The sequence below is a fragment of the Rhodanobacter sp. BL-MT-08 genome, from assembly GCF_054161255.1.
On record NZ_CP167872.1, the window covers coordinates 2332324 to 2447666 of the forward strand.

95 protein-coding genes and 3 pseudogenes (2 of these 98 only partly in view) are annotated in these 115343 nt (G+C 62.6%); 49 read left to right on the plus strand and 49 right to left on the minus strand.

Features of this window, described 5'->3' with window-relative positions:
- The 5 genes from der to guaA all read left to right on the plus strand — a co-directional run.
- A protein-coding gene (gene der / locus ACDK93_RS10235) for a ribosome biogenesis GTPase Der (protein ID WP_458068401.1) crosses the window boundary here: on the plus strand, positions 1 to 816 show its 3' portion. The gene continues 588 nt to the left of window position 1, outside the view; only the last 816 of its 1404 coding nucleotides appear in the window; its start codon lies off the left edge, out of view; it ends in the stop codon at positions 814 to 816.
- 44 nt (positions 817 to 860) lie between these two features.
- The gene (gene moeB, locus ACDK93_RS10240; RefSeq protein ID WP_458068403.1) at positions 861 to 2030 is read left to right on the plus strand and encodes a molybdopterin-synthase adenylyltransferase MoeB; all 1170 of its coding nucleotides are present in this window, start codon (positions 861 to 863) and stop codon (positions 2028 to 2030) included.
- A 256-nt stretch (positions 2031 to 2286) separates the two neighbouring features.
- Positions 2287 to 3159, plus strand: a complete 873-nt coding sequence (folD, locus tag ACDK93_RS10245; protein ID WP_458068404.1) for a bifunctional methylenetetrahydrofolate dehydrogenase/methenyltetrahydrofolate cyclohydrolase FolD — start codon at positions 2287 to 2289, stop codon at positions 3157 to 3159.
- 80 nt (positions 3160 to 3239) lie between these two features.
- Entirely contained in the window at positions 3240 to 4697 is a 1458-nt protein-coding gene (guaB, locus tag ACDK93_RS10250) for an IMP dehydrogenase (RefSeq protein WP_458068405.1), read from the plus strand.
- Positions 4698 to 4865: 168 nt separating this feature from the next.
- Positions 4866 to 6446: a glutamine-hydrolyzing GMP synthase gene (gene guaA / locus ACDK93_RS10255; protein WP_458068407.1), complete on the plus strand. Its 1581-nt coding sequence runs from the start codon at positions 4866 to 4868 to the stop codon at positions 6444 to 6446.
- On the opposite strand, the gene ACDK93_RS10260 is transcribed toward guaA, so the two are convergent.
- Positions 6401 to 6757, minus strand: coding sequence for a cupin domain-containing protein (locus ACDK93_RS10260; protein WP_458068408.1), 357 nt, complete (start codon positions 6755 to 6757; stop codon positions 6401 to 6403). The genes guaA and ACDK93_RS10260 overlap by 46 nt on opposite strands.
- A gap of 27 nt (positions 6758 to 6784) precedes the next feature.
- On the minus strand, positions 6785 to 7462 hold the full coding sequence (gene maiA / locus ACDK93_RS10265) for a maleylacetoacetate isomerase (protein ID WP_458068409.1): 678 nt from the start codon (positions 7460 to 7462) through the stop codon (positions 6785 to 6787).
- An 83-nt stretch (positions 7463 to 7545) separates the two neighbouring features.
- On the opposite strand from maiA, the gene tadA reads away from it, so the two are divergent.
- Positions 7546 to 8040, plus strand: coding sequence for a tRNA adenosine(34) deaminase TadA (gene tadA, locus ACDK93_RS10270; RefSeq protein ID WP_458068410.1), 495 nt, complete (start codon positions 7546 to 7548; stop codon positions 8038 to 8040).
- A 21-nt stretch (positions 8041 to 8061) separates the two neighbouring features.
- Here tadA and ACDK93_RS10275 read toward each other — a convergent pair whose 3' ends face one another.
- The 12 genes from ACDK93_RS10275 to ACDK93_RS10330 all read right to left on the minus strand — a co-directional run bounded on the left by ACDK93_RS10275 (position 8062) and on the right by ACDK93_RS10330 (position 19436).
- Positions 8062 to 8901 (minus strand): NAD-dependent protein deacetylase, encoded by an 840-nt coding sequence (locus tag ACDK93_RS10275; RefSeq protein WP_458068412.1) that lies wholly within the window; start codon positions 8899 to 8901, stop codon positions 8062 to 8064.
- A 61-nt stretch (positions 8902 to 8962) separates the two neighbouring features.
- Positions 8963 to 9529, minus strand: a complete 567-nt coding sequence (locus ACDK93_RS10280; RefSeq protein ID WP_458068414.1) for a lipocalin family protein — start codon at positions 9527 to 9529, stop codon at positions 8963 to 8965.
- A gap of 57 nt (positions 9530 to 9586) precedes the next feature.
- The gene (locus ACDK93_RS10285) at positions 9587 to 10663 is read right to left on the minus strand and encodes an SAM-dependent methyltransferase (RefSeq protein ID WP_458068416.1); all 1077 of its coding nucleotides are present in this window, start codon (positions 10661 to 10663) and stop codon (positions 9587 to 9589) included.
- A complete protein-coding gene (locus ACDK93_RS10290; RefSeq protein ID WP_458068418.1) occupies positions 10660 to 11442 on the minus strand; it encodes a DUF1295 domain-containing protein in 783 nt (260 codons plus the stop codon). Before ACDK93_RS10290 ends, ACDK93_RS10285 begins: the two co-directional genes overlap by 4 nt.
- Positions 11439 to 11993, minus strand: a complete 555-nt coding sequence (locus tag ACDK93_RS10295; protein ID WP_458068419.1) for a DUF2878 domain-containing protein — start codon at positions 11991 to 11993, stop codon at positions 11439 to 11441. Before ACDK93_RS10295 ends, ACDK93_RS10290 begins: the two co-directional genes overlap by 4 nt.
- Complete coding sequence (locus tag ACDK93_RS10300; protein ID WP_458068420.1) at positions 11990 to 13309, minus strand: class I SAM-dependent methyltransferase; 1320 nt, start codon at positions 13307 to 13309, stop codon at positions 11990 to 11992. Before ACDK93_RS10300 ends, ACDK93_RS10295 begins: the two co-directional genes overlap by 4 nt.
- Positions 13310 to 13316: 7 nt before the next feature.
- Positions 13317 to 14114: a DUF1365 domain-containing protein gene (locus ACDK93_RS10305; RefSeq protein ID WP_458068422.1), complete on the minus strand. Its 798-nt coding sequence runs from the start codon at positions 14112 to 14114 to the stop codon at positions 13317 to 13319.
- Positions 14111 to 15412, minus strand: a complete 1302-nt coding sequence (locus ACDK93_RS10310) for an NAD(P)/FAD-dependent oxidoreductase (protein ID WP_458068423.1) — start codon at positions 15410 to 15412, stop codon at positions 14111 to 14113. The genes ACDK93_RS10305 and ACDK93_RS10310 overlap by 4 nt, the downstream gene beginning before the upstream one ends.
- A gap of 3 nt (positions 15413 to 15415) precedes the next feature.
- A complete protein-coding gene (locus ACDK93_RS10315; RefSeq protein ID WP_458072421.1) occupies positions 15416 to 16351 on the minus strand; it encodes an acyl-CoA desaturase in 936 nt (311 codons plus the stop codon).
- 257 nt (positions 16352 to 16608) lie between these two features.
- On the minus strand, positions 16609 to 18027 hold the full coding sequence (locus ACDK93_RS10320) for a cryptochrome/photolyase family protein (RefSeq protein WP_458068425.1): 1419 nt from the start codon (positions 18025 to 18027) through the stop codon (positions 16609 to 16611).
- A gap of 33 nt (positions 18028 to 18060) precedes the next feature.
- Positions 18061 to 18879: an anti-sigma factor gene (locus ACDK93_RS10325; RefSeq protein ID WP_458068427.1), complete on the minus strand. Its 819-nt coding sequence runs from the start codon at positions 18877 to 18879 to the stop codon at positions 18061 to 18063.
- Entirely contained in the window at positions 18876 to 19436 is a 561-nt protein-coding gene (locus ACDK93_RS10330) for a sigma-70 family RNA polymerase sigma factor (protein WP_458068428.1), read from the minus strand. Before ACDK93_RS10330 ends, ACDK93_RS10325 begins: the two co-directional genes overlap by 4 nt.
- A 271-nt stretch (positions 19437 to 19707) precedes the next feature.
- On the opposite strand from ACDK93_RS10330, the gene ACDK93_RS10335 reads away from it, so the two are divergent.
- Positions 19708 to 20502: a TOBE domain-containing protein gene (locus tag ACDK93_RS10335; protein WP_458068429.1), complete on the plus strand. Its 795-nt coding sequence runs from the start codon at positions 19708 to 19710 to the stop codon at positions 20500 to 20502.
- 7 nt (positions 20503 to 20509) lie between these two features.
- Here ACDK93_RS10335 and ACDK93_RS10340 read toward each other — a convergent pair whose 3' ends face one another.
- The 9 genes from ACDK93_RS10340 to ACDK93_RS10380 form a co-directional block, all read right to left on the minus strand.
- Positions 20510 to 21217 carry an ATP-binding cassette domain-containing protein gene (locus ACDK93_RS10340; protein WP_458068431.1) on the minus strand — a complete coding sequence of 236 codons (708 nt, stop codon included), beginning with the start codon at positions 21215 to 21217 and terminating at the stop codon, positions 20510 to 20512.
- Between the two features lie 3 nt (positions 21218 to 21220).
- On the minus strand, positions 21221 to 21892 hold the full coding sequence (modB, locus tag ACDK93_RS10345; RefSeq protein WP_458068433.1) for a molybdate ABC transporter permease subunit: 672 nt from the start codon (positions 21890 to 21892) through the stop codon (positions 21221 to 21223).
- 9 nt (positions 21893 to 21901) lie between these two features.
- Positions 21902 to 22666, minus strand: a complete 765-nt coding sequence (gene modA, locus ACDK93_RS10350) for a molybdate ABC transporter substrate-binding protein (RefSeq protein ID WP_458068435.1) — start codon at positions 22664 to 22666, stop codon at positions 21902 to 21904.
- Positions 22667 to 22781: 115 nt separating this feature from the next.
- On the minus strand, positions 22782 to 23009 hold the full coding sequence (locus ACDK93_RS10355; RefSeq protein WP_184505019.1) for a formate dehydrogenase subunit delta: 228 nt from the start codon (positions 23007 to 23009) through the stop codon (positions 22782 to 22784).
- On the minus strand, positions 23009 to 23860 hold the full coding sequence (fdhD, locus tag ACDK93_RS10360) for a formate dehydrogenase accessory sulfurtransferase FdhD (RefSeq protein WP_458072422.1): 852 nt from the start codon (positions 23858 to 23860) through the stop codon (positions 23009 to 23011). Before fdhD ends, ACDK93_RS10355 begins: the two co-directional genes overlap by 1 nt.
- Positions 23861 to 23867: 7 nt before the next feature.
- Positions 23868 to 26816, minus strand: a complete 2949-nt coding sequence (gene fdhF / locus ACDK93_RS10365; protein ID WP_458068436.1) for a formate dehydrogenase subunit alpha — start codon at positions 26814 to 26816, stop codon at positions 23868 to 23870.
- Between the two features lie 14 nt (positions 26817 to 26830).
- Positions 26831 to 28390: a formate dehydrogenase beta subunit gene (locus ACDK93_RS10370; RefSeq protein WP_458068438.1), complete on the minus strand. Its 1560-nt coding sequence runs from the start codon at positions 28388 to 28390 to the stop codon at positions 26831 to 26833.
- Positions 28387 to 28902, minus strand: a complete 516-nt coding sequence (locus ACDK93_RS10375) for a formate dehydrogenase subunit gamma (RefSeq protein WP_458068439.1) — start codon at positions 28900 to 28902, stop codon at positions 28387 to 28389. Before ACDK93_RS10375 ends, ACDK93_RS10370 begins: the two co-directional genes overlap by 4 nt.
- Positions 28903 to 28924: 22 nt before the next feature.
- A complete protein-coding gene (locus ACDK93_RS10380; RefSeq protein WP_458068440.1) occupies positions 28925 to 30586 on the minus strand; it encodes an OFA family MFS transporter in 1662 nt (553 codons plus the stop codon).
- A 504-nt stretch (positions 30587 to 31090) separates the two neighbouring features.
- On the opposite strand from ACDK93_RS10380, the gene ACDK93_RS10385 reads away from it, so the two are divergent.
- Both ACDK93_RS10385 and ACDK93_RS10390 read left to right on the plus strand, forming a co-directional pair.
- Positions 31091 to 32371 (plus strand): molybdopterin molybdotransferase MoeA, encoded by a 1281-nt coding sequence (locus ACDK93_RS10385; protein ID WP_458068441.1) that lies wholly within the window; start codon positions 31091 to 31093, stop codon positions 32369 to 32371.
- 24 nt (positions 32372 to 32395) lie between these two features.
- Positions 32396 to 32740, plus strand: coding sequence for a DUF7009 family protein (locus ACDK93_RS10390; protein ID WP_458068442.1), 345 nt, complete (start codon positions 32396 to 32398; stop codon positions 32738 to 32740).
- 41 nt (positions 32741 to 32781) lie between these two features.
- Here the strand turns inward: ACDK93_RS10390 and ACDK93_RS10395 are convergent, their stop codons facing one another.
- Positions 32782 to 33321, minus strand: a complete 540-nt coding sequence (locus ACDK93_RS10395) for a DUF2058 domain-containing protein (RefSeq protein ID WP_458068444.1) — start codon at positions 33319 to 33321, stop codon at positions 32782 to 32784.
- Positions 33322 to 33587: 266 nt separating this feature from the next.
- Between ACDK93_RS10395 and ACDK93_RS10400 the strand changes: the two genes are divergently transcribed.
- The gene (locus tag ACDK93_RS10400) at positions 33588 to 35216 is read left to right on the plus strand and encodes a GMC family oxidoreductase (protein ID WP_458068446.1); all 1629 of its coding nucleotides are present in this window, start codon (positions 33588 to 33590) and stop codon (positions 35214 to 35216) included.
- Here ACDK93_RS10400 and ACDK93_RS10405 read toward each other — a convergent pair.
- Complete coding sequence (locus tag ACDK93_RS10405) at positions 35213 to 35773, minus strand: GNAT family N-acetyltransferase (protein ID WP_458068447.1); 561 nt, start codon at positions 35771 to 35773, stop codon at positions 35213 to 35215. The two genes, ACDK93_RS10400 and ACDK93_RS10405, sit on opposite strands and share 4 nt — an antisense overlap.
- 233 nt (positions 35774 to 36006) lie before the next feature.
- Between ACDK93_RS10405 and ACDK93_RS10410 the strand changes: the two genes are divergently transcribed.
- Complete coding sequence (locus tag ACDK93_RS10410; protein ID WP_458068449.1) at positions 36007 to 36690, plus strand: hypothetical protein; 684 nt, start codon at positions 36007 to 36009, stop codon at positions 36688 to 36690.
- A 108-nt stretch (positions 36691 to 36798) separates the two neighbouring features.
- Here the strand turns inward: ACDK93_RS10410 and ACDK93_RS10415 are convergent, their stop codons facing one another.
- The 7 genes and pseudogenes from ACDK93_RS10415 to ACDK93_RS10445 all read right to left on the minus strand — a co-directional run.
- The gene (locus tag ACDK93_RS10415; RefSeq protein WP_458068450.1) at positions 36799 to 39102 is read right to left on the minus strand and encodes an FdhF/YdeP family oxidoreductase; all 2304 of its coding nucleotides are present in this window, start codon (positions 39100 to 39102) and stop codon (positions 36799 to 36801) included.
- Positions 39103 to 39200: 98 nt separating this feature from the next.
- Positions 39201 to 39821, minus strand: a complete 621-nt coding sequence (locus tag ACDK93_RS10420; RefSeq protein ID WP_458068452.1) for a nucleotidyltransferase family protein — start codon at positions 39819 to 39821, stop codon at positions 39201 to 39203.
- Positions 39821 to 40912, minus strand: coding sequence for an XdhC family protein (locus ACDK93_RS10425; RefSeq protein ID WP_458068454.1), 1092 nt, complete (start codon positions 40910 to 40912; stop codon positions 39821 to 39823). Before ACDK93_RS10425 ends, ACDK93_RS10420 begins: the two co-directional genes overlap by 1 nt.
- A 131-nt stretch (positions 40913 to 41043) precedes the next feature.
- Positions 41044 to 43293 (minus strand): xanthine dehydrogenase family protein molybdopterin-binding subunit, encoded by a 2250-nt coding sequence (locus ACDK93_RS10430; RefSeq protein WP_458068455.1) that lies wholly within the window; start codon positions 43291 to 43293, stop codon positions 41044 to 41046.
- Between the two features lie 68 nt (positions 43294 to 43361).
- Positions 43362 to 44363: an FAD binding domain-containing protein gene (locus tag ACDK93_RS10435; RefSeq protein ID WP_458068456.1), complete on the minus strand. Its 1002-nt coding sequence runs from the start codon at positions 44361 to 44363 to the stop codon at positions 43362 to 43364.
- Positions 44364 to 44373: 10 nt separating this feature from the next.
- Positions 44374 to 44814, minus strand: a pseudogene (locus ACDK93_RS10440) ((2Fe-2S)-binding protein); the annotation flags it as partial.
- 90 nt (positions 44815 to 44904) lie between these two features.
- Positions 44905 to 45027: pseudogene (locus ACDK93_RS10445) on the minus strand (twin-arginine translocation signal domain-containing protein); the annotation flags it as partial.
- Positions 45028 to 45355: 328 nt separating this feature from the next.
- Between ACDK93_RS10445 and ACDK93_RS10450 the strand changes: the two are divergent.
- From ACDK93_RS10450 to ACDK93_RS10485, 8 genes are all read left to right on the plus strand, one after another.
- Positions 45356 to 45850 carry a MarR family winged helix-turn-helix transcriptional regulator gene (locus ACDK93_RS10450; RefSeq protein ID WP_458068458.1) on the plus strand — a complete coding sequence of 165 codons (495 nt, stop codon included), beginning with the start codon at positions 45356 to 45358 and terminating at the stop codon, positions 45848 to 45850.
- 10 nt (positions 45851 to 45860) lie between these two features.
- Positions 45861 to 47987 carry an FUSC family protein gene (locus tag ACDK93_RS10455; protein ID WP_458068459.1) on the plus strand — a complete coding sequence of 709 codons (2127 nt, stop codon included), beginning with the start codon at positions 45861 to 45863 and terminating at the stop codon, positions 47985 to 47987.
- The gene (locus ACDK93_RS10460; protein WP_458068460.1) at positions 47977 to 48174 is read left to right on the plus strand and encodes a DUF1656 domain-containing protein; all 198 of its coding nucleotides are present in this window, start codon (positions 47977 to 47979) and stop codon (positions 48172 to 48174) included. The genes ACDK93_RS10455 and ACDK93_RS10460 overlap by 11 nt, the downstream gene beginning before the upstream one ends.
- An 11-nt stretch (positions 48175 to 48185) precedes the next feature.
- A complete protein-coding gene (locus ACDK93_RS10465; RefSeq protein ID WP_458068462.1) occupies positions 48186 to 49217 on the plus strand; it encodes a biotin/lipoyl-binding protein in 1032 nt (343 codons plus the stop codon).
- Entirely contained in the window at positions 49214 to 50698 is a 1485-nt protein-coding gene (locus ACDK93_RS10470) for an efflux transporter outer membrane subunit (RefSeq protein ID WP_458068463.1), read from the plus strand. The genes ACDK93_RS10465 and ACDK93_RS10470 overlap by 4 nt, the downstream gene beginning before the upstream one ends.
- Before the next feature lie 134 nt (positions 50699 to 50832).
- Positions 50833 to 51444 (plus strand): glutathione S-transferase family protein, encoded by a 612-nt coding sequence (locus ACDK93_RS10475; RefSeq protein ID WP_458068464.1) that lies wholly within the window; start codon positions 50833 to 50835, stop codon positions 51442 to 51444.
- Positions 51445 to 51559: 115 nt separating this feature from the next.
- A complete protein-coding gene (locus ACDK93_RS10480; protein ID WP_458068465.1) occupies positions 51560 to 53488 on the plus strand; it encodes an AI-2E family transporter in 1929 nt (642 codons plus the stop codon).
- 356 nt (positions 53489 to 53844) lie between these two features.
- A complete protein-coding gene (locus ACDK93_RS10485) occupies positions 53845 to 54510 on the plus strand; it encodes an OmpA family protein (RefSeq protein WP_458068466.1) in 666 nt (221 codons plus the stop codon).
- Positions 54511 to 54904: 394 nt separating this feature from the next.
- Here ACDK93_RS10485 and ACDK93_RS10490 read toward each other — a convergent pair whose 3' ends face one another.
- From ACDK93_RS10490 to ACDK93_RS10520, 7 genes are all read right to left on the minus strand, one after another.
- Positions 54905 to 60796 (minus strand): DUF3320 domain-containing protein, encoded by a 5892-nt coding sequence (locus ACDK93_RS10490; RefSeq protein WP_458068468.1) that lies wholly within the window; start codon positions 60794 to 60796, stop codon positions 54905 to 54907.
- Between the two features lie 309 nt (positions 60797 to 61105).
- Entirely contained in the window at positions 61106 to 62677 is a 1572-nt protein-coding gene (locus tag ACDK93_RS10495; protein ID WP_458068470.1) for a GMC oxidoreductase, read from the minus strand.
- A 41-nt stretch (positions 62678 to 62718) separates the two neighbouring features.
- Positions 62719 to 63654 (minus strand): SDR family oxidoreductase, encoded by a 936-nt coding sequence (locus ACDK93_RS10500; RefSeq protein ID WP_458068472.1) that lies wholly within the window; start codon positions 63652 to 63654, stop codon positions 62719 to 62721.
- Positions 63655 to 63917: 263 nt separating this feature from the next.
- Positions 63918 to 65351 (minus strand): GH39 family glycosyl hydrolase, encoded by a 1434-nt coding sequence (locus ACDK93_RS10505; RefSeq protein WP_458068474.1) that lies wholly within the window; start codon positions 65349 to 65351, stop codon positions 63918 to 63920.
- A 662-nt stretch (positions 65352 to 66013) separates the two neighbouring features.
- Positions 66014 to 66511 carry an HAD domain-containing protein gene (locus ACDK93_RS10510; RefSeq protein WP_458068475.1) on the minus strand — a complete coding sequence of 166 codons (498 nt, stop codon included), beginning with the start codon at positions 66509 to 66511 and terminating at the stop codon, positions 66014 to 66016.
- A 114-nt stretch (positions 66512 to 66625) separates the two neighbouring features.
- Positions 66626 to 69658, minus strand: coding sequence for a Tn3 family transposase (locus ACDK93_RS10515; protein WP_458068476.1), 3033 nt, complete (start codon positions 69656 to 69658; stop codon positions 66626 to 66628).
- A gap of 42 nt (positions 69659 to 69700) precedes the next feature.
- Positions 69701 to 70993, minus strand: a complete 1293-nt coding sequence (locus tag ACDK93_RS10520; RefSeq protein WP_458068478.1) for a site-specific integrase — start codon at positions 70991 to 70993, stop codon at positions 69701 to 69703.
- Positions 70994 to 71140: 147 nt separating this feature from the next.
- Between ACDK93_RS10520 and ACDK93_RS10525 the strand changes: the two genes are divergently transcribed.
- From ACDK93_RS10525 to ACDK93_RS10545, 5 genes are all read left to right on the plus strand, one after another.
- A complete protein-coding gene (locus tag ACDK93_RS10525; protein ID WP_458068479.1) occupies positions 71141 to 71449 on the plus strand; it encodes a hypothetical protein in 309 nt (102 codons plus the stop codon).
- 100 nt (positions 71450 to 71549) lie between these two features.
- Positions 71550 to 71990, plus strand: coding sequence for a heavy metal-responsive transcriptional regulator (locus ACDK93_RS10530; protein ID WP_458068480.1), 441 nt, complete (start codon positions 71550 to 71552; stop codon positions 71988 to 71990).
- Positions 71987 to 74383 carry a heavy metal translocating P-type ATPase gene (locus ACDK93_RS10535; protein WP_458068482.1) on the plus strand — a complete coding sequence of 799 codons (2397 nt, stop codon included), beginning with the start codon at positions 71987 to 71989 and terminating at the stop codon, positions 74381 to 74383. The genes ACDK93_RS10530 and ACDK93_RS10535 overlap by 4 nt, the downstream gene beginning before the upstream one ends.
- A gap of 138 nt (positions 74384 to 74521) precedes the next feature.
- A complete protein-coding gene (locus ACDK93_RS10540) occupies positions 74522 to 74902 on the plus strand; it encodes a hypothetical protein (protein WP_458068484.1) in 381 nt (126 codons plus the stop codon).
- Positions 74903 to 75484: 582 nt separating this feature from the next.
- Positions 75485 to 77263 carry a copper resistance system multicopper oxidase gene (locus ACDK93_RS10545; protein WP_458068485.1) on the plus strand — a complete coding sequence of 593 codons (1779 nt, stop codon included), beginning with the start codon at positions 75485 to 75487 and terminating at the stop codon, positions 77261 to 77263.
- Between the two features lie 7 nt (positions 77264 to 77270).
- Here the strand turns inward: ACDK93_RS10545 and ACDK93_RS10550 are convergent, their stop codons facing one another.
- Positions 77271 to 77558 (minus strand): hypothetical protein, encoded by a 288-nt coding sequence (locus ACDK93_RS10550; RefSeq protein WP_458068486.1) that lies wholly within the window; start codon positions 77556 to 77558, stop codon positions 77271 to 77273.
- 22 nt (positions 77559 to 77580) lie between these two features.
- Here ACDK93_RS10550 and ACDK93_RS10555 point away from each other — a divergent pair, with 22 nt between their 5' ends.
- The 7 genes from ACDK93_RS10555 to ACDK93_RS10585 all read left to right on the plus strand — a co-directional run bounded on the left by ACDK93_RS10555 (position 77581) and on the right by ACDK93_RS10585 (position 85841).
- Positions 77581 to 78489, plus strand: coding sequence for a copper resistance protein B (locus tag ACDK93_RS10555; RefSeq protein ID WP_458068488.1), 909 nt, complete (start codon positions 77581 to 77583; stop codon positions 78487 to 78489).
- 12 nt (positions 78490 to 78501) lie between these two features.
- Complete coding sequence (locus tag ACDK93_RS10560; RefSeq protein WP_458068489.1) at positions 78502 to 79206, plus strand: c-type cytochrome; 705 nt, start codon at positions 78502 to 78504, stop codon at positions 79204 to 79206.
- Between the two features lie 25 nt (positions 79207 to 79231).
- A complete protein-coding gene (locus tag ACDK93_RS10565; protein WP_458068490.1) occupies positions 79232 to 79690 on the plus strand; it encodes a hypothetical protein in 459 nt (152 codons plus the stop codon).
- A gap of 79 nt (positions 79691 to 79769) precedes the next feature.
- Positions 79770 to 81038: a TolC family protein gene (locus tag ACDK93_RS10570; protein ID WP_458068492.1), complete on the plus strand. Its 1269-nt coding sequence runs from the start codon at positions 79770 to 79772 to the stop codon at positions 81036 to 81038.
- A gap of 8 nt (positions 81039 to 81046) precedes the next feature.
- A complete protein-coding gene (locus tag ACDK93_RS10575) occupies positions 81047 to 82318 on the plus strand; it encodes an efflux RND transporter periplasmic adaptor subunit (RefSeq protein WP_458068493.1) in 1272 nt (423 codons plus the stop codon).
- The gene (locus ACDK93_RS10580) at positions 82315 to 85497 is read left to right on the plus strand and encodes an efflux RND transporter permease subunit (protein ID WP_458068495.1); all 3183 of its coding nucleotides are present in this window, start codon (positions 82315 to 82317) and stop codon (positions 85495 to 85497) included. Before ACDK93_RS10575 ends, ACDK93_RS10580 begins: the two co-directional genes overlap by 4 nt.
- Positions 85494 to 85841: a copper-binding protein gene (locus ACDK93_RS10585; RefSeq protein ID WP_458068496.1), complete on the plus strand. Its 348-nt coding sequence runs from the start codon at positions 85494 to 85496 to the stop codon at positions 85839 to 85841. The genes ACDK93_RS10580 and ACDK93_RS10585 overlap by 4 nt, the downstream gene beginning before the upstream one ends.
- A 187-nt stretch (positions 85842 to 86028) precedes the next feature.
- Here ACDK93_RS10585 and ACDK93_RS10590 read toward each other — a convergent pair whose 3' ends face one another.
- The 4 genes from ACDK93_RS10590 to ACDK93_RS10605 all read right to left on the minus strand — a co-directional run bounded on the left by ACDK93_RS10590 (position 86029) and on the right by ACDK93_RS10605 (position 88603).
- A complete protein-coding gene (locus ACDK93_RS10590) occupies positions 86029 to 86412 on the minus strand; it encodes an ArsR/SmtB family transcription factor (protein WP_458068497.1) in 384 nt (127 codons plus the stop codon).
- Positions 86413 to 86492: 80 nt separating this feature from the next.
- Positions 86493 to 86990 carry an arsenate reductase ArsC gene (locus ACDK93_RS10595; protein ID WP_458068498.1) on the minus strand — a complete coding sequence of 166 codons (498 nt, stop codon included), beginning with the start codon at positions 86988 to 86990 and terminating at the stop codon, positions 86493 to 86495.
- 12 nt (positions 86991 to 87002) lie between these two features.
- Positions 87003 to 88085: an ACR3 family arsenite efflux transporter gene (arsB, locus tag ACDK93_RS10600; protein ID WP_458068499.1), complete on the minus strand. Its 1083-nt coding sequence runs from the start codon at positions 88083 to 88085 to the stop codon at positions 87003 to 87005.
- Positions 88082 to 88603, minus strand: coding sequence for an arsenate reductase ArsC (locus ACDK93_RS10605; protein ID WP_458068500.1), 522 nt, complete (start codon positions 88601 to 88603; stop codon positions 88082 to 88084). The genes arsB and ACDK93_RS10605 overlap by 4 nt, the downstream gene beginning before the upstream one ends.
- An 81-nt stretch (positions 88604 to 88684) precedes the next feature.
- Between ACDK93_RS10605 and arsH the strand changes: the two genes are divergently transcribed.
- The 6 genes and pseudogenes from arsH to ACDK93_RS10635 all read left to right on the plus strand — a co-directional run bounded on the left by arsH (position 88685) and on the right by ACDK93_RS10635 (position 93018).
- Positions 88685 to 89467 carry an arsenical resistance protein ArsH gene (gene arsH / locus ACDK93_RS10610; protein WP_458068501.1) on the plus strand — a complete coding sequence of 261 codons (783 nt, stop codon included), beginning with the start codon at positions 88685 to 88687 and terminating at the stop codon, positions 89465 to 89467.
- Between the two features lie 24 nt (positions 89468 to 89491).
- Positions 89492 to 89876: pseudogene (gene arsC, locus ACDK93_RS10615) on the plus strand (arsenate reductase (glutaredoxin)).
- A gap of 212 nt (positions 89877 to 90088) precedes the next feature.
- Positions 90089 to 91135, plus strand: coding sequence for a DNA-binding protein (locus ACDK93_RS10620; protein WP_458068502.1), 1047 nt, complete (start codon positions 90089 to 90091; stop codon positions 91133 to 91135).
- A 62-nt stretch (positions 91136 to 91197) separates the two neighbouring features.
- Positions 91198 to 91737, plus strand: a complete 540-nt coding sequence (locus ACDK93_RS10625) for a zinc chelation protein SecC (protein WP_458068503.1) — start codon at positions 91198 to 91200, stop codon at positions 91735 to 91737.
- 48 nt (positions 91738 to 91785) lie between these two features.
- Entirely contained in the window at positions 91786 to 92775 is a 990-nt protein-coding gene (locus tag ACDK93_RS10630; protein WP_458068505.1) for an IS5 family transposase, read from the plus strand.
- A 15-nt stretch (positions 92776 to 92790) separates the two neighbouring features.
- Positions 92791 to 93018: an SEC-C metal-binding domain-containing protein gene (locus ACDK93_RS10635; protein ID WP_458072423.1), complete on the plus strand. Its 228-nt coding sequence runs from the start codon at positions 92791 to 92793 to the stop codon at positions 93016 to 93018.
- Between the two features lie 634 nt (positions 93019 to 93652).
- Here the strand turns inward: ACDK93_RS10635 and ACDK93_RS10640 are convergent.
- The gene (locus ACDK93_RS10640; RefSeq protein WP_458068506.1) at positions 93653 to 93913 is read right to left on the minus strand and encodes a hypothetical protein; all 261 of its coding nucleotides are present in this window, start codon (positions 93911 to 93913) and stop codon (positions 93653 to 93655) included.
- 233 nt (positions 93914 to 94146) lie between these two features.
- On the opposite strand from ACDK93_RS10640, the gene ACDK93_RS10645 reads away from it, so the two are divergent.
- The 3 genes from ACDK93_RS10645 (at position 94147) to ACDK93_RS10655 (ending at position 98068) form a co-directional block, all read left to right on the plus strand.
- Positions 94147 to 94401 (plus strand): CsbD family protein, encoded by a 255-nt coding sequence (locus ACDK93_RS10645; protein WP_458068508.1) that lies wholly within the window; start codon positions 94147 to 94149, stop codon positions 94399 to 94401.
- Between the two features lie 395 nt (positions 94402 to 94796).
- The gene (locus ACDK93_RS10650; protein ID WP_458068510.1) at positions 94797 to 97208 is read left to right on the plus strand and encodes a DEAD/DEAH box helicase; all 2412 of its coding nucleotides are present in this window, start codon (positions 94797 to 94799) and stop codon (positions 97206 to 97208) included.
- Positions 97205 to 98068, plus strand: coding sequence for a ribonuclease H-like domain-containing protein (locus ACDK93_RS10655; RefSeq protein WP_458068511.1), 864 nt, complete (start codon positions 97205 to 97207; stop codon positions 98066 to 98068). The genes ACDK93_RS10650 and ACDK93_RS10655 overlap by 4 nt, the downstream gene beginning before the upstream one ends.
- Positions 98069 to 98114: 46 nt before the next feature.
- On the opposite strand, the gene ACDK93_RS10660 is transcribed toward ACDK93_RS10655, so the two are convergent.
- Complete coding sequence (locus tag ACDK93_RS10660; protein ID WP_458068513.1) at positions 98115 to 100595, minus strand: TonB-dependent receptor; 2481 nt, start codon at positions 100593 to 100595, stop codon at positions 98115 to 98117.
- Positions 100596 to 101078: 483 nt separating this feature from the next.
- Here ACDK93_RS10660 and ACDK93_RS10665 point away from each other — a divergent pair, with 483 nt between their 5' ends.
- Complete coding sequence (locus ACDK93_RS10665; protein WP_458068514.1) at positions 101079 to 102362, plus strand: D-arabinono-1,4-lactone oxidase; 1284 nt, start codon at positions 101079 to 101081, stop codon at positions 102360 to 102362.
- Positions 102359 to 103552, plus strand: coding sequence for an alanine racemase (locus ACDK93_RS10670; protein ID WP_458068516.1), 1194 nt, complete (start codon positions 102359 to 102361; stop codon positions 103550 to 103552). Before ACDK93_RS10665 ends, ACDK93_RS10670 begins: the two co-directional genes overlap by 4 nt.
- A 114-nt stretch (positions 103553 to 103666) precedes the next feature.
- Here the strand turns inward: ACDK93_RS10670 and ACDK93_RS10675 are convergent, their stop codons facing one another.
- The 3 genes from ACDK93_RS10675 to ACDK93_RS10685 all read right to left on the minus strand — a co-directional run bounded on the left by ACDK93_RS10675 (position 103667) and on the right by ACDK93_RS10685 (position 106668).
- Complete coding sequence (locus ACDK93_RS10675) at positions 103667 to 104689, minus strand: Gfo/Idh/MocA family oxidoreductase (protein ID WP_458068518.1); 1023 nt, start codon at positions 104687 to 104689, stop codon at positions 103667 to 103669.
- Positions 104690 to 104816: 127 nt separating this feature from the next.
- The gene (gene iolG / locus ACDK93_RS10680) at positions 104817 to 105809 is read right to left on the minus strand and encodes an inositol 2-dehydrogenase (protein ID WP_458068520.1); all 993 of its coding nucleotides are present in this window, start codon (positions 105807 to 105809) and stop codon (positions 104817 to 104819) included.
- On the minus strand, positions 105802 to 106668 hold the full coding sequence (locus tag ACDK93_RS10685; protein WP_458068521.1) for a MurR/RpiR family transcriptional regulator: 867 nt from the start codon (positions 106666 to 106668) through the stop codon (positions 105802 to 105804). The genes iolG and ACDK93_RS10685 overlap by 8 nt, the downstream gene beginning before the upstream one ends.
- Before the next feature lie 218 nt (positions 106669 to 106886).
- Here ACDK93_RS10685 and ACDK93_RS10690 point away from each other — a divergent pair, with 218 nt between their 5' ends.
- The 7 genes from ACDK93_RS10690 to iolB all read left to right on the plus strand — a co-directional run.
- Positions 106887 to 107930 carry a sugar ABC transporter substrate-binding protein gene (locus ACDK93_RS10690; RefSeq protein WP_458068522.1) on the plus strand — a complete coding sequence of 348 codons (1044 nt, stop codon included), beginning with the start codon at positions 106887 to 106889 and terminating at the stop codon, positions 107928 to 107930.
- Positions 107931 to 108015: 85 nt separating this feature from the next.
- Positions 108016 to 109197 carry an ABC transporter permease gene (locus ACDK93_RS10695; RefSeq protein ID WP_458068524.1) on the plus strand — a complete coding sequence of 394 codons (1182 nt, stop codon included), beginning with the start codon at positions 108016 to 108018 and terminating at the stop codon, positions 109195 to 109197.
- 10 nt (positions 109198 to 109207) lie between these two features.
- A complete protein-coding gene (locus ACDK93_RS10700; protein ID WP_458068526.1) occupies positions 109208 to 110026 on the plus strand; it encodes an ATP-binding cassette domain-containing protein in 819 nt (272 codons plus the stop codon).
- A gap of 48 nt (positions 110027 to 110074) precedes the next feature.
- Positions 110075 to 112048 carry a bifunctional 5-dehydro-2-deoxygluconokinase/5-dehydro-2-deoxyphosphogluconate aldolase gene (locus ACDK93_RS10705; RefSeq protein WP_458068527.1) on the plus strand — a complete coding sequence of 658 codons (1974 nt, stop codon included), beginning with the start codon at positions 110075 to 110077 and terminating at the stop codon, positions 112046 to 112048.
- Positions 112045 to 113952, plus strand: a complete 1908-nt coding sequence (gene iolD / locus ACDK93_RS10710) for a 3D-(3,5/4)-trihydroxycyclohexane-1,2-dione acylhydrolase (decyclizing) (protein ID WP_458068529.1) — start codon at positions 112045 to 112047, stop codon at positions 113950 to 113952. Before ACDK93_RS10705 ends, iolD begins: the two co-directional genes overlap by 4 nt.
- Positions 113945 to 114856 carry a myo-inosose-2 dehydratase gene (gene iolE, locus ACDK93_RS10715; RefSeq protein ID WP_458068531.1) on the plus strand — a complete coding sequence of 304 codons (912 nt, stop codon included), beginning with the start codon at positions 113945 to 113947 and terminating at the stop codon, positions 114854 to 114856. The genes iolD and iolE overlap by 8 nt, the downstream gene beginning before the upstream one ends.
- A protein-coding gene (gene iolB / locus ACDK93_RS10720) for a 5-deoxy-glucuronate isomerase (protein WP_458068532.1) crosses the window boundary here: on the plus strand, positions 114853 to 115343 show its 5' portion. Its footprint extends 307 nt past the window's final position; 491 of the gene's 798 nt are visible here — the first part of the coding sequence; its start codon is at positions 114853 to 114855; its stop codon lies off the right edge, out of view. Before iolE ends, iolB begins: the two co-directional genes overlap by 4 nt.

Here is a 115343-nt window from a genome sequence, read left to right on the forward strand (position 1 = left end):
CGCCTGCTCGGCGAAGAGCGGCTGATCGTTTCCGACGTGGCAGGCACCACGCGCGATCCGATCCGCGTGCCGCTGGAGCGCGACGGCAAGCGCTATACGCTGATCGACACCGCCGGCATACGCCGCAAGGCGCGGGTCGAAGAAGCGCTGGAGAAATTCAGCGTGATCAAGACGCTGCAGTCGATCGCTGCCGCGCAGGTGGTCGTGGTGATGATCGACGCGCGCGAGAATCTCGCCGATCAGGATCTCACCCTGATCGGCTATGCGATGGACGAGGGCAGGGCCATCGTCATCGCCGTGAACAAGTGGGACGACATGGACAAGTACCAGCGCGACGAATGCATCCGTGCGCTCGATCGTCGCCTGGTGTTTGTCGACTGGGCCAAGCAGGTGCATATCTCGGCCTTGCACGGTTCTGGCCTGCGTGAGCTGATGCGCGCCGTGGTACGCGCGCATTTCTCGGCGACCAAGGAGATGGGCTCGTCCGAGCTGACCAAGACGCTGGAAAAAGCGTACGAGAGTTACCAGCCGCCGCTGGTCAACGGTCACGCGCCGAAGCTGCGCTTCGCGCATCCTGGCGGCACCAATCCGCCGACCATCGTGATCCACGGCACCCGCACCAAGCACATCGCGCCGGCCTATCAGCGCTATCTGGAAAACTTCTTCCGCAAGCGTTTCAAGCTGGAAGGCACGCCGGTACGCATCGCGTTCCGCGAAGGCGAAAACCCGTATGCGGGGCGCAAGAAAGTGCTGACCAAGGAGCAGCAGCAGAAGGCTCGCCGCCGGGTCAGCGACCTGATCAAGCGCACGCGCTGAGCGGACTTGATTGCGCGCTGGTCGGCATCTCGTAGACTGGCGGCATGAACGAACCCCTGAATCGCGACGGCTGGCTCGATGCGCTACGCGAAACCATCCCTGAGATCACGCCTACCCTGGCGCTGACCACGCAGGCACAAGGCGGACTGCTGATCGATGTGCGTGAGGATGCGGAGCGTGCCTCGGGCATGCCCGCCAACGCGCTGGGCCTGTCGCGCGGGTTTCTCGAGCTGCGCATCGAACAGGCCGAGCCCGATCGCGACCGGGCGATCGCCTTGATCTGCGGCAGCGGTCAGCGCTCGCTGTTGGCCGCCGAATCGCTGCGGCGCATGGGCTATCGGCGAGTGAGCTCGGTGGCCGGCGGCTTTGGCCGCTGGAAAAGCGAGGGCTTGCCGATTTCCCGCAGTGGTCTCGACGTGGATGCGAGCGAACGGTATGCCCGCCAGCTGCGTCTGGCCCAAGTCGGCGAGGCCGGACAGGCGAAGCTGCAAAACGCCAAAGTGGTGCTGCTGGGCGCAGGCGGCCTGGGTTCGCCGGCAGCGCTGTACCTGGCCGCGGCCGGCGTCGGTCAGCTGACTCTGATCGACGACGACGTGGTCGAACGGTCCAACCTGCATCGCCAGATCATCCATGCCGATGCGCGCGTCGGCATGAAAAAAACCGAGTCGGCGCGCATGGCGCTGCAGGCGCTCAATCCGCGCGTGCGTATCGTGACGCATGAGGAGCGCCTGCAGGCGGACAACGTCGAGCGTCTGCTGGCCGGCCACGATGTGCTGATCGACGGTGCGGACAATTTCGCTGCGCGCTATCTGCTGACCGCCGCGTCCTTGCGGGTCAAGTTGCCGATGGTCTATGGCGCCGTTGAGCGGTTCAGCGGGCAGGTGAGCGTGTTCGATCCGCGTCGAGATGATTCGCCCTGCTACCGCTGCCTGTTTCCCGAACCGCTGTCCGTTGCCGACGCACCCAATTGCAGCGAGGCCGGGGTACTCGGCGTGCTGCCGGGAATGATCGGGCTGCTGCAGGCGACCGAGGCGCTGAAGCTGATCCTCGGTATCGGCGACTCACTGGTCGGACGTCTGCTCTGCTTCGATGCGCTGGATATGCGCTTCAGCGAGCTGCAGCTTGCGCGCGATCCGCGCTGTCCCGGCTGCGGCGCCGATGCCTCGTTCAGCGGCTACGAGGATATCGCGCGACAGTGTGCCGCCGGAGGCTGAGCGCGGTATTCATTCCATGTGCGTGTCGGTATAACCGCTGCGTGGACTGCGCTCGAGTTCGCATGAACAAGCGTAGGTTGGCGGTGAGCGCAGCGAACCCCAACATCGAACAACCCGGTATGTTGGGGTTCGCTGCGCTCACCGCCAACCTACGTATTCGCCCTTGCGCCCCATGACACGGCGCGCGTTGCTTCGATCGGTTTGTAAGCGCGTCGTCCAGCCGGGATAATGGAGGACTTTAAGCCCGGGCATTTCCATGAGCGCACGCATTCTTGACGGTAAACTTATCGCGCAGGAACTGCTGGAGCGCGTCGGAAGGCGCGTCACCGAACGCCTGGCTGAGGGGCTTTCTGCGCCTGGCCTTGCCGTTATTCTGATCGGCGACAACGCGGCGTCCTCGGTCTACGTGCGCAACAAGCGCAAGGCCTGTCATCAGGTCGGTTTTCGGTCGTTCGATCACGATCTGCCGGCCGATACGAGTCAGGAGGAGGTCTTCGCGCTGATCGATAACCTCAATGCCGATCCAGATGTGCACGGCATTCTGGTGCAGTCGCCGCTGCCCGAACATATCGATGAGGATGCGCTGGTCGATCGCATCGACCCGGCCAAGGACGTGGACGGTTTCCAGGCCATCAACGTGGGCCGCTTGGCGCTTCGCCGTTTCGGCTTGCGGCCGTGCACGCCGCGCGGTGTGATGACGCTGCTTGGCCATACCGACCGGCCCGTGCGCGGCCAGCACGCTGTGGTCGTGGGGGTGTCGAATCATGTCGGTCGCCCGCTGGTGCTGGAGCTGATGATCGCCGGATGTACCACGACGTCCTGTCATCGCTTCACCCGTGACCTGGAAAGCTTTGTGCGCCAGGCCGATATTCTGATCGTGGCGGTCGGCAAGCCGGGGCTGGTCAAGGGCGAATGGATCAAGCCTGGCGCCGTGGTGATCGATGTCGGCATCAACCGTCTGGAGGACGGCCGGCTGGTGGGCGACGTGGATTTTCAGGCGGCCGCCGAAAACGCCAGCTGGATCACTCCCGTGCCGGGCGGCGTGGGTCCGATGACCGTCGCCACGCTGATCCAGAACACCCTGGAAGCCGCCGAGGCGCACGCTTCCTACGGAGTCGATTGCAACTAAGTACGGCAATGTTCAGTCGCTGATCTGGCGAGCATCACGATGACCCGCGTATAATTCCCTCTTTGCAGCGGGACTTTCGCATGCGCATCCTCGCCGAGGCACTGACCTACGACGACGTTTACCTGGTTCCCGGCCACTCCATCGTGCTGCCGCGTGACGTAGACACCTCCGCCCGTTTCACCCGCAACCTGCGGCTCAACATTCCCATCGTCTCCGCCGCGATGGACACGGTGACCGAAGCGGGACTGGCCATCACCATGGCCCAATGCGGCGGTATCGGCATCATCCACAAGAATCTGACGCCGGAACAGCAGGCGGCCGAAGTGCGACTGGTGAAGAAGTTCGAGGCCGGCGTGATCCGCCGCCCGATCACCGTCACGCCCGATACCTCGATCAGCGAAGTGCTGCGACTGACCCGAGCGCACAACATCTCCGGCGTCCCGGTGGTGGACGGTTCGAAGCTGGTCGGCATCGTCACCAGCCGCGACCTGCGCTTCGAGCGCAAGCACGACGATCCGGTACGCAACATCATGACCCGCCAGGAAAAGCTGGTGACCGTGCGTGAGGGCGCCAGCCAGGACGACGTGCTGCTGCTGCTGCACAAGCACCGCATCGAGAAAGTGCTGGTGGTCAACGACGACTTCCAACTGCGCGGCCTGATCACCGTGAAGGACATCCAGAAGGCGCGAGACAATCCACATGCCGCGAAGGATCAGCAGGAAGCTTTGCTGGTTGGTGCCGCTGTCGGCGTCGGTGGCGATACCGAGCGACGCGTCGCCGCGCTGGTTGAAGCCGGTGTAGACGTTTTGGTTGTCGACACCGCGCACGGCCATTCGCAGGGCGTGATCGAGCGCGCCGGCTGGGTCAAGAAGCACTACCCGCAGGTGCAGGTGGTCGCCGGCAATATCGTCACAGGTGACGCAGCGCGTGCGCTGCTCGACGTCGGCGTGGATGCCGTCAAGGTCGGCGTGGGTCCGGGTTCGATCTGCACCACGCGCGTGGTGGCCGGCGTGGGCGTGCCGCAGATAACCGCCATCGACATGGTGGCCAACGCGTTGAAGGACGAGATTCCGCTGATTGCCGACGGCGGCATCCGCTACTCCGGCGACATCCCCAAGGCGCTTGCCGCCGGTGCGTCGACCGTGATGCTGGGCTCGATGTTTGCCGGCACCGAGGAATCGCCCGGCGAAGTCGAGCTGTTCCAGGGCCGTTCGTACAAGAGCTATCGCGGCATGGGCTCGATCGGCGCGATGCAGCTCGGCTCAAAGGATCGCTATTTTCAGGACGAAGCGGACGCCGACAAATTGGTGCCCGAGGGCATCGAAGGCCGCGTGCCGTACCGTGGGCCGCTGCGCAACATCATCCACCAGCTGATTGGTGGACTGCGCGCCTCGATGGGTTACCTCGGCGCGGCCAATATCGAAGACGTGCGTCACAAGGCGCAGTTCGTCAAAGTCACCTCGGCCGGCGTCACCGAAGCGCACCCGCACGATATTCAGATCACCAAGGAAGCGCCGAATTATCGGCTGAATTCCTGAGGTATTAAGAGCAGGAACGGGGAACAGGGAATGGGGAACTGGTATTTCCCGCTCTGTTCTTCTCCGGCTCTGAGTGATTTGTCAGGAAGTCCGGAATGCATGCCGCATTTTCGTTCCCCGTTCCCCGTTCCCCGTTCCCCGTTCCCGCTTTTTTCTGCCCCGGCCCCCATGACCAACATCCATAGCGACAAGATCCTCATTCTCGATTTTGGCGCGCAGTACACGCAGCTGATCGCGCGCCGCATTCGCGAAATCGGTGTGTACTGCGAAATCTGGGCCTGGGATCACGATCCGGAGGAGATCGCCGCGTTCGGGGCGAAGGGCATCATTTTTTCCGGTGGCCCGGAGTCCACCACGCTGGCCGATGCGCCGAAGGCGCCGCAGCAGGCGTTCGATTCGGGTCTGCCGATACTCGGAATCTGTTACGGCATGCAGACGATGGCCGCACAGCTGGGCGGTGCGACCGAGGCAGCCGACGCCCGTGAATTCGGCAGCGCCGAAGTCGACATCGTTGCGGATAGCCGTCTATTCAAAAATCTCACCGATCACCCCAGCAGTCATCGCCTCGACGTGTGGATGAGCCACGGAGACCACGTGGCCAAGGCGCCGCCGGGTTTCGTTATCACCGGCACCACGGACCGCATTCCGGTCGCGGTGATGGAGAACGAAGACAAGCGCTGGTACGGCGTGCAGTTCCATCCCGAGGTCACCCACACCAAGCAGGGTGGCGCGCTGCTGAAGCGCTTCATCACCGAGATCTGCGGCTGCCAAACGCTGTGGACCGCGGCCAACATCATCGACGATCAGATTGCCCGCGTGCGCGACCAGGTCGGTGACGACCATGTACTGCTGGGGCTTTCCGGCGGCGTGGATTCCTCGGTCGTCGCGGCGCTGTTGCATCGGGCCATCGGCGACAAGCTCACCTGCGTGTTTGTCGATACCGGCCTACTACGCTGGAAGGAAGGCGACCAGGTGATGGCGACCATGGCCGAGCATATGGGCGTCAAGGTGATCCGCGTCGATGCGCAAAACCGTTACTTCGATGCGCTCGCCGGGGTGAGCGATCCGGAAGCCAAACGTAAAATCATCGGCGGCCTGTTCATCGAGATTTTCGACGAGGAATCGTCCAAGCTCACCGCCGACGGCGCGGGCGCGGTGAAGTGGCTGGCGCAGGGCACGATTTACCCCGATGTGATCGAGTCCGCCGGCAGCAAGACCGGCAAGGCGCACGTGATCAAGAGCCACCACAACGTCGGCGGCCTGCCGGCACACATGAAGCTCAAGCTGGTCGAGCCGCTGCGCGAGCTGTTCAAGGACGAGGTGCGCCGCATCGGCGTGGAGCTGGGGCTGCCGCGCGAAATGGTCTATCGCCATCCGTTCCCCGGTCCCGGCCTGGGCGTGCGCATTCTCGGTGAGGTGAAGCGCGAGTACGCCGATCTGCTGGCGCAGGCCGACGCGATCTTTATCGACGAACTGCGCAAGGCCGACCTGTACGACAAGACCAGCCAGGCGTTTGCCGTGTTTCTGCCGGTGAAGTCGGTCGGCGTGGTCGGCGACGCGCGCGCCTACGAATGGGTCATTGCGCTGCGTGCGGTGGAAACCATCGACTTCATGACCGCGCACTGGGCGCATCTGCCGTACGAGTTTCTGGGCCGCGTCTCCAATCGCATCATCAATGAGCTGCGCGGCGTGTCCCGCGTCGTCTACGACATCAGCGGCAAGCCACCCGCAACCATTGAGTGGGAATAAACGTTGCGGTGGAGTGATGGTTTAGCGGCATTCCGACGTGCCACCCAGTACGTCGCTCCCTCTGATCCGTAACGCTCGGCATGCTGCTGTCCGCGGCTCAATACGAAGGTATCGCCTGGCAGCAGATGGCGCGTTTCGCCGTCGCAGGTGAGCCATATCTCGCCCTTGGTCACTACGGCATCCGCGTCATAGGGATGGGCGTGAGAAGCAATCACGCTATCGGGGGCCCACTCGCGCACCAGCGCTTCGTCGAAGCCCGAGGCGAGCGCTTCTTCTTTGAATGCCGAGAATGAATCGGCTTTCTTGATCATTGTTGACTCCCGAACTTGTCCAGAATATTAGGACGAGGGTGCACCGGCCTGACGACGCGGATCGGCTTTGGCGAACGCATCAAGCGCCTCACAGGCGGCCATGATGCGATTGACCTTGGGGATGTCGGCGACTTCGATCTTGAAAACGCGCATCACCACGATGATGCTGGCCAGACAGATGTCGGCCTGAGTAGGCGTATCGCCGTGGCAGAAGGTACCGGTTTCCTTTTCGCTCGACAGGCGCTTTTCCAGCGCCTGCAGGCCGGTGGTGAACCAGTGGATCTGCCAGGCTCGCCAGGCGGCATCGTCGAAGTGGCCAGCGCCAGTGAGATATTTTTTGATGCGCGGCGTGATCAGCGGATGGGTGTCGGCCGCCAGCATGGCAGCCAGCGATCGCACGCGAGCGCGCGCATGCGTGCCCACGGGCAGGAGCGGAGGCGTTGGGTAGGTTTCATCGATGAATTCGAGTATCGCCAGTGATTGGGTTAGCGGCAACGACGATGATCCCTCATCGTGGTCCAGCACCGCAGGAATCGCGCCCATCGGATTGACCTTCAAAAAGTCTTCGCTGCGCTGTTCGCCTGCATCGATATCGACGTTGTGCTCGTGGGGCGAAACGCCCTTGATATTGAAGGCCACGCGGACGCGATACGTTGCCGAAGTGCGCCAGAAAGAGAAGAGTTCGAAACGGGCAGCGTCAGTCATGGTGACTCCTTTGACTACGGTAGTGACGGTAAACTGGTGACGGACTTGAAGCACTATTTCCGTCAGGATCCTTGCATCTCTCAATGAACGATAACGTGATTGCAGCAGAATCCGACTCGCCCTTCAGCGGCACCGATGTGGCGCATATGCGTCGCGCGCTGCAGCTGGCGGAGCACGCGCGCGATGCCGAAAACGAGGTGCCGGTCGGCGCCGTTCTGGTGCTTGACGGCGATATCATGGGGCTGGGCTGGAATCGCAACATCACCTTGCACGATCCCACGGCGCACGCGGAAATTCAGGCACTGCGTGCCGCCGGCGAAAAGCTGGCCAACCATCGCCTGTCGGGCGCCACGCTGTACGTGACGCTGGAGCCTTGCTCGATGTGCGCCATGGCGATGATCCATGCGCGGGTAGGGCGCGTGGTTTACGGCGCGGCGGATCCCAAGACGGGTGCCGCCGGCAGCGTGTTCGATACGCTGGTGTCGGAGAAACACAATCATCGCGTCGATGTCAGCGGCGGTCTGTTGGCGGAGGAATCGGCCACGCTGCTGCGCCAGTTTTTTCGGGCGCGTCGTTAGGTTTGAACCCAAAGCCTCGGCTTAGAGAAACGACAGCGCCTGCGCGCAGGACGCATCGACCTTTAGCGTGAGCAGTGGATCGGCCCTGGTACGCCCCTGGTTGACGGCGGCGATCGGTTTGCCGGCCTTTGCCGCGGCGTGCGCGAAACGGTAGCCCGAATACACCATCAGCGATGAGCCGACGACCAGCATGGCGTCTGCGGCGTCCAATGCCTGCATCGCCACGTCGACGCGATCGCGCGGCACGTTTTCGCCGAAGAACACGACGTCCGGTTTCAGCATGCCGCCGCAATGCAGGCAGTCCGGCACGTTGAAACCGGAGAAATCCTGCACCAGGACATCGGCATCGCCGTCGGGCGCATCCCACGCTTCGACGTCCGCCCAGTCGGGATTGAGCCGCAGCAGTTCGGCCTGGAACTCGCCGCCACGCGGCTCGCGCCGTTCGCAGGCGAGGCAGCGGATCACGTCCATCCGCCCGTGCAGGTCGATGACCTTGCGGCTGCCGGCAGCCTGATGCAGGCGATCGACGTTCTGCGTCAGCAGCAAGCTGAGCTTGCCGAGATTCTCCAGCGATGCGAGCGCGCGATGCGTATCGTTCGGCTGTGCGGTACCAAAGCGACGCCAGCCGACCAGATTGCGTGCCCAATACCGCTGCCGCGTGGCATGGCTGCCGACAAACGCCTGGTAGGTTACCGGCGGCGTGCGCTTCCATTCGCCGTTGGCGTCCCGATAGTCCGGGATGCCCGATTCAGTACTGCAACCGGCGCCCGTCAGCACGAACAGGCGTTCGTGCCTGCCGACGAAGTCGGCCAGTGGCGTGTTGACGGGTAGGTTGTTCTGCGATGAAGCCGTGCTGGGCAATGCGCTACTCCGATGATATGGACAGCCAAATCGGTACAGCGAAAAAAAACGCCTCTGCGATTCAATGACTGCCCGCGTCGCTGGCGCCCGCTTCAGGCCACTGCTGCGGCACCTTGCGGATGTCGGCAACCTTGTAGCCCATCGCGGTGACGCGGGCGACCATGGCATCGTAGTCGGCCTGCGGAATGGTCGGCGTGCGCGCCATGATCCACACATAGTCGCGCTTGTCGCGCGCGATAATGGTCTCGCTGTAATTGTCATTGAGATACGCAATGATGTATTGCGCCTTGATCGGCCAGACAATCTGCACGCCCCACACGGCGTTGTTGGTGTTGGGCTTGACGAAGCCGGTCGACTTGATCGTCTTGATCGGATTGGTGAACGCGCTGTTGCGATAACGGAATACCGTATCGATGTGGCCGTTCGGGGCCAGCGTGTAGGTTTCGACGGCGTTGTAGGCCTTTTTCTCCAGCGTCGAAGGGATTGACGCGATCACGTACCACGGCCCCATGAAACGCTGGAGTTCAACCTTCTCGACCGGTTTGATCGGTGCCATGTCGGCAGCGATCGCCGTGATGGACGTCAGCGCGAGCGCGCCGCTAAGCAAAAGTGTGCTGGAAAAACGCATAAAGTAGTACTCCGCAGTGGGTTTGGCAGCGGCGATCCGAAGTGGACCGCGCGCGATTCAGGGGCGAACGAACCGATAGTGGGCGACCAGCCATTCCTGGCCGTTGTCGTAACCGAACAGTTCGGCGCATGACATCCAGAACATTCGCCAGCGCTGAAACCACAGGGCGGCTGCCTTGGCGCCGTAGGCCTCGGTCAGCGTGGCCATCACCGACTCCTTGCGCGCATCCTGATTGGCCAGCCAGTGGTTGGCGGTGCGCTGGTAGTGCGTACCGTCGACGTGCCAGCGCTGCTCGATTTTCAGATCGCGCTGGAACCACAGCAGGGTATCCGACGCCGGCATCAGGCCACCGGTAAAGAAGTGGCGGCCCATCCAGTTATCGTCGCCCTCGGTCTCGAACGGGTACATCAGGGTCTTGTGCGCAAAGATATGCACGAACAGCTTGCCGCCGGGCTTGAGCCAGCTCGCCACGCGACCGAGTAGGGTTTCATAGTTGCGCATGTGTTCGAACATTTCGATCGAGACACAGCGATCAAACTGCGAGGGCTCCAACGCCAGTTGGTTCACGTCCTGCGTGATCACCCGCACGTTGGACAGGCCGCGCTTGGCGCACTGCGCTTCGATGTGCTTGCGCTGCGGATTGGAATTGGAGACTGCGGTGATCCGAGCGTTAGGATACTTTTCGGCCATCCAAAGCGTCAGCGAGCCCCAGCCGCAGCCGAGCTCCAGAATCGTCTGGCCATCGGCCAGTTCGCCTCGCTGACCGTAAAGCGTCAGCATGGCGTCTTCGGCCTGCTCCAGCGTTTCATCGCCACGCGGGTAGTAGCAGCCGGAGTATTTCAGGCGCTTGCCGAGGCACTGTTCGAAGAACGCCGGCGGCAGCTCGTAATGCTGCGCGTTGGCGGCATCGGTATGGATCGCCACCGGGCTCTGGCGCAGCATGTCGATGCGCTCGGCGTAGCGAGCAGCCTGCGCATCGAGTCCACCGGCCAGCTCCTCGCGCAACCGCTGCGCGCACATGCGGCGGATGCCCTGGCGCAGCAGCGCATCGGGAAGATGGCCGCGTTCGGCCAGGCCCAACAGTCCGGGGGCAGGCTTTTCCTGCGGCAGTTCGGCGGCGGCGGATTGACTCATCGTTCGGTCCTCTTGGGAAACCAGGGAAACAGCATGGGCGTGGTGCGCTGGTACTCGCGGTAATCCGCACCGCGACTGCGCAGGGCGTGCGTCTCGGTGTACGGAATACCGCTGACCCAGCGCAGAAAGACGTACATCACCAGCGGCCCCGACCACGCCAGCCAAAAGCGGGGTGAACCCACGGCCAGGCAAACGTAGGCAAACCAGTGTATCCATTCGAAGAAATAATTCGGGTGGCGCGAGTAACGCCATAGCCCAGCACGGCAGGTGCGGCCGCGGTTCGCTTCATCGCTGCGAAACTTGGCAAGCTGCGCGTCGGCAACCGCCTCACCGATCACGCTGATCAGCCACACAATAAGGCCCGCCCCGATCCAGCCGCCGAAGGTTTCCGGATTGTGCGCCACCGACAGAAACGGCAGCGAAAACAGCACGATCAGAAACGCCTGAAACTGGAAGAACAGAAAAAAGTAGAACTGATTGCCTTTCCAGTGTTCGCGCAGGTGACGGTAGCGGCCATCTTCCGGCTCGCCGCTGACGCGCTTCCACAAATGGGCAGCCAAACGCATGCCCCACAAGCCGCCCAGCACGGCCATGATGATGCGCGGCCATGCGGCGCCGTCGCCCAGCATCGCGAACAGCACGGCGCTGCCGCCCACGCCGCACGACCACAGCACATCGACAATGCCGGCGTTCGAACGGGGACGCTGCCACATCCACCCCAGCGTCATCATCAGTGCGGCCAGTATCCAAAGGCACAGCAGCTGGATCCAGGGACTCATGACACATGCCCATGAAGCTGTGCGGTCGACGTCGATTCGACGGCGGGCGTGCGACCGGACAGCCACGCCAGAATCGGCGTGGCGATCGCCCAGCCGACGCCCAGAAAAAACAGCCCGTGCCAGCTCGGTTCGATAAACGTCACCACGTGAAATCCGCTGCTGGCGCTGATGTAGGCCACCGGGCCGCCGATGGCGCCGAAAAGCACGGCGACCCACAGACGCTTGCGCAGATAAGCCAGCGAGATGGTGAAGGTGAGCGAAAACGTCGCCCACAGTGAAACGATCCACAGCGGCGCGAACGAGGGTGATGGCCACGGCGCGCCGTAGTGCGCCAGGCCGCTGTACGCCAGGCCGCCGTCGACCATGCAGCCCATCACGATGGCAGCGGCCATCAGGGAAAGATGGGTTTTCACGTGGCCGGTGAGGCTTATATGGATGGATGCATAAATCAGCATGCCGACCAGTCCGGGCCACGGCAGCCCGTGCTCCGCCCCGATCACCGCGGCGAACCAGACCATCTGGTAACCGATCAGGCAGGCCCAGAATTTCATGCGTGTGCCTTGGGGCTCTCATCCAGTGATGGCAGCAGGGAAGGGCGACGGTTATCCGGCTTGGCCAGCAGCAGATGCGAGACGCCGATCGAGCGCTCGCGGAAGCCGCCTTCGCAGTAGGCGAGATAAAACTCCCACATGCGAATAAAGCGATCGTCGAAACCCTGCGCGCGAACCTGGGCAAGTTGCGCCAGAAAGCGGTGGCGCCAGGCCTCCAAAGTGCGCGCGTAGGAAAGTCCAAAATCTTCCATCTGCACCAGCGCCAGATCGGTGGTGCGCGTCTTGGCGTCGAGCATCGCGCTGATCGACGGAATGAAGCTGCCGGGAAACACGTGGCGCTTGATGAAATCCACTTCGTTGACCGCCTTGGCGTAGCGGTGATCTTCGATGGTGATGGCCTGCAGCAGCGCCAGGCCGTCGGGTTTCAGCAGCGAGCCGAGCTTGGCGAAATAGGTATCGATGTACTGCGCGCCGATCGCTTCGACCATCTCGATCGAAACGAGCTTGTCGTAGGTGCCGGTGAGGTCGCGATAATCCTCCAGCAGCAGCGTCACATGCGCGCTCATGCCGGCGGCTTCGATACGCGCTTTTGCCAGATCGTGCTGCTCTCTGGAAATCGTCGTGGTGGTGACGTGGCAGCCATAGTGCCGCGCGGCGTACAGCGCAAAGCCGCCCCAGCCTGTGCCGATCTCGATCACGCGATCGGTCGGCCGAAGGTCGAGCTTGCGGCAGATGCGTTCCAGCTTGCGCTGCGACGCCGCTTCCAGCGTGTCGTCGGCACCGTCCCAGATCGCCGAGGAGTACATCAGGTCCGGCGAGAGAAACAGCTCGAAGAAATCGTTACCCAGGTCGTAATGCGCGGCAATATTGCGGCGGCTGCCGCTGCGCGTATTGCGTTGCAGGGCATGCCAAGCGCGCATGGCCATGCCGCCCAGGCGCGCCATGCCGGTTTCCATGCCGTCGAGCAGATCGCGGTTGCGTACCAGCAGCTGGATCAGCCCGACGAGGTTGTCGCAGCACCACAGGCCGTCCATATAGGCCTCTCCGGCGCCAACGCTGCCGTTGGCCGCCACCGCGCGATAGAAACCGGTGTCCAGCACGTCAAGATGCACCACCAGATCGGTCGGCTCGTGCGCAGGCGTACCCAGTTCCACCTTGCCCAAGGCGTCGGTGAGAACCAGACGTCCGCGCTTGAGGCCGGCCATCTGCGCGAGCAGACGCTGGCGCAGAAAACGCGCGCCGGCCGATACGGTCGACGCATCGGTTCGCGCGGCGACAGTGGAAGGGACGACAGTGGATTTGGCGACAGCGTTCATGCAAACCTCAAAGCGATTGCGGGTGGTCGTAGACGGGATTGCGTTTCAGCCACAGGCGAAGCGCCTGCCAGTGGATGGCGCCGACGACTCGTGCAGTCATCAGCGGGTAGCGCCACAGCACGCGGGCGAGCGATGAGCCGTTCAAGGGTTGCCGATGCAGGGTCAAGGTGGCGTCGAACTCGCGCACGCCCTCGCGCAGCACGTCCATGTGCACGCGCAGATCGTCGCCCGGCGTGGTGAAGCGCCAGGCGTAGTCGCGTGTCATCGGCATGAAGGGCGATACGTGAAAAACCTTGGGGAACATCCAGCCCAGCGCGCGACCGTGCGCCTGCGCGCTATCGATCGGCAGCACATACGCGTGCCGCTCGCGCCAGGGCATATTGGTGATCTCGGCGACGATGCACACCAGGGTCACACCGTCCTCGGCGTAGCAGTAATAAAAACTCACCGGGTTGAACGTGTAGCCGAAGTAGCGCAGATGCGTCAGCAGACGAATCGGACCGGTCGGACGTTCGCCGGTGGCCTGCTCCACGCGCTGGCGCACGGCGTCGGATAAAGACAGTTCGGTGGGGCCGAGATAATCCTGGCGGCGAAACTGCGCCACGTTGGATTTTTCGTTCGACCACAGCCAACGCTGCTCAAAAACGCGATCGACCTCGTCCAGGTCCAGATACAGCTGCGCGATCCTGTAGTCGAAGCTGTGCGGGTGCGGCGCCATCCGACGATGACGTACCAGGCCTTCGTAAATAGCGCTGGCGAACGGCACGGTTTCCTGCAAACGCACGCTGGCAGGCTTGGCCGTCACGCAGGCAGCGCCTCTTCGCGCGGTTCGGTCGTGTGACGCGAATGCGTCGTCGTATCGGACCAGCGCACGCCGAATGACTCGGCAACGTCGACCGCGCTTCGCATGCCGTCTTCATGAAAACCCCAACCCCAGTAGGCGCCGGCGAACCAGGTGCGCCGCTGGCCCTGGATCTCGGGCTTTCGCTTTTGGGCGGCGACGGACGCGGTGCTGTAAACCGGATGGTCGTAGCTCATACGCCGCAGCACCATGTCGGGATCGATGGCATGCGTTCGGTTCAAGGTCACGATGAACGGTTCGGGCGAGTCGATTCCCTGCAGCAGGTTCATGCAATAGCTGACTGTGCATGCTTCGGACGGATCGCGTGGCAGCCACGCGTTCCACGCCGCCCAAGCCTTGCGCCGGACCGGCAAGATGCTGGCGTCGGTATGCAGCACGGTGTCGTTGGTCTGGTACGGCATGGCGCCGAGGATCGACTGTTCGCGCTCGTCGGCGTCGGCAAGCATCGCCAAGGCCTGGTCGCTGTGGCAGGCCAGCACCACCTGATCAAAGTCTTCGACGCCTGCGGCGCTTTCCAGTTCGACGCCGTTGGCGTGACGCGTGATCGAATGCACCGGACATTTCAGCCGCTCGTGCACGGACCACACGGCACGCAGCGCCTTGACGTAGGTCGACGAGCCACCTTTGACCACGCGCCACTGCGGACGATCGCTGACCTGCAGCATTTGATGATTGGCCATGAACTGCACGAGATAGCGGGCGGGGAAACCCAGGATCTGCGTCGGCGGCGAGGACCACAGTGCAGACGCCATCGGCACCAGATGTTCGTCGCGGAAGGCGTCGCCGTAGCGGTTCTGCTCAAGATAATCGCCGAGCGTCGTGGTGTTGTCCTGCTGCAAGAGCAAGGCAGGCGCCTCGCGGTAAAAACGCATCAGGTCGCGCACCATGCCGATAAAGCGCGGCGATACGATGTTCTTGCGCTGGCAGAACAGCGTATCCAGCGTGGCGGCGTTGTACTCCAGACCGGTCGCCTCGTTATGCAGCGAAAAACTCATCGTGGTCGGCTGCGACGCCACGCCGAGCTCATTGAAAAGTCGCGTCAACAACGGGTAGTGCAACGGGTTGTGCACGATGAAGCCGGTATCGACCCGGTATTCCCGCCCGTGCAGGGTGATGTCGTGCGTATGCGTATGCCCGCCCAGATAGTCGCCCGCCTCGAACAGCGTGACGTCATGCTTGCGCGACAGCAGCCACGCCGAGGCCAGCCCGGCGATGCCCGATCCCACCACGGCGATACGCATGGTCTAGCTCCGCGCCTTGGCGTGGACCCACTCCGGCACCGACTTCAGTCCATGCACCAGCCCCAGCGCCGACATCAGCTTCAGGCCGTACCACGTGATATCGACTTCCCACCAGCAGAAGCCCTGACGGCTGGAGCCGGGGAAATAGTGATGATTGTTGTGCCAGCCTTCGCCGAAGGTGATAAGGGCTAACCACAGATTATTGCGGCTGCTGTCCTTGGTCTCGAAGCGACGCGAGCCGAAGCGGTGTGCCAGTGAGTTGATCGTGACCGTGGCGTGGAACAGAACCACCGTGGAAATGAAGAAACCCCAGATCAGCATCTGGCCGCCGCTGGTGCCCAGCTGCGGCGCCACGTGATGCAGCAACACGCCGAAAAAATACATCGCTACCGCCAGCAGCACCGGCACGAGTGTGTCGTACCGATCGAGCACGCGCAGCTCGGGAAACTTGGCCAGATCCGGCACGCGCGAAATATCGGTCTGGAAGTTGCGCGGGGTGAGAAACCAGCCCACGTGGCTCCAGATGAAACCGTAGACGGTCGGCGAATGCGGATCGAGCTCGGTGTCGGCATTGCGATGGTGATTGCGATGATGCGCCGCCCACCACAGCGGCCCGCGCTGCACGCACGAGGCGCCGATCAGCGCGAAGATGAACTGCACGGCCCGCGACGTGCGGAACGTGCGATGCGAAAAATAGCGGTGGTAGAACCCGGTGATCGCAAACATGCGCACTGCGTAGAGCGCTGCCGCCACGATCAGTGCGATGGGCGAAACGCCGACACAGATCACCGCGATGCAGGCCAGATGCATCGCGATGAACGGGGTGGCGCGCAGCCAGTCGATGCGGTCCGCGCGCTCGTCATCCACATCCACTACCGCGGAGGTATCGAACCATGCGCGCAGCTTGCGAACGACCCAGGAGCGCTTTTCCGCCAGCATCGGCGCGGCCAGCGGTTCGGCGTCCGCGCCATCGGAGCAGGGCATCGAAACGGATTTGGAAAATGCCATGAAATTCTGCCTGTCTAACCTATGGCTGTACATACGAACCGGCATGCCGCCCGGATGCATCGCAACGCTGCGCAATCGCTGTCGTGTTGCCCCTGACGGCTGGTGTTTACCGCGCCCCGGCGCGCGTAAATACGTGGGATACCGTCGTTCGAACTGAGACTACATCGTCGCGGGTTACGCGCGAAACATCAGCGATCTTTGCCGGCCTTATAGGCGGCCAGCGCGTCCTCGCGTGATTTGGCCAAATCCACCATCGGCGGTGGATAGCCGCTGCGCTTCAAGCGCTCTGGATCTTTCCACGGCTCGTGCAGCAAATCGCGCGGAAAATCCGCCAGTTCCGGCAGCCAGCGCTTCAAATAGACGCCTTCGGGATCGAATTTTTTCGACTGCGTCACCGGATTGAATACGCGGAAATACGGTGCGGCGTCGGCGCCGCAGCCGGCCACCCATTGCCAGCCCAGCGTGTTGCTGGCCAGGTCGGCATCCACCAGGGTGTCCCAGAACCAGCGCTCGCCCTCATGCCAGTGCTGGCGCAGGTTCTTGGTCAGGAAACTGGCCACGATCATGCGCACGCGGTTGTGCATCCAGCCGGTGTGCCAAAGCTCGCGCATGCCTGCGTCGACCAGCGGAATGCCGGTACGCCCCTGCTGCCAGCGTTTGAGCAGGGTCTTATCCGGCGGGTTCCAGCGAAAGTTTTTAAAGCGCGGGTTGAAGTTTTCGGTGGGCGTCTTGGGAAAGTGGTAAAGCAGGTGGTACGCAAACTCCCGCCACCCCAGCTCACGCAGGTAAGGCTCGATATCCGGGCGCTTCTTGGCATCCGTGCGCTTGACGTGTTCGGCAAGCGCAAAGTGGATCTGCCGCGGAGAAATTTCGCCAAAATGCAGATGCGGTGAAAGCCGGGAGGTGCCGTGCCGAGCGGGCAGGTCGCGCGCATGCGCGTAGTCGGCCACCGCATCGTCGCAAAACAGGTCCAGCATCTGCGCCGCGCCCTGCTCGCCGGGCTGCCAGTGTTCGGCGAACCCAGAGTCCCAAGGAATCGTCGGCAGAAGCTTTAATTCCGCAAGATCAAGGCCGCCGGCTAGCGTCTTCCAGCCTCGCATGGCGGGTTCGGGCAACGGTTCGGCCGGGCTGATCTGCGTGCGCAGATTGCGCCAGTACGGCGTGAATACCCGATACGGATCCCCTTGCTGGGTGGCGATCTGCCATGGTTCCAGCCACAGCGAGGCGTTATGGCTGTGCACGTCCACGCCCTGTTCCCGCAGCGCCGACTTGATCTGGGTATCGCGCGCGATGGTCGCCGGTTCGTACAGGCGATTCCAGTACACCGCCTCGGCGCCGCTTTGCTTGATCAGGGCCTGCAGGCAGGCCAGGCTGTCGCCTTGGCCGATATGCAGCCCTGCATGATGACTGTGCAGCCGCTTCTGCAGGGACGCCAGCGAATGGTGCAGCCACCATCGGCTGGCCGCGCCGATGGCCCATGCGCCGTCTTCATCCGGCGCATGGATATACACCGGCAGCACGTGTTCGTGCGCCGCGCATGCCGCGGCGAGTGCGGGATTGTCCTGCAAACGCAGATCGCGGCGGAAAAGAACCAGGGCCGTGCTCATGCGCCGCTCATCTGCAACAGGCAACCCGCGAAATCAGACGGACTTGCGGGTGGCAGCCACGTTCAGCGCCGCCACGCGCACGACGTGATCATGCGTTTCCGGCGAGCCACTGATGGCGCCCTTGGCAATCACCGCGCCGGTCGGTTGACCGGTCGGCGAGCCGCCCACCGGTTCCACCGACACAGCTAGCGCTGCGGTCGGTCCGAGCTTTGCCAGCAAAGACGGTTCAAGCGCGATGGTGGTTGGCGCGTCGCGCCTGATCATGGCGACGGAAATCGGCTTGCCGCCTGCGGGAATCAGCCACAGCTCCGGCGCTTTGCCGCTGGGAAGTGCGGACGGTGCAGCGGGCACGACGATCATGCGCGCACGATCCAGATCCATGGTGGCCGTCCAGCCCGTGACGCCGCTGTCCTGCTGGATGGTCGAGACCATGTAACCAGCCGACGCTTTCGGCGGCGCGGTTTCGGCCGTTGCCGGCACGTTCTCCCGATGCGGGGTGACGACAACCGCGAGCAGGGCGACCGCCACGGCGGTGGCGCCGATACCGAGCCAGTGCCACAGCGCCAGATTGTTCCAGAGACTTTTGCTTTCGGCGCGGGGGGCAGCAGGGGTTGGCGCATCCAGCTGCAGGTCGTCACGAATTCTGGCCCAGACGTACGGAGCCGGCGCGACGCCAGCAATCTGCTCGCTGAGCGGCATCAGGCGGCGCTGCCATAGGGCGACGGCGGCAGCCGCCTCGTCCGTGGTCTGGACTTCCTGGGCGATCGCCGCGCGCGCGTCGGCGTCGAGCACGCCCAGCACGTACTCGGCGTAGCGCAAGTTGTCGTTACCCTCATCGGCTGGCGTATTCATTGTTCCAGGCATACCCGTAGTTGCATCAAGCTGCGACGGATCCAGCTCTTCATGGTTCCGAGCGGCACCTTGGAGCGCGTCGCCAGTTCGTTATACGTAGCGCCAGTGAAAAAAGCTTCACGCACCGAGTCGCGCTGCTGCGGCTCGAGCGCGTCCAGACACTTCTGCAGCCGGCCATATTCCTGGCTCGTTTCCGCGTCGACCGCCGGCGTGGGCTGATCGTCCACCGCCTGCTCCAGCTTGGAAGGGTCGTCCACCAGCTCCTCGCGATGCTGACGCAGCCGATCGATCGCCTTGTTGCGCGAGAGCGTGATAAGCCACGTAATGGCGCTGGCCTTGGCCGCATCGAAACCGGCCGCGCGGCGCCACACCGTGGTGTAGGTTTCCTGCAGCACTTCCTCCGCCTCGCTGCGGTCGCGCAGCATGCGCAGACACACGCCGAAAAGCTTGGACGACGTGCGCTTGTATAACTCGGCAAAAGCTTTCTGGTCGTTGCGTCCGGTTTGTATCAGCAGTCGATTTAGCTCTTCACGTTCAGCGGGGCTGGTGACGCTCATGGTTAAACGATCCTGTGTTCATAAAGAATCCGGCGCTGCGACGGGCAAATCCCGAGCACTGCAGGCAAAGCCAGCAGCACTCCGCGTAGCATGAAGCGGCCATGCCGGGCTTGCAAGCCTGCGCGACGATCGAGTCGTGCACTGCGTCGATTGAACACGCCAGTGCGGGCAGGTCAGCGGACCCGCAAGCCGCCTTTTGCGACGGCTTCTCGCTAGACTTGCCGTCTGACCGCCTGTCGAGCCGCCCGGGGACACGCCATGACCGACCGCCATGTTTGAGCTCAAAGGCATGCTGTCGCTGCACGCCGGCGATCGGACGCTGGGCGGACTCAACCGCATAGAGCTGCTCGAGAAAATCGCTGAAACCGGATCGATAACCTCTGCCGCCCGCGCCGTAGGCATGAGCTATAAAGGCGCCTGGGACGCGATCGACGCGATGAACAACCTGTCCGACGAGCCGCTGGTGGTGCGCGTGGTCGGCGGCAAGCGTGGCGGCGGCTCCGAGCTGACCGCGCGCGCGCAGCGGCTGATCGACGTCTTTCGGGCCATGGAGCGTGAGCATCAACGGTTCATGCAACAGCTCGGCACGTTCAGCGACGTGTCGATTCGCGATGTCGAATTGATGAGGCGATTCATGATCAAGACCAGCGCCCGCAATCAGCTTTCCGGCACCGTGGTATCGGTGCAGAAGGGCGCCGTCAACGACACCATCGAACTGGAGATCCGGGGCGGGCAGCGCATCGTTGCCACGGTCACCAGCGACAGTACCGAAAACCTGGGCCTCGCGCCTGGCAAAGCCGCGGTGGCGCTGATCAAGGCCTCGTCGGTGCTGGTGGGCATTCCCGGCAAGGCGATGAAATTGTCGGCGCGCAACCAGCTGGCCGGCACGGTGAATCAGATCACGCATGGTGCGGTCAATGCCGAGGTGGCGATTGAGCTCGCCGGCGGCGGTGTCGTCGTGGCGATCGTCACCAACGGCAGCGTCGAGTCGCTCGGGCTGGTCGACGGGCTGGCAGCGGTCGCCATCATCAAGGCGTCCAGCGTGATTCTCGGCACGACGGACTAGCTATCCGTTAGCTATCCGTTGCGGCGTCAGCTCTGCCGGCAGCCACAGAATCGCTGAAAATACGGCCGTCGCGAATCTCCAGCACGTGTTCGCCGAGCACTTCGACGTCGGCCGGATCGTGCGTGATGATCAGCATCTGCAGGTCAAGCCGCGATTGCAGCGCCGCCAGCTCGTTGCGCATGCGCACGCGCAGCGGCGGATCCAGCGCCGAGAACGGCTCGTCGAGCAGCAGAATGTCGGGTGCGGCGGCGAGCGCGCGTGCCAGCGCGACGCGCTGCTTCTGGCCGCCGGAAATCTGCGACGGGTAATGTGCCGCCACGGCGCCCAGCTCGAAGACATCGATCCAGCGCGCGGCCGCTTCCGGCATCGACGAACGGCGCGGATTGAGAATCCCGCTGCGCATGCCGAATGCCACGTTTTGCGCCACGGTCAAATGGGGAAACAGCGCGTAGTCCTGGAATAGATAGCCGACCTTGCGCACCTGCGGCGCCAGATTTACGCCCACCGCCGAATCGAACAGCACGTGCCGGTTGACCACGATACGGCCTCCGTCCGGCGTCAGCAGGCCGGCGATGGCACGCAGCGTCATGCTCTTGCCCGAGCCGGAAGGGCCGTACAGAACCACGCGCCGACTGCTCGAACGAAACGCGACGTCCAGCGCGAAACGTCGCTCGGTATCGGCCAGTAAACGATGAAAAGATATCTCGACGGTCATGCGTCAGGTGACCCGCAAGCGCGAGCGATTCGGCGCCAAACGTCCCGCGATCAGCAGCACGACCACACAGGTGATCGATGCGACGACGACGAGGATATTGGCACCGCGATCGTCGCCTGCCTGCACCGCCGCGTAAATCGCCACCGACAAGGTTTGCGTACGGCCGGGCAGGTTGCCTGCAATCATCAGCGTGGCACCGAACTCGCCCAGCGCGCGGGCAAAAGCGAGCAGGGCGCCAGCGGTAATTCCCTTCGACGCCAGCGGCAGCGAGACGCGAAAAAATACCGCGCGCTCGGGCAGGCCCAGTACGCGTGCGGCGCTCTCCAGCTGCGGGTCGACGTTTTCGAAGGCGGCGCGCGCGGCTTTCTGGATCAATGGAAAGGCCACCAGGGTCGAGGCGATCACCGCGCCCTCCCAGGTGAATACCGGATTGATGCCCCAGCGCTCCAGCCACGCGCCGAACACGCCGCGCCGCCCCAGCAGCACCAGCAGGTAATAGCCCAGCACGGTGGGTGGCAGCACCAGTGGCAGGGTCAACAGCGAGTCGACCAGATCGCGCAGCGGCGAGCGCCAGCGCGACAGTCCGAAGGCCACTGGGATGCCAAGCAGCAGATTCAGCGCGGTCGCGCAGATCGCCACTTTCAGCGACAGCAGCAGTGGAAACCAGATGCCCATGCGCCGCTGTCAGGGTTTGAGAAATCCGGATTTGGCCAACAGCTGCTGGCCCTCCGGCGACAGCACGAAATTCTCGAAAGCCTGCGCGTCGGCGACATGGTTCGACTGCGCCACCACCGCGATCGGATAGCTGATCGGCGTCGGCGAGTTCACCCGCAGCGCGACCCTGACCTTGTCTTTTGCAATAGCTGCGTCGGTGGCAAACACAAAACCGGCATCGACCTCGTCGCGGGCCACGTAATCCAGGCTCTGCCGCACGTTAGCCGCGAGCACCGCCTTGGCCGAGACCGCCTGCCATGAACCATCCGCCTGCAGCGCGGCCTGCGTATAACGTCCTACCGGGACCGACGCCGGGTCACCATAGGCAATCCGTCTGACCGACGGCTGCTCGAGATCCTTCAGGCCGGTGATCGTCAGCTGGCTGGTCGTCGGCACGATCAGCACCAGCTGGTTGGTGGCAAAGTTCTTCCGTGACCCGTTCAGCAGCACGCCCTGTGCCTGCGCCTTGTCCATTGCCTTCTGATCAGCCGAGGCGAATACGTCGGCCGGCGCACCGTTGGCGATCTGCTGCAGCAGGACATCCGACGCCGCGAAGTTGAGCACAACCTTGGTGCCCGGATGCTTCGCTTCATAGGCGGTAGCGACCGTCTTGAACGCGTCGGTGAGGCTGGACGCTGCCGATACCACCACGTCGCCGGCACTGGCGTTGCCCGCCCAGCAGGCGAAGACGAAAGAGAGAGACGCGAACAGTCGACGAGAGCGGGGCGTAGGCATGTTTGTCCAGGGCGTGCGGAGGTGGCCGATATATAGTGGACTACATAGCGTCAGTCAAAGGTAAACACAGGGCTGTGAGCGGATTGGGGACCCTCTTAAAACGGGTCGGCCGATATCAGCCAACGACAGCCGGAACGTTCATTTGCTTCACCGCTTCGCTGGCCAGCGGCAGCAGGCCCTCGCCACCGTCAGTGACGAAGTCTTTCAGCTGCCGGCGCATCACTGGGTCCCAGAAGCGGGTGAGGTGATCGCGCACGCCGGTCACGGCGGTGGCGTGGTCGGGCTCTGAGGTGAAGTAGGTGGCGATGTCGTTGGCCATGGTGACCAGTCGTTCGATGTGCATCACGGTTCCTGCAAACGTTCGGACGGCTGATCGGGCAGCAGTCGATGGGGATGGGTATAGACGTTGTGGCTGCCGGGCCGGGCGAAGCCGATCAGCGTGATGCCGGCGCTGCGCGCCAGCTCGATCGCCAGCGCAGTCGGCGCCGAGATGGCCGCAAGCAGGGCGATACCGGCGCTCGATGCCTTGGTGACCATTTCATAGCTGGCCCGGCTGGTGACTAGCGCCATGCCGGTTTGTGGATCGATGCCGGTGCGATGAATGGCGCCGATCAACTTATCCAGCGCGTTGTGGCGGCCGACGTCTTCGCGCACCAGCAAGATGCTGCCCTCGCGATCGGCCCAGGCCGCCGCGTGCACCGCGCCGGTAGCCCCGTTCATCGGCTGCTGCGACTGCAGCTGGCTCAATGCACGTTCCAGTGCGCCGCGAGTTACTGTTATGCCGGTGCCGACCGGCGGACTGTGCCGTATCGCCTGCTCCAGCTCGCGTGTGCCGCAGATGCCGCAGCCGCTGCGGCCCGGCAGCAGGCGCTCATGCTGATGGGCGAGATGCGCGCCGTGGGCTTCGGCATCGACGGTCATCGATAGCTGCATGCCTTCGAGCAGGGTCTGGACATCCACCTGCAGCAGCTGTGCCGGTGCGGTGACCAGACCTTCGCTGAGCGAAAAACCCAGCGCAAAGTCTTCCATATCATGCGGCGTCGCCATCATCACGGCAAAGCCCACGCCGTTGTAAAGCATCGCGATCGGCATCTCCTCGGCGACGCAGTCATCCTCGTGCGTCGCCTCGCCGTGCCGCCATCGATCAACCGCACGATGGACGAAGCCGGACGCTTTTTCTTCGCCATCCGGCATCGCTGGCTTACGCAGGCCCAAGCGTGCTGGCCGGTTGCGCCGCTGCCGACTGTTCCAGCAGCGATTGCTGCTCATTGGAGAACGCGAGGAAGCGCTTCTGCCATTCGGACGGCTGCGACACGCGGGTCACCTGCACGGCAGTGACCTTGTACTCCGGACAGTTGGTCGCCCAGTCCGAGTTGTCGGTGGTGATCACGTTGGCGCCGGATTCGGGGAAGTGGAAGGTGGTATAGACCACGCCCGGCTGCATGCGCTCGGAGACAAGGGCGCGCAGCACGGTTTCGCCCGAGCGGCTGGCGATACCGACCCAGTCGTCGCTGGCGATGCCGCGTTCCTCTGCATCGTGCGGATGGATTTCCAGACGATCCTCGTCATGCCACATCACGTTGGCCGTGCGCCGCGTCTGGGCACCGACGTTGTACTGGCTGAGGATGCGGCCGGTGGTGAGGATCAGCGGACGCTCGAGATTCACCTTTTCGCGCGTGGGCACGTACTCGGTCAGCATGAAGCGGCCCTTGCCGCGCACGAACTCGTCGATGTGCATGACCGGCGTGCCGTCGGGATGCTCTTCGTTGCACGGCCACTGGATCGAGCCGAGCTCGTCGATGCGATCGAAGCTCACGCCGTGGAAAGTCGGCGTCAGCGCCGCGATCTCGTCCATGATCTCCGAGGGATGCGCGTAATTCATCGGATAGCCCATGGCCTGCGCCAGCTTCTGGGTGATTTCCCAGTCGGCGTAACCGGCCTTGGGCGCCATCACCTTGCGCACGCGCGAGATGCGGCGCTCGGCGTTGGTAAACGTGCCGTCCTTCTCCAGAAACGAGCTGCCGGGCAGGAATACGTGCGCGTATTTCGCCGTCTCGTTGAGGAACAGATCCTGCACCACCACGCATTCCATTGCGGCGAGCGCGGCGGTCACGTGCTGGGTATCCGGATCGGACTGAGCGATGTCCTCGCCTTCGACGTACAGACCCTTGAAGCTGCCGTCCATCGCCGCCTCGAACATGTTCGGAATGCGCAGGCCGGGTTCGTTGTAAAGCGGCACGCCCCAGGCTTTTTCGAACAGCTCGCGCGTGGCGACGTCGCTGACGTGCCGATAGCCGGGAAACTCGTGCGGGAACGAGCCCATGTCGCAGGCGCCCTGCACATTGTTCTGGCCGCGCAGCGGGTTCACGCCCACGCCTTCGCGACCGATATTGCCGGTGGCCATCGCCAGATTGGCGATCGCCATCACCGTGGTGGAACCCTGCGCATGCTCGGTCACGCCGAGCCCGTAATAGATCGCACCATTGCCGCCGGTGGCGTAAAGGCGTGCGGCGCCGCGTACGGCGTCGGCCGGCACGCCGGTCTGCGCTTCCATCGCTTCGGGGCTGTATTTTTCCTGCGCGACGAAGTCACACCATTTGGCGAAGGCATCGTCCTCGCAGCGCTGCGCGACGAAGGCCTTGTCGACCAGGCCTTCGGTCACGATCACGTGGGCCAGCGTGTTGAGCACGGCCACGTTGGTACCCGGTTTCAGCTTGAGGTGATAGTCCGCCGTGATGTGCGGCGTACGCACCAAATCGATGCGGCGCGGGTCGATCACGATGAGCTTGGCGCCAGCGCGCAGCCGCTGCTTCATCTGCGAGCCGAACACTGGGTGGGCGTCGGTCGGGTTGGCACCGATGACCAGCACCACGTCGGTCTTTTCGATGGAGTCGAAATCCTGCGTGCCCGCCGATTCGCCCAATGTGGCCTTGAGGCCGTAGCCGGTCGGCGAATGGCAGACGCGCGCGCAGGTGTCGACGTTGTTGTTGCCGAAGCCGGCGCGGATCAGCTTCTGCACCAGATACGTTTCCTCGTTGGTGCAGCGCGAGGAGGTAATGCCGCCGATCGAATGCTTGCCGTAGGTGGCCTGCAGCCGCTTGAACTCGCTGCCGACGTGGGCGAACGCCTCGTCCCAGCTGACAATCCGCCACGGATCGGCGATGTTGGCGCGGATCATCGGCGTGTTGATGCGGTCCGGATGGCTGGCGTAGCCGATCGCGAAGCGGCCCTTGACGCAGGAGTGGCCATGGTTCGCATGGCCGTCCTTGTTCGGCACCATGCGCACGATCTCTTCGCCCTTCATCTCGGCGCGGAAGCTGCAGCCGACCCCGCAGTAGGCGCAGGTGGTGGTGACGCTGTGCTCGGCCTGGCCCTTGTCGATCAGCGACTTTTCCGACAGCGTCGCCGTCGGGCAGGCCTGCACGCAGGCGCCGCACGAGACGCATTCGGAATCGAGAAAACGGTTGTCCTGGCTGGCCGCGACCTTGGATTCGAAACCGCGGCCCTGGATCGTCAACGCGAACGTGCCCTGCACCTCGTCGCAGGCGCGCACGCAGCGCGAGCAGGCGATGCACTTGGACGGATCGAAGGTGAAGTAGGGGTTGGATTCGTCCTTCGGCGCGAACAGCGGGTTCGCTACCGGCGCGGCAGCGCGGCCGTCGAGCGTGATCTGGCTGTCCTTGCTCGCCGGCATCTTGGCAAACACGTGATTCGCGCCTTCGTAGCCGTAGCGCACTTCTCGCAGGCCGACGACGCCCGCCATATCCTGCAGTTCGCAGTGGCCGTTGGCGGGGCAGGTGAGGCAGTCCAGCGGATGGTCGGAGATGTACAGCTCCATCACGCCGCGGCGGATCTCGGCCAGCTTTGGCGTCTGCGTGCTGATCTTCATGCCGTCGGCGACCGGCGTGGTGCACGAGGCCGGATAGCCCTTGCGTCCTTCGATCTCGACCAGGCACAGGCGGCACGAACCGAATGCGTCGAGCATCTCGGTGGCGCAAAGCTTGGGAATATTGATTCCGGCCTGCGCGGCGGCGCGCATCACCGACGTGCCTTCCGGCACGTGGATGCTCTTGCCATCGATCTGCAGCGCAACGGTTTTTTCGGACACCGCTTTCGGTGTGCCGTAATCGATTTCGACGATGGACAACATGACGCGTTACCTCCTCAGGGCGTGACCGCTTCAGCGGCGCCTGCGAAATCTTCGGGGAAATGATCCAGTGCGCTGAGCACGGGGAAAGGTGCCATGCCGCCCAGCGCGCAGAGCGAACCGCCCAGCATGGTCTGGCACAGATCGCGTAGCAGCACTTCGTTGCGATCGCGTTCGGCGGTATCGCCGGCCTTGAGCCGGTCGATGACCTCCATGCCGCGGGTCGAACCGATGCGGCACGGCGTGCACTTGCCGCAGGATTCGATCGCGCAGAATTCCATCGCGTAGCGCGCCTGCGCGGCCATGTCGACGCTGTCGTCGAACACCACGATGCCGCCGTGACCAAGCATGCCGCCAATTGCGATAAAGGCTTCGTAATCAATCGGCGTATCGAACTGCGAGACCGGAATGTAGGCTCCAAGCGGACCGCCGACCTGCACCGCGCGCACCGGCCGGCCGCTGACCGTGCCGCCGCCGTAGTCTTCGATCAGCTCACGCAGCGTCAAGCCGAAGGCGCGTTCGACCAGACCCGCACGCTTCAGATTGCCTGCCAGCTGCATCGGCAAGGTACCGCGCGAACGGCCCATGCCGTAGTCGCGGTAGAACGCTGCGCCCTTGTCCAGAATCGTCGGCACCGAGGCCAGCGTCACCACGTTGTTGATCACGGTGGGCTTGCCGAACAGGCCTTCGATCGCCGGCAGCGGCGGCTTGAAGCGAACCATGCCGCGCTTGCCTTCGAGGCTTTCCAGCAGCGAGGTCTCCTCGCCACAGATATAAGCGCCAGCGGCCATGCGCACTTCGAGATGAAATGCCTTGCCGCTGCCACGGATGTTGCCGCCCAGATAACCCTCGGCCTCGGCCGTCTGGATGGCCGACTCCAGCGCGCGCTGCGCGTGTGGGTATTCCACCCGCAGATAGATGTAGCCCTGCGTGGCGCCTACCGCGATGCCGGCAATGGTCATTCCCTCAATCAGTACGAACGGGTCGCCTTCCATGATCATGCGGTCGGCATAGGTGCCCGAGTCGCCCTCGTCAGCGTTGCAGACGATGTACTTCTGCGAGGCCTGCGCATCCATGCAGGTTTTCCACTTGATGCCGGCAGGAAAAGCCGCCCCGCCGCGGCCGCGCAGGCCGGAGTCGGTAACGGCCTGAACTACTTCGACGCCGGTCATGCCGAGCGCGTTGTCCAGGCCGCGGTAGCCGCCGTGGACGCGGTAGTCGTCGAGGCTGCGCGGATCAACGATGCCGACGCGCGCAAAGGTCAGACGCTGCTGGCTTTTCAGATAGCCGATCTCTTCAGTCAACCCCAGGCTTTGGGCATGATGGCCGCCGTGCAGAAAATCCGCATCGAACAGTCCGGCGACATCCTCTGGCTGTACCGGGCCGAAGGCGATGCGGCCTTCGGATGTTGCCACCTCGACCATCGGTTCCAGCCAGTACAGGCCGCGCGAACCATTGCGCACGACCTGGATATCGAGGTCGCGCTGCTTTGCCTCCGCCGCGATGGCGGTGGCCACGGCTTCCGCGCCGAGTGACAGTGAGCCGGCATCCAGCGGCACGTAAACCGTGATGCTCATGTTGCCTCCGCGGCGAGCCACGCGTCGAACTGCTTCGGCGTCACTCGACCCTTGAGTTCTTCGTCCACCATGATCGCCGGTGAGCAGGCGCAGTTGCCGAGGCAGTAAACCGGCTCCAGCGTGTACGCACCATTGGCGGTGGTTTCATGGAAGTCTACGCCGAGGCGCTGTTTGATGTGTTGTTCCAGCGCCACCGCCCCCATGGCCTGGCAGGATTCCGCCCGGCACACGTAGATAACGCGCTTGCCGGACGGCTTGCTGCGAAAGAAGTGATAAAACGTGATCACGCCATGCACGTCGGCTCGGGAGAGGTTGAGCTCCCGCGCGATAAGCGGTACCGACGCCTCCGGCACATAGCCCAGTGCCTGCTGCACGCCGTGCAGTACTGGCAGCAGGGCGCCCGGCATGTCCTTCAGCCGGGTCGTCACCTCGATAACCGCGGCATGAATATCCTCGGGGATACTCGCCAGTCCGTTGCGATCGGATCCGTTGGGGTTGGCAGCACGTTTCATCACATCACCTTCGAAGTGTTTCTCAGAACAGGGCGGCGGCCTTGGCCAGCGCAATGTACAAACCAATCAGAAACGGCACGCCGACCGCCAGCCAGGCTAGCAGGCCAACGACACCGAAGCCGCCGCGGGCCGACGTTTCGGCGGTTGAGGTCACCCGATCCTCGTGCTGCAGCGCGCGTTCACGTGCCAGCTCGGCGTCGGTCATGAACACTGAAGCCTTCACCGGTCGCACCAGCGCGTTGCAGATCAGACCGAGCAACAGCAGGCCGGCCATGATGTACAGCGTGTTGTCGTAGACGAGGTTCTTGGCCACGCCGGCATCGAGCTGAGTCTGACGGATAGCGGCAATAAGGAACGGACCGATGACACCGGCTGCCGACCACGCGGTGAGCAGTCGGCCGTGAATGGCGCCGACCATCTGCGTGCCGAAAAGATCGGCCAGATAAGCGGGGATCGTGGCAAAACCGCCGCCATACATGCTGAGAATCACGCAGACGGTGACAACGAACATACCTGCCACACCCAGATGACCCCAGGTGGGCAGCAGGCAATACAGAACGATGCCGAGGATAAAGAACGCAAAATACGTGTTCTTGCGGCCAATCTTGTCCGACAGCGATGCCCAGAACAGGCGACCGAGGCTGTTGAACAGGCTGATCAGTCCGACCAGGCCTGCCGCGGCGGCCACGACGGCCGCTTTCTGCGCGGCGGTGAGCGTGGCTGCTGCATCGGCAAGACCGGCTAGCTTGCCGCCAAACACGTCCTGCAGCATCGGGCTGGCCACCGCGATCACCGAAATGCCGGCGGTCACGTTGAGAAACAGCACAGCCCACAGCAGCCAGAATTGCGGCGTCTTCCACGCGCGGCTTAGATGAACATGGTTATGAGTGACCATGGTCTTGCCGGCATCCTTAGCGGCCGGCGTCCAGCCACGTGGATACCAGCCGTTGGGTGCCACGCGAAAGCCGAGTGCACCTGCCGCCATCACGATGAAATAGATCGCGCCCATCACGATAAGCGTGGTGGAAACGCCCTGCGCGCTGGTATCGGAGAAGTGCTTCATCAGCGCGGCCGCCAGCGGCGCACCGATCATCGCGCCACCGCCAAAGCCCATGATGGCAAAACCGGTCGCCATGCCGCGACGATCGGGAAACCATTTGATCAGTGACGACACGGGCGTAATGTAACCGAGCCCAAGACCGATGCCACCGAGCACGCCGCAGCCGAGAAACACCAGCCACAGCTGGTGGCTCGATACGCCGATACCGCCGACGATCAGGCCGCCACCCCAGCACAGCGCCGCGACAAAACCGGCCTTGCGCGGGCCGGCGTGCTCCAGCCAGCCGCCCCACAGTGCCGCCGAAATGCCGAGCACCGCGATAAACGTTTCAAAGATGTGCGTGACCTGGGCCACCGTCCAGTTGCAATTGGTGCTGGTCAACGCGGCAAAAAAGCCGAGGTTGGCGCAGGTGGCAGGGTCGTTTGTTGCCAGCAGCTTGGACATCGGCAGCCAGAACACCGAGAAGCCGTACGCCATGCCGATGCACAGATGGATCGCCAATGCAGCCGGTGGAACCAGCCAGCGATTGAATTTGGGTCCTGCGATGGTGCGTTCCCGTGCGAAAAAACCCGGCGAGGTTCCTGTCCCCGCGGATGAAACAACTGCTTCTGGTACCCCTGCCATGAGCGTTCTCTCATTGAAGTGTCAAATATCCGGCGATGGTGCCGGGCGTTACAGCCGTGCTCGGTGCGTGTTTTTCGATGCTTACTTTTCAAATCTCGCTTGCGCCCAAGCAGAGCTTGCACGCAGAACGTTTCAACGTGTGACCTCCAATGTGTGACTCGTTGACTCAGCGCGCACGACTAACGTTGCCTGTCGGACCCGCTGTGGTCGGGTCTCATCATAAATCAACAGCTGCGTGCTTTCGCTTCGCCGCAGCGATGTTTATACGATGCATGGTTGCGGTACCAAGGATCACGCTGCAACGCAGTAAAAAGAATTTCCGTGCGGCATAAAGTCGCTGATACAGTTCCCCTGCATTGCTACAGGCGTATGACGCCACCGAGTCTCCTGCAAAAATCCCGCGGCCAGACTGTCGCGGCATCGGTAGTTTCATCGATATGTCTGCACGCGACGCCGTGAGTGTCGCCGTACGTGAGAAACTCGCGGTCCGGTTCACGAGCAGATGTGTTTCGCTATCCGATGATTGATTACGCCCAAGCACTCGAACGTCTTCTCGCGCAGATCGACCAACTGCCGACGGAAGCCTGTGCGCTCGGCGAGGCCTCGGGTCGGGTGCTGGCCGATGCGGTGGTCAGTCGCGTCGCGCTGCCTTCGTTTGATCATGCGGCGATGGATGGTTATGCGTTGAGCGCATCGAAGCCTTTGGTCGCCGGATCGGAACATCTCGTCCATGGCTCACAAGCGGCAGGTGATGCCGCTCGCTATGCGGAAGCAAGAGAAGGCGAACCCGGCGCCTGCGAGATCATGACGGGTGCGGCGCTGCCCGAGGGGCTTGACGCCGTCGTAGCCGTGGAACGCACCGAATGCCTTGCGACGCGCACGGACGGCATGCCTGCGCGGATTCGTCTGCTCGATACGCTGCATGCGGGCGACAATGTCCGTTACGCCGGCTCTGATGTGGCGCAGAGCGAACTGGTGCTGTCGGCGGGCACGCGGATCGCGTCCGCCCGGATCATGCTGCTGGCAGCTTTGGGCATCGCTTCGGTGCCGGTCGTGGCGCGAGCGCGCGTGGCGGTTATCTGCACCGGCAAGGAGCTACAGGCCGAGCTGGCCAAGCCGCTGCACGCCGAACGCATCCACAATTCCAACGGGCCCTATCTCATGGCGGCACTGAGCGCGGCCGGAGCCCGCGTGCTTTCGTGCGAGACGGTGGACGATACGGCAGTGACCTATGCCGACGCCCTGCAGCGTGCGATCGACGCCCGCGTCGATCTGGTGATCAGCACCGGTGCTGTCTCGATGGGCCGCTACGATTTTGTGCCGGATACGCTGCGCCGGTTTGGCGCGCAGCTGTTGTTCCACAAGGTGGCGATTCGCCCCGGCAAACCGCTGCTGGCGGCGCGGCTCGCCAACGGCCCGCTCGTGATTGCGCTGCCGGGTACGCCGATGGCGGTCGCTGCAGGCTTTCGCTTCATGGTGATACCCGCTTTGCGCAAGATGGGCGGGCAGGGCAGCGAAGCGGCCATAAATGCCGTACTCGACACGCCGCAGCAGCCGAAGGCCGGTCTACGCCACTTTCTGCGAGCGAATCTGCAGCCGCATTTGGACGGCCAAATGCACGTCGCCGTTCCGGAGCAGCAGCAGCCTTTCCGCATTCGTCCATTTGCCGATGCCGATGTCTGGGTCGTACTGCCGGAAGATGCCGGCGACTGTCCTGCCGGAACCCGCGTGCAGGTGGTCGGCGTGGAACCCGGCGAGCATCCACATTGCCTTGCCTCGCACTGATGGTTCGGTTTATCGAGTGTTCTTATGAAAATCCAGATTGAAGGCCAGCACCTGCGCGTGCGGATCGACGAAGACGAACTCGCGCGGCTGCTTGCCGCAGACGCCATCGAAGCACACACACGGTTCGCCGACGCATTCGCGATCGGATTCGAGCTGCAGCTGATCGAAGCCGAAGTCGCAAAGCTCACGGGTCAAGCCAACGCCTGGAGCATCGCATTGCCTGAAGCCGCCGTGCGCGAGCATGCTGGCCGTTTGCCGACGCGCGACGGCTTGCGCTTCGTCTTGCCTGGGCGCAGCGCCGAGGGCGCGCTGACCTTGCTATTCGACGTCGACGTGCGCGATAGCGTGAAGCGTCGACGATCGTCCTGAATGCGATCGGTAAGCGAAACCGAAACGCTTACCGGACCCTTTTACCAGACCAGATCGTCCGGCACCTCGAACTGCTTGTAGAATTCGTCATCGTCGCTTGGCGGTTGGCCGGTATCGCTGCGACCGTGATCCAGCACGATCATGGATGGATCACGCGCATAGACTTTGTCCGCCGCGATGCGCGGCAGCAGTTCATAAGCCTGATCGTGGCGTGCAATCACCAGCATGCCGCTGGCCAGCTGTGCGCGCAGCGCCTCGTTGACCAGTACGCTCTTGATTGCCCCGGCATCGGTGAATCGGTAAGCGATCTCGCCCTCGCGTTTCACCTTGTGCGCCTCGACGAGTTGTCGCACCTGCGCACGCTGCTCGGCCGCGCGTGCGGCCGCATTGCGTTCGGCGGCCAGCGCGCGATCACGCTCGGCGCGTTCGGCCTGCAGGCGCTGCGTGTCGACCTGCTCGGCCGCCGGCAGTACTGGTGATTTGCTGTGGCGCTGCTTGGTCTGCTCGCGCACGACTTGTGCGGCCTTGGCCTTGTTGACCAGACCGGCTTTGAGCAGTTGTTCCTGCAGAGGGTTACGCATGGTTATCGATGTGAACGGTTGGCGATGGTCGGGGGTCCGATTGTAGCGCTGTCGTCTGCAGGCATCCGTCAGTCAGCCTCTGCCAGCCAACGCCAGGCCGCCGATATCCGTGCTGGAAAGGCCGGTTTTCACGGGATATTTTCATGCTGCAACGAGGCGTGGAATCGCCGAAAGCCTGTGCTAGCGTCCCGCTCAGCAGGCGCGCAGGCCCGCCCGACGCCATGCCGCGCGGCCATTGGCCGCAGCACCCATAAGAGGCTCCAGCCATGTCATCGATTACTGCCACGTTTGACTACATCATCGTCGGAGCGGGACCGGCGGGCTGCGCCACCGCCACGCGGTTGGCCAAGGCTCGCCCGGACAGCAGCGTGCTGCTGCTGGAAACCGGTCCGGCCAAAAGCGGCGTGCTGTCGGATGTGCCCGTCGGCGTGGCCGGGCTGGTGCCGTTTCAGAACGCGCGCAACTATTCCTACCTCACGGTGCCGCAGCCGGGTCTCGGCGGGCGGCGCGGCGTGCAGCCGCGCGGGCGCGGCGTCGGCGGCTCCAGCCTAATCAACGCGATGATCTATATGCGTGGTCAGCACGAGGACTACGACGATTGGTCGAACGCCGGCGCCACCGGCTGGTCGTGGCGCGAGGTCATGCCGTATTTCCTGCGCGCGGAGAACAACGAGCGCGGCGCCAGCGAGTGGCATGCCACCGGTGGGCCGTTGAATGTGGCCGACCTGGTCAGCCCCACCGATTGCGCCAAGAATTTCATCAAGGCCGCCCAGCAGTGCGGATTCCCGCTGAATGCGGATTTCAACGGCGCCACGCAGGAGGGCGTGGGGCAATACCAGGTCTTTCAGAAGGACGGCAGCCGCTACAACGCGGCGCGCGCGTATATCGGTGGTCTGGCGCCGAAGAATCTCACCGTCATGGCCACCGCTCAGGTGGCGCGTGTGCTGATCGAACAGGGCCGCGCTACTGGCATCCGTTGTGCCGACGGCAGGGCATTTGCCGCACGCGCGGAAGTCGTGCTGTCTGGCGGCGCCTTCGGCACGCCGCAGCTGCTGATGATGTCGGGCATCGGCCCGGCCGATCACCTGCGATCGCTGGGCATCGACGTATTGCACAACAGCCCCGAGGTCGGCGGCAATCTGCAGGACCATCTGGACTTCACGATCTGCCGCGCCACCAACGACCGCGAGCTGCTCGGCATCGTGCCATCGATAGTTCCGCAGATCCTGGGGGCGATCAAGCCGTACAAGCAGGGCACCGGCATGCTGACCAGCAACGTGGCCGAAGCGGGCGGTTTCCTAAAAACGCGAAAGGAACTGGATCGGCCGGATATCCAGCTGCATCTGTGCATCGGTATCGTCGACAACCACAACCGCAAGACGCATCTCACGCGCGGGCTCAGCCTGCACGTGTGCAACTTGCGACCGCAGAGCCGCGGCGTGGTGCGGCTGCTGTCGAACGACATCCGCAAGGCGCCGATGATCGATCCGGGCTTCCTGTCGCATCCCGGCGATCTGGACACGCTGGTGGCCGGCGCGCGCATTGCACAGAACATCCTCGCGGCGCCAGCGTTTGCACGCTACGCCGGCAAGACCTACTACAGCGCCGACAGCGCGGATGAAAACGTTTTGCGCCAGGCCATTCGCGATCACGCCGACACCATTTATCACCCGGTCGGTACCTGTCGCATGGGCAGCGACGCGACGGCGCCGGTCGATCCGCAGCTGCGCGTGCGCGGTGTCAGTCATCTGCGTGTGGCCGATGCCTCGATCATGCCCACGCTGATCTCGGGCAATACCCAGGCGCCCAGCGCGATGATCGGTGAACGAGCGGCGGATTTCATCGTCGGCGCGCGCGACGTTTCTGCGCCCGCGCTGGCAGAGGTTATGTCCTAAGCGTTATCGCCGATACGCTTCCAGTAAATCTTTGTGCCGGTCAAACCACCGTGGGGTTTCAGCGCGTAGTCCGGAATGACGCCGGTGAGCTGGAAGCCCAGTTTTTCATAAAGCGGCGAAGCGCCGCCGTCGACCGCCGTGTCCAGTACCAGCAGCGTTCGCCGATGCGTGAGGGCTTCGGTTTCGGCAGCGATCATCAAGGCCCGCGCTACCCCTTGGCCACGATGGCTGAGGCGCATCATCAGCTTGGCAACTTCCGCTCGGTGCGGCTGGTTGGGTGGGCAGTCGGGCAGCAGGGTGACGCTGCCTATCAGCGTTTTGCCGTCCCAGGCACCCAGTATGACGCGCTTGCCCAGAGCGGCCGCGGCCAGCGAATCGGCCCAGAATGCCCTGGCCGTGTCGCCCGCGAGCGGATGCATGAAGCTCAGCGAACCGCCCGCTGCAACGGCCTCGATCAGCATATCGCTCAGCATAGCGACGACCGCCGGTGACGCACTCAAAGGCGTGATTTCAATGCCGCACATTCCGGTTTCATCTTCAGCCGTGCCAGCAGGCAATTTGCGGGATCACCATAGAACTTGCAACGCTTCGTCAGGCCAAGGAGAGCAGGCAACACGGCGTGTCGGTCTTACAAAACGGACGCCGGTGCTTCACGCGTCTTTCCGCATTAGGGTCCACGATGTGCGCAACGCAGCCGAGGTATCGCGAACGTAACCCTTTAATGGGTCGGGGCGAAAGCGACACGGCGGACTTTCATCCGCGAAACCGTTACTCAACCAAGGACAGTCTCATGAACGCGATCACCCTCAGGCGCAACGCCGTCCTCGCGGCTATGGCCGCAAGCCTCGCCCTTACGGCTTTCACGAGCGCTTTTGCAGCCGATCAGCCCACGGCGCCCATGCATATCCGCGGCACCGTGCTGGCGGTGACCGACGCGGGCTTTACCGTACAGACGCCGACCGGGACGCAGACGATCGCCGTGGCGCCGGCAACCAAGATCACCGGCGTCGTGCCGAGCAGCCTCGATGCGATCAAGTCCGGCACCTTTATCGGCACGGCCAACGTACCGGGCGCGTCCGGCGCTCGCGCGCTGGAAGTAGTCGTGTTTCCTGATGCCATGAAGGGTACGGGTCTGGGAGATTACGCCTGGGATCTGCCGGCCAAGAGCGGCACGCCATCGGCCATGACCAACGGCACCGTCAAGCAAAGCAAGAGCGGCGGCACGAAGTCGGCGATGACCAACGGTACCGTCAAGACGTCCAGCGGCTCGGGTGCGCGCACCCTCGTGGTGGACTACGGCAAGGGCGAAAAGACCATCAACGTGCCGGCTAACGTGCCGGTGGTGACCTTCCAGGCCGCCGACAGAACTGCCATTGTCAAGGGCGCGCACGTGTTCGTGGTCGGCAAGCCGGGCAATCCGGTCGGTGCGGGGCTCGTAGCGGTGGGCCTCAACGGTACCGTGCCGCCGATGTAATGGTGAATCTCGCACCGGCGCGGAATCGCCGGTGCGGTGCTTGAAAGAGGAAAGCCCTGCTCGCGTCGCGAACAGGGCTTTTTCTTTGGCATTCATGGCGGACGGGTTTTACGCCGCCTGTTGTTGAGCAGCCACGATTTTTACTGGCACCGATTTGTATGCTGGTGTGCCCGAGCGCTCGTCGTAGTTTTCCAGAGCGACAAGCGAGTTGCCTTCCGGGTAGTACATCGCCACCGAGCCGAGGGCGATCTCGTAGGCCACCGCGGTATAGCCGCGTACGGCACGCGTGTCGCTGCCGTTGGCCTGGTTGGGTACGGTTTCCACGTCGATACGGTCGCCGTGCTGCAATCCGCGTGCCGCCAGATCGCTGGGGTGGATGAAGATCACATCGCGCCGGCCGGTGATGCCGCGATAGCGATCGTCCATGCCGTAGATCGTGGTGTTGTACTGATCGTGCGATCGAATCGTGGTGAGCGTCAGCGCGTCCTTGACCTCGGGTCCGTCTTCGTCCAGCCCTTTGCCGATGAGAAAGTGCGCGCGCTTGTCGGGCGTCGCCCAGATCCGCTCGCAGGCGGCGATATACAGGCGGAAGCCGCCAGGCTCGCGCACGCGCTTGTTGAAATCCTTGAAAATCGGAAACACCGCCTCGATGCCATCGCGGATCAGGTCGTAATTGTCGATCATCGCCTGCCAGTCGACTTTCGTATTCGGCAGCGTCGCCATCGCCATCATCGCCACGATGGCGGGCTCCGAGCGCAGCGTCTGCGCCGCGGGCTTCAGTCGACCCTGCGAGGCGTGCACCATCGACATCGAATCCTCCACCGTCACCGACTGGAAACCGCCGGCTTGCAGATCCAGCTCGGTACGGCCCAGGCAGGGGAGAATGATCGACTCGCGCGCCAGGATCAGGTGGGAGCGGTTGAGTTTGGTCGCGATATGGACGGCCATATCGAGCTTGGCCATCGCCGCGAATGTTGCTTCGGGATCGGACATCGCCACGGCCAAATTGCCGCCGAGGCAGATCAAAACCTTAGAACGACCATCGCGTATCGCCTTGACTGCCTCCACGGCATCGTGACCGTGCTCGCTTGGCGGCCTGAAGCCAAAGCGTTTCTCGATGCCGTTGAGCAGATCGTCGTTGGGCTTTTCGGTAATGCCCACCGTACGATCGCCCTGCACGTTGGAGTGCCCGCGCAGCGGACAAATGCCCGCGCCCTTACGACCGATATTGCCGCGCATCAGCAGCAGGTTGGCAATGTGGTGCACGTTCTCGGTGCCATGCTTATGTTGGGTGATGCCCATGCCGTAGCAGACGATGACGCGCCTGGCGTTGACATAAACCGAGGCCGCCGCTTCGATATCAGCACGCGACAAGCCCGATTTACGCTCGATCGTCTCCCACGATGTTGCATTGAGATCGTCCACCAGCGCGTCGAGGCCGACCGTATGCTGGGCGATAAACGCATCGTCCAGCTTGCCCGGTCCGCCGGCGGCGCGATCGGCCGCGTCGGCGGCGAGCACGTACTTCATCATGCCCTTGAGCACGGCCACGTCGCCGCCGACCTTGACCTTGTAGTAAGTGGTGGCCAGTTCGGTCGCCTTGCCGGTCAGCATTTCCGCGGGGCTCTGCGGTGATACGAAACGCTCCAGTCCGCGCTCGGGCAGCGGGTTGAACACGATAATTGGCGCGCCGCGCTGCGCCACCTCGCGCAGGGTGCCAAGCATGCGCGGATGGTTGGTGCCCGGGTTGTGGCCGATCGAGAAGATCGCGTCGCAGTGGTCGAAGTCTTCCAGCGACACGGTGCCCTTGCCGACGCCGATGGACTGCGGCAGGCCGACACTGGTCGCCTCGTGGCACATGTTGGAGCAGTCGGGGAAATTATTGGTGCCGTACTCGCGCGCAAACAGCTGATAAAGAAACGCCGCTTCGTTCGACGCGCGGCCGGAGGTGTAGAACTCGGCCATGTTCGGATCGGGCAAAGCGCGCAGGCCGGCCGCAACGCGCTGCATCGCCTCCTCCCACGAGATTTCCACATAGGTGTCGCTGGCCTTGTCATAGGCCATGGGGTGGGTGAGGCGCCCTTCGTCCTCGAGCTGATGATCGTGCCAGCGCCAGAGTTCGCTCACCGTATGCTTGGCAAAGAATTCCGGCGTGGCGCGCTTCGACGTCGCTTCCCAGCTCACCGCTTTGGCGCCGTTCTCGCAGAACTCGAACGACGAGGTGTGCTTCGGATCGGGCCACGCGCAACCGGGGCAGTCGAAGCCGTTCGGCTGGTTCATCCGCCGCATGGCCGAGGTTTCTCGCACCACGGCCATCTGCTTGCTGATCGCGCCAGCGACTGCGCGCAACGCGCCCCAGCCGCCTGCGGGACCGTCGTATTCGCCAACGCCAGGAACCTTTTTCTCACTCATGAACTATCACCTTGCTCGATGCCGGACGGGCCAATAGCGAAATGCTGCACTGCAAATAATGTTACGACATGCGTGGGAATGGCGTGACCGTTTGCCGCTCACTCGAGTCGATTTGTCGCGAGCCGTGACCGTGTGTGTTCCAGGTCAGCAGGGGTGTCGACGTCGATGATGTCTGGCCAGGCGAATATCTCCACGCGCTCCGGCTCCCGACCGAACAATGCCTGGGCGCCCCGATCGCCGGACCACTGCATCAGTTCGGCGAAGCAGTCCTGCGGAAAAAGGGCCGGCGGTCCGGCGACACCGTTTTGCTTCGTTGCCAGAATCCGCCCGGGCTGTTGCTGATGTCGCTCCAGCATGCGTGTGTAGCAAGATGTTTCCAGCAGCGGCTGATCGGCGAGGCAGAGCAGGGCGCCGGTGGCCTGGGGAAAGTGATCAACCACAACGCGGATGCCGGCGGCCAGCGAGCTGCCCATGCCGTCGGCCCAGCCAGCATGACGAACCAGGCGAAGCGGCAGGTCGGCCAGCGCTGCGCTGACCTGCTCGGCATGGGCACCGGTCACGACGATGAGTTCGGCACCGGTGGCTAAAGCCGTGCGGGCCGCGCGGTGCACCATGGTTTCCCCGTCGATGTCGGCCAGCTGCTTGATGCCGCCGAAGCGCCTGCTTTCGCCGGCGGCCAGCAGCACGATTACCGGGGCACTGTCCCCAAGCTCGGTCATCAGTGGATCGCGCCTTCGTTGTCGCGCAGCGGACCGCCGCTGCGGCCGTTGATCACCGCCATGATTTCGGCGGCGACGGCGAGGGCGATTTCCTCGGGCGTTTCCGAGCCGATATCCAGGCCGGCCGGCGCATGCAACCGAATGCCTTTGAGCTGCGCATCGCCGCGCATGCGCCCGACACGCTCGCGCGAACCCAGGGTGCCGAGATAGGCAACCGGCGCGTCGCGCAGCGCGGCAAGATATGCCATGTCGCGTTCGATATTGTGGGTCATCACTACGACGGAACTGTGCGCGTCAAGCGGTAGTGCGTCGCGAACCTTGTCCGGCGCGGCGCAGACGGCGTGCAGTCCAGCGGGCAGGTCGATCGCCGCAAGGCGCGCGGGATCGTGATCGACCAGCGTCGTCTGCCAGCCCAGCGCGCTTGCTACCGGCAGCAGCGCGCGTGCGGCAGCGCTATCGCCGATCACGATCAGCGCGTGCGGCGGTGCCAGCGGCTCCACCAGCACGTCAACTTCGCCCTGCGTTCCGGGCAGGCGCAGGGCAACCGGGCGCGCCGCGTCGTTCGAGGCGATAGTTTCAAAGATGGCTTTCATCAGCGCGTCATCGCCGATGCTGTCGTAGAACACCTCGTCACCGCACCACAACAGCCGCTGCGGCATTACCACGGCGTTGTCGACGGCAAACACCGTGGCCATGCGCGCGCTGATTCGCTGATCGAGACAGTGCGACAGCGCGTCGACAAATTCCATCGCCTTGGGCGCCAGCAGCGGCTCGAGCAGCACCTCGAGCTCGCCGCCGCAGCCCATTTCCATCAGCACATCGAGCCCGGATTCGGCGTTATAGCTGACCAGCCGCGTCGCGCCGTTTGCCATCACCTCCAGCGCGCGCTGCACGATATCGCGCTGCGGGCAGCCGCCGGAGAGTTCGCACACCACGCTGCCGTCGGCCAGCACCAGCATGCGCGTGCCGGCGCGGCGAAAGGTCGAGCCGCGCGTGCGCACCAGAGTAGCCAGGGCGGCTCGGGGCTGCGCATCGTGCGACAGCGCGCGCAGTGCAGCGATCAGCGTGGCCAGTTCTTGCGCCGAATTCATGCCTACCTCGAAGTGGAATCGGAAAAATCAGGGGCGCCCCAGCGCACAGCATAGGCCGCGCGCCGCGCCAATGCAGCGGGCCGATCATGCGACTGACCGGCCCGCCGTGTTGCGCCTGACATGGGTGATACTCAGGCGACTTTCGACATCAGCAGATCCTCGACGTGCACCGGCAGATCGCGTACGCGCACGCCGGTGGCGTGATGCACAGCCGCGGTGACGGCCGCTGCCAATCCGGCGATACCGATCTCGCCGATACCGCGCGCGCCCATCTCGTTGAGCTTCGTGTCGGGATAGTCCAGGAATACCACGTCGATATCCGGCGCATCGGCATGCGTCACCATCACGTAATCGGCGAGGTTGCTGTTGATCGCCATGCCGTTGCGGGAGTCGTAGCGGGTCTCCTCGAACAGCGCCATGCCGATGCCCATGGTTACCGCGCCTTCGATCTGGTTGCGGCCGGTCATCGGGTTGATGATCTTGCCCGCGTCGATGACGCTGACCACGCGCGTGATGCGCAGCCGGGCGATGGCCGGCTCCCAGCTCACCTCGACGAAGTGCGCGCCGTAGGAATGCGACGAGTATTTCGGATGCTTGTCGCCCATCGTGCCCTTGGCCTTGCCGCTGCCTTCGACGTGGCCAAGGCGTGCGGCGGTCAGAACATCTTCAAAGCGGCGGCCCTGATCGGCCGATTCGTTTTTGCGATGCACGCGGCCATCGGTGAAAGCCAGATCTTCCGCGTCGACCTTGGCGAATGCGGCGTCGCTTTCACTCGCGCTTTTCAGCAGCTGCTCTACCGCGTCGCGCGAGGCCTCGGCCACCGCGGGAATCAGCGACGCCGTGGCCATGGACCCGCCCGAGAACGGCCCGGCCGGCAGGCTGCTGTCACCGATCACCACTTTGACCTTGTCCATGTCGACGCCGATCAGTTCGGAGACCATCTGCGCCAGCATCGTATAGGTGCCGGTGCCGATGTCCTGTGTGCCGCTGGCTACGCGCACGCTGCCGTCGGCGTTGATGGTCACGCTGGCGGTGGCGTCGGCGCGCGAAGCGATCCAGCTGCACGCGGCCATGCCCCAGCCCAGAATCACGCCCTTGTCGCGCATCGAGCCCACTGCAGGGTTGCGCTTCGACCAGCCGAATGTTTCCGCACCGGTCGTCAGGCATTCCTTCAGATGACGCGACGAAAACGGAATATTCTTGCTTTCGTCGATCTCCGGCTCGTTGATCAGGCGCAGTTCGACCGGGTCCATCTTCAGGGCGATGGCCAGTTCATCCATCGCCGATTCCACCGCGTACAAACCGGGCACCGCGCCGGGTCCGCGCATTGAGGTGTTCGGCGCAATATCGCGACGCGCAAAGGCCGAGGTGACGCGCAGGTTCGGCGTGCTGTAGAGAAAGCCGGTGGCCTCGCCGCAGTCTTCCTTGGTGTCATCCAGGCGCGAGCTGTGCTGGATGAAGTCCTGCTGCAGCGAGACCAGCTTGCCGTCCTTGCCGGCACCGAGGCGCACGCGCTGCTGGGTATTGGTGCGGTGGCCGACGTTGTGAAACATCATCTGCCGCGTCACCACCAGTTTGATCGGCCGATGCAGATCGCGTGCGGCGGCGGCGGCCAGCAGCGCGTGCGGCCACGGCCACAGCTTGCCGCCAAAACCCGAGCCAAGATATTCGGTGATGACGCGCAGATTCTCCTGCGGCACGCCGAGCATCTTCGCCATCACCGCGCGGTGATTCATGATCGCCTGCGAGGTTTCGTACAAGGTGAAGCGCTCACCGTCCCACAGCGCCACGCTGGCGTGCAGCTCGATCGGATTATGGGTTTCCGGCGGCGTGGTGTAGACGTGGTCGACGGTGACGGCTGCCTTGCCGAAGGCCTTATCCGGATCGCCGCGCTCGGTATCGGTTTCCGGCTTCTCGTCCGGGCTGAGCTTCATGCGGACGTCGGGCGCTTTCGTGCCGGCGTAGGTCGCCACCACCTTGTCGGCCGCCGCGGTGGCCTGTTCGAACGTATCGGCCACCACCAATGCCACGTACTGGCCGTAGTAGCGAACTTCGTCATCTTCCAGCGGCGGGCGGCGCTCGTCGATCTGCGCCTTGCTCGATTTGGGTACGCGATAGAACGTGCCGATGTTTTCGCGCGTGTAGATTTTCTGTACGCCGGGCATGGCCGCCGCTGCTGCGGTATCGATCGACTGAATCGTGCCGCTGGCAATGCGCGCACATACGGGCACGGCGTAAAGCATGCCGGGAAAGTGGAAGTCGGAGCTGTAGCGCGCCACGCCGCTCACTTTCAGCGGCCCGTCGATACGGGTGGCCGAACGGCCGATAACGGGCAGGGACGTGGCGACAGTTTTATCGCTGGACGGGGTATCGGTAGACATGTGCGGTTCCTCGAATCATCGATTTCGAATAAGCGGTGCGCGCGAAGCGGATGATCACGGCGACGCGATCAGACACTCGCCACAGTGTCGAGCGCGTGCGTGAGGCAGCGCTGCGCCAGATCCACCTTGAAGGCATTCTCGCTCTGCGGCCGCGCGTCGCGCAGGGCGACGGCGGCGGCAGCAGCGAAATTTTCCGGCGTGGGCGAATGGCCCTGCAGCGCTTTCTCGGCCTCCGGCGAACGCCACGGCTTGGTACCTACGCCGCCCAGCGCAATCCGCACGTGGCTGATCTTGCCCGCCTCCGTGGCGAACACCACCGCGGCCGAGGCCAGGGCAAACTCGTACGAGGCGCGGTCGCGCAGTTTCAGATAGTGCGAGCGGGAACCCTCGACTGGCGCCGGCAGCAGCACATGGGTGATCAGATCGCCGGGCTGCAGCACCGTTTCGTGTTCTGGCGTGGTTCCGGGCAACAGAAAGAAATCATCGATTGGTACCTGCCGCTCGCCCTGCGTACCTTGCACCACGATGACGGCCTCCAGTGCCGCCAGCGCTACATTCATGTCTGACGGATTGGTAGCGATGCAGTGATCGCTAGTACCCAGGATGGCCAGATGGCGGTTGGCGCCCTTGATCGCCGAGCAGCCGCTGCCGGGCTCGCGCTTGTTGCACGGCATGTCCGCATCGCGAAAGTAATTGCAGCGGGTGCGCTGTAGCAGGTTGCCGCCGGTGCTGGCCATATTGCGCAGCTGCGTGGACGCACCGGCGAGCAGCGCCTCGGACAGCACCGCGTAATCGCGCTGCACGACCGGATGATGGGCAAGGTCGCTGTTGCGCACGAGCGCACCAATCTTCAGCCGTCCATCGGCCAGCGTCTCCACCTCGCGCAACGGAAGATGATTGATGTCGACCACCCGCTGCGGGCGCTCGACGTTGAGCTTCATCAGATCGATCAGCGTGGTACCACCGGCAACGAAACGTACTTCGGCGCCCTGTTGGGCGGTGCTGGCGTTGGCCGCTGCGGCGATCGCGTCGCGCGTCTGGCTGGCACGCGAATAGGTAAAAGGTTCCATGTCTTGCTCCTCAGGCTTTGCGGACCTGCTGAATGGCCGCAACGATGTTGGAATACGCGCCACAGCGGCAGATGTTGCCGCTCATGGCTTCCTTGACGTCGGCATTGGCCGAGCCGCAGGGCTCTCTCAGCAGCGCGGTGGCCGACATGATCTGGCCCGAGGTGCAGTAACCGCACTGGTAGCCGTCGTGCTCCAGAAACGCCTGCTGCATTGGATGCAGGCCGCCGGGTTTACCGAGGCCTTCGATGGTGGTGATGTCGTCGCCCTCATGCATCGCCGCCAGGCTGAGGCAGGCATTTACCCGACGGCCGTTGACGTGCACCGTGCAGGCACCGCACTGGCCGTGATCGCAGCCCTTTTTGCTGCCGGTGAGCTGAAGGTGATCGCGCAACGCGTCGAGCAGCGTCGTGCGTGGATCGACACGCAGCGTCTGGCTGCTGCCGTTGACTTTCAGCGTCAGGGAAAGCTTTCCCGGATCGGCATCGTTGGCGTTTTGTGCGGCGGCACCGAGCGGCGCTGCCGCGTAACCCTCCTTGGGCAAACCCAGCCCGGTCGCTGCACCGGTCAGGCCGACCATCTGCAGGAAGTTTCGGCGGCTCAGCGTTCCATTATCGCTCGGTGCATGCGTTACGGAAGCGTCGGCTCCTGATTTTTTCTCGGACATGGCTGGCTCCTGAGGCTGGCTTGGTCACGTTGAACGGGATCACGCAGAGCCTTCCATGGAGCTGCATTGAGAGAGGGAGAAGAAGAAGCGAAGCGAGGGATTCGTTCCGGCGGGCAGGGGCGAGATGCCGGCGTGCGTAATGGATCAGTAGGTGCTTTTCGGACAATGAAGTCTTGGGCCACGAACACAGGGTATCGAGCGCCAGGTCAACTTTCGGTGAGCTTGGCGGACATCTTTTCTGATCAGGTTTCCGGAGATACGTGGAATATGTTTACAAGCATATAGTACATATATAAACTATATCCAGCCGAAAAAATGGTACGTGCCAGTGAACAACAGCTTTGCTCCCACCGAACAACGCCTCGCCGTTACCTGCAAGCGCTATCCGCGCTTTCCCATGGGACCGGGCAAGCTTGCGCGCCTGATCAAGCACATCCACAAGGCGCTGCACGACGACGCCAACACCATCCTGAAGCCGTACGGCATCAATCACCCCGAATACAACCTGCTGATGATGATCTACGGCACGGAAAGCGGGACGATGCTGCCATCGGAGTTGGCCGAAGCGGCGGGTGAGAAATCTGCCAATATCACCCGGCTGACCAACGAGCTTTGCGAAAAGGGTCTGATCGTTCGTGCCAGCAGCGCGGACGATCGCCGCAAAGTCGAACTGAGCCTTACGCCTGCGGGTTTGGCGCTGATCAATCGTTTTCTGCCCGACATTTGCGGGCTGCTGGAACGCCAGGGCCGTGATCTGAGCGTGACCGAGCAGAAGCAGCTGGAGAGGCTGCTGAAAAAGATGTTGAACGGACTGTCCGCCTGAGGCGTATCGCATGTCAGTCGACGCCGCTGCCATCGCCACCCCGAACAACCGCACGGTTGTCGTCGATGCCTTGCGCGACGAGGCGGGCGTATGGCTGTTCGTGTTCAAGACCCTGCTGGCATTTTACCTTGCCGGCTGGCTGGCCATGCGTTTTTCACTCGCACAACCATCGACGGCCATGCTCACCGTCATCATTGTGGCCAACCGCCAGTCCGGCATGGTGCTGGCCAAAAGCTTTTATCGGGCGATCGGCACGCTGGCCGGCGCGGTGGCCGCATTCGTTATCGTGGGGCTGTTTCCGCAGCAGCGTGAGCTGTTTCTGCTGTCGTTATCTCTGTGGATCGGCCTGTGCGCGGGCGGCGCCACGCTGTATCGCAACTTCAAATCCTATGCGTTTGTACTGGGCGGCTATACCGCCGCCATCATCGCGGTGCCTGTGATCAATCATCCGCCGGCGGTGTTCGATTCGGCGGTGGCACGCATCAGTGAGGTGCTGCTGGCGCTGATGGTGAGCGGTGCGGTGAACGATGTCGTACTGCCCAGCCGCATGCGCGATGTGTTGCGCCGTACGGCCAGAGCGCAGTTCGCACACTTCATCGGCTTCGTGCAGGGCAGCACCGGCGGCAGCATTCCGCGCGACGCCATGGAAAACGCCCACCTGCGTTTCGTGCGCGATGCGGTGACGCTGGAAGACCTGCGCAGCTCGGTGATCTTCGAAGATGCGGAAGCGCGCGCACGCAGTGGCCATCTGCAGTTGTTCAATCAGCGCTTCATGGCGGCGTCGACCAGCTTCCAGTCGCTGCATCACCTGGTCAATCGTCTGCAGCGCAATGGGCAAACGGCGTCGGCAAAAGCGATCATCGAACTGTATGCGCCGATCGGCACGGCGCTTGACGCACCGATAGAAGCCGGGGCCGCCGCAGCTATCCTGCTGCCGCGCCTGACCGCCGCACGCAAGACAATGGCCACCCGCGCGCCTTTTCTGCGTCATGGCCTGATCGGGCCAAACGCCGTGCGCGATTTCGATACCGGTGCCAGCCTGCTGTTGCGCTTTGTCGAAGAGCTGCACGACTACGTGGAATCGGCGGCCTCGCTGCAGGCGCCCAGGCTGGTGTTGCGCTCGCCCGAGCGGGTGAACTTCGAGCGTGGCAACGACTTCGCCAGCGCCGGTCTGGCGGTATTTCGCACCACGCTGACCATGCTGGTGCTGGGCATCTTCTGGATCGACGCGGCGTGGCCGATGGGCGCCAGCGCGATGCTGATTGCCACGATCTTCGCCGGGCTATTCGCGACGGCGCCCGATCCGGTACGCGCGACCCGTTCGGTGCTGCTGGGTTATGCCAGCGGCATGGCGGCCGCGTTTTTTTGCGTGTTTTTCGTGCTTACGCGAATGGACGGCTACGGTCTACTGGTTGCCGGCACCGCGCCTTTTCTGATGCTGGGGTTGATGCTGCTGATGCGGCCATCGGTCGCCAGCTACGGGCTCGGCTGCTGCATGGGCTTTGCCTACATTCTCGCTGTGAAGAATCCGATGGTGTTCGACCCGCTCAGCTTCCTCAACGACGTGATCGCTCAGCTGATCGGCCTGAGTTCGGCGGCGATTGCCTTTATCGTGGTGCCGCCGGCCATTGGCAGCCACTGGCTGCGGCGACGCCAGCTGGAACGGCTGCGCCGCCAGGTGACGCTGGCCGCGGAAGCGCCGCTGGCCGGATTGCGCCAGCGTTTTGAAAGCGTCAACCACGATCTCTTCAGCCAGATCGTGGCCCAGACCGCGCCCGGCAGCGACGATTCCCGCGCTTTGATCGCCTGGGCGCTGGCCGTGCACGAAACCGGCGGCGCGCTGATCGCGTTGCGTCAGGACCGCTTGACTCATCGCATGCCGGACGAGATCGATCGATGCATTGCTCTGGCCATCAACGCGCTGGCGCGCTTCTACGAGCGGCCTGATAGCGAGGGCTATGCGCGCACGCGCGATGCCGTCACCAACGCCATCGATCGCGCGTCTGCCGAGCCCAGCGCGCGACCGCTGCTCGACCATCTGCATCTGATCCGACTGGCGCTGCTCGACGGCGAGTCGGCCATTGCCGATTACATGCCGGAAACGCCTGCGGCCAAGGAGTTGACCCATGCCTCGTGAAATTGCCCTGGGCGATGCGCTGGTACCCGGCTTGCTGCTGCTGTTCATGGTGTCGCTCGCGCTGCTGTGGCTGATCGACTGGCTGGCCGGCCGCTTTGGGCTTTATCGAATGGTCTGGCACCCACCGGTGTTTCGACTCGCGCTTTTTGTTTGTGTCTTCGGCGGCCTTGCGCTGCTCCTGCTTTGAGAATGACGGCCATGAAAACTGCCACGCTGGTTCGTTTCGTTGTGACTTTCGTCGTCTTGCTGGCGGCGGTCGTCGTCGGGCACACGCTGTGGAAGCACTATATGTATTCGCCCTGGACGCGCGACGGTCGCGTGCGCGCGGAGATCGTGCGCATCGCGCCGGACGTGTCCGGTCTGGTGACCAAGGTCAACGTGATCGACAACCAGACGGTGAAGAAGGGCGACCTGCTGTTCGAGATCGATCCGTCGCGATATCAGAACGCGCTCGATCTGGCCAAGGCCAATGTCGGCGTCGCGCAAGCCGCCGCGCGCGCGGCCAAGGCCAACGTGGAAGCCGCCGCGGCCGGCGCCGCACAGAGCAAATCGTCGTACGGCATGGCGGCCGAGCAATCCAGCCGCCGGCAGCGGCTCAGCGATGTGGTGTCCGAAGAAGCGCGCGCCGATGCACGCTCGGCGGCCGATGCCGCGCGCGCTGGTTTAGACAAAGCGCAGGCGGGCCTGGATCAGGCGATGGCGGCCGAACAGCAGGCGCAGGCGGCGGTCACCCAAGCGCAGGTCGCGGTAGCGGCCGCGCAGCTCAATCTGGATCGCACCGAAGTGCGCGCGCCCACCGACGGCTATGTCACCAATCTGCTGGTGCGGGTCGGCGACTATGCCAGTGCCGGCGCGCCTCGAATGGCGTTGATCGACAGCCACTCCTATTGGGTCTACGGCTATTTCGAGGAAACCAAGCTGCCGCAGGTGCGCATCGGCGATGCGGTGGATATCCGCCTGATGAGTGGCGGCGTGCGCCTGCATGGCAAGGTGCAGAGCATTGCCCGAGGTATCACCGACGCCGGCAGTCCCACCGGATCGGATCTGCTGTCCGACGTCAACCCAACGTTCAATTGGGTGCGGCTGGCCCAGCGCGTGCCGGTGCGCGTCGCGATCGATACCGATCACCTGCCCGCAGGCACCGTACTTGCCGCGGGCATGACGGCCACGTTGATCGTGCATCCGCACAAGGCGGACGATGCCAACACCACAGCGGCCGCTACGCCATGAACCGTCACGACAGACCATGGATTCGCGCCGCCGCGCTGGCGCTGAGCATCGCGCTGACCGGCTGTATCAGCACCGGTGGCCTGCACACCACCGGCAAGCTGACCGACCCTGCCAGCCTGAAATCCGAGCGCAGTCTCGCCGATGTATCGCTCAGTCCGACAGCATGGCCGGCGCAGGACTGGTGGGTAGGTTTCGGCGATCCTCAGCTCAGCACGCTGATTGAGGAGGCGCTGAAGAACAATCCCTCGCTGGCGGAAGCGGAGGCGCGCGCGCGCCGCGCGCAGGCTGCCGCCGATGGGCTTGATGCAGCGCGCGATCCGCAGGTAGGGCTGGAAGCCAGCGCCGTCGGCGCCAGGCTGTCGAGCAAGGATCCGGTCTATCCCGAATACGCGCTCGGCAGCTTTGCCTGGGCCAAGTCGGTGACGGCAGGCTTCTCCTGGGATCTGGATTTGTGGGGCGGCCGGCGCGCCGCATGGGAGGCGGCGCTGGGACGCAGCCGTGCGGCGCAGATCGATGCGCATGCCGCACGCATCCAGCTGTCGGTCAATATCGCGCGAGCCTATGTCAGGTTGGGTTACGCCTTCGCACAACGGGACGTGGCGGAGGCCGAACAGCAGCGCGCCAGCAAGTCGCTTGCCATCACGCGGCGACTGGTGGAAGGCGGCCTGGGCACGACGCAGGAAGCCTATTTAGCCGACTCGCAGGTGGCCAGCGCCGAGCAGCAGAAAGTGCAGGCGGATCGCGCCATCGATGCCGCGCGCAGCAGCCTCTCTGTGTTGCTGGGGCAGGGACCCGATCGCGGGCTTGCCATCACCCGCCCGCATCTGCTCGATCAAGGCAAGATCGCGCTGCCCGATCAGTTATCGGTTGGCCTGCTGGGACGCCGCGCCGATCTGGTCGCTGCGCGCTGGCAGGTCGAAGCGGCGGCGAAGGACATCAAGGCCACGAAGACGGAATTCCTGCCCAATATCAGCCTCAGCGCCATGGCCGGCCTAGTCGCTGTCGGCGACAGCACCAGCGTGTTTCAGCTGCCGGCGCGCACGTTCAGCGTCGGCCCGGCGCTGAGCCTGCCGATCTTCGACGGCGGCCGCCTCCGCGCCAAGCTGGCCGCCAGCGACTCGGTCTACGACGAGTCGGTAGCGCGCTACAACAGCTTGCTGGTGGCGGCGATCAACGACGTGTCCGATCAGGTCTCGGAGCTGACCTCAGTGCGCAAACAAATCGCGCTCGAAAAGCGCGCGCAGGACGACGCACGCAAAAGTTGGGAGCAGGCGATTGCCGGTTACAAAGGTGGCGTGAGCGGACCGCTGGCTCCGCTGATCAGCCGCCAGCAGCTGCTGCTCGCCGATCAGCGCACCGCGGCGCTGGAAAGCCAGCAGGCCGATATTTCGATTCGCTTGATCGAAGCGCTGGGCGGCGGCTACGCCATGGATGATTCGGTCGCGGTGCAAGCGACGAGGGCGGGGCAGGCATCCCGGTAGCGCGATGCGATGTTTTCGGCGATCCGCCTTGAGCCATCGATTTACTGTCGGGATGGCTACGAAAAGCTGTCACGCAACCCTCGATACTGTTTGTTGAAATAACTTTCCTCAGCTGCCCACCCAAGGACCACGCCATGATCGAAGTGCATCACCTCAACGAGTCACGCTCGCGCCGCATTACCTGGCTGCTGGAAGAGCTTGGCCTGGAATACACGATCATCAAATACCAGCGCGATCCGAAAACGCGCCTGGCGCCGCCGGAGCTGTTGAAGATCCATCCGCTGGGCAAGGCGCCGGTGATCCGCGATGGCAGCGAGGTGATTTTCGAATCGGGTGCGATCGTGGAGTATCTGATCCGCCGCTACGGCAACGGTCGCCTGGCGCCGGCGCAGGATACGTCTGACTACAACCGCTATATCGAGCTTCTGCATTACGCCGAAGGTTCGGCGATGCTGCCTCTACTGCTGAAGTTCTATACCAGCCGCCTTGGCGAGGCGGCCGCGCCGCTGGGGCCGCGTATCGACGGCGAGATGCAGAATCATCTGGGCTTTCTCAATGACCAGCTCGCCTCGCGCGATTTCTTCGTCGGCAACGACCTGACCGGCGCGGATATCCAGCTGATTTTCGTGACGCAGCTTGCGGAGCGGTTTGCCGGCGAAAACGCGTTTCCGCACCTCACCGCTTTCAATCAGCGCATGGCGGCCCGCCCGGCGTATAAGCGCGCGATGGCGAAGGGCGGCGAGTAATCGACGTAACGCAGCGTCGATATCGCAACGAGGCTTGCGCATTCCGAGACGTCTACTTGCTAAGGTAACCACCTGATCCGCTGCGTTCGCAGCGTCCACGATCAGGAGCCCGTTCATGTCGACCGCATCTGATCCGCTACCCACACTGCCCACGCCGCCTGCGCATTCACGTGCGATAGCCATTATCGCCAGCGCAACCGTGCTGGCGCTGCTGTATCTGGGCCGGGAAGTGCTGGTGCCCATCACGCTGGCGCTTATTCTCAGCCTGCTGGTTGCCCCACCGGCGCGCTGGCTTCGCAGGATAGGACTGGGCCATGCGCCGTCGGTGCTTGTCGCCGTACTGGTGCTGGCCATGTTTCTGGTCGGGCTGGCAACAGTGATGGGTTCGCAGATTGCACACATGGCCAGCAGCCTGCCGCAGTATCAGGAAACGGTGCATACCAAGGTCCAGGCTTTGAGCAAGCTGACGGCAGGTCGGCTGGAAGCGTTGCAGGAGCAGGTGGGGAGGGTCATGAGCCAGCTTGGCGACCGCACCGTGGAACAGCCAGACGCGGCGGCAGACCCGCTGCAACCTCTGAAGGCGTCGAGCAACGTGGTGCCGGTGGAAATACGCACGCCACCGCCCAGTGCGATGGGTGTGGTCACGCGAATCTTTTCATCGATCTGGCCGCCGCTGCAGACGGCCGGCATCGTGCTGGTAGTGCTGGTCTTCGTGCTGCTTGAACGTGAATCGTTGCGCGATCGTTTCATTCGCCTGGCGGGCGGGGCGGATCTTCGTACCACCACGGAGGCTATCAACGACGCCGGCGAACGGCTATCGCGCTTTTTCGTCTCGCAGTTTGCGGTGAACTTTGGCGTCGGCGTGGTGATCTGGCTCGGACTGGTCATCATCGGCGTGCCCAATGCGCCGCTGTGGGCTTCGCTGACTGCCGTGCTGCGTTTTGTGCCGTATGTTGGTGTGTGGCTTGCGGCGTTTCTTGCCACCTTGCTGGCAGCGGCCGTCGACCCCGGCTGGTCGCTGGCGCTCATGACCATCGGGCTGTACGTGATCGTGGAGACCGTCGCCGGGCAGCTGGTCGAGCCGCAGCTTTACGGCCACACGACCGGCCTTTCACCGCTGGCCGTCGTGGTCGCGGCGATTTTCTGGAGCTGGCTGTGGGGGCCGGTCGGGCTGATCATGTCGACGCCGCTGACACTGTGCCTGGTCGTTGCCGGACGCCACGTCAAGGCGCTCAACCTGCTGGATATCCTGCTCGGCGATCTGCCTGCGCTAACCATGCCGCAGCACTTCTATCAGCGCGCCTTGTCCGGCGATTCGGATGAAATCATCGCGAGCGCGCGCGTATTTCTGAAGCGCAAATCGTTCGCTGCGTATTGCGATGCGGTGCTGCTACCGGCGCTACAGCTCACCCGCATCGATCTGGTCAACGGCCTGATCAGCCCGGCGCAGCAGGTGATCGTGCGCACCGCCATCCTGCGGGTGATCGAATCGCTGGGCAGCCGCGCGCGCAGGCTGCCGCGCTGGCGTCGCAATGCATCCGTTCTCGAAGGCGTCAGCCTGGGCCAGGAGCTGCGCCGGCAACGCGAAAGTATCAGCGGACGCTGGCAGGGGCCGCTGGTGGTTGCGCCACGTTCCGTGGTGCTCTGCATAGGACTGGGCAATATCGGCGACGATCTCGCGACGGAAATTCTCGCCCGCATCCTTCAGGACCTGCATATCGACGCCAGGCATCTGTCGATCAGCGATATCGAGGCGCTCGAGGCCGATCCACCGCCGGAAGTCACGCGCGACGGCGTATCGATGGTCTACATCGTCAGCGCCTCGCCTACCAAGGAGCGCGACAGCAGCCCGGTCGTGGCCAGCGAGATGCGCCGCCGCTTTCCCGATGCCTGCATTCTCGCCGTCATGTTGCCCCAGCTTTTATCGCTGCCGGAAATCACGCCGCCCGATCCTGGCGTGAACCAGGTAGTGACTTCGCTGGAAGAGGCCGCGCAGCAGGCCATCGCGCGCTTTCCCGGTGATGGCAAGGAAGGCAAGCGGTAGCTGCTGCGGTGACCACTGACGCTGGCGATCGCGCTGCCTATCGGCTCGCGCCGCGGCGTTGGCGAGCATAGCCAGAAGGCCTGCACTGTCTTTTAGAATCGCGACGTCGCTTAAACGGATCTCACCTGAGTGCACTGGAATGCAATGATTTCCTCGCTGGACCCGTCGGCGGGTTTGAGCAAAGTAGGGCAGCGAAAATCGCAACGAATGCTAAATGCCAGCGCTTAGTATCGTTGATCACGGTCAACCTTGCTGCTGACGCTTTCGTTGAACGCGGGTGTGGCGCCACGTTGCCTGAGCACTTCCTGCCGGCATCGTGGTGGACGCAACAATCCTGAATTTCACGAGCCCTTCCTATGAAACGAAAACTCCTGACGTTCGCAGCCCAACTGGCCGGCGCAACAGGGTTGCTGGCCCCGATGATCGCGAGTGCGCAGATTGTGGTGGTACCTGCGCCCGTGTATCACTACGAAAGGCTTCCCCCTCCGCGCCACGGCATGGTGTGGCATTCGGGCTATTGGCGGTGGGCGCATGGCGCTTACGTATGGACACCGGGTGTGTGGGCACCCGTCGTGGTCGAGCCAGCGCCCGATCAGGTTGTCGTTGTCCCGCCACCGCCGGCGCCGCCACCGCCGCGGGTAGAGCGCCTCTCGGCCGATGCGCTTTTTCCGTTCGACAAGGGCAACGTAAACGACATTCGGCCCCAGGGCCTCGCGGACATCGCGCAGATCGCCGCGCGCCTGCGGGCCAATCCGTTCGGGCACGTCGAAGTACGCGGATATACCGACAGGCTCGGTACGGACGCCTATAACCTCGACCTGTCGCAGCGGCGCGCCGACGCCGTAAAGGCGGAGCTGATCGCGCAAGGTCTGCCGGCAGGAAAGATCCGCGCTGAAGGGCTCGGCAGTCAGGACCCGATCGTCCAGTGTTCAAACCGAAATCGCCAGTCACTGATCCTGTGCCTGCAACCGAACCGCCGCGTCGAAATTGTGACTTACTTGAGCGACCAGCCGAGATGGTAGAGCGAGCATCGCGGCTCCCCGCGGTGAATCTCTAATTTGACATAATATACATTATGCGAAATAATGGAGCCATCGGGACGGTGGCCGTCTTGGCCATGCTGCTGGCCCTGTTGTTGAGCGCACTCCAAAATGGCATGGCTACACAGTCCTGATGTCCCCGGCGCGCAGTTAGGACTGCGCACATTTCGCGCGACGCCGTTCCAGGTGCACACAGTTGAGAGCAACGGAGATGTAATGGGCCACTTTATTGCTCTTTCACAACGAAGAAGTGCACGCGCAACAACGAACAACCTCCTCCGAGCGGGCGAGAAGCTGCCCCATATCGGAACCAACAAACTGCCGACAAATGGGTGGGCGCGTAGTCTTAAATGGTCACGCGGTTCCTCGGCTTTGACTAACGCGTTGCATTGGCTCCGAGCACGCTGACGAGCCGGCCTTTGGCCGACGCCGAGAGCCTGCGGATGCCAAAGGCTCTCGCGATATCAACTACCGGGTCATCGCTCTGGATTGACCGCGCCATGGCAGCGATTTCCTCAGGAGCGAGTTCCTCGATGAAGCGGATGTCCTCCTCCTGCTCCGGTACGCGATAAATGTTCCAACGAACAGGATCGTCCGCGGCCAGCCACACGAAATGCCCATGGTCCGGCTCCGGGTCGGGCTCGAAGTGGTAATGGCGCTCCGCGAGCTCAAGTAAACGTTCACGAATGAGACGACCGGACCGCTTGAATCCGTGAGCTCGGGCGATCCGATCGACGAGGACCTTGTCGAGGATTGGCGCCTCTTGCTCAAGCACTTCGCGGATGCACGTCTCGAGGGTGGCGTCGTACGACGCTTCGTGGAAGTTGTCCGGCTTAAGTGACGATTCCAGGTGGGAAAGGTCAGCCATTCGGTAAGTACGCTCTATGGGGACCGCCCTGTCATCACTCGGACCGCGTGCGACCAATCGCATGGGTTCGGGCGAGGGACTTTCCACCGTCTTCACGGGCGATGGATCAGAGGCAGGCATCTCCCCGGCATCGCCGTCCTGCGCCGTGTCCCTTTCCACAATGGCCGTACCTTCGGCTTCCATCGCTTTGGCTGCAGCTGCAGCTTCGACCTCCCGGGCTCGCTTCAATTCGCCTGCCTTGGCACGCTGATCCTCAAGCTCGACGCTGATCGCTTCATGCAGTCGTTCCAGGGCGCCTTCGCGATCAACCCACCACGCCGTTGACCAGACGCGTACCAGCCGCCAGCCGAGACTGCGCAGAATCTCGCTTCGAACCTTGTCGCGATCCCGCGCTGTTGCAGCACTGTGATAAGTCGCGCCATCGCACTCGACGCCGACAAGATAGTCGCCCGGTCGATCCGGGTGCACGACGCCCAGATCGATACGGAAGCGCGACACGCCAATCTGCGGATGGGTTTCCCAGCCCTTTGCCCGCAGCCCCTCGGCAACAAACTGCTCGAATGGGGAGTCGTAATCACCTACGGAACCGCGCACAGCGGCTGTAATGGCCTTCGGTCCCAGGTGGGCAAACTCGATGAAATGACGCAGATCTTGCACAGCCCGCGCCGAGGTGCGGTTGAGGTCGATCATCGATGGATCAAAAGACGTGAAGACCATCATTTCGCGGCGTGATCGTGTCACGGCGACGTTCAATCGGCGCCAACCGCCCTCGCGATTGAGTGGTCCAAAATTCATGGACATCACGTTCGCATCCGGCACGGTTGGCCCAAAACCGATACCCAGGATGATCAAATCACGCTCATCACCCTGCATGGTCTCCAGATTTTTGACCACGACGGGTTCGGCCAGATCGTCCTTGAAGAATGGCTCGATCTCGCGATGTTCACGCCGCGCCTGATCGAGGAGATCGTCCACCAACTGTTGCTGCTCGGCATTGAGGGTGATGATGCCAATGGACTGGCCGGATGCGATGAATTCCGGGTCCGTGAGCCGTTTGACCACCTCCGTCACGATGGCCTTGGCTTCTATCTGATTCCGGCGCCCTCCCTTGCCTTGGGCATAGATACCGTCAACCTTCCGCCAGGAAACGGCGCTCGGGCACGTGTCGGCCGCCGGGAAAGTGATCAGGCTGCCACCGTAGTAGCGGTAATTAGAGAAGGTGATGAGGCTTTCGTGCCGACTGCGGTAATGCCAGGTCAGACTGTGCTGGGGCACGCCTGCACCGATGCATTCGTCAAGAATGCTCTCCAGATCCTCGTCGGTATCGTCCTCACCAGCGCTAGCGCCACGGTTGAAAAAGCTGGTGGGTGGCATTTGCCGCGGATCACCCGCTATGACCACTTGTTTGCCGCGCGCGATGGAACCCACAGCATCCCACGGAGCTATCTGTGAGGCCTCATCAAAAATGACCAAGTCGAATAGCTCGTGATCGGCCGGCAGGTATTGAGCGATCGACAAGGGACTCATCAGCATGCAAGGCGCCAGGACGGTGAAGTCCTGACCCATTTCCTGGGCCAACTGGCGTACTGGCTTGTGACGGCGTTGTTTCTGCAGTTCATGCTTGAGAATGCCGAAACCACTTCGCTTGGTAACACCGTTCTTGTCCGGAATGTTGCCTGAGAGCTTGGCGCGAATGTAAGCCGACGTGAGCTCGCCCAGTGCGTCCACCGCCTTGGTGTACGCGTCGATGTCGCTTTGATGCTCCGCTGGTACGAAATGGCATAGAAGCGGCTCCGCGTCGATAGCCTTCGAAGCAAACCAGCGGGCATACGCCGCCTCGAGGGTGTGAGCGACCGAGCCGTCAGGGAGAGTACCCTGCTCCACCGCATCAACCAGAGGTTGCAGTCCGCAAGCAATGGCCTCCTGGCGTACGCGCCGCCAACTGCACCAGGCATTCAAGGCCTTTTCGCTGTCAATGACCGCCTGGGCATTAGCGAAGAGCTCCGGCACCTGCTTGTTGAGGTCGACCTCACTGCCCGCCGCCTTGCCGAACACCTCGGTGGCATCGAATAGCGCCTTGTACCGACTCATCAGCTCGCCTATGGCCACGGCGATGGGACCATTCGGCGCTAAGAGGTCATTACCGTCGACCACCAGTTTTTGAGCTTCATGGCGCAGCGTCACCAGTTGCTCAGGTGAGCTGGCCAACGGAATGAGGTGCGTACGAAGGCTTTCGGCAAACTTGGTCGCAAACGCCATGCGGGCCACATTGGTGCTCAGAGCGGACCACCCCGGGACATCTCGAAGGTCGCGGTCCAGAGCGTCGATCTTGGCCACGAGGTCTTTCATGGCGGCAAGCAGTGGAAGGTCAGCCTCTAGATTGGGAGGAGCGGACGTTCCTGCAGTTCCGGCGAGAGCCTTGGCTACCCTCTTCTTGGCCAGCGTGGCCAGGATCCAGAACTTGCCGGATGCCTCGGTCCACTCGCTTCTCAGCGTGTCGACGTCGATGCGACGGACGGCCTCCGACGCATAGGTCTGAGACAAGCGGAACTCCAGCCCCTCATAGTCCTTCAGTGCGGATGACGCCTGTTGAGCCGCGGCGCGAATGGTATTCAGCGCTGGCGAGAAAGCGAAACGTAGATCGACACCGTGGGCGTCCGGCAGGAGTCGGACAAACTCGAGCAATCTGGCGGCAACAGGCGTCCCCGCGCCTATCGACAGCCCGGTGTTCTGTACGACCTGCGCGCAGGCGTTGTCACATGCGTTAAGCGCGGCAAGTACCTGGCGGGCCGCACCCACCACGGATTCCTGCCAGGCATTGGACCACTCGGTCCGGACCACGAGGGTCATCCGTGCATGCACACCCTCGGCCGCAGCCCGATTGAGATCCAAGCGCCGGGCAATATCCCGAAGCTGTTCCATCTGGGCGGCGTCATGCTCCGTTCCTTCAGGCCAGGAAAGCCGAGGCGTCATCGGCGTCGCATCCTTCACGACGCGACCAATAGCCTCATGTACCGACCAACCGTTGGACCAACGCTCGTGGAGCGCTAGCACCACTTCGTTGAGTCGGTCTCGGAGCGAGCGCACCTTCTCAGCCTGCGCACTCCATTCAGCCTCCGTCAGCGTGTCGCGAGATGTCCATGCACGGTCCAACTGCTGAAGCACATGCATCTTTGAGGACTTGCTTGAATGCAGTTCCAGGCAGAACTGGCCGATGCCTCTGTCTTCCAGGCGGCGCTTCACGACATCCAGTGCTGCCATCTTTTCCGCCACGAACAATACGCGCCGTCCTAACGCGAGGTTGTGCGCGATCATGTTAGCGATTGTCTGCGATTTGCCCGTGCCCGGCGGCCCGTCCAACACAAAACTGTGACCGATAGCGGAAGCAACGACGGCTGCCAATTGCGAGGAATCGACGGAAAGCGGCGTAAACAGCTCGCCGGGCTCGACAGTAGCATCTAGTTTCTTGGGCTCGGGGAACTCACCCGCCGACTCCAGTGACGACCCGCCGAGTTTGTGTTGTAGCAAATGTCGCACCACATCGTTCTGCATCAGCTGCGCTGAACGGTCGATCAGATCACGCCACATCAGGTATTTTGAGAACGAAAACGTGCCCAGTGCGACGTCGGTCGTGACCTCGAAGCCCGGCATGTCGCGCACAGCACGGCGCACAATATTCCAGATCTGTTCAACGTTAATGCCGCTCTCGTCCGTCGGCAGGTCGCCACTCAAGCTGGGAATATTGAGCTGAAAGTCGTGACGCAGCAGTTCCAGAAGCGTCAGATTGAACCGCGGCTCATCATCCACCATGGACATCTTCACCCCGGATAGAACGCTGCGCCGCTCCAGCTTTACCGGTAGCAGGATCAGGGGCGCGCAGTAGCTCTTGGGGTCGTCTTCGGCCTTCTTCCAGCGCAAGAAACCGATGGCGAGAAAGAGCGTATTGGAGCCACCCTCTTCTAGGTCCGAGCGGGCCTTGCGGTAAAGGTCGACCAGTGCGGCTTCAAGCTTCCCCTTCTCCATCCGGGAGAGCACCTCATTGCGCGCCATGGCTTGACGCGCTGCTTCTTCCTCGAGATCTTCACGATTGCGCTTCTTGTAGATTTCGCTATCCCTGCCACCCACTTCCAGGTCGGGCATGTGGACGATACGCACGTTCTTGTTAACCGCGAGTATGTCCTCGAGGCCCGCAGGATCCGGACATGTCAGTCGAATCACCTTGGCGCTTTCAGGCAGGTGAAGCAGACGATTCCGCGTGGTCAGATCGAGTAGTTTGCGTTGCCATACCTCCAGCTTGTCGGCTGCAGTGGAAGGCTCTTCCTCGACTTCGACATCAAAGGCTGGCAGTTCCGGGGCTGATTCCAGGGCCTCGCTGACCCTTGGTTCTTGGTCGTCATATGACTCTCCAAACGTCTTAGCGCCGACCGTGAGCGGGCGCAGCTTCTGCATACGAGCTCGGCGCACGTCGACTGCCATCACGAAGTCTTCGTCGCTCAGTTGGCGCTTGGCGATATCTACCGCGTGGCTGAAGCCCGGCGCGGGCGATCGCGTGGCCAACGTAGTCTCAAGGACCAGCAGTTCCTGAAGTTCGATGCGCTTGCGCACCGATGAGGCGTCTTCGTTGAGTACCTGTGAGAACTCCTGCGGCTGCAGCCAGACACCCGTGAACGCATGATCTTTGGTCAGCAGAAGAATGGGATTGAGGCCGCCCTGCTCCAAGGCGGCAGCAAACAAAAGCGCTGTATCCAGACAGGTGCCAACGCTGCCATCGAGGACCTGTGACGGAGGTCGGATCTTTTGCCCCTCCTGCTCGAAGCTCGCCGGAGGCAGTACATAGCTGATCTGGTACCCGCAAACTGCGGACCAGACAGCCGAGGCCAACTCCCAGACTCGCTGACGGGAGCCCGCCCTATAGCCATCGATACCGTCAGGCCGCCCGGCTCGACGCAGCACGTCGGACGTGCTCTTGAGTACCTTGTCGATCGCGGGATCATTGGGCATGCAAAACGCAGCCAAAAGCTCCGGCATGCTGCCTACGCCGCCCCACTGGTTGCGTGCCAGCAGTTTGATCGGGAACCGCTGCTCAGCGACCACGCCGGTGCTCGACCGCAAGCGAAGGTGCACCGACGCCTGCATACTTTCGGTCAGGTCAGCCAGGTACCCTTCCTTCAGCTCGATATCGCGATCCGGAATCGCCATCGATGAGGCAGGGCCCAGACGGTCGATGCGCCAAGTCTTCGCAGCGGCAAAAGGCAGGCTCGGTTCGAGCTCAAGGATCAAGTCGTCAAAACCCTCCGCGCCGTCATTTGCGATGGTCAGTTGCCGCAGTAACGGCACAGCATTCTGATGCGACGCCAGCCCCAGTTTGGTGCTGACAATCCCCTCGATAGAGATCCCCATAGCCCCTGACCTTCCGACACAACTCCAAGAGCCTGATCATAGGCCGGATCGGCAGAAGTTTCGAATTTGCGAGCTGCAGGCTGATTGCGATACGCCGGCCACCTGCCACCCACCACCTTCGCTACAGCAATTGACCAGCTTCGCCCGCGAAACTAATTGTGGCCGCCAGCCAAACTGCCCAACGTCGCCAACGAGTTGCCCATTTCCGGCATCGAGCCTGAGAACCATCTTCAGTGGACCAGACCAGGCTCGCCAGCAGCGCTGAGCATGGTGATACCAATGCCGAATCAGATCGCCCATCCGAATCGGCTAGCTTCCCATCAATCTCGACCGAATCGCGTCAGCTATGCGAAGTGCATTGGCAATGATGGTTAGGGTTGGATTCACCGCACCGATGGATGGGAAAAAGCTAGCATCGGCGATGTATAGGTTGTCCAGCTCGTGCGCTTTGCACTGGATATCCAGTACGGATGTGGCCGGATCCGTACCAAACCTTGCCGTGCCTGCTTGATGCGCCGTGCCTCCGATGGGAATGTCCTTTCCCAGGTATAGGCTGCGCTCTAGCAGTACAGGATGGGCACCCGCATTGCTAAGCAGCTGCTCGAGCTTTTTCTTGAGCCGGTGGTGGGCTTCCATATTGCCCTCGCTGATATCCAGCACCACGCGTTCGCCATCGTAACGAATGCGGTTTTCGGCGCGCGGCAGGTCCTCGCTTGAAAGCCAGAAGTCCATCGAGTGCCGCGCCATCTCCTCGAACGGCATCTTCGGCATCCACTCCAGCCACGCTGGAAGTGCTTCGCCGCGAATCTGCGCCCCGTGCGACGTGGCGCACATCTGGATGAGCCCTAGTGGATAGTCCCAGTCCTCGGCCCCGAAGTAGTAATCACTGACGGCAAGCGTCTTCTGGAAAACCGTCTCGTTGGGCTCGCGCATCAATGCCATCAGGATCGATTGATTGTGGCGCATGTAGTTGCGCCCCACTTGATCTGAACCGTTGGCCAGACCGTTGGGGTGCTGCGGGCTGGCCGAGCGCAACAACAGCAGCGCCGACGAGAGCGCCCCGCAGGCCACGACGACCATGTCCGCGCAATACGTTTCCTCGCAGCCATCGCGGGTGACATGTACGGCATTGACGCTCTTGCCCCTGGCGTCGGTCTCCAGCCGGGACACGTAGGCGCCGGTCAGAAGCGTGAGATTGGGATGCGCCTTCAGCGCGGGATCCACGCAGATGACCTGGGCGTCGGCCTTGCCATTCAGCAAGCAAGGGAAGCCGTCAAATGCATCGCAGCGGATGCAGATACTGGATGGCGTAGGTTTGCCGTTTTTTTCGTCGAGCAGGATGCCCAGCGGCAGATGAAACGGATGCAGCCCCTGGTCGCGCAGGCTTTCGCTCAGCGCCTGAATACGCGGCTCGTGAGACACCGGGGGATAGGGAAACGGGCCACTGGACGGCGGTTCGTTAGGATCTTCACCGCGCTGACCATGCACGTGGAAGAGCCGCTCTGCTTCGGCGTAATACGGCTCGAAGTCGCCGTAGCTCAAGGGCCACGCGGGTGAAACACCGTCTTTGTGCTGAACCTCGCCGAAGTCACGTTCGCGCATGCGGAACAGGGCCGCGCCGTACACCTTGGAGTTGCCGCCGACGTAATAATGCAAGCCGGGGTGAAACGGGTCGCCATGCTTGCCGTACCACGTCTCTGTGGTCTGATAGGCCGCATCGACAAAAACGGTTTGCGAATCCCAATTGGCCGGCGAGCGTGGCAGGTAATCGCCGCGCTCGATCAACAGTATGCGTTTTCCGGTTGGCGCCAGCTTGTGCGCCAGCGACGCGCCGCCGGGACCGCTGCCAATAACGATGAGATCGTAATGGGCGTCTGCCATGTCGTGTTTCCTGACGTCAGGGATGGAGTCTTGGGCCAGCGTCAGCCGCCAGTGGCAAAGCCCGGATACAAGGTCATGCCGCCGTCCACGAAAAGGGTGGTGCCGACGACGTAATCAGACTGATCCGACGCCAGCCAGACCGCGGCGCGGGCGATATCGTCCGGCTCACCGATGCGTCCGTAAGGGACCAGTTTCATCAGCTGCCTGTAGGCCTCAGGCGTGCTCCATGCCGACGTGTTGATCGGCGTACGGATTGCGCCGGGCGCAATCGCGTTGACTCGAATGCGCAGCGGTGCGAGCTCCTGGGCCAGAGTCTCCATCAGCATCTTGACACCGCCCTTGGATGAGGCGTAGTTGGCGTGGCCGGCCCACGGAATTTCTTGGTGAACCGAGCTCATGCAGATGATTTTTCCTGCCGCCCTGGAAACGGAAGGCACTACGCCACGTCGCGTAAATTCGCGCACCGCTTCGCGCGCGCAAAGAAACTGGCCAGTAAGGTTGACACCGATAACTTTGTTCCATTGCTTCAGTGTCATTTCGTGAAACGCGGAGTCGCGCTGGAGGCCTGCGTTGGCAACGACAATGTCGACCGTGCCGAACTGGGCGACCACTTCCTTGAACATGGCACTTACCTCAGTCTCGTCCGATACGTCCGCCTTGAAGGAGAACGCTCGGACGCCGAAGCTACGAAGTGCGTCTACCACGGCCTGCGCGGCATCGTCGCCGTCAACATAGTTGACGCACACGTCTGCACCCGCCTGACCCATCGCCAGCGCGATGCCTTGACCGATGCCCGAATTGGCACCCGTCACCAGCGCTTTCTGCCCATCGAGCAATCTGTAGATCGGCAAGGAAGTTTTGGCAGCATCGGAGTCAGGAGTTGTCACAGAAAGTATCCTTGGAAAGATGTAAAAGGCGTCGGGTATTACTCTGTTCTCTCCACCGTCGCATACGCGTGAGCATTGCGATGGCTGCAACGAAACTTCCTGCGACCGGATAGGGCCTTGGCGTGGAATACCCAAACGGCTCGGCGACTAGCGCTCGCAGGGGCGATGCCCCGCTGGTCGCGTGTGTTTTGCGGCCGAACGCAAACAAACGTGTCGTCGGTGCGGCGCCTCGAAAGCTATGGCGGTTGCAGGCGATGGCCCTCGCCGCCATCGAACATGCTGGTCGATCCGACGGCCATCGCCTTCTGATCAGCCGGTTCTAGAGGATAGGTACATGTCCGTCAAGCGAGCCATCAACAGTCAAAATGGATAACCGCAACGGACTGCGGAGGCATGTCAATTTCGATGGTGCGTGCCTTTTCTGTGCCGCCAAACTTAATCTTTTCGCTCTGCAGCTTCGACGCTTCGTTCAACTCATCGACCATTCCGCTGCTGAGGTATTCAGGCTTGCCCATCTGCTCCCAGCGCCGTTTCGCGTTGGCATGGAGAAGATCGATGCGTTGCAAGGTCCCGCCCGCTTTGACCTTGGCGCCCTTGACCGTAAAAGAGACTGCTTCTGTCTGGATGGGGTGTCGCGGCAAACCGAAATTGGTGAGTACGACGGCGGCGGATTTCTCGTCGCGAACCAGCCACGCGTCGACGGTGGCATGGTGTCCCTTGACTGGCATCAGCTGCGCGCCCAGACCGTGCAAGAGCTCATAGGCTCGATAGGATGGCTTGGCGATACCGTGAATATTCAGCAGCCCGAAACCGCCATGGAATGGCACGGACGGAAAATAGTTCTCCTCGAAAATATCCGAGAACGTCCAGTAACTGTAGCCTTCAACCAGACCATTGGCCTCGAGTACGGTCTTGACGATGAAAGCCGCGGCGTAGGGATCGTCGTGCATGGGATCGCGCGGATTAGACGACGTACACCATTCGGTGTAGTACACCGGAAGCTTGCCGGCCTGCCGCCGTACCGCAAGAGCCTCTTCGCGCAATATGCTCCGCTTGCTGTCCGCCAACTCTGTCTCCGTATCATCACCCGGCTGACCAAAGGAATCCGTGGGGTAATGATGCGTACTGATGAAATCGACAGCCAGCTGGTTGGTTTGGCAGAAATCGAGGAAGTCTACGACCCAGGCATTATCCGCCGTGGCCGGGCCGCCAACCTGCAGGGCGGCATCTACGGACTTGATCGCTTCGACCGTGTATTGGTACATCGAAAAATAGTCGCTCTGGCTACCGCTGCCGAATGCCGTGAGATTAGGCTCATTCCACACCTCGAAAAACCAGGTACGCACCTCGTCGAGGCCATAGCGATCAACCCAATGGCTGACCAGCTTGTGGATTAACACCGACCATTGCGCAAGATCCCTGGGCGGACTTACGTTGGCGCGGTAATGAAAAACCGTCTGGCCGCTGGAAGACAGCGCCGTAGGCATAAAGCTCAGTTCGACAAACGGCTTCATGCCAATGGACAGCAAGAAGTCGAAAATCTGATCGGCATTGAAAAAGGAATAGAGCAGCTCATTGCTCTGATTGATGAGTGTGCCCATGTCATCACAAAGGATGCCGTGAAAACGCACGTGTTGCATGCCGAGTTCGCTATGAGCCCTGCGTAACTGCGCTTGCCAATCGGCGCGAAGCGCAAGCGTCGCGTGACCGCTTCCGACCGTATGTTCCCAGAAGTGGGGCAGCGGCTTACTTTGCCCATCGACACTTCCGTTGAAAACTGCTGCCATAGAGAAAATCCTTGCGGGTTGCCGAGTCAGTTTCAAATAATCATCGAATGAAAGTAGCGAGCTCGTCTTATCCAATACCGCTGCCGGAGTGATGTATGCCGCGTGATCACGCTACAGCGTCTCCTCAATTGCGTGCACTCCGAGTGACGCATAGAAAATAGTGATGCGGCACTTTAGGAGCCTTCAAGGAAGCAGGCAGCCGTCGGCTTGCTGTGCAGTTGTACGATTGCACAGGCACGGCGCCAGCTGCGGATGCTGGTCCTGCGGCACGAACTCCAGCACGACATCTTGCCCCTCCCGATGGGCACTGGGGATTCAAGCCCGAAAACATCTTTATCCTTGACGACTGGGGCAAAGTCCAGAAGTTCTAAGGCACGCACTTGTCCATGCCCAACGCACTCGGGAGGCGTGCTTGGGGTCACCATGAGGGTTGGCAGGGATTCATACAAAAACCGGCAATTCGCCTCCTAAGTCAAAGATAAATATAGCTTTCTTAATCGCGTCGTTCGTGGGGCGCTTCGTTGATGCGGCCTGATGACGTTTATTTTGGCACTCGCCCGACGCGGTAGAAGAACCCGTCACCCGTCCTGCAGAAATGAAGGAAGTAACGTGGCTTATGTGAGGTCCGGACAGCGTGTCCACCCATTTGCATATCCGCCGCCTCAGCTCATCGCTTTGAGACGGTCGATTAATAGTGCTTGTGCTTGCTCACCTCCAAGCGCGTTTTCAGGATCGCAGTAAACCACGCGGTCCATCTCGTTCTCTGGCCAACCTTCCATGTCGTCATCGATCGCGAGCCAATATGCGGGCATCCTGCGCAGTAGATCCCGCTTGATCTGGCGGTAACGCGAAGCGTCCCGCCACCAGAGAGTTTCGTCGTAATCGTGCTTGAAGCGACTATGCCAGGTTGCACCGATGACCCGCTTCCGTAAGCCTTCGGGTAAGTGACGGCACACCCACGAATAGCTCTTCATCCGTACCCAGCTTGTCGAGAGCACGATCCGAAGGTCTGGATAGAGAGCCAGCGCCTCCACAAGCACGGGAGCATATTCGAACAGTTTTCCAGGACCGCGTAGGTAAACCCGGCCCTTGTCGTCTTGATATGCCTCGTCCGGATGTAGCACGCCGTCGAAGTCGAGGTAAATCACCTTTTCGTGCATCACAGCCTCGGTCTAAGCCAGCAAACTCCGATGTCATTCTGAAAAATAGTCCGCGGGGTGGCGGGTTTGATCGGAATACGCAGCCTAACTGGAATCCGCACGATCGAGCTTCTTCTATACCAGCGCCCCTCCTTCGCTGGCAGTCAGTGCCGAATCCTCAGCTTCTCTGAGAATCCGACGCGCAAAGTCGATCGGCGTCACTTCGCGACTGGTGTCGACGGTGTAATCACCGAAACGGTTGATGTGCGCCGTTCGATACGGCGATAGCCCGGCAAGCACCTCGGGACTGATCTCAATGCCCTCATCCCGCAGCTCGGCGAGTACGCGAGACATTTGTTCGACGTTGTGAAGGATCACGAGATTGGCAACCAGGTGGTTATACCCCACGATCTTCTGCTGCTCGTGCAACACATTCTCGGCGATGATCCCTTGGCCACCAAAGAAAGCCCACTTGGTGAAATTGTTGAACTCTTCGCTCTTGTTCGTCGCTGCGTGGATGGTCTTACGGACGTCGACATCATCGATATAGCGCAGCAGAAACAGCGTTCGGATAACCCGACCGAGTTCCTTGAAAGCAAAATAGAGCTTGTTTTTGCGGCTGTAATTGCCCAGGCGCCGCAGGATGGTGGAGGCGGAGATCTTGCCTGTCTTGATCGACACGGCGACACGCAGCATGTCGTGCAGATGGGTCTCGATCAGATTCCAATCGATACTGCCCTCGCCAAATAGCGATTGGATGTGCGGGTACGACGCTTGTCCATCGGGTTTGGAAAGGGACAGGTCTTTGATATTACGGATGCGCGGCATGAGGTCGATACCGAGCAAATGAGCGAGCCCAAACACGGGAAAATTCTGCGCTTGCGTGTCGCCATGAACGGTATCCGGGCGGATATCAGAACGGTTCTCGATCAAGCCGTCGAGAATATAGATGGCCTCATAGGCGCCGCACGGAATGAAGCGGCTGAACAATGCGATGTATTTATCGGATACGTGGTAGTAGCCAATGCCGCCGTAGCCACCGTAGCGGATATGGTATTCAGAGAGCAGGTTTTGCTCGTAGACGCTCCATTTTGTGCCGTCGGCCGACGCCGACTTTCCGCTTCCCCAATACCCTGGCAATTCGAATTTATTGTAGAGATTGATGGTGTCGACTGTCGCGCGCTCCAGCGTGTCGTCGGTGACGTACTTGAGATTGAGCCACGCCATCTGGCGGCGGCTAAAACCGCGAACTGATCGAACCGTTTGCGTGGGTCCCAGGTTGCAGCCGTAGCAGAACAGTGTGGTCACCACGCGGTGATGCAGATCCCGGATACGCGAACTGGTTCCCGCGAGCGGTTTGAAATGCTTGGACAGATCGACCCAGCTGGTCGAATCGACCAGCACGTCGACAATGCTGGTCTCGGGGAGTCGTTCGGTGATGAGGTGATCCACTAGTGCAATCGCCTTGGATAACTCGGTGCGCTGCAATTTCTTGAGGATCAGGCGGCCGTCGACAATATCGGCGTGCACATTGTCAGGAAAACGAGCGTCAACTTCTTTGCACTTCGTTCGCAGCTGATCCCGCAGCACGTTAACAAAGCCCACCGGATCCGTCGAAATGCCGGACACTTCACCATAGCTCGCCAATTCTTCCTGGAACGTGGCCTCGTCGACGAGTTCCTCGCGGTAGTCGTCATATCGCTCTCCACCGGGAACGAAGAGATCTCCGGATTTCAACTCATCTTTGATCTGGAACAGCACAGCCAGCTCGAAGTAGCGCCGCTGCATCCAACCGCCCTTGTCAGCCCCCCACGCCTTGGGGAACAGATGTCGTCGCCAGTTGGCTGATAGCCATCCAAAATCGCTGTCCATATTCAGACCCAGCGATGCGACGTCAACGACGTCGCGACGTTGATGGCGCAACCGATCTAGCGCCTTGATCAGACGGTCCATCACCGGATCTTGCGATGACGTGTGTAGATCCATAACCTCGATGCAATTGAGGAGCAGCGCGCGTTGGCCAGCGTAGGGCTTGGCCAGGAACGGTAGAAAATTCTTGCCCGCATAGGCCATGTGTTCTTCGCACTCGGCGAGCGCCTGCGCGAGATCCGGGATCACATCGCCGATGGCATGGATGCGCTGACTGTCGGTGCCGTCAATCTGGTAAGCCTGCAAAATGTCCTTCAACTGCGCAACCAGGTTGTCAGTCCGCTTGATATGTTCGACCTGATAAGTCATCAGGTTCTTTTGGGCCGTATTCTCCATGTTCTGCATCAGGCGAATAAACAAGTCCGCCGCATCGTCCAGCGTCTTACCGTGCTGCGAACGTATAAAGACGGCGGCCAGAGCGTAACGCTTCGCGGCCTTCAGTTCGGCCAGATCGCTCGCGTCCAGTGCCCGCGCCATGGCGCGGAAATACTTGAGTTTTGGTACCGGCATTTCGAGCGCTGGAATCATTTCCCCCAGCTTTTGCAAACGCTCGATGTGCTGCAGATAGAAGCGAACTTCTTTGTTTCCCGGACGCTTGGGCTCGCGCTTCAGTGCCTGCCAGCCACTGTGTGTCTGTCCGGGTGCCACGGTCAGGAGTTCGTCGATCCTTTTGCGTGCGAGTGCCGTTAGTGATCCGCTGATTCGCTCGAAATGGACTTCGTGCACAGCCTCGCGCGCGCTGGCGGCCATCTCGTCCAGCGTGCGGAAAGCCGGTAACTCGTAGCGGTGGTGATAAAGCTCTTCTACCATCACATTGATGATGTCGGGTAAGAGATGCTTGGTTTGTGCCGCGTTCTCCGCCACCGTGCGCAGCCAGCGTCTCCCCGGCTCGCCCAGCGGTCGCACGTTCAAATAGCTTCGTACCTGGGCGATGTGTTCGCGCTTCATGCGCGATGCGTCGTAATCGTCGAGATCTCGCGTTGTGAAGGTCCGACGATAACCCATCGCATCAGCCACATGGCGTGTGATCCGTTCAGGAATCTCGCTCAGTGCACCAAACTGCCCTCTGCGTGGGAGTGTCTTCAAGTGCAACATGACGGCCAGGCGGATGGTGGGCTGTTTGCTCAGTCCCTGAATAAAGGTCAGGTCGTCTGCCGAGGGCGTGTAGTGCAATTCCAGCTCGCGTGCACTGGGATCGGGCTTGAGGCGCGGGTACGCGGTTTCATGCGGCGCTGTCATGCGTCTTCAGTCTCCGGTGTTGTCGGTAGGTTGGGCGTTGCATCAATTCCAATGGCGTTCGCCGGCTTCGTCGTGAAGCGATGCGTCAAGCTGATGGTCGTGGTTTTCGGCCATACGGTAGAGGTCGCCGATCAGCGACGAGGCGATTTCGTCCAAAACGAGATCATCGGCGGCTGCCACCGTCAGTTGATAACGGGAGCGCTCCTGGTTGAGGGGAATCGCCAGATGAGGCGAAAGGCAGATCGTTTCGATCGTGTATCTGGCTTTCGCCACGCTACGGCCCTTGCGCCGTGGTGTCAGGCGCAGCACAAGGATTAAGACTACGGCGGCCGGTTTCGATATCGGCGCAGGCGGCAACGTGGCTTGTACAGGCAGCGGCGTGGCCATCGGTACCGGCGCCAATGCCGCCTCGATGCGTTGCTGACCGAATGCGTCCGGTGCGTCGATGTAACGCATCGCCGAACGTACGTCTTTCCAGCCGACGTATTCCATCAGCGCGCGCACATCCCACCCATTCGCGTTGGCCCATCCGGCGAAGCCACGGCGCAGGGAGTGACCGCTGTACGCCTCCGGTGACTTCAGTCCGGCGCGTGTAAACAATCGGCGCAGTAACGGCACGACACTATTACTATGCAACCCGGCCGCTCCCAAAGCGCCCGACCGCGTAACACCCCGAAAAAGTGCCCCTGCAGTGAGGTCGCTATGGAGGATCCAGTCGAGCGTCGCCGTCACCGGACACCACCGGCTGAGCGCGGGAACCCGATAGGTGGTGCCGGCAAGTTGGCGATCTGTTTTGCTATGCCGGAGAAAACAGGTCATCCCTTGTCCCGGTACTACAGTGATGTGTTGGACCTGCAGGTTTACGAGTTCGTCAACGCGAAAGCCACGCCAGAAACCCAGAAGAAGCATGGCTCGATCACGACGGTGGCGAAGCCCGTCGCTGCGATCGCCGCGAAGGTCGGCGGCGAGGATGGCGTTATCCAGCCAATCGGAGATCGAGCCCACAGCTTTAAGCTGCAAAGGTTCGGCACGTTTTTCGCGCGCCGGATGGAGCGCTTGAATGCCCTTCAGCGTTTGTTTGACAATCGATGCCGACGTGGGATCGGCAAAGCCATGAGATTCATGCCAGTGGGAGAGAGCCGCCAGCCGCTGCCGTAGCGTGTTGATCGACAAAGCGATCGCATGGGCAACCAAATACCGGGCAACGGTATCCGACGTGGCTGGCAGCAATCCGCCCCAGGTCACTTCGAAATGGCGCACGGCCGACGCGTAGCTACGCTGTGTGTTCTGTCGTTGTGCCGCGTGCAAATAGGTTTCGTGTGAATGAGGCGGCATAGTCCTATTCGCAGTCAGTGGCCGGCGGGAGCATTCTTGTTGAACGCATATCGATTGATGCCTGAAGCGCAGTAAGCTCGGGTCAGGAGCAAAGATCAGTGCCAAGGAAAGCACCACCCACCTAACGATGCAACGAGGAGACGTGATGTGACCGATCCTGATGATCGTTTTGGCATGCCAGAGAGCGCTTTCCAGGCCGCGAAAGAAAGCCACGGATTGAACAGCCCAGTGATTCGGGAAGGCATGTATGTTCCCTGCCGGAAGGAAGTGGCAACGATGCCCGGTGCTCTTTTGGCGGCGATACTGATCGATTGGATGTGGGAGAGCCCGTCCGAATTGATTCCGAATAATCACCAAATTGAGCAAGTCCGTGCCATCCTCATCGCACGTCCAGATGCCAACAGCGACGTGATTACCGCTCTAATTCGTGAGTGCGATGATTATTTGAAAATCTGATCGAAGTCCGACTCCAGCGCCTTGGGCACTTCGAACGCGAACCTACTAATCAGCGCCGATTCGCGAGCTCTTGACTCTGGAGTCGGGTCCAGGGTTTACGATGACGATTCTGTTATTAAGGATCGTCGTCATGTCCAGCTTTACAATCGGCGAAGTGGCCAAACGCGCCGGAGTCGCCGTCGATACCGTGCGCTATTACGAGCGCAGTCATCTGCTGCCTGAACCGGAGCGACGTGCCTCAGGGTATCGACAGTACGTGCCGGATGACGTGGATCGATTGCGTTTTATCCGTCGTGCGAAAGCGCTCGGTTTTTCGCTGGATGAAATCAGGGATCTGCTTACCTTGTCGACCGACAGGGAGCGCGGAGTCAAGGGCGTTAAGGCGCGCGCTGAAAGCCGGCTCGCGGAACTGGAGTCACGGATCGCCGAAATGCAGCGCATCCATCGCGGCCTCGAGGCGCTGATCGATGCCTGCCCTGGGCGAGGCACGTTGGAAGCCTGCCCCATCCTCACCGCGCTGGCCACCGAGGAAACATCATGAGCCCGCATTCGCACGAACCCGATTCAACGCCGGCTGAAAGTCATCCTTCAACGGCTAGCGCATCTCACGCTTGCTGCGCAGCAAACAAGGCTCAGCCCGGCGAAGCGGTAGCGATTGACCCGGTGTGCGGCATGAAGGTCGATGTCGCCAGCGCCAAACATCGCGCCGACCATGACGGCAAGACATTCTATTTTTGTTCCGGCCGCTGCCGCGAGAAATTCGAGGCGGATCCCGCGGCTTATCCGGGCAAGTCGCAGGTGGCGTCCAAGAAGGCACCGGCCGGCACGATCTATACCTGCCCGATGCACGCGGAGATCCAACAGGTGGGCCCGGGCAACTGCCCTAAATGCGGCATGGCGCTGGAGCCGATGGTCCCCAGCCGCGATGAGGACGACAGCGGGCTGCGCGCGGTACGGCGTAAGTTTATCGTCGCCGCTGTGCTGGCTATACCGCTGCTATTGATCGCGATGGGGCCGCATCTGTTCGGCTTTCATGGATCGGCTGGCACGGCATGGGCGTTGCGCTGGGGCGAGTTGTTGCTCTCGGCGCCGCTGGTGCTTTGGGCCGGTCTGGCGTACTACGTGCGCGGCTGGAAGGGCGTACTTTCCGGCTCTCCGAACATGTACACGCTGATCGGTCTGGGGGTGATCGTGGCGTTCATCTATAGCCTCGCTGCCACCTTTGCACCAGGCTGGTTTCCTTCGGCCATGCATGACATGCACGGCATGGTGGGCGTGTATTTCGAGGCGGCCGGGGTGATCATCGCGCTGGTTTTGCTGGGTGAATGGCTAGAACTACGCGCACGCGGCAAAACCTCGGCGGCCATTCGCGGTTTGCTCGACCTGTCGCCTAAAGTGGTGCGTCGACTGCTCGCGGCCGGCGGTGAGGAAGAAGTGCCGCTGGATCAGGTACAGGTTGGCGATCGCCTGCGCGTACGACCCGGCGAAAAAATACCGACCGATGGCATGGTGGTCGACGGCAACAGCAGCGTGGACGAATCGCTGTTGACGGGCGAGCCGCTGCCGGTGGAGAAACACGCAGACGATCGCGTCACCGGCGGCACCCTCAACGGCACGGGTAGTCTGACCATGCGCGCGGACCGCATTGGCCAGGACACGGTATTGGCCCAGATCGTGGATCTGGTGGCGAAGGCGCAACGCTCGCGCGCACCGCTGCAGCGCTTAGCCGATCGCGTATCGACGTTCTTCGTCCCGGCGGTCGTGCTTATCTCGCTGGCGACCTTTGCCGCATGGATGCTTTGGGGTCCCGAGCCCCGGTTGGCGTTTGCGGTGGTCAATGCAGTGGCGGTACTGATCATTGCCTGCCCGTGCGCGCTGGGTCTGGCCACGCCAATTTCGATCACCGTGGCCAGCGGGCGCGGTGCGGAACTGGGCGTGCTTTTTCGCGATGCTTCGGCCATCGAAGCGCTAGCGCACGTCGATGTGCTGGTGCTCGACAAGACCGGCACGTTGACCGAGGGGAAGCCCGCCCTGACGGACCTCGTCACCGTGGAGGGTGTCACGGAGGAAGATCTCCTGGCCATGGCCGCTGCGCTGGAAGCGCCCAGCGAACACCCGCTGGCGCATGCCGTGCTTGATGCGGTCCGTACCCGGTCCATCGCGATCGCACCGGTGGAAGCGTTTGCCGCCGTAACGGGTCAAGGTGTGCAAGGGCGCTTGGGCAGCCACACACTGGCATTGGGCAATCCGGCTTTGATGTCCGCACAGGGAGCGGATGCGGCGCCGCTGGCCGAGCGCGCCGACGCACTGCGGCGCGACGCGAAAACCGTGATGTTCCTGGCCCGCGACGGCAAGCTTGTCGGCCTGATTGCCGTGCAGGACCCACTCAAGGCGGGCGCGAAAGAGATGCTCGCCGCACTGCGCGCGCAGTCGCTGCGCGTGGTGATGCTCACCGGTGACAGCGAAGCCACGGCCAAGGCCGTAGCCAGCCAGCTGGGCATTGCCGAATATGCCGCAGGTCAGACCCCGGCGACCAAGGCCGAGTGGATTCAGCGCGCGCAAAAGGACGGTTCCAGCGTCGCCATGGCCGGCGACGGCGTGAACGACGCGCCGGCACTGAGCGCCGCCAACGTCGGCATCGCGATGGGCAATGGCTCGGATATCGCCAAGGAAAGCGCGCAAGTCACCCTGGTGAAAGGCGACGTCGCCGGCCTGCTGCGCGCACGCCGTCTTGCCAACGCGGCCGTGCGCAACATCCACCAGAATCTGGCCTTCGCGTTTCTTTACAACTTGCTGGGCATTCCGCTGGCCGCCGGCGTGCTGTATCCGTTTTTCGGCTGGCTACTGAGCCCGATGATCGCTGCGCTGGCCATGAGTCTGTCGTCTGTGTCCGTCATCACGAACGCGCTACGGCTACGTTCGGTGCACGTGTAATGGCGGGAGGTCAAGACGAGGATCGCCGGCACATCCCAGCGGCGAGCGACATATATCGCTCCAATTCATTCACTCCATACACGGCCGGGTCCAGTGTGGCCACGTTGCATACCGCAACCTTCTAAGAGAATCACGATCATGATCACCATGTTACGCAAATCAGGTTTTTCCGTGCTCGGCTCGCTTGCTTTGGTTGTGGCGCTTAGCAGCGGTGTTTCTGCCCAAGATATGCCGGCCAGCGGTTCGAGCAGCATGTCGGGAATGAGCATGTCATCGGATCACAGCGATATGAAAGGCATGAAAGGCATGAAAGGCATGAAAGGCATGAAAGGCATGAAAGGCCACATGATGGGCGTGCATGCGATGCCTGCGACCGTCACTGCCGTGGATGCCAGCACGGGCGTCGTTGATGTCACGGCCGGTGGCATGGCACTGAAGGTGCATTTTCCGGTTTCGGCGGAAGCCGGGTTGAAAGCTGGTGACAAGATCACGCTCCACATGGCCTACAGCAAGCCGTAAACCGCCACCGACCCCTGCGCAGTTGTGAGGGGTTGATCCAAGGAATAAGCTTTGAGCATGACCTTATCGCTGCACCAGTTGTCTCGCTCCCGTCGCCTGCGCGCGATGGGAGTGCTGGCGTGGCTGATGCTGGTCGTGCAGTCGGTCATGGCGATGCCCATGCCGGTGGATATGCACCAGGGATCCGTTCACAACCATGCCACGCACTCGGTGGCCATGGTCATGGGTACGTCGTGTCATCACCATCCGCCCGCTGCGACGTCGCGTCACTGCTGCGATGCGCACAGCGGGTGTTGCGGTGGTCTGGCAGGGAGCGGCTGCAGCTGCGCGGCCATGACCAGCACTGCCCTCCCTTCGACAGGTCTATCGGTTTTTCGATCGACTCTGGCGGGGATGGTTTACGCCGCCGAGCAAGATCCCGGCGCGCCCTCTGTAAGACACGGTCCGCCGCTGAGACCCCCGGCTGTCTGATTCTCCCCCGCGAGTTTCGCGCTTTGCGAAAGTGCGCCGTTTCCGGCGTTCACTGCAACGGTCTGTGATCGGTGTCGGCACCACTCGACACCGACGTCTTCGGAGAATCCCATGAATACCTTTCCCCCTTCGCCGGCCGACCTGTCGCGTCGACGGTTCGTCCAGGGCATCGCCTTGGGTGGTGCTGTCGCCGGCTTCGGTCTATTGCGTCCGTCCAACGTTTGGGCACTTAACAGTCCGGGCCAACCCACCGTCTTGAGTGGCACCGACTTTGCGCTCGACATCGCCCAGACGCCGGTCAATTACACCGGCGCCCCGCGCCTGGCCACCACGGTCAACGGCGCCGTGCCCGGCCCCGTGCTGCGCTGGAAAGAAGGCACGACGGTGAATCTTCGGGTCACCAATCGGCTTCGTGTGCCGACGTCGATCCACTGGCACGGCATCGTTTTGCCGTTCCAGATGGATGGCGTACCAGGCATCAGTTTCGACGGCATTGCCCCAGGCGAATCGTTTCTTTACCAATTCAAACTTCGTCAGTCGGGCACCTACTGGTATCACTCGCATTCGGGCTTTCAGGAGCAGACAGGCCTGTATGGTGCGCTGGTGGTGGAGCCGGCTGGGCCTGATCGCCATGCGACCGATCGCGACTACGTGGTGATGCTGAGCGACTGGACCGACGAGGATCCGAACCGTATTTTCGCCAAGCTCAAGAAGCAGAGCGACTACTACAATTTCGCCCAGCCCACCGCGCCCGAGTTCTTTCGCGACGTGCGCGAAAAGGGCCTGAGCCAGGCATTAGCGCAGCGCAAGATGTGGAACACGATGCGGATGAATCCGACGGACCTATCCGACGTGTCCGGCTATACCTATACCTACCTGATGAATGGTGCGGCGCCCGCGGGCAACTGGACTGGACTGTTCCGGCCCGGTGAAAAGATTCGCCTTCGCTTTATCAACGGCTCGTCGATGACCTTTTTCGACGTCCGGATTCCGGGCCTGAAAATGACGGTGATTTCCGCCGATGGCCAGGACGTCGAACCGGTACCGGTGGACGAATTCCGCATCGGCGTCGCCGAGACCTATGACGTCATTGTTGAACCGCAAGAGGAGCGTGCTTATACCGTTTTCGCGCAGTCGATGGATCGCACGGGCTACGCCCGTGGCACCCTTGCGCCGCGCCATGGGATGGTGGCGGACGTGCCACCGCTCGATCCGCGTATGCCAGTAAGCATGGTCGACATGATGGGCGCGATGGCCACCGGCGATGCTGGGCAAGGTGGTATGCAAAAGACAGACGAAATGGGTGGCATGTCCGGCATGGCAATGGGTGGCATGGACATGGCGGAGAGTAAGAAGAGCGCAGCTCCCGTGGTGCGTCATGCCAGCACCGAATACAACAACCCCGGTGTGGACATGCACGTCGACATGCCGCGCACGAACATCGACGACCCGGGTACCGGACTGCGCGACAACGGCCGACGCGTACTCACGTATGCCGATCTGCATACCGTGGGTGGTTCGCTCGATGCGCGCGAACCCAGTCGCGAGATCGAGCTGCACCTGACGGGCAACATGGAGCGCTATATGTGGTCCTTCGACGGGGTGAAGTTCTCCGACGCCAAGCCGGTGCATTTCAATAGCGGCGAGCGTCTGCGCATCGTGCTGGTCAACGACACCATGATGAATCACCCGATCCATTTGCATGGCATGTTTGGCGAGCTGGAGAACCCGCAGGGGCAGTTCCAGGTGCGCAAGCACACCATCAACGTGCAGCCGGCGCAACGCGTCACTTACGCCGTCACCGCGGACAACCCCGGCCGCTGGGCCTACCACTGCCACATGCTCTATCACATGGAAGCGGGCATGTTCCGCGAGGTGGTCGTGTCATGAGGACGAGTCAGCGCGTCATCCCGTCGTACTTGTCTCGATCCGTGCTGTTACTGGCCCTGACGCTTGCCTTGCCGAGCATCGCTATCGCGCAACAGGCGCCAGCAGCAGCCAGCAGCACGTCGTCGATGGATATGAGTTCGATGCCAGGTATGGATAACAACAGCATGCCGGGCATGACGATGCCGGCGGCCAGCAGCAGCGCGTCAACGCCTGCGACGGCACCGGTCAAGACACCCAAAAAGAAGGCAGCGAAGAAGCCGGCCGCTGTCCTTCCAGCCGGGTCACCGGACACCATGAGCGGGATGGATCACGGCGCCATGCCGGGTATGCCCATGCCTGATCAGGCGTCCCCCGCAGCCAAACCGTCTGACGGCATGGCGGGGATGTCGCCCGATGCCATGAAGGGAATGAGCGCCAGCGACATGTCATCCATGGGGCATGAGTCGGCGCCAGCGCCGACTAAAGACGCCATGGGATCGATGCCCGGGATGAGCATGGGACCGATGCAGGGCGGCAACGCGCCGCCCAACGCCCGCAGTGCGGACTACTCACAAGGCGTGGGCTACGGCCCGATGAAAGGCATGGACATGGCCGATAACGCCGCCCAGAGCATGTTGCTGATAGACCAGCTCGAGGCAGTGCACGGCCGTGATGCCAACGGCCAGGATTGGGAGGCCGAGGGCTGGTATGGCAGCGACAGCAATAAGCTGTGGGTGCGTACCGAAGGCGAGCGCAGTGGCGGAAAATTCGAGGACGGCGACCTTGAGGCGTTCTGGAATCACAGTCTCGCCGCCTACTGGAGCACGCAGCTGGGCGCACGTCAGGATTTTGGCGTTGGTCCGGGGCGGACCTGGGCCGCCTTCGGCGTACAGGGGATCTCGCCTTACTGGTTTGAACTCGAAGCCACCGCTTATGCCGGGCCGTCTGGGCGAACCGCCGCACGAGTGCGCGCCGAGTATGAGCTGCTGTTTACCCAGAAGCTGATTCTCCAGCCCGAGCTGGAAGCCAACCTCTACGGCAAGGACGATCCGCAGCGACGCATCGGTAGAGGCCTTTCCGACGTCCAGTTCGGTTTGCGCCTTCGCTACGAGATTCGCCGCGAACTCGCACCCTATATCGGCGTGAATTTTGTCGATCGAATGGGCACCACCGCCGACTTCGTACGTCAGGATCATCAACCTGTTTTCGACCGGCAAATCGTGGCCGGTGTCCGCATCTGGTTCTAAGGGGAACCCATCATGAAATCACCCATCACGTATTACATCGCAGGCGTTGCCACCGTTTTGGTCATCGGCGTCCTTGGCGCCACCGCGTTCGTTTACTCGGGCGCGTATGGCATGGGCGCGGATGATCCGCACAGCCGGCCGGTATTGGCGATCATGCAGGCCACGCGTGACCGATCGATTGCCGCGCACGCCAGGGATCTGCAACCGCCCAATTTGAATGACCCCCAGCTCATTCTCAAAGGTGCCGGGCAATATGCGGCGATGTGCACGCAGTGCCACCTCACACCGGCCATGAAAAACTCGGAAATCCGGCCGGGCCTTTATCCACAGCCACCCAATCTAGCCCAGGAGCGCATTGACCCGAAAGAGGCCTTTTGGGCGATCAAACACGGCATCAAAATGAGTGCGATGCCGGCGTGGGGGGCCAGCCACGACGATGCGACGATATGGAGCATGGTGGCGTTCCTGCAGAAACTGCCCGATCTCACGGCAGCGCAATACAAGGACATCGTTGCCAGGGCGCCGCCGGATGACGACATGGACATGGATTCGGATGGCGATGCTGGCCATGCGGCTGGCGCAGATGCAGCCCACGACAAGTCCTCGATGAAAGGAATGGATATGAAGGACATGCCCAGCGAAGGCCGTAAAGATGGCCCCGCACCGGAGCCGGATCACGCTCCCGGCTCGCCTAAAGACACCGATCCCAAGCACTGAAACATACGGTACTATCTGGCTCATCATGACGCGTTTCCATCTGCCGCTCCTTTTCCCCCGTCGTTGGCGATTGCACGATATCCGTCGTGCGCCGCTGACGCGCTGGGTGCTGCTGGTGGCGGCCGTCATGATGTTGGGCTTGCAGTCCGCTATGGCCGCTTACGCCTGTGCTATGCCGCCAGGCGGTATGGCAACCATGGCGATGAACGCGTCGACCATGGACGGTTCGATGAAGGGTTCGTGCCCCGAGATGGCTTCTTCTCCGACTGACCATCTGCTTTGCGCCAAACATTGCGCTTCGGAAGTTTCTGCACCCACCGACGTCCATCCGCTCTCGGTTCCTCCCATGTTGTTGATGGGGTTGCCACCCGCATTACCGACATGGGTCGCACATACGCAAGCGGGTATCGCATACGACCGACGCGATCGCTTGCGAAGTCCCGGGCCGCCGGCAAACCTTTTGTTTTGCTCTCTTCTGATCTAGACACCCCGACGTCCGTCGACATGCTGTCGCGCCTGCCTAGGCGGGCGCGATGCCTCTTGGATTGCTGGAGTGTCTTGTCATGCGCTTTCTTTCTGTCGCCCGACGCCTTGTCGCGTGGGGTTTGCTCTTTGGATGGAGTTCGGCGCAAGCCGTGGTCTCTGCCAGCGCACCGCTAACGCTTGAGGCCGCCATCGAGCGCGGCGTCAGACACGCACCACTCCTTGCGGCACGCAACGCCGATATTGTTGCGATGAATGAAGAAGCCGGTCGCGCCGGTCAGCTTCCCGATCCATCACTGACCTTCGGCGTAGCCAACTATCCAGTGACCGATCCCGGCGCCTTCAGCCTACGCTCGGATACGATGACCATGCGAACCGTCGGCGTCATGCAGAGCATCCCATCGCGCGCTTCCCGTGACGCCGATCGCGCGCTGGCCGGTGCGCAAGTCGATGCGGCCGAGGCCGATCGCGTGAGCACGACGCAAACCCTGCAGGAACGCATCGCCAATGCATGGATCGACGTCTGGGCGACGCAGCGCAAGCGCACTTTGCTGGATGAGCTGCACGCGGAAAATACGCTGGCCATCCAGATTACCCAGGCGCGCCTGCGCGGCGGCGACGGCAGCGCGACCGACGCACTGGCGGCACGCGCCAATGCGGCGGCGCTGGACAATCGGCTGGATGCGGTCGATGCCGATCTGGCGGCCGCACAGGCCAGCCTGCAGCGATGGCTAGTCGAACCCACATCCATGATGGCCGATGCCCCGGACTTTAGCCAGCTGCCGGTGAGTGCCGATCGGCTGAGAAAGGGTGTGGATCAGCAGGCGCCGATGCAGGCCTGGCAAGCGCGTGAGCAGGTAGCACAAGCCGCGTTGGACCAGGCGCGGGCGGCCAAGCATCCCGACTGGAGCGTTAGTGCCATGTACGGCAAACGTGCGCCCAATCTGTCGGACATGGTTACGCTGCAGGTGGGTGTGAGCCTGCCACTGTTTACCCGCAACCGGCAGGACCACGGCATCAGCGCAAAGCAGGCGCAGTGGGACGCGGTGGAAGACGCGCACGAAGACGCGCGACGCGCGCAAAGCGAGATGATCGAACGCACGGTGGCGACGTGGCAGGGATGGACCAAACAGATTCAGCGCTATCAGGACACCCTGCTGCCGCTGGATCGTGACCGCGCACAAACTGCACTGGCCGGCTACCGCGGCGGCGGTCTGCTGCAACCCTGGCTCGATGCGCGACGCGACGAGATTGAGCTCCGACTCAGCTTCGCCGATGCCCTTGCCACGCGCGCCCGCCTGTGGGCGTCGCTGGCTTACCTGATGCCCGCCAAGGAGGCCGCGCCATGAATCGCAGCATGACCCTTTTTACCATTGCTGTGCTGTCGATCGTGTTGCTGCTGATTGGCTACGTCGGCGGCCGCCATGCGTCCACGCCACCGGCCACAACGGCCACCGCGGCATCGGCCGAGAGCAGCAAAAAAATCCTGTACTGGTACGACACGATGGTGCCCGAGCAGCACTTCCCCAAACCGGGCCTATCGCCGATGGGCATGCAGATGGTGCCGAAGTATGCGGACCCACAAACGCCGAAGGACGGCGTGCGCATCGATGCTGGCACCGTGCAGAACCTCGGCGTGCGCACCGCCGTGGTCGAACGCCGCGTGCTGGCAGCGGCCATCCGGGTGCCCGGCACCATCACCTGGGATTTGCGCAAGGCCACAATCATCAGTGCGCGGGTCGACGCCGTCATCAGCAAACTCAACGTGCGTGCCCCATATACTGCGGTAGTCACTGATCAACCACTGGCTGAGTTGTTGGCGCCGCAGTGGAGTAGCGCGCTGGCCGAATACCGCGCGCTTCAACAAGCACAGTCGAGCGATGCGAAAGCCTTGCGCGATGCTTCGCGGGAGCGTCTGCAAGTGCTGGGCCTGACGTCGGCAGATATTCAGTCGTCGCGTCATGGTGCAGGTGCGGCGATCGTCCTGCACGCGCCGCAGGCGGGCATCGTCACCACGCTGGACATGCGCGAAGGTCAGCGCGTTAGCGCCGGACAAACGCTGATGACGGTGAACGGCTTGTCCACCGTATGGATCGAAGCGGCGCTGCCGCAATCGGCCGCCGGCACGATACGCGCTGGCACGCCGGTGACGGTCAGCGTCGACGCGCTGGCAGGCCGCCACTTTTCGGGCACGGTGGAAACGCTGCTGCCGGATATCGATGCGACGACACGCACGCAGCGCGCGCGCATCGTCCTGGACAACCCGGACGGTGCACTCAGTCCGGGCATGTTCGCCACCGTGCAGCTGAACCCCGCGCAGGGCAACGCCGTGCCGGTGGTACCGGACGATGCGCTGATCGCCACCGGCAGCCAGACCCGCGTGATCGTCGCCGAGGACGGGGGACAGTTTCGCGCGCTGCCGGTCATTCTCGGTGCCGCCGCAGGCGGTTATACCGAAATACGTGATGGCCTCAGCGCTGGCGAAAAGGTCGTTATCTCCGGGCAGTTTTTGATCGATTCCGAAGCCAGCCTGTCCGGCGCGCTGGAGCGGTTGAACAGCAGCGCACCGACGACCGCACCAGCCGGCAGCGCGCCGGTGCCCAGTATGCCGATGGGCAAGCAGCCATGATCGCTGTCCTCATCCGTCACGCCATCGCCCATCGCCTGCTGGTGCTGCTGGCCGCGCTGGTGCTGGCCGTGGTCGGCGTGTTTTGCGCCATGCATACGTCGATCGACGCGCTACCGGAACTGTCCGATACGCAGGTGATCATTCGCACCAGCTACGCCGGTCAATCACCGCAGGTCGTCGAGGATCAGGTGACCTATCCGCTGGCCACCACCATGCTGTCGGTGCCGGGTGCAAAAACGGTGCGCGCGTATTCGTTCTTCGGCGACTCGTACGTCGATGTGCTGTTCGATGACAGCACCGACCTGTACTGGGCCCGCTCGCGCGTCCTGGAATATCTGAGCCAGGTGCGCGATCGCCTGCCGAGCGGCGTAACGCCGGCCCTCGGACCGGATGCCACCGGGCTCGGCTGGATCTACGAATACAGCCTGATCGACCGCACCGGCCAGCACGACCTTGGCCAGCTGCGCGCGCTGCAGGACTGGTTTCTGCGCTACCAGCTCAAGACCGTGCCGGACGTCGCCGAAGTCGCCACGCTGGGCGGCATGGAGCGGGCCTGGCAAATCGTGCCCGACACGACCGCGCTGGCGGCACGCGGCATCACCGTGGCGCAGCTGGTCGACGCGGTTCGCTCCGCCAACGGAGCCAACGGCGGCTCGGTCATCGAGCAAGGCGAAGCCGAACTGATGGTGCGCAGCGAAGGATATTTAACCACTCGCACGGATTTTGAAAACGTGCCGATCATCGTCAATGCGAACAGCGTGCCGGTATTACTGCGCGATGTCGCGACCGTGCAGCGCGGCCCCTCGTTTCGGCGTGGCGTGGCCGAGCTGGATGGTCAGGGCGAAGTGGTTGGCGGCATCATCGTCATGCGTTCGGGCAAGAACGCGAAAACCACCATCGCGGCAGTAAAGGCGCGACTGACACAGCTGCAGCGTAGCCTGCCTGTCGGCGTACAGATTGTGCCCACCTATGACCGATCGCAACTGATCGATGCGGCGGTAGAAAACCTGTGGGGCAAGCTGCTGGAAGAATTCCTGATTGTCGCCCTGGTCTGCGCGCTTTTTCTCGGTCACCTGCGTTCGGCGCTGGTTGCCGTGATCACCCTGCCGCTGGGCGTATTGACTGCCTTCATCGTGATGCACGTGCAGGGCGTGTCGGCCAACCTGATGTCACTGGGCGGCATCGCGATCGCCATCGGTGCGATGGTCGATGCGGCCATCGTGATGATCGAGAACACGCACAAGCACCTGGAGCGCTGGCGTGAATCCAATGACGGGCGCGAGCCGCAGGGAGCGCAGCGCTGGTCGCTGATCGCCGAATCCAGTGCGGAGGTCGGTCCCGCGCTGTTCGTCAGTCTGCTGATCATTGCGCTGTCGTTTGTGCCGGTGTTTGCGCTGCAAGGTCAGGAGGGCAAGCTGTTCAAGCCGCTGGCGTTCACCAAGACCTATGCGATGGCGGCCGCCGCCGGGCTCGCGGTGACCCTGGTGCCGGTGCTGATGGGCTATCTGGTGCGCGGGCGCATTCGCGCCGAGCACGACAATCCGCTCAATCGCCTGCTGATTCGCATGTATCGACCGATACTCGATGGGGTGCTGCGTTTCCCAAAGGCAACCCTGCTGATCGCCGGCGTACTGCTGCTCAGCGCGCTCATTCCCCTGAGCCAGCTGGGCAGCGAGTTCATGCCGCCGATGGACGAAGGCACGTTGCTGTACATGCCCACCGCACAGCCCGGGCTATCCGCCGGCAAGGCTGCGCAGCTGCTGCAGCTGACCGATCGCATGATCAAGACGGTGCCCGAGGTGGATCATGTCTTCGGCAAGGCGGGCCGTGCAGAGACGGCAACCGATCCGGCGCCGCTGGAAATGTTCGAAACCACCATCACCTTCAAGCCCAGGGCACAGTGGCGCCCCGGCATGACCATGGCGGGCATCAAGACCGCGCTGGATAACGCGGTGCATGTGCCGGGCCTGACCAACCTGTTCGTACCGCCGATCCGCAACCGCATCGACATGCTTTCCACCGGCATCAAGAGTCCTATCGGCATCAAGGTTTTGGGCACGGATCTGGCGACGCTGCAGAAGGTGGCCGACCGAATCCAAGCCGTCGCCACGGGCGTGCCCGGCGTGAGCTCGGCGATTGCCGAACGCCCCGCCAGCGGCCGCTATGTCGATGTGCATATTCGGCGCGACGACGCGGCGCGCTATGGGCTGACGCAGCAGACCGTGCAGCAGCTGATCGCGACGGTGGTCGGTGGCGATCCCATCGGCGAGACGGTGGAAGGCCGCGAGCGCTATCCGATCGTGCTGCGCTACCCGCGCACCGAACGGGATTCGGTCCAGGCCCTGCGGCAAATGCCGATCGTCTCCGCGACCGGCGCGCAGCTGGTTTTGAGTCAAATCGCATACATCAACGTCGACGCCGGCCCGTCCATGCTGAAAAGCGAAAACGGTCAGCTGGCCACCTATGTCTACGTCGACACTGCCGGTCGTGACATGGGCGCTGTGGTGGCCGATCTGCAGACGGCGGTTGCGCAAAACGTAACGCTGCCGGCCGGCGTCACGCTGGCCTGGTCGGGACAGTTCGAGTATCTGGCCAGCGCGATGGCGCGGCTCAAGCTGGTGGTGCCGGCAGCGCTGCTGATCATCTTCGCGCTGATCTATTCGGTCTTTCGGCGCGCGAGCGAAGCGGCGCTAATCATGGCGAGCGTGCCGCTGGCGCTGGTTGGCGGACTCTGGCTGATCTGGCTCCTGGGCCACGCCGTATCGGTGGCGACCATGATCGGATTTATCGCGCTGAGCGGCGTGGCTGCCGAGTTTGGCGTGGTGATGCTGCTGTATCTGCGCCACGCGTGGGAACACCAGCTCGCGCTCGATCCGCGCGCCGGCCCTGCCGCGCTGGACGATGCGATTCGCGAAGGCGCCGTGCAGCGCGTGCGGCCCAAGGCGATGACCGTGGCCGTGATCCTCGCCGGCCTGTTTCCGATCCTGCTCGGACACGGCACCGGCTCCGAAGTCATGCAGCGCATCGCGGCGCCGATGATTGGCGGCATGCTCACCGCACCACTGCTGTCCATGCTGGTCATGCCGGCCGCCTTCCGATTGCTGGTGCTCCACCGGCTGCGTCGCAGAAGCCAGACCCACACCACGTTTTACCCAACCCCAAAGGAAACTGACTCATGAAAAAGCGGCTTGTATCCGTTCTTGCCAGCACGTTGCTCGTCGTCTGCGGCGGCGTCGCCGCGCAGGCGATGGACCCCAACATGCCCGGCATGTCCGGTATGAACAAAGCCCCATCGGCCGACGCGCAGGGCGTCGGCATGATCAAGGCGATCGACCCTGCCAAGGGCACCATCACGTTGCAACATCAGGCGATCGCGTCCATCCACTGGCCGGCCATGACCATGGTATTCAAGGTGGCATCACCGGATCTGCTGAAGAACGTCACCGTCGGTGAAAAGGTGCAGTTCGGCCTGCATCCGGCGGGTATGGACAGTACGGTCACATCAATCAAGGCCGTGCCGTAAACCGAACGGCGAGCGCCTGCGCAAGCCGGCGCTCGCGATGCGCATCGTCAACTAACGCCTAATGGCATCGGAAGCGCGCGCACATTTCAGCTGTTGCCGCGATAGTCGATCCTGCTAAAAAAGGCTTGGACGAAAGGCATCGAACTCGATTTTTTTGAATGGACAGTCGATTGCCTGAAACGGGAGATCAAGCAATAGCCTTGCGCTGATTGGAGCGTGGTGTTTCGCTCGTCTTTTTGATTTTGCCGGGTGCGCCTGAGGGACTGACTGCATCGCAGCTAACGCCAGATTGGCTACAGCAATGATCGGTGAGATACCCGATGAGATCATTCATCGCTTCGATCACCGGTGAGTAATACACGAACCGACCGCTCTGCTTACTCACGACCAGACCTGCGTGGGACAGCTCTTTGAGGTGGAAGGACAGCGTGGCGTTCGGTACACCAAGCTTCTCCGCGATGGCGCTTGCCGCTAGCCCATTGGGAGCGTGTTCGATCAGCAGACGATAGACAGCCAACCTCGACTCTTGTGCGAGGGCAGAGAGGATGGTGACCGCTTGTGTGCTCTTCATTGCGTTGGCCGTGAGGAAGGTTCCGCTGTCTGGTGTCGCGTAAGTGAGTGTAGTTCCTGATGCCACCACCATGCTTCTCACTAATCCGGTGAGTTGCCCATAGCTTCCAGACGGCTCGACACCGCCAGCCGGTCCAGAGCGGCGATGTTCAAGTTCAGCAGGAGGCTGATGCGTTGCTGCAAGAGGTTACGGGCCAGCAAGAAGGCCTTCAGTACCTTCTGGGCATCGCCTTGGGCCTTGGCGGGATCAGGGATACTCCAGTGCGCAGTGATGGGCGCACCGGGCCACGCGGGGCAAACCTCGCCCACCACGTGATCGCAAACCGTGATTACGAAATCCATCGCTGGCGCGTCAGGCTGGGTGAACTTATGCCAGCTCTTGCTGTGCAAACCGTCGATAGGCAGGTCAACGGAACGCAGTACCTCCAATGTCTCGGGATAGATAAAGCCCTTGGGATGACTGCCTGCGCTGTAAGCGTGAAACTTTCCGCGCCCAAAGTGGTTGGTCGTCGCTTCGGCGAGAATGCTCCGCGCTGAGTTCCCCGTGCATACATACAACACGTTGTATTGGCCTTGCATGGTGATCTCCGGTTAGAAAGCGCGCGTTTCGTACCAAGGCTTACTCACGGTGACGATGCGGACCACCGAGAGCATGACGGGCACCTCAATGAGCACGCCGACCACGGTCGCCAGAGCCGCCCCGGAATGCACACCAAATAAGCCGATGGCGGTGGCCACGGCCAGCTCAAAGAAGTTGCTTGCGCCGATCAGCGCTGAGGGAGCGGCCACGCAGTGCGGGACACCGAAAGCTCGATTGAGCAGGTAGGCCAACCCCGAGTTGAAATAAACCTGGATCAAGATCGGCACGGCAAGCATGGCGATCACGAACGGCTGCGCGAGTATCTGCTGCCCCTGAAAGCCGAAGAGAAGGACCAAGGTCAGTAACAGCGCGACGAGTGAGATTGGCCCCAGCCGATCGAGTACGGTTTGTAGCGCTGTCGGCCCACCGCTGGCGAGTACCCAGCGGCGCAGCACAAGGCTGATGATGACGGGCACGATGATGTACAGAACGACCGAGAGAATCAGGGTGTTCCACGGGACGGTGATCGCGGAGATGCCAAGCAGCATGGCGACGATGGGCGCGAACGCGACGACCATGATGGCGTCGTTGACGGCTACCTGCGTGAGCGTGAAGTTCGGTTCGCCCCCGCACAGGTTGCTCCAGACGAATACCATGGCGGTACACGGCGCAGCCGCCAACAGGATCAGGCCCGCCACGTAGGAATCCAGCTGGCCCGCAGGTAGGTAGGCCGCGAAGACATGACGGATAAATATCCAGCCGAGCAACGCCATCGAGAACGGCTTCACCGCCCAGTTGATGAACAGAGTGACGCCGATACCCTTCCACTGCTTGCGCACGCCGGCCAGAGCGCCGAAGTCGATCTTCAGCAGCATCGGGATGATCATCAACCAGATCAACACGGCGACGGGCAAGTTCACCTGGGCGACCTGCATGCTCCCCAGAGCCGCGAAAGCATCCGGCAGGAGGTGACCGAGCAGCGTACCGACCACGATGCACAGCAGCACCCAGACGGTCAGATAGCGCTCGAAGAATCCTATGGAGCCTGCCTTCGGTTCTTCGGGCATACCGGCTTGCGCAGTGACCTGACTCATCCGACGTTCCTGCTGCCGCTCTTCGCGTCCGTGATGTCGCCGATTCTGTCGAGTGCGGCCCTCAATTCTGCCTTACACATCGTTTCGACCGGCAGCGCCAACATGGCTTCAATCCGGTGCGTGATCAGCGCATGGGCATCCCGAAAAGCCTCCCCGATGGCTGCAGGGCTACCCGTGGCACTGGCAGGATCAGCGAGACCCCAATGGGCGCGCACAAAGTCCCCGAAGAGCACCGGGCATGGTTCCTTGGCCGCGCTGTCGCAAACCGTGATGACGATATCCAACGGCGGAGCACCCTCACCGACGAACCGATCCCACGACTTGCTCGATAGGTTGCCGCACGGCATGCCCGCTGCCGCCAGCGTGTCCAGCGCATACGGATTCACGCGCCCGGTGGGTTGGCTTCCGGCGCTGAATGCTTCGAAGCGACCATGGCCCAGATAGTTGAGCGTGGCTTCTGAGAGGATGCTGCGGGCGGAGTTGCCCGTGCAGATGAACAGGACGCGGCAGGGGTTCATGAGACAGACTCGTGTGTGGATAAGCTCTCGACGTTTCCATAATGGTAGAATCATCGAATTCATGCAACAGGGCGACAGCTCATGACCGTGCACGACCTGCCGAACATCGCGCGTCAGGCGATGGACATCCCCAGTCTCGCCAAGCTGGCGCTTCCCGCCGGTGCGGACCATCCGCCGCGCATACTGATCCTCTACGGGTCACTGCGGCCGCAGGCGTTCAGTCGGAAGCTCGCGCGGGAGGCCCAGCGCATTCTGCAATGCTTCGGTGCCGAGACACGGGTGTTCGACCCCCACGATTTGCCGATGCTCGACAGCGTGCCGGCGAGCCATCCCAAAGTCCAAAGGTTGCGCGCGTTATCGCTGTGGTCTGAGGGTCAGGTGTGGGTAAGCCCGGAGCGCCATGGCGCAGTGACAGGCGTCTTCAAGAACCAGATTGACTGGCTACCGCTGGAGGATGGCAGCGTGCGACCGACGCAAGGCCGCACCCTGGCGGTAATGCAGGTCTGCGGTGGTTCACAGTCATTCAACGTGGTCAATGCGCTGCGCTTACTCGGTCGCTGGATGCGTATGGTGACCATCCCCAACCAGTCATCTGTGGCCAAGGCATGGCAGGAGTTCGACGATACCGGTCGCATGAAGCCATCGGCTTACTACGACCGCGTAGTTGACGTGATGGAAGAACTGTTCAAGTTCACTCTGATGATTCGCGACCGTAGCGACTACCTGATAGATCGGTACAGCGAGCGAAAAGGTGCCACCGAAGCTCGCTCCCTATCGGCCGCCGCCCACGTCATCGAGGTAGCGCCATTTGCTCCCACGTTAGATATGGCCAAAGCCGGTTGCTGTACCACCGGAGCTTGCTGATCATGATTAAGACCCAGCGCCACGATTTATCACAACCCCAGTTGTGGCACTTCGCCCAACACGTTGGCGATTCTTCGTCATGCCGGTATCGAGCCAACGGTTATCGAATACCTAAAGACGCCGCCCGGTAGAGAGCACTAATTCAGCTTATCGACGAAGCCATGCTGAAGCCGCGAGAGTCTTTGCCTGAAAAGAGAACACCCTTCGCCGAGCTGGGTCTGGGCGAGCCTGGAATCAGCGATGAGGCCGTCATCGTTGCATATTGACGCATCCGATCCTGATCAACCAACCTTTCGTCGTCACTGATCGCGGAACACGTCTTTGCCGGCCTTCGGAAGTCGTGCTGCAGACCATGCCACCACTCCCCAGTCCATTTACTAAAGATGACGGCGAAGTCATTGCTCCATGATCGGAAGCCGGCAGCTGTACAAGCTAATCACCTTGATCATCGAGGGTTTCGTACTGAGATTCCTTGAACATTCCACCGGAAGACGGCCAAGGCGGGATAATCCAACATTATCCCATGTCATTTTCAAGGCTATAATTGCTGAACAATTGCTGTTGAGTATTACGTAATTACATGGTATGTAACGTATTACGTTATTCATGGGAGAGGCGGCAATGGCACGCGCAGGCTTATATAAGACCGAGGTCGAGACGGCCCGCGACAGCTTGATCGCGCAAGGCAAGCACCCCTCCGTTGATGCCGTCCGCATTGCCCTCGGCAACACCGGATCCAAGAGCACCATCCATCGGTATCTCAAAGAACTGGAGGCCGAGGATTCATTAGCGCCACCATCCGGTCTCGTGATCAGTGATGCCTTACGTACCTTGGTCGCGCAACTTTCGGCACGGCTCGCTGAAGAAGCGGACACCCGCATTGCCGAGGCTAAAACCCAGTTTGATATGGCAACTCAAAAGGCCGCCGAAGCGCTGGCCAACCAGGAGCGCGAGGGTCGCGCCCTGAGCGATCGGCTGCAGCGGACCGAAACTACGCTTCAGGAGACCGCGCGCTTGCACCAAGAAGCCTTGGCGCAACTGCAAGAGCGCACGACACAGGTCAGGACATTGGAAGAGCGGCTGGCCGGTCTCGATGCACGCCTTGTCGAACAGGCGTCCCATATCCAGTCGGTCGAACAAAAGCACAGCCAAGCCCGCGAGGCCTTGGAGCATTTCCGGCAATCAGCCAAGGAACAGCGAGACGCGGAATCGCGTCGCCACGAACATCAGGTGCAGCAGCTGCAGGTCGAGCTACGGCAAGCCAACGAGTTGATCACCGCCAAGAATCACGACGCCATGCAACTCAACCGTGATAATGCGCGGCTCACTGAACTCCATGGCCATAGCGAAAACGCGCTACGCGCGTTGCGACGCGAATACGATCAGGTTTCCAAGATTGCCAAAGACGTACCCGACCTAAAACGGCAAAATGAACTGCTTGGCCAGCAGCGGTTGCAAGCTACTCACGAAAGCGACCAACTTCGGGCCGAGCTTGAACGGGTCAGGGCAGAATTGGTCTTAGAACGACAGGCGCGGAGCGTAGAGATCGAGGAACAGAATCGCCGCGAAGACCGGCTACAGGCGATTGAGGCATTGCTGGCCCAGCTCAAACCCAAAGATCCAGCGGGCGACATGCCGTCGACGAATGAATCGGCACCGGTCCCATAAAAGCTGCTTAAAGGGGCACGATCCTGGCGGGTGTAACCCCATCAACGTTGGAGTCTTCTTATTTGAAAACCATCACGCCGGCACGTATCACTCGACACGTCCAAAAGCTGATCACGAAAGTCGTTCCCGGTGGAAACGCTGCTTATGTAACGGTGCGACCCGACGCTGACGCCGTGGTCAACGAATGTTTTCCTAATGTAGCGGCCAAGATCGTGCGTTCGGGTGGACACATGCTTTGCGGCTGGCAGATCTGGGAATGGCCGCATGTCCTGGTGGAGGCGGAGTTTCATGCTGTCTGGGTTTCGCCCGAGGGGAAGCTGATCGACATCACGCCTAAGTTACATGGAGAGGATACGATCTTGTTTCTATCCGACGCTCGGCGCACGTATACCGGCGTTGTTATAGATAACGTCCGGCTCCCTGCGCGGGACGATTTGCTCATTCGACACTTCATCAGGGCGTCAGAAGCCATCGTCCAGGTCATGAATCGCAGCGAGCGCGCCGCTCAGTACGGGCACGTCAGCGTTCCGGCGCATGAGATCGAGCCGCTGATAGCAGCGCAGAGCTTTCTCGGTCAGTCTATTTCATTAGGGAAACTCTGATTTTGCTTCGTTGTCGAAGCATGCACCCGATGCGAGAGAGTGTAGACGATGACCGATCAGCTGACCTTGGCGACGCAAGTCGACGGTGGGTTTGAAGCTCACCGCAAGGCGACACGACGCGATGTGTTCTTGGCGGAGATGGACAAGGTCGTGCCGTGGTCGCAGCTGTGCGCGGTGATCGAGCCGTTCTACCCCAAGCCACGCGCCGATGGCGGCGGCCGACCGGCCGTGGGTTTGGAGCGCATGCTGCGCATCCACTTTCTGCAGCAGTGGTACGCGCTGAGCGATCCGGCGGTGGAGGAAGCCTTGTACGACTCCGCGTCGATGCGGCGGTTCGTGGGCATCGATCTGGGGCGCGAGCCGGCGCCGGATGAAACGACGGTGTGCAAGTTCCGCCACCTGCTGGAAAAGCACGGGCTGGTCAAGACGCTGTTCGAAGCGGTGAACCGGCATCTGCACCATCAAGGGCTGAAGCTCTCGCAGGGCACGATCGTCGATGCGACGATCCTGGGTGCGCCCTCGTCGACGAAGAATCGGGACAAGGCGCGCGACCCGCAGATGCACCAGACCAAGAAAGGGAATCAGTGGTACTTCGGCATGAAGGCCCACATTGGTGTGGACGAAGCCACTGGCCTGGTTCACAGCGTGGTGACGACAGCGGCCAACGTAGGCGATGTCACCCAGGTGGGCGATCTGCTACACGGCAAGGAGCGGGCCGTGTTTGGCGACGCCGGCTACATCGGCGCGCAGAACTACGCCAAGGCCAAGCGTGGGCGCCAGTGGTATATCGCCGCCAAGCGGAGCAAGGTCAAGGCGATCGATGATGAGACCTTGCGCGAGTTGACCGAACAGATCGAGCACATCAAGGCATCGATCCGCGCTGTCGTCGAACACCCGTTCCGCGTGATCAAGCGGCAATTCGGTCACGTCAAAGCGCGCTATCGTGGCCTGGCCAAGAACGGTGCACAGGTGCTGACGCTGTTTGCGTTGAGCAACCTGTGGATGTCCCGCGAGTATTTGCTTGCAAAGACAAGATAAGTGCGCCTGAAGGCCGTGTTTTGGCAGCGAAATGCGGCCAAAACGCGGCGAGCATTCGCCGTCCAACCGCATGGATGTCACTCACCGGAGTCGTGCGTCAAGCCGAAGAATGACGACGCCTACGAAGTCGGGTTGATCAGACCTTTCTTAGGGCTGCGCGACCACGATTCGTGTTTATGCCGAAGCGGTAGTAAATATAAGCGATGCCATGGCCCAAGATTTGAAGTTCTCTTCAACAAGTAACTTGGTGCGGATAATTCCTCGCCACCAGAGTCAGGAAAGCCAGATAGTTACAGTCCTGCGAAAGCTTCGGAATCGCGGCCAGACCTTATGCCTCGGTAAGCGCATCGCTGACTTTTTCAAAAAAAGTCGGCAACAGCATTTATTTCATCAGATCAATAGCTTGGAAGCCTAAATGCCTGTTTTTGTATGAATCCCTGCCGACCCTCACCATGGCGTCGACGACGCGTGCCGAGCTTTTCGCCAACGGCTATAAGAAGAATAAATGCCGCCGGTGGCAGCTGCCGACAACGCGTTTGCAGAGAGTGCGCTGACGGGCGCTTGTATTAGCAATGACCGTTAGGCCGACTGAATATCCACTCGTGAAGCGCACACCTTCATATTCGTGCTCACGAATGACACCACGTCACCCGAGGAGGTCCCGGGCAGATCAAAAAAGCCGCCCGTTGCTGGGCGGCTTTTACGCAGTGAGGGCTGCGCGGTGTGCATTGCCGGAACTCGTCATCCGTGGCGAGGCAGAGAAGCTACCTTGACCGGCGGGGCCAGTATCGAAGGGTTTGCGTGAGCAGAACGTAACAGTAGCGCTGTCATTTTGTTCAAAACGCCCTGCTCCGTTAAATGACTATTCGCTTAGTGCTTACTGATCGGCGCTTGTTCCTGAATTGCTCGACATATCTTCATCGCCGCTCCGCTGCGAATTGCCGTCGCCTTGCGGCGTGCCGGGGGTACCGGGATCGCCATCCGTTTCAGCCCCGACGTTTCGAGCCAGATCGTCCGGCGTCAACTTGGTACGTTTGTCGGCGATTTCGATAGCCTCCAGTCGCTCGGCACTTTTCTCTGCGTTGGTTTTCTGATTTTTCGTTCGGCGCTCCTGACAGATGGTGCTGGCAGTCAGCATTGGCCTTCGCACAGCAGCGTGATGCGAAAGGAATATCCGCGCGTGGTGCCGTGCCAGCGCTTGTCGGCCTGATCATTGTTGGAAACACGGCGCGGCTTGGTGGGTCGCACGACCCTTCACTCTGGGAGTTATCCTGAACAGTGAGATACGGACGACGTCGGCTTTTCTATGTTCTTCACGACGCTTCTTGCATCGTCTGCGCCCACGTCAACCCAACTCAAAGGTCACTACCCATGAACGATCATCAAGTCGAGGGCACCATCAACAAAGTCGCGGGCCGCATTCAGGATGCGGCGGGTGCTTTGACCGGCGACGCCGATCAGCAGGCCGAGGGCAAGGCTCGCGCAGCCGCCGGCGATGTGGAAGCTGCCGCAGGCGACATCATCGAACGCGTGCGTGACTGGGCATCCGACCGCCCGCTGAACAAGGTGCTTATCGCTGCCGGCGTCGCATTCCTGATCGGCCGTTTAACCGCCAGCCGCGACTAAGGTTTGCGACGATTGATTGGAAAAAAACGGCCCACGCGGCCGTTTTTTTTTCGCCGTGATGATCTCCGGCTTGCTGCACCTTTGCCGTGATGCTCGGTGGACTCTGAAATTACGGGTTCTATACGAATTGTCATCGCGCTGTTATCCGGGGTTTACGTTGTTACGGGGATACTTGTCCGGCTGCACGTGATGATCAAGAGGCTTGCGGCCGGGCGCCGTACGTCAGGTGAGCTTGCATAACTCGCGCTGGCCGGCGACGGCCGCAAGCCTCTTGATCATTGCTGGCCGTGGGATTTCTTTGCCGTTGGCTGCCATCACGCAAGGCGCATGGTGCGGCGATCTCACTTGGTGAGACGGGCTGTCCGTTCAATAAGGCGAGCCGCCAGGACTTGCCCATGAACGCCCAGCTCGATCGATACCACGCCGCCGACTCCCTTGTACTCCGCGGTCCCAGCGACGGGCGCACGCTGGCGCAGCGGCTGACCAAGCGGTACGCGGCACGAATCACCGGCGCGTTTGTTGTTCCCGGCTGCAAGGGCTCGTATGCGCCGCTGCCGGACGATCTGCCGCCGGCGCTGGCCCAGGCCCTCCGATCACGCGGCATCGATCGGCTCTACAGCCATCAGGCGCAGGCGTGGGCAGCGGCGCAGGCGGGCGATCACGCGGCGGTGGTGACGCCGACCGCATCGGGCAAGTCCCTGTGCTACACCCTGCCCGTCATCACCGCGGCCATGACGCAGCACGCCAAGGCACTGTACCTGTTTCCGACCAAGGCGCTGGCGCAGGATCAGGTGGCCGAGCTGCTGGAGCTCAACCAGGCCGGCGAGCTGGGCGTCAAGGCGTTTACCTTCGACGGCGACACGCCGGGCGACGCGCGCCAGGCGATCCGGCTGCACGGCGATATCGTGGTCAGCAATCCGGACATGCTGCACCAGGCGATTCTGCCGCACCACACGAAGTGGGCGCAGTTCTTCGAGAACCTGCGCTATGTGGTGATCGACGAAGTGCATACCTATCGCGGCGTGTTCGGCTCGCACGTGGCCAATGTGATCCGCCGGCTGAAGCGCGTATGCGCGTTCTACGGTGTGCGTCCGCAGTTCATTCTCTGCTCGGCCACCATCGGCAATCCGAAGGAGCATGCCGAGGCGCTGATCGAGGATGTCGTCACTGCGATCACCGAAAGCGGCGCGCCGACCGGCGACAAGCACGTGCTGCTGTGGAATCCGCCGGTAGTGAATCCCGATCTCGGCCTGCGCGCCTCGGCGCGCTCGCAGACCAACCGCATCGCGCGGCTGGCGATCAAGTCCGGCATGAAGACGCTGGTGTTCGCACAGTCGCGCACGATGGTCGAAGTGCTGACCAAGTATCTGAAAGACGTGTTCGACAACGATCCGCGCAAGCCCGCGCGCATCCGCGCCTATCGCGGCGGCTATCTGCCGAAGGAGCGCCGCGCCGCCGAACGCGAGATGCGCGCCGGCTCCATCGACGGCATCGTCAGCACCTCGGCGCTGGAGCTCGGCGTGGATATCGGCAGCCTGGACGTGGTGGTGCTCAACGGCTATCCGGGATCGGTGGCGTCGACCTGGCAGCGCTTTGGCCGCGCCGGCCGGCGGCAGCAGTCGGCGCTGGGCGTGCTGGTGGCCAGCAGCGATCCGCTCGATCAATACCTGGTGCGGCACCCGGAGTTTTTCCAGGGCGCGTCGCCGGAGCACGCGCGCATCATGCCGGACCAACCCCTTATCCTGCTCGACCACATCCGCTGCGCGGCGTTCGAACTGCCCTTCATCGGCGAGGAGATGTTCGGCACCGAAGTGGCCGCACCGTGGCTGGACGTGCTGGCCGAGGACGGCGTGCTGCATCGCGAAGGCGATCGCTGGGAATGGATTGCCGACAGCTACCCGGCGATTGCGGTATCGCTGCGCTCGGTCGCCGACGGCAATTTTGTCGTGGTCGACCGCACCAACGGCCGACAGACGATTATTGCCGAGGTGGATTTCAGCGCCGTGCCGGTGACCTTGTACGAAGGCGCGATCCACATGATCCAGTCGGTGCCGTATCAGGTCGAGCGGCTGGACTGGGACGGCCGCAAGGCCTATGTCACGCGCACGCACGTCGACTACTACACCGACGCGATCGACTACACCAAACTCAAGGTGCTCGACTGTTTCGACACCTCGCACGCGGGCTGCGGGCAGGCGCATCACGGCGAGGTGCACGTGGTACGCCGCGTGCCGGGCTACAAGAAAATCCGCTTCTACTCGCACGAAAACATCGGCTACGGCTCGGTCAACCTGCCCGATCAGGAGCTGCACACCACGGCGGTGTGGTGGCAGCTGGCGCAGGACGTGCTGGGCGCCGCGTTCGAGGATCGCCAGCAGGCGCTGGATGGTTTTCTCGGCGCCGCCTACGCCCTGCATATCGTGGCCACCGTCGCGGTGATGGCCGAAGCGCGCGATCTGCAGAAGTCCGTCGGCAGCGGCGATGGTGCGTGGTTTGTCAGCGCCGATATCAGCGGTCGTGGCCAGTTGCGCGGTGGCGACGGCCAGCCCACGACGCTGGCGGCCGATGCGCCGTTTACGCCGACGGTGTATCTCTACGACGCGTTCCCCGGCGGCATCGGCCAGAGCGAGCCGCTGTTCGATCGACGCGAGGATCTGATCGCACAGTCGGTCACGCTGATCGAACGCTGCGACTGCCGTGCCGGTTGCCCGGGCTGCGTCGGCCCGGTGCTGGCCGCGGATGAAGATGCGGCAACCACGCCGAAAGCGCTGGCGCTGCGCGTGCTGGCACTGCTGGTCGCGCTATGAGCGCACTCGCGGGAAAACTGCGTCAGCTGCGCGCGCAGAGTGGCCAGGCAACGGCATCGCCCGTGGCGGCAAGGCCGGCGATGCCCGCCAACGTGCGCAACCTGCTGCTTCGCCATGCGCAGATAAAACAGCAGGGACCCGCCCGACTGACGTCGCGCGATCGCGACGTGGCCGGCGACGAGATCGCGCCGGGCCTGCGCTACACCGAGGCGCGGATGGACTGGCTGCAGCCGCCGACGCTCATCGATGCCGCGTTCGCACGGATGGAACCGGTGCATCACGATCGGTTGCTGCATTTCGATACCGAAACCACCGGGCTTGCCGGCGGCACCGGCACGCGCGCCTTCATGATCGGCGCGGCCGACTGGATCGACGGCCGCTTTCGCATCCGCCAGCTCACCATCACCAGCATGGCCGCGGAGACGGCCATGCTGCGCACCTTCGCCGGCTGGCTCAGCGACGACACCGTGCTCGTGAGCTACAACGGCAAATGCTACGACGCCCCGCTGCTGGCGACGCGCTATCGGCTGGCGCGGCTCGCCAACCCCTTGCACGGGCTTGCCCATCTCGACCTGCTGCATCCGGTGCGACGACGCTGGAAAGGCGTGTGGGAAAACTGCCGGCTCGCCACCGCCGAACGGCAGCTGATCGGCGTGGTGCGCGAAGACGACCTGCCCGGCGCCGAGGCGCCCGCCGCCTGGCTTACCTATCTGAAAGGCGGCTCGGCCGCCAACCTGCGCCGCGTTGCCCATCACAACGCGCAGGATCTGAAGAGCCTGGCCGGCGTGCTGATCCAGCTGTCGCATCTCGGCGATATACCGCCGCCGCTGCGCGTGCGAAAAATCGCCCTGCCGACCTAGCGTGCCTGATCAGATGCGTCTGCGCAGACGCAGAAGCTGGCTATCGCTAGAACTTGTAGCTCGCTTCCACACCGAACATGCGTGGGGGCGTAATCGACGCGAAGGGCGTGCCCAGCGTGCTGGCGCTGACGGTATTGACCAGGCTCACATAGCGCTTGTCGAAAACGTTGGTGGAGAACAGCGCAAAGCCCCAGGGCTGGTGCGGCGCCGACCAGGACACGCGCACGTCGGTGCGATTCTGCGCCGTGCCGAGCTTGAATGTCGGCGTGATCAGGCACTGGGCCTGCGCGACCGAGTCGTCATTGCAGCGCGTCTTGCCGCGATAGGCATCCTGCACCGAGGCCACGAGATCGCCGTTGAATACGTCGTGCCAGGTGTAGTCGAAGCCGGCCGCGGCCGACCATAGCGGTTCGCCCGTCGGCTGGTTGCTGAGGTTGGTGCCGTCTGGCGCAATATATTTTTCGTAGGTCGAATCGATATAGGCCGCGGTGAAGTTCAACTGCAGGGCGTCGGTCGCCTGCCAGTGCACCTCGGCATCCATGCCGGTCGCTTCCTGATCGCTGGTAGTCACCACATACAGCGGCAGTGCCCCGTTGCCGTTATTTTCCAGCGTCAGCGACTGCAGGTTCGAATATTTGTAGTGATAGATCGAGGCGTCGACCAGCACGCGGTAGTCGGGCAGATAGGCCTTGATACCGGTCTCGTAGTTCCAGACGGTTTCCGGCTGATAGCTCGCGCCCGGCAACTGCCCGTTATAACCGCCAGCTTCGTAGCCTTTGGATACCGAGCCGTAAAGCATCACGTTGGGCGTCCACTTATAGTCCAGCACCACGCGCGGGCTGGTATCGGTCCAGCTGTTGCTGACCCGCAGCGGCGCGTTGGTCGCCGCCGGTGAGTTGAACTCAAGATTCTGCTGGAAGGTCGACAGCGGCACGCCCACCGCGTTGAGAAAGTCCGCCACCGCAGGCTGCGCCAGCGTGGCATCGAGTGCGGTGGCGATGCGCGGCGGGTTGTACCAGCTGAAGGTCTTCTCATCGCGCGTAAAACGCACGCCGGTGGTCAGGTTGAGCTGGTCGTTGAGATGCCAGATCACATCGCCGTACGCTGCGCGCGCGCTCGAGGTGCCGCGGTTGTACATCGTTTCCTGCCAGGGATCGCCCAGGAAATTCGCTGGAATGCCAAAGGCCGGAAGCACCTGACTGAGGAAGCCGTAAAGCGAACCGTCGGGCGAGCCCGGCACCGGCGACACGTGCTTGATCAGTGTATCGATGCTGCTGGTGTTGAAATCTAGCGGCGACGCCTGACTGGCGTTGTCGTGGTAATAGCTGACCCCGGCAACCCAGTCGGCCACGCTAGTCTGGCCCGAGAGCTTCAGCTCCTGCTCCCAGCTGGTGTTCTTCTCGATATTGACGTCGTCGAAATACAGGTTTTCCCGATTGGTGCCGTCGGCATCCTCGCGGTTGAACGTAGCGAAGTGGCGATAGGCGGTGGTGGAGCTGAGCGTGGCGAAGCCGAAGTCGTGATCGACGAACAAGGTCGTGCCATCAAATGTGCGTTTTTCCAGTGCACCGCCGATCACGTCGTTATACAGCGGCGCCTTGCGCGGGTCGAGATAGGTATTCGGGTCGGGCGGAAAGACCGGCGTTCCCGGTGAGGCGGGCAGCGGCACGATACCGATCGCCGGACGCGACGGCTGGTTCAAATGCTCATGCTCGTACGTCAGGCGTACCTCGGTGTCGCCCGGCGCGTTCCAGCGCAGCTGCCCGCGCAGGCCCCAGTCGTCGTTCTTCTCGAAATGCTGCCCGGTGCCGGCATCGCGCAACCAGCCGTCGCTCTGGTTGTCGACGAAGGTCAGTCGACCGGCCACGTCCTTGGATATCGGCACGTTGAGCACGCCGTCGATATAGCGCATGCCGTAGTCGCCGATGCGCGTACGAACCTGGCCGCCGAACGTATCCGTCGGCTCGTTGGTCACCACCGAGATGGCGCCGCCCGCGCTGTTGCGGCCGAACAGCGTTCCCTGCGGCCCTTTCAATACCTCCACGCGCTGCACGTCGTTGAAAATCAGCAGCGCCCCGCCCGTCTTGCCGGTATAGACGCCGTCCTCATAGATGCCGATCGGCGAGTCGGTGCCGATGCCGTAATCAGTCACCGTGATGCCGCGCAGCGAATACTGCGGCTGCGTGGGCTGATCGGCATTGATGTACAGCCCCGGAATATAGCCATTCATCTTGCTCAGATCGGTCGCCTCCACCGCGTTGATCTGCTTGCTGGTCACGATCTGCATGGCAATCGGCACGTCCTGCACTTCCTGCGTGCGGCTCTGCGCGGTCACCGTGACATTGCCCAGCGAGGTCGCGCTGCTGGGCTGCGGCGTCGATGTCTTGGCCGGCGGCGGCGACGCGGGCGCCATGTCACTACTCGAGGTTTGCGCAAAGGCCGCCGTGGCCAGAAGGCTTGAGGCGGCGAGGCTACCGCTCAGCGCAAGACGAAGGCACGCGGCCAGACGATAATTGAAGTGCGACATTCCGATCCCCATCGAGTGAAGTGTGACGTCGTAACTCGAGATGCTCCAGTGGCATGCGAATTTCGACGGCGTCTGCAGTCACGGCCTTAGACTGCCGCGAACCGGAGCCTTGCGGTGGGGACTATTTCGGCCAATACGATTCTGCCAACGCCGCGCAGCAAGCCCGACGTTCGACCACTCGCGCTCAAATCGTGCCCTCTGCGCCGCTGCGCGACTGATCGGGCGCGCTCATCGCGATGCGGTTGCCTTCATCGCAACCCTAGCGGTGAAGGCGGTTGGCCGGCAGCGGTTTTGCGCGCCCTACGCACTCACGGCGAACGTTGAACCTCAGCCTGTATGCAACGGGCAGCCCGAAAAGCCGCCGGATTTGGCCCCGGGCAACCCCTGTGCGATAGGCATGGCGCGCTGTATCACTGGCGGAGGCTCTGGGCACCGGGAAAATTTCGCTTGTTGACGACTGCGCAAACTGGCTTGAACGGCGACATGCGCGCCGTAATGCCCTGGAAAAACTGGTCCGGCTCGCAAACGGCCAGCCCTTCGCAATGGGCCACGCCCGCGACGGAAGCCGAGCTCGCCGACTGCGTGCAAAAGGCGGATCAGGTGCGCGTAGTGGGCGCCGGCCATTCGTTTACTCCGCTGGTGCCCACCAGTGGCTGCATCGTGTCGCTGGATCGGCTCAGCGGCCTGGTGGATCACCATCGTGACACCCATCGCGCAACGCTGTGGGCAGGCACGCGGCTGTTCGACTGCGGCCCGCTGCTGCACGCCGTTGGGCAAGCCTTGCCGAATATGGGCGACATCGACCGGCAAAGCATCGGTGGCGTTCTGTCCACGGCAACGCACGGCACCGGTGCGAGCTTGCCCTGCATCGCGGCCGGCGCGGCTGAGCTGCGCCTTGTCACGGCAACGGGCGAGGTACTTTCAGCGAGCGCCGAACGCGACAGCGATGTGTTTCATGCCGCCGCCGTGTCGCTGGGTGCGCTGGGCGTGATCAGCCAGGCGACCTTGCAGAATGTGCCGAGCTTCCGCCTGCGCGAACGCGTGGAAATGCTGCCGCTAGACACCGTGCTTGCCGACCTCGAGCGCTGGAAGCGGGAGCATCGAAATTTTGAGCTGTGGGTATTTCCACACAGCCGAAAGGCCCTGATCAAGACCTTGGACCTCACCGACGATGCGGCGGACTCACAGATAAAGGGTGCCGATGCCGCCGATGGCCTGCTGCGCCTGTGCAGCGAGCTCACGCGTGCCGTGCCCGGCCTCACCGCGCCTCTACAAAGCTTGGCGGCTCGCTTCATCAAGCCGACGCTGCGGGTGGGCGACTCGTGGCGTATATTTCCCAGCGAACGCGGCGTGCGCTTCAACGAAATGGAATATCATGTGCCCGACCACGCCGGGGCCGAGGCGCTGGACGAGGCCTGCCGCGTATCGGTCAGCAGCGGCACGGCGGGCTTTTTCCCGATCGAGTTTCGCTTCGTGGCCGGCGATACGCACTGGCTCAGTCCGTTCGAAGGTGGCAACCGCGCGTCGATCGCCGTGCATCAATATTACAAACAGGATTATCGAGCGCTGTTCGCCGCGGTCGAGCCCGTTCTGCGCCGCCGCGGCGGCCGACCCCACTGGGGCAAGCTGCATACGGCGACGCACCGCGACCTGCTGGCGATGTATCCGACTTTCGGCCGGTTTCTTCGCGTACGGGCGCAGCTCGACCCCGGCGGCAAGTTTTTGAATCCTTACCTGCGCTCGATCTTCGGTTTGGCCGACGCATGAGTCGCGCGCACGCGCCCTACTTTGCCGATCTGCAAAAGGCGCTGAAGGATGCAGGAGTAGCATGGCCGGTCATCGTGGTCGACCGTGAGCGCATGTTGGGCAACGCAGCGCGGCTGAAGGCTCTGATCAAACCGGGCAACCGGCTACGGCTGGTAGAGAAATCCCTGCCCGTGCCCGCCATGCTCGACGCGTTGATGCGCGCGACCGAGACCTCGGCGCTGATGGTTTTCCACGAACCGCAGCTGCGACAGACCGCGCGGCAGTTTCCCGAATCTGATCTGCTGCTGGGCAAGCCGATGCCGGTCGCCGCAGCCGCACACTTCTACGACCACCTAGGCGCCACCTCGTTCGATCCCGCGCGGCAGCTGCAGTGGCTGATCGACACGCCGAAGCGCCTGCAGCAGTACCTTGAGCTGGCGCGCGGCCTCGGTATCCGCCTGCGTATCAACGTCGAGATCGACGTCGGCCTGCATCGCGGCGGCTGCGCCGATACGGCGGCGCTGGTCGAGCTTCTGGAAATACTGCGCGCCCACCCCGAGCAAGCCGGGTTTGCCGGCCTGATGGGTTACGACGCTTTTGTCGGCAAACTGCCATCGCTGATCGAATCGCAGAGCGCCAGCTTTGCGCGCGCCAACCGCGCGTATGCCGACTTTCAGCGGGCCGCGCGTTCGGTCTTTGCCGACCTGCCCGCCGACATCTGCTGGAACGGCGCCGGCAGCCCCACGGTTTCGCTTCATCGCAGCGCGCACTCGGTGCTGAACGAAGTCAGCGCCGGATCGTGCCTGCTCAAGGGCACCATGTTCGACCTGCCGTTGCTTGCCGATTTCGAACCGGCGGTTTTTATCGCCTCGCCCATACTCAAAGCGTTCGAAGGAACGCGTTTGGCCGGCCCTGCCTGGCTTTCGACGCTGCTGTTCGGCGGCCGCACGCAGCGGCAGCGCACGTATTTCGCCTACGGCGGCGACTGGCGCGCCACTATCGTTTCCCCGCCGCGAGTCGTCGAAAACAAATACTTCGGCGTCAGCTACAACCAGGCGATGTTCTCCGGGCCGGACGAAACGGCGCTTGACGTCGACGACTTCCTGTTTTTGCGACCGCACCAATCCGAAGGCACGCTGCTGCAGACGGGAGCTTTGCAGGTCGTCGAAAACGGCCACGTCGTCGATACGTGGCAGCCGTTCGGCGAATGACGCCGGATGGCGGCTTTGCGACCAGGTACATGCGCCATCGATAAGCATCGTGATCAGTCCGCGCGACACGCGCAAGACTCAACGCGTGCCACGTGGGGATCATGAAACGACCTCTTACAGCGCCACCGGCTGATGCGTCTGCATCGACTGGCGCAGCGCGATGGCAATGCGCGTGGCCTCGGCGGCATCTTCCAGGGTGAGATCGAACGGGGTGTCGTCCAGCACGGCATCGACAAAATGCACGCACTGCGCGTGGAAGGCCTCGCCGAAGCGTTCGAAGAAGCTCGGTGCGGAGAGCGCGCGAACGCCGTAGGCGTCGGAAATTTCCACGCGGTGCATGCGCGGATTGCGGCCGACGCTGAGCTTGCCGCCGGTGCCGATAATGTCGGTGTGCGTGTCGTGGCCGTGCGCCTGCGTGCGCGAGGCGTGGAACATCGCCACACAGCCGTTTTCGAATTCGCAGATGGCCACGCCGTTGTCGATATCGCCCAGCGCCTTCAGCTCGTCATACACCGCAACCGTGCCGGCGGCATACGCGCGAATCGCCTTGGGACGACCCAGCAGCCAGCGCGCCAGATCGACGTCGTGCACGCTGCAGTCGAGGAACAGGCCGCCGCTGGTCGGCGCGAACTTGACGAAGGCGCCGCTGGGATCGAGCAGGTCGGCCGTCTGCGAATACACCATGAAAGGCCTGCCGATGGCGCCCGCCTCGATCTGCGCCTTGGCATCGCGGTAACTGGCATCGAAGTGGCGCACGAAGCCGACCATGGCACGCAGATGCGGATAGCGTGCCGCGTGCGCCACCGTGCGCTGGCAGGCTTCCAGCTCCAGCGACAGCGGCTTTTCGCAGAACACATGCTTGCCTGCATCGAGCGCCAACTCGATCTGATTGGCGTGCAGCGAGGTCGGCGTCACCAGAAAAACGGCGTCGAGCCCGGAATCGGCCAGCATCTGGGGGTAGTCGCCGTAACTTTTTTCAATACCCAGCGTGTCGCGCGCCCAGTCGATTTCTTCCTGCACCGGACTGCAGACGGCCGCAAGACGCGCACGCGGCACGTTGCGCGCCAGGTTTTCCGCATAGCGACGGCCCAGCCGACCCAGTCCTGCCAGGCCGATGTTGAGAGTTTTCTGATTCATGCATGCACTCGATAAAGTCATTCGGTGAAGTGGCGCGCGAGCCGCGCCTGCAAACTGGCTAGACGCGACAAGCCGATATTTGCGGGAAACCGGACATCCCCGTTCCCCGTTCCCTGTTCCCCCGCTCTCAGATCAAGCACTCCAGCGCCTTCCCTTCCTTGAACGAGCGCGTGGCCAGCTCGGCCAGCTCCAGCGATTTGATGCCGTCGGCGATCGTGGTGCGTACCGGCGTGCCGTCATGCAAGGCATCGAAGAAGTGCGCGATTTCCAGCGCATAGGCATCGCGGTAGCGCTCGAGGAAAAAATGCTCGGGCTTGTCGCTGCTGATGGACTGCTCGCTCCAGGCGACGACCTGGGTGGGCCGCACGTTGCCGGCCTGCAGCAGACCCTTGTTGCCCAGCACTTCGAAGCGCTGGTCGTAACCGTAGGCCGCGCGGCGCGAGGTGTTGATCTGGCACAGGCTGCCGCTCCTGGTGCGGATGGTGACCATGGCCTGGGTGATGTCGCCCGCGGCGGCCACTTCCGGAAAGCCCAGGCTGCCGCCCGTGGCATACACGCTGACCGCCTCACCGCCGAGAATCCAGCGGAAGATGTCGAAGTCGTGGATCAGCATGTCCTTGAACACGCCGCCGGAGCGCTCGATGTACGACACCGGCGGCGGCGACGGATCGCGGCTGGTGATCACCAGCATCTCGGCTTCGCCGATTTCGCCCGCTTCAAGGCGCGCCTTCAGCGCAGCAAAGGTGGGATCGAAGCGACGCTGAAAGCCGACCATGCAGACCACGCCGGCCTTGTTCACTGCCGCCTCGCACTCGCGCGCGCGCTGCACATCGAGATCGACCGGCTTCTCGCAGAAGATCGCCTTGCCGGCGGCGGCCGAACGCAGAATCAGATCGGCATGCGTGTCGGTGCTGGAGCCGATCACTACGGCGCCAATGGCCGGATCGTTCAACGCATCTTCCACCGACACGACCGTGGCACCGAGCTCGGCGGCCAGCGCCTCGGCCGACGGCGCGTGCGTATCGACCACGTATTTCAGCTTGGCCTGCGGGTGACGCGCCACGTTGGCGGCGTGGATCTTGCCGATACGGCCGGCGCCAAAAACGGCTACTTCAATCATCGTATTCTCCAGGGGGGGTGGTTTCTTCAACGGTCAGTTCAAGCTTGTAGGCCAGCGCGACGAACAGCGCCTGGCACAGGCAGATGGTGCTGGTCAGCGCACGGAAGGCGAACGCGCTGCCCTCGCGCACTTTCAGCAGGACACTCGCGTGGCGGGCCAGCGGGCCCATGCCGCTTTCGGTAATCGCCAGCACCTTGGCCTTGTGCTGGCTGGCGATGCGCGCGCAGTAGAGAGTTTCTTTTCCGTAGGGGGGAAAGCTGATCGCGATCAGCACGTCGTTCTTGCCGATGCTGCGCATCTGCTCGCGATACATGCCGCCGAGACCGTTCACCAGCAGCACGCGCTTGTGCGTGTGCTGCAGGGCGTAGGCGATATAGCTGGCGATGGAAAAAGCGCGGCGTACGGCGACCACGTAAATCGTGTCGGCCTTGACCAGCAGGTCGACCGCGTCCTCGAAGCTTTTCGCATCGAACTCGCCAGCCAGATCGTCCAGGCCCGCCCGGCTGGCGTCGATAAAACGCAGCGCCATCTGCGCGGGCTGCATCTGTTCGGGGCCGTCCTCGATCACCCGGCGGATGCGCTGCTGGTAGCTGCGCGCAGGCGTGACCTGCGCCGTGTGTTCGCTGCGGAACACCGCCTGCATCTCGCTGTAGCCGGAAAAATCGAAGCGCTGCGCGAAGCGCACCACCGCCGACGCGTGCACGCCGGCGCCCTCGGCGACCTCGTTGACGCGCTGGAGCATGATGTTGGCCCGCTGCTCCTCGACGTAGCGCGCCACGTTCTGCTGCTGCCGCGGCAGCGCGTCGAACTGCTCGGCAATGCGCTGCATCAGTTGTTCCACACCGCTGGTTTTTGTCATGCGCCCATACTCAAAGACCGCCGCGTCGAATCGCGGCGAGGCGCCTGTTATGCATCGAATGGAATATTTATTCCACTTTTTTTTATTGTGCAATGCAAATTGCAAATCAGAAAAAGGGGGGCCATCCTCGCTCCAGCTTCGCAGCGCCCGGCCTGTCAACAGGCATGGCCCGATCTCAACCAAGCCGGCAAACCCGGCCCACGCGACTGGAGAGTGGTATGCAACTTCGGAAAATTTCCCTCTGTCTGGCAACCCTGCTGGCTGGTATCACCCTTGCGCCGGCGCTAATGGCGGCCGATGGCCCGCACGCCAGCGAGCGCTACGTCATGGTCAGCCACGGCGCCGATTCGGATTCCTGGTGGAACACGATCAAGAATTCGGTAAAACAGGCCGGCGAAGACTTCGGCGTGCAGGTCGACTACCGCAACCCGCCGAACGGCGATCTGGCCGACATGGCCCGCCTGCTGGAACAGGCGGCCGCGCGCAACTACGACGGCGTCGCCTACGACATCGCCGATTACGACGTGCTGGCCAAACCGGCCGCCAAGATCACCGCCAAGGGCATTCCCACCGTCACCTTCAACTCCGGCACCATTGAGGAGAGCAAGAAGCTCGGCGCCATCATGCATATCGGCCAGCCCGAATATGCCGCGGGCAAGGCGGCGGGCGAACGCGCCAAGGCGCTGGGGATCAAGTCCTTCGTCTGCGTCAATCATTACGCCACCAACCAGGCCTCGTTCCAGCGCTGCAAGGGCTTTGCCGATGCGATCGGTGCTGACTTCAAGAGCTCGATGATCGACAGCGGCATGGACCCGACCGTGGTCAACAGCAAGGTCACGGCCTACCTGCGCAACCATCCAAAGACCCAGGCCATTCTCGCGCTGGGCCCGAACGCCGCGGAGCCGACCGTGCAGGCGCTGAAGGCGATGCATTTGAACGGCAAGATCTACTTCGGCACCTTCGATCTGTCGCCGGGCATCATCAATGCGATCAAGGACGGCACGATCAATTTCGCCATCGATCAGCAGCCCTACCTGCAGGGCTATATGTCGATCGCCGCCGTGGTCATCGCGCACGAAGACAAGACGATGGACAAGGACAAGATCATCGCCACGCTGAAGGCCAATCCGAAGTTCCAGATGCGCCTGAAGATGTACGGCCTGTCGCCGGTCTACAACGCCGATGGCGTGAGCTCCGGCCCGGCCTTTGTCACCAAGGACAACGTGGCCACCGTCGAGAAATACGCCGGCCAGTACCGCTAAAGCGCTTCGACCGGCCGATCGTTTTGCCACGATCGGTCGGTCGACGCCTGCACACATCATCCCTCGCGCAAGCGCCGGAGACTTCATGAGCACCACGACTTCCGATATGGCCATGACCCTCGCCAAACCCATTCCCTCGAACGCCAGCCTGAAGCCGCCTGGCGCTAATGAGGTTTCCCCAGGCGATGAGCGAGTGCGTCGCATCTCGCCATGGCGGTCCTTGTTGAACCGACCCGAACTTGGGTCGATTGCAGCCACCATTCTGGTATTCGTGTTTTTCGGCGTTTTCGCCGGCGACTCGGGCATGTTCAATCTCGACGGCATCATGAACTGGTCGCAGGTTGCCGCGTACCTGGGCATCATCGCCGTGGGCGCCTGCCTGCTGATGATCGCCGGCGAATTCGACCTGTCGCTGGGCTCCATGATCGGCTTTGCCGGCATGATGATGGCGGTGCCCTCGATGTTTTTCGGCTGGCCGATGTGGCTGGCCGTGCTGTTCGCGTTCGGCGGCTGCATGGCGCTGGGCTGGCTGAACGGCTATCTGGTGATGCGCACCAAGCTGCCCAGCTTTATTGTCACGCTGGCTTTCATGTTCATCCTGCGCGGCCTCACCATCGTGCTGTCGACGCAGTTCGCCGGCAGCACCATCGTCAGCGGCGTGGGAGACAAGATTGCGCAGGATCCGATCACGCACGCCCTGTTCCAGGGCACCGCACTACACGGTCTGTTCAACTGGATGGCCCATGCCGGCATCATCGACAAACTGCCCAGCGGTGAGCCGGTGGTTGCCGGTTTGCCGAAGGTGCTGCTGTGGTGGGCGCTGGTGGCCTGCGGCGCCGGCTTCGTGCTGTCCAAGACGCGTTTCGGCAACTGGATCTTCACCGTCGGCGGCGACGCCAACGCGGCGAAGAACGTCGGCGTGCCGGTACGCCGGGTGAAGATCAGCCTGTTCGTGCTGACCGCGTTCTGCGCCTGCCTGTTCGCGGTGCTGCAGGTCTCCGACGTGGGCTCGGCGGCTTCCGATCGCGGCCTGCAGAAAGAGTTCGAGGCGATCATCGCCGCGGTCATCGGTGGTGCGCTGCTCACCGGCGGCTATGGCTCGGTGCTCGGCGCCTGCTTCGGCGCGCTCATCTTCGGCGTGGTGCAGATCGGCATTTCCTATACCAACGTCAATTCCGATTGGTACCGCGTGGTGCTGGGCGCGATGCTGCTGCTCGCGGTGCTGTTCAACCATTACATCCGCTCGCGCGCAACGACCGGCAAGTGAGGATCGACTGATGGATACCCCAATCAAAACCCCTAGCGGCAGCGAGGATTACATCCTGCAGCTCGAAGGCGTCAGCAAATTCTTCGGCACCGTGATTTCGCTGAAGGACGTGACGCTGCGCCTGCGCCGAGGCGAAGTGCACTGCCTGCTCGGCGACAACGGCGCGGGCAAGTCCACGCTGATCAAGACCCTTGCCGGCGTGCACAAGCCCAGCGAAGGCCGTTATCTGATCGAAGGCGAAGAGGTCAGCTTCAAGTCGCCGCGCGAGGCGCTGGATTGCGGTATCGCCACCGTGTATCAGGATCTGGCCCTGGTGCCGCTGATGAGCGTGGCGCGCAATTTCTTTGCCGGACGCGAGCCGACCAAGAAGCTGTTCGGCATGATTCCCGTGCTCGACATGCAGCTGGCGGCCAGCACCGCGGTGGACAAGCTGGCCGAGATGGGCATCCACGTGCGCTCGCCGCATCAGCCGGTCGGCACGATGTCGGGCGGCGAACGCCAGTGCCTGGCGATTGCGCGCGCGATCCATTTCGGCGCCAAGGTGCTGATTCTCGATGAGCCGACCGCCGCGCTCGGCGTCAAGCAGAGCTGCAACGTGCTCAAGCTGGTACACAAGGCGCGCGAGCGTGGCATCTCTGTGATCTTCATCACTCACAACGTGCATCACGCCTATCCGATCGCCGACAGCTTCACCGTGCTCAATCGCGGACAGTCGATGGGCACCTTCGCCAAGAGCGACATCAGCAAGGAGGAAGTGCTCGACATGATGGCCGGCGGCACCGAGATCCAGAGTCTCGTCGACGAGCTCGAAGGCCGTCAGGCCGCCTGAGCCAGCGTCGCATTGCCCTCCCCTATTGCCACCCCGAGTTTTTGCACCATGACCGAACATCGCTACGATCTGATTTGCCTGGGCCGACTCGCTGTCGACCTGTATGCCCAGCAGCACGGCGCACGGCTGGAAGATGCGTCCAGCTTCGCCAAATATCTCGGCGGCTCCTCCGGCAATGCCGCGTTTGGGGCAGCGCGCCTGGGCCTGCGTTCGGCCATGCTGACGCGCGTGGGCAACGACCATATGGGCCGCTTCCTCACCGAAACCCTGAGCAAGGAAGGCTGCGATGTCAGCCACGTCGTCGTCGACCCGGCCCGACTCACCGGCATGGTGCTGCTAGGCATCAAGGATCGCGAAACCTTTCCGCTGATTTTTTATCGCGAAAACTGCGCCGACATGGCGCTGTGCGAAGACGATATCGACGAGAATTTCATCGCATCCAGCAAGGCCCTGGCGATTACCGGCACGCATCTGTCCACACCCGGCACGCTGGCCGCCAGCCGCAAGGCGCTGGCGTTCGCGCGGCAGCATGGCGTACGCACCGTGCTCGATATCGACTATCGCCCCGTGCTGTGGGGACTGACGAATCGCGGCGACGGCGAAACGCGGTTCATCGCCGATGACGGCGTCACGGCGCACCTCCAGCGCGAGCTGGGCCAGTTCGACCTGATCGTCGGTACCGAGGAAGAATTCCACATCGCCGGCGGCAGCAAGGATTTGATCACGGCGCTGAAGGCCGTTCGCGCGGTGAGCAACGCCACGCTGGTGGTGAAGCGCGGCGCGCAGGGCTGCAGCGTGATCGAGGCCGCCATTCCCGCCGCGATCGACGACGCACCGACCTTTCTCGGCACGCGGGTCGAAGTGCTGAACGTGCTGGGCGCCGGCGATGCGTTTATCGCGGGCTTTCTCTCCGGCTGGCTGCGCGACGAGCCGATCGAGCGCTGCTGCGCTTATGCCAACGCCTGCGGCGCCATCGTGGTGTCGCGCCATGGCTGCGCGCCGGCGATGCCGAGTCGCGCCGAACTCGACTATTTCCTCGCCCACGCCGAGCGGCTGCAGCGCCCGGATCGTGACGAGCAGCTGGCCCATCTGCATCGCGTCAGCGTGGCGCGCACGCACTGGGACGATCTGCATATCTTCGCGTTCGACCATCGCAGCCAGCTGTTCGAGCTGGCGCGCGAAGCTGGCGCCGACGAGTCGCGCATTCCGCGCTTGAAGCAATTGCTGGTGCAGGCGGTAGCGCGCACGGAAAAAAATCTCGGGCTGGCGCAGCGCATCGGCATGCTTTGCGACGGTCGTTACGGCCAGGATGCGCTCAACGATGCCACCGGCCGCGGCTGGTGGGTGGGGCGTCCGGTCGAACTGCCCGGCTCGCTGCCGCTGGAATTCGAAGCCGGCCGCGCCCTGGGCAGCGAGCTGATCCAGTGGCCGCTCGAACAGGTGGTCAAATGCCTGGTGCCGTTCGATCCCGACGGCACGCCGGAGCAGCGGCTGGAGCAGGAAACCCAGCTGCATGCCCTGTATACCGCGACCCGCTCCAGCGGACACGAGCTGCTGCTGGAGGTGATTCCGCCGGCCAACCCGTCGGTGCAGGCGAGCCAGGGCGAGCGCGTGCTGCGTTCGCTCAAGCGTATCTACAACCTCGGCATCCGCCCCGAGTGGTGGAAGCTCGCGCCGCTGCCGGCACAGGACTGGACCGCGTTCGACGCGCTGATCGCCGAACGCGATCCGCACTGCCGCGGCGTGCTGCTGCTCGGCCTCAACGCGCCGTTTGCCGAACTGGCCGCGGGCTTCGCCGCCGCCGCACACAGCCACAGCTGCCGCGGCTTCGCCGTCGGCCGCAGCATTTTTGTCGAGCCGGCACGCGCGTGGCTACGCGGCGACATCGACGATGCGACCCTGGTCGAACGGGCCAGCGACCACTTCGCCGAGCTGGCCGCTCTGTGGCGACAGGCCCGCGGTGAGCGCGTCACGAGTCCACCTGCCGTCGAAACCACGCATGGGGTAGAGGCCACCGCATGAGCAACACCGTTCGACTGACGATGGCGCAGGCGCTGGTGCGCTATCTCGCGGCACAGCAGGTTTTCGATGACGATGGCCGGACCATGCCGCTATTCGGCGGCGTGTTCGCGATCTTCGGTCACGGCAACGTCGCTGGCCTGGGCGAAGCTTTACACGCGCAGCGCGAGAGCCTGCCGACCTATCGCGCGCACAGCGAACAGGGCATGGCCAATGCGGCAGTCGCGTACGCCAAGGCGCATATGCGTCGACGCATGATGGCCGTGACCAGCTCGATCGGTCCTGGTGCGACCAACCTGGTGACATCCGCCGCGCTGGCCCACGTGAATCGGCTGCCGGTACTGTTGTTGCCCGGCGATATCTTCGTCTCGCGCGCGCCCGATCCGGTGCTGCAGCAGCTGGAGGATTTTTCCGACGGCACCGCGAGCGTCAACGATTGCCTGCGTCCGGTATCGCGCTATTTCGATCGCATCGTGAAACCCGAGCAGCTGCTGAGCGCACTGCCCCGGGCGCTGCGCGTGCTGACCGATCCAGCTTTGTGCGGGCCGGTGACGTTAGCGCTTCCGCAGGATGTGCAGACCGAGGCCTACGACTGGCCGGAAGGCTTTTTTGCGCCACGCATCCACAGCTTCCGCGCGTTGCCCGCCGCGGAGGACGACATCGCCGCGGCAGCCTCCACGCTGCGTGCAGCAATGCGTCCCGTCATCATTGCCGGCGGTGGCGTGCTTTACAGCAAGGCCAGCGCAGCGCTGCGGCGCTTCGCCGAAGCCCACGGCATACCCGTGGCCGAAACGCAGGCCGGCAAGGGCGCGCTGGCCTGGGATCATCCGCTGCAGCTGGGGCCGGCCGGCGTCTGCGGCTCCACTGCGGCCAATGCGCTGCTGGCCGAGGCCGACGTCGTGCTCGCCGTCGGCACGCGCCTGCAGGATTTCACCACCGGCTCCAACGCGCTGTTCAACGGCGCCAATGTGATTGCCCTGAACGTTAACGGCTACGACACGCTGAAAGGCGGCGGCCTCGACATTCTTGCAGACGCCCGCCTCGGGCTGGATGCGCTGTCCAATGCGTTGCAGAACTGGAAGGTCGGCCAAGACTGGCAGGAAAACGCCAAGCGGCAGGCCAACGAATGGCGCGACATCGTCAGCCAGGTCACCGGCCAACGCGATCTGCCCAGCGGCACCCTGCCCTACGACGGCGAAATCATCGGCGCCGTGCAGCGCTCCGATCCGCAGTCGATGCAGAACGATATTGTCGTCTGCGCCGCCGGCACGCTGCCTGCCGAGCTGGAAAAACTCTGGCGCACGTCGACGCCCGGCGGCTACCACATGGAATACGGCTACTCCTGCATGGGTTACGAGATTGCCGGCGGTCTAGGCGTCAAGATGGCCAAACCCGATCGCGACGTGATCGTGATGCTGGGCGACGGCAGCTATCTGATGCTCAACGCCGAGATCGCCACGTCGGTGATGCTGGGCATGAAGCTGATCATCGTGGTGCTGGACAATCGCGGCTACGGCTGCATCAACCGATTGCAGCAGGCCTGCGGCGGCGCCCCGTTCAACAATATGTGGGACGACTGCCTGCAAGGTGCCGACGGCGCACCAACCATCGACTTCGCCGCGCACGCGCGCGCCATGGGTGCCGACGCGGAGCACGTCGGCAGCATCGCCGAGCTGGAGCAGGCCCTTACGCGCGCACGCGCGGCCAAGCGCACTTACCTGATTTCCATCGATACCGATCATCGTCGTACCACCGAACACGGCGGTACGTGGTGGGAGGTGGCGGTGCCTGAAGTCTCCACTCGTTCAACGGTGCTCGACGCGCGACGCGATTACGAAACAGCCAAACAGCGGCAGCGGTCGATCACCGCGCCCGACCCTTCAACGCAGGTGAAATCCGATGTCTAACCGTCTGGAAGTAAAGATCGGCATCAATCCGATCAGCTGGAGCAACGACGACCTGCCCTCGCTGGGCGGCGAAACGCCGTTGTCGACCGCCTTGAGCGAAGGCCGTGAAATCGGCTATCAGGGTTTCGAGCTGGGCAACAAGTTTCCCAAGGACCCCGCCGCGCTGCGCGACCTGATGGCCGGCTACCAGCTCGACGTGGTGTCGGGCTGGTATTCCGGCCGACTGGCCACGCGATCGGTGGAAGAGGAAATCGCGTCGGTGGAATCGCACCTAGATCTGCTGGCAAAGAACGGCTGCAAGGTGATGGTCTACGGCGAAGTCGCCAACGCCATCCAGGGCGAGCGCACCGTGCCGCTGTACAAACGTCCGCGCTTCGACGACGAGTCGTTCAAGCGCTACGGCGAACGGCTGACCGCCTTCGGCAAACATCTGCTGACGCGCGGCGTGCGGCTGGCCTACCACCACCACATGGGCGCCTATGTGGAATCGCCGGACGATATCGACCGCGTGATGGCCTACACCGGCGAGGATGTGGGGCTGCTGTTCGATTCCGGCCATGCGTATTTCGGCGGCGGCGATCCGCTGACGATTCTCGGCAAGCACATCGGCCGCGTCTGTCACGTGCACTGCAAAGATGTCAGGCCGTCGATCATTCGCCACGCGCGCAACTGCCAGTGGAGTTTTCTGGATTCGGTCTTGAACGGCGTATTCACCGTACCCGGCGACGGCGCGATCGATTTCGCCGGCATCGTCGAGCTGCTGCGTGAGAACCATTACAAGGGCTGGCTGATCGTCGAGGCCGAGCAGGATCCGGCCGTCGCGCCCAGCTATGCGTACGCCAGCCTCGGCTACCGCACCCTGCGTGGACTGGTCGACAACGTGCGTACGAGGGAGGCCGCATGAGCCTGCTAGTCAAAGCTGCCCCTAAGGGACGCGCCATCGTCAAAGTGACGCCGGAGTCGGCCGGCTGGAAGCACGTCGGTTTTGAAGGCGTGCGGGTCGGCACCGGCGAGTCGCTGCATCTCGATCTGCCGTCCGATCGCGAAGGCTGTCTGGTGGTGCTGACCGGCAACGTCGACGTCAGCGTCGGCGATGAATCCTGGAAAAGCCTCGGCGGCCGCGCCAGCGTGTTCGAGGATCGCTCGACCGACGCGGTGTACGCACCGCCCGGTTCGACCTTCGTCATCCACACGCATGATGATGCCGAGCTGGCGCTGGCCAGCGCGCCGGCCACCGGTAAATATCCAGCGCGTCTGATCCCCGCCGCCAGCATGAAGCGCATGGTGCGCGGCCAGGGCAGCAACACGCGCTACGTCTGCGACGTTCTTCCCGAGACGGAAGACGCGGAATCGCTGCTGGTCGTCGAAGTGGTCACGCCGGCGGCCAACTC

Bases quoted from the DNA above. Each gene is read 5' to 3' on its own strand.
- ACDK93_RS10510 (WP_458068475.1), bottom strand. From the start codon at position 66,511: ATGCACGAAAAGGTGATTTACCTCGACTTCGACGGCGTGCTACATCCG.
- arsH (WP_458068501.1), top strand. From the start codon at position 88,685: ATGACCGTGCACGACCTGCCGAACATCGCGCGTCAGGCGATGGACATC.
- ACDK93_RS10300 (WP_458068420.1), bottom strand. From the start codon at position 13,309: ATGAACGCTGTCGCCAAATCCACTGTCGTCCCTTCCACTGTCGCCGCG.
- ACDK93_RS10415 (WP_458068450.1), bottom strand. From the start codon at position 39,102: ATGAGTGAGAAAAAGGTTCCTGGCGTTGGCGAATACGACGGTCCCGCA.
- ACDK93_RS10530 (WP_458068480.1), top strand. From the start codon at position 71,550: ATGACGATTCTGTTATTAAGGATCGTCGTCATGTCCAGCTTTACAATC.
- ACDK93_RS10370 (WP_458068438.1), bottom strand. From the start codon at position 28,390: ATGAGCATCACGGTTTACGTGCCGCTGGATGCCGGCTCACTGTCACTC.
- ACDK93_RS10425 (WP_458068454.1), bottom strand. From the start codon at position 40,912: ATGAATTCGGCGCAAGAACTGGCCACGCTGATCGCTGCACTGCGCGCG.
- ACDK93_RS10515 (WP_458068476.1), bottom strand. From the start codon at position 69,658: ATGACAGCGCCGCATGAAACCGCGTACCCGCGCCTCAAGCCCGATCCC.
- ACDK93_RS10475 (WP_458068464.1), top strand. From the start codon at position 50,833: ATGATCGAAGTGCATCACCTCAACGAGTCACGCTCGCGCCGCATTACC.
- ACDK93_RS10280 (WP_458068414.1), bottom strand. From the start codon at position 9,529: ATGCGTTTTTCCAGCACACTTTTGCTTAGCGGCGCGCTCGCGCTGACG.
- ACDK93_RS10420 (WP_458068452.1), bottom strand. From the start codon at position 39,821: ATGACCGAGCTTGGGGACAGTGCCCCGGTAATCGTGCTGCTGGCCGCC.
- ACDK93_RS10290 (WP_458068418.1), bottom strand. From the start codon at position 11,442: ATGAGTCCCTGGATCCAGCTGCTGTGCCTTTGGATACTGGCCGCACTG.
- ACDK93_RS10455 (WP_458068459.1), top strand. From the start codon at position 45,861: ATGTCAGTCGACGCCGCTGCCATCGCCACCCCGAACAACCGCACGGTT.
- fdhF (WP_458068436.1), bottom strand. From the start codon at position 26,816: ATGTTGTCCATCGTCGAAATCGATTACGGCACACCGAAAGCGGTGTCC.
- ACDK93_RS10545 (WP_458068485.1), top strand. From the start codon at position 75,485: ATGAATACCTTTCCCCCTTCGCCGGCCGACCTGTCGCGTCGACGGTTC.
- ACDK93_RS10675 (WP_458068518.1), bottom strand. From the start codon at position 104,689: ATGAATCAGAAAACTCTCAACATCGGCCTGGCAGGACTGGGTCGGCTG.
- arsB (WP_458068499.1), bottom strand. From the start codon at position 88,085: ATGAGTCAGGTCACTGCGCAAGCCGGTATGCCCGAAGAACCGAAGGCA.
- ACDK93_RS10595 (WP_458068498.1), bottom strand. From the start codon at position 86,990: ATGCAAGGCCAATACAACGTGTTGTATGTATGCACGGGGAACTCAGCG.
- ACDK93_RS10325 (WP_458068427.1), bottom strand. From the start codon at position 18,879: ATGAATACGCCAGCCGATGAGGGTAACGACAACTTGCGCTACGCCGAG.
- ACDK93_RS10375 (WP_458068439.1), bottom strand. From the start codon at position 28,902: ATGAAACGTGCTGCCAACCCCAACGGATCCGATCGCAACGGACTGGCG.
- ACDK93_RS10260 (WP_458068408.1), bottom strand. From the start codon at position 6,757: ATGATCAAGAAAGCCGATTCATTCTCGGCATTCAAAGAAGAAGCGCTC.
- ACDK93_RS10585 (WP_458068496.1), top strand. From the start codon at position 85,494: ATGAAAAAGCGGCTTGTATCCGTTCTTGCCAGCACGTTGCTCGTCGTC.
- ACDK93_RS10590 (WP_458068497.1), bottom strand. From the start codon at position 86,412: ATGAAGAGCACACAAGCGGTCACCATCCTCTCTGCCCTCGCACAAGAG.
- iolD (WP_458068529.1), top strand. From the start codon at position 112,045: ATGAGCAACACCGTTCGACTGACGATGGCGCAGGCGCTGGTGCGCTAT.
- ACDK93_RS10645 (WP_458068508.1), top strand. From the start codon at position 94,147: ATGAACGATCATCAAGTCGAGGGCACCATCAACAAAGTCGCGGGCCGC.
- ACDK93_RS10565 (WP_458068490.1), top strand. From the start codon at position 79,232: ATGACGCGTTTCCATCTGCCGCTCCTTTTCCCCCGTCGTTGGCGATTG.
- ACDK93_RS10400 (WP_458068446.1), top strand. From the start codon at position 33,588: ATGTCATCGATTACTGCCACGTTTGACTACATCATCGTCGGAGCGGGA.
- ACDK93_RS10660 (WP_458068513.1), bottom strand. From the start codon at position 100,595: ATGTCGCACTTCAATTATCGTCTGGCCGCGTGCCTTCGTCTTGCGCTG.
- ACDK93_RS10330 (WP_458068428.1), bottom strand. From the start codon at position 19,436: ATGAGCGTCACCAGCCCCGCTGAACGTGAAGAGCTAAATCGACTGCTG.
- ACDK93_RS10550 (WP_458068486.1), bottom strand. From the start codon at position 77,558: ATGGTGTCCGGTGACCCGGCTGGAAGGACAGCGGCCGGCTTCTTCGCT.
- ACDK93_RS10670 (WP_458068516.1), top strand. From the start codon at position 102,359: ATGAGTCGCGCGCACGCGCCCTACTTTGCCGATCTGCAAAAGGCGCTG.
- ACDK93_RS10580 (WP_458068495.1), top strand. From the start codon at position 82,315: ATGATCGCTGTCCTCATCCGTCACGCCATCGCCCATCGCCTGCTGGTG.
- ACDK93_RS10640 (WP_458068506.1), bottom strand. From the start codon at position 93,913: ATGCTGACTGCCAGCACCATCTGTCAGGAGCGCCGAACGAAAAATCAG.
- ACDK93_RS10430 (WP_458068455.1), bottom strand. From the start codon at position 43,293: ATGTCTACCGATACCCCGTCCAGCGATAAAACTGTCGCCACGTCCCTG.
- ACDK93_RS10285 (WP_458068416.1), bottom strand. From the start codon at position 10,663: ATGAGTCAATCCGCCGCCGCCGAACTGCCGCAGGAAAAGCCTGCCCCC.
- ACDK93_RS10520 (WP_458068478.1), bottom strand. From the start codon at position 70,993: ATGCCGCCTCATTCACACGAAACCTATTTGCACGCGGCACAACGACAG.
- guaA (WP_458068407.1), top strand. From the start codon at position 4,866: ATGACCAACATCCATAGCGACAAGATCCTCATTCTCGATTTTGGCGCG.
- modB (WP_458068433.1), bottom strand. From the start codon at position 21,892: ATGGGCATCTGGTTTCCACTGCTGCTGTCGCTGAAAGTGGCGATCTGC.
- ACDK93_RS10495 (WP_458068470.1), bottom strand. From the start codon at position 62,677: ATGGCAGACGCCCATTACGATCTCATCGTTATTGGCAGCGGTCCCGGC.
- ACDK93_RS10490 (WP_458068468.1), bottom strand. From the start codon at position 60,796: ATGGGGATCTCTATCGAGGGGATTGTCAGCACCAAACTGGGGCTGGCG.
- tadA (WP_458068410.1), top strand. From the start codon at position 7,546: ATGAACGATAACGTGATTGCAGCAGAATCCGACTCGCCCTTCAGCGGC.
- ACDK93_RS10295 (WP_458068419.1), bottom strand. From the start codon at position 11,993: ATGAAATTCTGGGCCTGCCTGATCGGTTACCAGATGGTCTGGTTCGCC.
- ACDK93_RS10310 (WP_458068423.1), bottom strand. From the start codon at position 15,412: ATGCGTATCGCCGTGGTGGGATCGGGCATCGCCGGGCTGGCCTCGGCG.
- ACDK93_RS10355 (WP_184505019.1), bottom strand. From the start codon at position 23,009: ATGCACATCGAACGACTGGTCACCATGGCCAACGACATCGCCACCTAC.
- ACDK93_RS10650 (WP_458068510.1), top strand. From the start codon at position 94,797: ATGAACGCCCAGCTCGATCGATACCACGCCGCCGACTCCCTTGTACTC.
- ACDK93_RS10690 (WP_458068522.1), top strand. From the start codon at position 106,887: ATGCAACTTCGGAAAATTTCCCTCTGTCTGGCAACCCTGCTGGCTGGT.
- ACDK93_RS10700 (WP_458068526.1), top strand. From the start codon at position 109,208: ATGGATACCCCAATCAAAACCCCTAGCGGCAGCGAGGATTACATCCTG.
- ACDK93_RS10655 (WP_458068511.1), top strand. From the start codon at position 97,205: ATGAGCGCACTCGCGGGAAAACTGCGTCAGCTGCGCGCGCAGAGTGGC.
- ACDK93_RS10705 (WP_458068527.1), top strand. From the start codon at position 110,075: ATGACCGAACATCGCTACGATCTGATTTGCCTGGGCCGACTCGCTGTC.
- ACDK93_RS10620 (WP_458068502.1), top strand. From the start codon at position 90,089: ATGGCACGCGCAGGCTTATATAAGACCGAGGTCGAGACGGCCCGCGAC.
- ACDK93_RS10340 (WP_458068431.1), bottom strand. From the start codon at position 21,217: ATGACCGTCGAGATATCTTTTCATCGTTTACTGGCCGATACCGAGCGA.
- ACDK93_RS10470 (WP_458068463.1), top strand. From the start codon at position 49,214: ATGAACCGTCACGACAGACCATGGATTCGCGCCGCCGCGCTGGCGCTG.
- ACDK93_RS10685 (WP_458068521.1), bottom strand. From the start codon at position 106,668: ATGACAAAAACCAGCGGTGTGGAACAACTGATGCAGCGCATTGCCGAG.
- ACDK93_RS10480 (WP_458068465.1), top strand. From the start codon at position 51,560: ATGTCGACCGCATCTGATCCGCTACCCACACTGCCCACGCCGCCTGCG.
- guaB (WP_458068405.1), top strand. From the start codon at position 3,240: ATGCGCATCCTCGCCGAGGCACTGACCTACGACGACGTTTACCTGGTT.
- ACDK93_RS10485 (WP_458068466.1), top strand. From the start codon at position 53,845: ATGAAACGAAAACTCCTGACGTTCGCAGCCCAACTGGCCGGCGCAACA.
- ACDK93_RS10570 (WP_458068492.1), top strand. From the start codon at position 79,770: ATGCGCTTTCTTTCTGTCGCCCGACGCCTTGTCGCGTGGGGTTTGCTC.
- fdhD (WP_458072422.1), bottom strand. From the start codon at position 23,860: ATGCCGGATGGCGAAGAAAAAGCGTCCGGCTTCGTCCATCGTGCGGTT.
- ACDK93_RS10535 (WP_458068482.1), top strand. From the start codon at position 71,987: ATGAGCCCGCATTCGCACGAACCCGATTCAACGCCGGCTGAAAGTCAT.
- ACDK93_RS10320 (WP_458068425.1), bottom strand. From the start codon at position 18,027: ATGAGCACGGCCCTGGTTCTTTTCCGCCGCGATCTGCGTTTGCAGGAC.
- ACDK93_RS10540 (WP_458068484.1), top strand. From the start codon at position 74,522: ATGATCACCATGTTACGCAAATCAGGTTTTTCCGTGCTCGGCTCGCTT.
- ACDK93_RS10435 (WP_458068456.1), bottom strand. From the start codon at position 44,363: ATGGAACCTTTTACCTATTCGCGTGCCAGCCAGACGCGCGACGCGATC.
- ACDK93_RS10410 (WP_458068449.1), top strand. From the start codon at position 36,007: ATGAACGCGATCACCCTCAGGCGCAACGCCGTCCTCGCGGCTATGGCC.
- ACDK93_RS10460 (WP_458068460.1), top strand. From the start codon at position 47,977: ATGCCTCGTGAAATTGCCCTGGGCGATGCGCTGGTACCCGGCTTGCTG.
- ACDK93_RS10395 (WP_458068444.1), bottom strand. From the start codon at position 33,321: ATGCGTAACCCTCTGCAGGAACAACTGCTCAAAGCCGGTCTGGTCAAC.
- ACDK93_RS10505 (WP_458068474.1), bottom strand. From the start codon at position 65,351: ATGGCAGCAGTTTTCAACGGAAGTGTCGATGGGCAAAGTAAGCCGCTG.
- folD (WP_458068404.1), top strand. From the start codon at position 2,287: ATGAGCGCACGCATTCTTGACGGTAAACTTATCGCGCAGGAACTGCTG.
- ACDK93_RS10695 (WP_458068524.1), top strand. From the start codon at position 108,016: ATGAGCACCACGACTTCCGATATGGCCATGACCCTCGCCAAACCCATT.
- iolG (WP_458068520.1), bottom strand. From the start codon at position 105,809: ATGATTGAAGTAGCCGTTTTTGGCGCCGGCCGTATCGGCAAGATCCAC.
- ACDK93_RS10575 (WP_458068493.1), top strand. From the start codon at position 81,047: ATGACCCTTTTTACCATTGCTGTGCTGTCGATCGTGTTGCTGCTGATT.
- ACDK93_RS10605 (WP_458068500.1), bottom strand. From the start codon at position 88,603: ATGAACCCCTGCCGCGTCCTGTTCATCTGCACGGGCAACTCCGCCCGC.
- ACDK93_RS10665 (WP_458068514.1), top strand. From the start codon at position 101,079: ATGCGCGCCGTAATGCCCTGGAAAAACTGGTCCGGCTCGCAAACGGCC.
- ACDK93_RS10465 (WP_458068462.1), top strand. From the start codon at position 48,186: ATGAAAACTGCCACGCTGGTTCGTTTCGTTGTGACTTTCGTCGTCTTG.
- ACDK93_RS10335 (WP_458068429.1), top strand. From the start codon at position 19,708: ATGTTTGAGCTCAAAGGCATGCTGTCGCTGCACGCCGGCGATCGGACG.
- moeB (WP_458068403.1), top strand. From the start codon at position 861: ATGAACGAACCCCTGAATCGCGACGGCTGGCTCGATGCGCTACGCGAA.
- iolE (WP_458068531.1), top strand. From the start codon at position 113,945: ATGTCTAACCGTCTGGAAGTAAAGATCGGCATCAATCCGATCAGCTGG.
- ACDK93_RS10630 (WP_458068505.1), top strand. From the start codon at position 91,786: ATGACCGATCAGCTGACCTTGGCGACGCAAGTCGACGGTGGGTTTGAA.
- ACDK93_RS10315 (WP_458072421.1), bottom strand. From the start codon at position 16,351: ATGCTGGCGGAAAAGCGCTCCTGGGTCGTTCGCAAGCTGCGCGCATGG.
- ACDK93_RS10390 (WP_458068442.1), top strand. From the start codon at position 32,396: ATGAAAATCCAGATTGAAGGCCAGCACCTGCGCGTGCGGATCGACGAA.
- ACDK93_RS10560 (WP_458068489.1), top strand. From the start codon at position 78,502: ATGAAATCACCCATCACGTATTACATCGCAGGCGTTGCCACCGTTTTG.
- ACDK93_RS10555 (WP_458068488.1), top strand. From the start codon at position 77,581: ATGCCGGGTATGCCCATGCCTGATCAGGCGTCCCCCGCAGCCAAACCG.
- modA (WP_458068435.1), bottom strand. From the start codon at position 22,666: ATGCCTACGCCCCGCTCTCGTCGACTGTTCGCGTCTCTCTCTTTCGTC.
- ACDK93_RS10380 (WP_458068440.1), bottom strand. From the start codon at position 30,586: ATGGCAGGGGTACCAGAAGCAGTTGTTTCATCCGCGGGGACAGGAACC.
- maiA (WP_458068409.1), bottom strand. From the start codon at position 7,462: ATGACTGACGCTGCCCGTTTCGAACTCTTCTCTTTCTGGCGCACTTCG.